Annotated in this window: 107 protein-coding genes, 1 tRNA gene and 4 pseudogenes; 47 read left to right on the top strand and 65 right to left on the bottom strand. The window is 41.9% G+C overall.

What is annotated here, in order from left to right; translation table 11 throughout:
- Positions 1-146: 146 nt before the first annotated feature.
- Positions 147-704, bottom strand: a complete 558-nt coding sequence (locus tag V7K44_RS00990; protein WP_334927759.1) for an SRPBCC family protein — start codon at positions 702-704, stop codon at positions 147-149.
- Between the two features lie 421 nt (positions 705-1125).
- Here V7K44_RS00990 and V7K44_RS00985 point away from each other — a divergent pair, with 421 nt between their 5' ends.
- The 5 genes from V7K44_RS00985 (at position 1126) to lpxD (ending at position 5428) form a co-directional block, all read left to right on the top strand.
- Entirely contained in the window at positions 1126-1320 is a 195-nt protein-coding gene (locus tag V7K44_RS00985; protein WP_334719259.1) for a hypothetical protein, read from the top strand.
- 147 nt (positions 1321-1467) lie between these two features.
- The gene (gene rd, locus V7K44_RS00980) at positions 1468-1632 is read left to right on the top strand and encodes a rubredoxin (RefSeq protein ID WP_334927756.1); all 165 of its coding nucleotides are present in this window, start codon (positions 1468-1470) and stop codon (positions 1630-1632) included.
- Positions 1633-1683: 51 nt separating this feature from the next.
- Entirely contained in the window at positions 1684-2925 is a 1242-nt protein-coding gene (locus V7K44_RS00975) for an NAD(P)/FAD-dependent oxidoreductase (protein WP_334927769.1), read from the top strand.
- Positions 2926-3163: 238 nt separating this feature from the next.
- The gene (locus V7K44_RS00970) at positions 3164-4246 is read left to right on the top strand and encodes a hypothetical protein (RefSeq protein ID WP_334927754.1); all 1083 of its coding nucleotides are present in this window, start codon (positions 3164-3166) and stop codon (positions 4244-4246) included.
- A 129-nt stretch (positions 4247-4375) separates the two neighbouring features.
- A complete protein-coding gene (gene lpxD / locus V7K44_RS00965; protein WP_334927752.1) occupies positions 4376-5428 on the top strand; it encodes a UDP-3-O-(3-hydroxymyristoyl)glucosamine N-acyltransferase in 1053 nt (350 codons plus the stop codon).
- A gap of 162 nt (positions 5429-5590) precedes the next feature.
- Here the strand turns inward: lpxD and V7K44_RS00960 are convergent, their stop codons facing one another.
- Positions 5591-6496, bottom strand: a complete 906-nt coding sequence (locus tag V7K44_RS00960) for a CoB--CoM heterodisulfide reductase iron-sulfur subunit B family protein (protein ID WP_334927750.1) — start codon at positions 6494-6496, stop codon at positions 5591-5593.
- Positions 6497-6918: 422 nt separating this feature from the next.
- On the opposite strand from V7K44_RS00960, the gene acpP reads away from it, so the two are divergent.
- From acpP to V7K44_RS00935, 5 genes are all read left to right on the top strand, one after another.
- Positions 6919-7173 (top strand): acyl carrier protein, encoded by a 255-nt coding sequence (gene acpP, locus V7K44_RS00955; protein WP_334927748.1) that lies wholly within the window; start codon positions 6919-6921, stop codon positions 7171-7173.
- A 235-nt stretch (positions 7174-7408) separates the two neighbouring features.
- The gene (fabF, locus tag V7K44_RS00950) at positions 7409-8659 is read left to right on the top strand and encodes a beta-ketoacyl-ACP synthase II (protein ID WP_334927746.1); all 1251 of its coding nucleotides are present in this window, start codon (positions 7409-7411) and stop codon (positions 8657-8659) included.
- 252 nt (positions 8660-8911) lie between these two features.
- On the top strand, positions 8912-10939 hold the full coding sequence (gene tkt, locus V7K44_RS00945) for a transketolase (protein ID WP_334927744.1): 2028 nt from the start codon (positions 8912-8914) through the stop codon (positions 10937-10939).
- A 260-nt stretch (positions 10940-11199) separates the two neighbouring features.
- Entirely contained in the window at positions 11200-11358 is a 159-nt protein-coding gene (locus tag V7K44_RS00940) for a hypothetical protein (protein WP_334927741.1), read from the top strand.
- 6 nt (positions 11359-11364) lie between these two features.
- Entirely contained in the window at positions 11365-11757 is a 393-nt protein-coding gene (locus V7K44_RS00935) for a PIN domain-containing protein (protein WP_334927739.1), read from the top strand.
- A gap of 116 nt (positions 11758-11873) precedes the next feature.
- Here the strand turns inward: V7K44_RS00935 and V7K44_RS00930 are convergent, their stop codons facing one another.
- The 4 genes from V7K44_RS00930 to V7K44_RS00915 all read right to left on the bottom strand — a co-directional run bounded on the left by V7K44_RS00930 (position 11874) and on the right by V7K44_RS00915 (position 15141).
- Positions 11874-12215, bottom strand: a complete 342-nt coding sequence (locus V7K44_RS00930; protein ID WP_334927737.1) for a hypothetical protein — start codon at positions 12213-12215, stop codon at positions 11874-11876.
- A gap of 99 nt (positions 12216-12314) precedes the next feature.
- On the bottom strand, positions 12315-12518 hold the full coding sequence (locus tag V7K44_RS00925) for a hypothetical protein (RefSeq protein WP_334922441.1): 204 nt from the start codon (positions 12516-12518) through the stop codon (positions 12315-12317).
- 506 nt (positions 12519-13024) lie between these two features.
- Entirely contained in the window at positions 13025-14104 is a 1080-nt protein-coding gene (locus tag V7K44_RS00920) for a hypothetical protein (RefSeq protein WP_334927736.1), read from the bottom strand.
- Between the two features lie 53 nt (positions 14105-14157).
- The gene (locus V7K44_RS00915; RefSeq protein ID WP_334927734.1) at positions 14158-15141 is read right to left on the bottom strand and encodes a hypothetical protein; all 984 of its coding nucleotides are present in this window, start codon (positions 15139-15141) and stop codon (positions 14158-14160) included.
- Positions 15142-15653: 512 nt separating this feature from the next.
- On the opposite strand from V7K44_RS00915, the gene V7K44_RS00910 reads away from it, so the two are divergent.
- The 5 genes and pseudogenes from V7K44_RS00910 (at position 15654) to V7K44_RS00890 (ending at position 21320) form a co-directional block, all read left to right on the top strand.
- A complete protein-coding gene (locus V7K44_RS00910) occupies positions 15654-16406 on the top strand; it encodes a winged helix-turn-helix domain-containing protein (RefSeq protein ID WP_094349166.1) in 753 nt (250 codons plus the stop codon).
- 53 nt (positions 16407-16459) lie between these two features.
- Positions 16460-17779: a sensor histidine kinase gene (locus V7K44_RS00905; RefSeq protein WP_334927732.1), complete on the top strand. Its 1320-nt coding sequence runs from the start codon at positions 16460-16462 to the stop codon at positions 17777-17779.
- Between the two features lie 28 nt (positions 17780-17807).
- Entirely contained in the window at positions 17808-18476 is a 669-nt protein-coding gene (gene phoU / locus V7K44_RS00900) for a phosphate signaling complex protein PhoU (protein ID WP_334927729.1), read from the top strand.
- Between the two features lie 432 nt (positions 18477-18908).
- Positions 18909-19538 (top strand): annotated as a pseudogene (locus V7K44_RS00895) (Crp/Fnr family transcriptional regulator).
- A gap of 132 nt (positions 19539-19670) precedes the next feature.
- The gene (locus tag V7K44_RS00890; RefSeq protein WP_334927727.1) at positions 19671-21320 is read left to right on the top strand and encodes an iron uptake porin; all 1650 of its coding nucleotides are present in this window, start codon (positions 19671-19673) and stop codon (positions 21318-21320) included.
- Positions 21321-21392: 72 nt separating this feature from the next.
- Here V7K44_RS00890 and V7K44_RS00885 read toward each other — a convergent pair whose 3' ends face one another.
- Entirely contained in the window at positions 21393-21653 is a 261-nt protein-coding gene (locus V7K44_RS00885; RefSeq protein WP_334927725.1) for a hypothetical protein, read from the bottom strand.
- A gap of 232 nt (positions 21654-21885) precedes the next feature.
- On the opposite strand from V7K44_RS00885, the gene V7K44_RS00880 reads away from it, so the two are divergent.
- Entirely contained in the window at positions 21886-22488 is a 603-nt protein-coding gene (locus V7K44_RS00880; RefSeq protein ID WP_334927723.1) for a DUF3318 domain-containing protein, read from the top strand.
- 108 nt (positions 22489-22596) lie between these two features.
- On the top strand, positions 22597-24159 hold the full coding sequence (locus tag V7K44_RS00875; protein ID WP_334927721.1) for a hypothetical protein: 1563 nt from the start codon (positions 22597-22599) through the stop codon (positions 24157-24159).
- A 159-nt stretch (positions 24160-24318) separates the two neighbouring features.
- On the opposite strand, the gene V7K44_RS00870 is transcribed toward V7K44_RS00875, so the two are convergent.
- Entirely contained in the window at positions 24319-24834 is a 516-nt protein-coding gene (locus V7K44_RS00870) for a hypothetical protein (RefSeq protein ID WP_334927719.1), read from the bottom strand.
- 706 nt (positions 24835-25540) lie between these two features.
- Here V7K44_RS00870 and V7K44_RS00865 point away from each other — a divergent pair.
- Positions 25541-25732, top strand: coding sequence for a hypothetical protein (locus V7K44_RS00865; RefSeq protein ID WP_334927717.1), 192 nt, complete (start codon positions 25541-25543; stop codon positions 25730-25732).
- 143 nt (positions 25733-25875) lie between these two features.
- On the opposite strand, the gene V7K44_RS00860 is transcribed toward V7K44_RS00865, so the two are convergent.
- The 6 genes from V7K44_RS00860 to V7K44_RS00835 all read right to left on the bottom strand — a co-directional run bounded on the left by V7K44_RS00860 (position 25876) and on the right by V7K44_RS00835 (position 30103).
- Positions 25876-26280 (bottom strand): hypothetical protein, encoded by a 405-nt coding sequence (locus V7K44_RS00860; RefSeq protein WP_094349158.1) that lies wholly within the window; start codon positions 26278-26280, stop codon positions 25876-25878.
- A 441-nt stretch (positions 26281-26721) separates the two neighbouring features.
- On the bottom strand, positions 26722-27495 hold the full coding sequence (hisA, locus tag V7K44_RS00855) for a 1-(5-phosphoribosyl)-5-[(5-phosphoribosylamino)methylideneamino]imidazole-4-carboxamide isomerase (protein ID WP_334927714.1): 774 nt from the start codon (positions 27493-27495) through the stop codon (positions 26722-26724).
- A 44-nt stretch (positions 27496-27539) separates the two neighbouring features.
- Positions 27540-27842 carry a DUF3593 domain-containing protein gene (locus V7K44_RS00850; RefSeq protein ID WP_334927711.1) on the bottom strand — a complete coding sequence of 101 codons (303 nt, stop codon included), beginning with the start codon at positions 27840-27842 and terminating at the stop codon, positions 27540-27542.
- Positions 27839-28171 carry a DUF2499 domain-containing protein gene (locus V7K44_RS00845; RefSeq protein ID WP_334927709.1) on the bottom strand — a complete coding sequence of 111 codons (333 nt, stop codon included), beginning with the start codon at positions 28169-28171 and terminating at the stop codon, positions 27839-27841. The genes V7K44_RS00850 and V7K44_RS00845 overlap by 4 nt, the downstream gene beginning before the upstream one ends.
- Before the next feature lie 116 nt (positions 28172-28287).
- A complete protein-coding gene (locus V7K44_RS00840; RefSeq protein WP_334927707.1) occupies positions 28288-29286 on the bottom strand; it encodes a glycosyltransferase family 2 protein in 999 nt (332 codons plus the stop codon).
- A gap of 106 nt (positions 29287-29392) precedes the next feature.
- Positions 29393-30103 carry a TVP38/TMEM64 family protein gene (locus tag V7K44_RS00835; RefSeq protein WP_334927705.1) on the bottom strand — a complete coding sequence of 237 codons (711 nt, stop codon included), beginning with the start codon at positions 30101-30103 and terminating at the stop codon, positions 29393-29395.
- Between the two features lie 448 nt (positions 30104-30551).
- On the opposite strand from V7K44_RS00835, the gene csaB reads away from it, so the two are divergent.
- Positions 30552-31604, top strand: a complete 1053-nt coding sequence (gene csaB, locus V7K44_RS00830; protein ID WP_334927703.1) for a polysaccharide pyruvyl transferase CsaB — start codon at positions 30552-30554, stop codon at positions 31602-31604.
- 547 nt (positions 31605-32151) lie between these two features.
- Positions 32152-33648 (top strand): glycosyltransferase family 87 protein, encoded by a 1497-nt coding sequence (locus V7K44_RS00825; protein WP_334927701.1) that lies wholly within the window; start codon positions 32152-32154, stop codon positions 33646-33648.
- Between the two features lie 203 nt (positions 33649-33851).
- Here V7K44_RS00825 and pgeF read toward each other — a convergent pair whose 3' ends face one another.
- Complete coding sequence (gene pgeF, locus V7K44_RS00820) at positions 33852-34631, bottom strand: peptidoglycan editing factor PgeF (protein WP_334927699.1); 780 nt, start codon at positions 34629-34631, stop codon at positions 33852-33854.
- A 77-nt stretch (positions 34632-34708) separates the two neighbouring features.
- Between pgeF and V7K44_RS00815 the strand changes: the two genes are divergently transcribed.
- Positions 34709-35527 (top strand): biotin--[acetyl-CoA-carboxylase] ligase, encoded by an 819-nt coding sequence (locus V7K44_RS00815; protein ID WP_334927697.1) that lies wholly within the window; start codon positions 34709-34711, stop codon positions 35525-35527.
- A gap of 90 nt (positions 35528-35617) precedes the next feature.
- Positions 35618-37192, top strand: a complete 1575-nt coding sequence (locus V7K44_RS00810) for a M23 family metallopeptidase (protein WP_334927695.1) — start codon at positions 35618-35620, stop codon at positions 37190-37192.
- A gap of 70 nt (positions 37193-37262) precedes the next feature.
- Here the strand turns inward: V7K44_RS00810 and V7K44_RS00805 are convergent, their stop codons facing one another.
- Positions 37263-37943 (bottom strand): riboflavin synthase, encoded by a 681-nt coding sequence (locus V7K44_RS00805; protein ID WP_334927693.1) that lies wholly within the window; start codon positions 37941-37943, stop codon positions 37263-37265.
- 340 nt (positions 37944-38283) lie between these two features.
- Between V7K44_RS00805 and V7K44_RS00800 the strand changes: the two genes are divergently transcribed.
- From V7K44_RS00800 to V7K44_RS00775, 6 genes are all read left to right on the top strand, one after another.
- Entirely contained in the window at positions 38284-38781 is a 498-nt protein-coding gene (locus V7K44_RS00800) for a bifunctional nuclease family protein (protein ID WP_094349146.1), read from the top strand.
- A 94-nt stretch (positions 38782-38875) separates the two neighbouring features.
- On the top strand, positions 38876-40006 hold the full coding sequence (locus V7K44_RS00795; RefSeq protein WP_334927691.1) for an aldo/keto reductase: 1131 nt from the start codon (positions 38876-38878) through the stop codon (positions 40004-40006).
- Positions 40007-40176: 170 nt separating this feature from the next.
- Positions 40177-41985, top strand: a complete 1809-nt coding sequence (locus V7K44_RS00790) for an ABC transporter ATP-binding protein (protein WP_334927767.1) — start codon at positions 40177-40179, stop codon at positions 41983-41985.
- A 192-nt stretch (positions 41986-42177) separates the two neighbouring features.
- Positions 42178-42795, top strand: a complete 618-nt coding sequence (locus V7K44_RS00785) for a Uma2 family endonuclease (protein WP_334927689.1) — start codon at positions 42178-42180, stop codon at positions 42793-42795.
- Positions 42796-42910: 115 nt separating this feature from the next.
- A complete protein-coding gene (locus V7K44_RS00780; protein ID WP_334927687.1) occupies positions 42911-44053 on the top strand; it encodes an AAA family ATPase in 1143 nt (380 codons plus the stop codon).
- A gap of 2 nt (positions 44054-44055) precedes the next feature.
- Positions 44056-44706, top strand: a complete 651-nt coding sequence (locus V7K44_RS00775; protein ID WP_334927685.1) for a DUF3226 domain-containing protein — start codon at positions 44056-44058, stop codon at positions 44704-44706.
- A 7-nt stretch (positions 44707-44713) separates the two neighbouring features.
- On the opposite strand, the gene V7K44_RS00770 is transcribed toward V7K44_RS00775, so the two are convergent.
- Complete coding sequence (locus V7K44_RS00770) at positions 44714-45592, bottom strand: LysR family transcriptional regulator (RefSeq protein WP_334927683.1); 879 nt, start codon at positions 45590-45592, stop codon at positions 44714-44716.
- A gap of 695 nt (positions 45593-46287) precedes the next feature.
- Here V7K44_RS00770 and V7K44_RS00765 point away from each other — a divergent pair.
- Positions 46288-46845: a hypothetical protein gene (locus V7K44_RS00765; RefSeq protein WP_334927681.1), complete on the top strand. Its 558-nt coding sequence runs from the start codon at positions 46288-46290 to the stop codon at positions 46843-46845.
- A gap of 77 nt (positions 46846-46922) precedes the next feature.
- Entirely contained in the window at positions 46923-47567 is a 645-nt protein-coding gene (locus V7K44_RS00760) for a DUF3318 domain-containing protein (RefSeq protein ID WP_292749575.1), read from the top strand.
- A 277-nt stretch (positions 47568-47844) separates the two neighbouring features.
- Here V7K44_RS00760 and V7K44_RS00755 read toward each other — a convergent pair whose 3' ends face one another.
- Positions 47845-48642: a 7-carboxy-7-deazaguanine synthase QueE gene (locus tag V7K44_RS00755; protein ID WP_334927679.1), complete on the bottom strand. Its 798-nt coding sequence runs from the start codon at positions 48640-48642 to the stop codon at positions 47845-47847.
- 199 nt (positions 48643-48841) lie between these two features.
- Between V7K44_RS00755 and V7K44_RS00750 the strand changes: the two genes are divergently transcribed.
- A complete protein-coding gene (locus V7K44_RS00750) occupies positions 48842-49891 on the top strand; it encodes a sugar transferase (protein ID WP_334927677.1) in 1050 nt (349 codons plus the stop codon).
- A gap of 290 nt (positions 49892-50181) precedes the next feature.
- On the opposite strand, the gene V7K44_RS00745 is transcribed toward V7K44_RS00750, so the two are convergent.
- From V7K44_RS00745 to V7K44_RS00720, 6 genes are all read right to left on the bottom strand, one after another.
- Positions 50182-51639, bottom strand: coding sequence for a YcjF family protein (locus V7K44_RS00745; protein ID WP_334927675.1), 1458 nt, complete (start codon positions 51637-51639; stop codon positions 50182-50184).
- Between the two features lie 103 nt (positions 51640-51742).
- Positions 51743-51819: transfer RNA gene (locus tag V7K44_RS00740), tRNA-Met, on the bottom strand.
- A gap of 46 nt (positions 51820-51865) precedes the next feature.
- On the bottom strand, positions 51866-52819 hold the full coding sequence (locus tag V7K44_RS00735; protein ID WP_334927765.1) for an asparaginase: 954 nt from the start codon (positions 52817-52819) through the stop codon (positions 51866-51868).
- Positions 52820-52914: 95 nt separating this feature from the next.
- Positions 52915-53415 (bottom strand): CGLD27 family protein, encoded by a 501-nt coding sequence (locus tag V7K44_RS00730; protein ID WP_334927673.1) that lies wholly within the window; start codon positions 53413-53415, stop codon positions 52915-52917.
- Complete coding sequence (gene rsfS / locus V7K44_RS00725) at positions 53412-53870, bottom strand: ribosome silencing factor (protein ID WP_094349127.1); 459 nt, start codon at positions 53868-53870, stop codon at positions 53412-53414. Before rsfS ends, V7K44_RS00730 begins: the two co-directional genes overlap by 4 nt.
- A gap of 612 nt (positions 53871-54482) precedes the next feature.
- On the bottom strand, positions 54483-55757 hold the full coding sequence (locus V7K44_RS00720; protein WP_334927670.1) for a glycosyltransferase family 4 protein: 1275 nt from the start codon (positions 55755-55757) through the stop codon (positions 54483-54485).
- Positions 55758-56132: 375 nt separating this feature from the next.
- Here V7K44_RS00720 and V7K44_RS00715 point away from each other — a divergent pair, with 375 nt between their 5' ends.
- The 9 genes and pseudogenes from V7K44_RS00715 to V7K44_RS00675 all read left to right on the top strand — a co-directional run bounded on the left by V7K44_RS00715 (position 56133) and on the right by V7K44_RS00675 (position 64778).
- Positions 56133-57308, top strand: coding sequence for a DNA cytosine methyltransferase (locus V7K44_RS00715; RefSeq protein ID WP_334927668.1), 1176 nt, complete (start codon positions 56133-56135; stop codon positions 57306-57308).
- Positions 57309-57478: 170 nt separating this feature from the next.
- On the top strand, positions 57479-58159 hold the full coding sequence (deoC, locus tag V7K44_RS00710; RefSeq protein ID WP_334927666.1) for a deoxyribose-phosphate aldolase: 681 nt from the start codon (positions 57479-57481) through the stop codon (positions 58157-58159).
- A 103-nt stretch (positions 58160-58262) separates the two neighbouring features.
- Complete coding sequence (recO, locus tag V7K44_RS00705; RefSeq protein ID WP_334927664.1) at positions 58263-59165, top strand: DNA repair protein RecO; 903 nt, start codon at positions 58263-58265, stop codon at positions 59163-59165.
- Complete coding sequence (locus V7K44_RS00700) at positions 59152-60804, top strand: MFS transporter (RefSeq protein WP_334927763.1); 1653 nt, start codon at positions 59152-59154, stop codon at positions 60802-60804. Before recO ends, V7K44_RS00700 begins: the two co-directional genes overlap by 14 nt.
- Positions 60805-61159: 355 nt before the next feature.
- Complete coding sequence (locus tag V7K44_RS00695; RefSeq protein ID WP_334927662.1) at positions 61160-62308, top strand: glycosyltransferase family 4 protein; 1149 nt, start codon at positions 61160-61162, stop codon at positions 62306-62308.
- Between the two features lie 184 nt (positions 62309-62492).
- Positions 62493-62879 (top strand): hypothetical protein, encoded by a 387-nt coding sequence (locus tag V7K44_RS00690; protein WP_334927660.1) that lies wholly within the window; start codon positions 62493-62495, stop codon positions 62877-62879.
- Positions 62880-63052: 173 nt separating this feature from the next.
- Positions 63053-63229: a DUF29 family protein gene (locus tag V7K44_RS00685; protein ID WP_334927658.1), complete on the top strand. Its 177-nt coding sequence runs from the start codon at positions 63053-63055 to the stop codon at positions 63227-63229.
- Between the two features lie 140 nt (positions 63230-63369).
- Positions 63370-63612 (top strand): annotated as a pseudogene (locus V7K44_RS00680) (DUF29 family protein); the annotation flags it as partial.
- Between the two features lie 77 nt (positions 63613-63689).
- Positions 63690-64778 (top strand): annotated as a pseudogene (locus V7K44_RS00675) (IS4 family transposase).
- A gap of 364 nt (positions 64779-65142) precedes the next feature.
- Here the strand turns inward: V7K44_RS00675 and V7K44_RS00670 are convergent.
- From V7K44_RS00670 to V7K44_RS00645, 6 genes and pseudogenes are all read right to left on the bottom strand, one after another.
- Positions 65143-65949, bottom strand: coding sequence for a peptidase (locus V7K44_RS00670; protein WP_334927656.1), 807 nt, complete (start codon positions 65947-65949; stop codon positions 65143-65145).
- Positions 65950-65959: 10 nt separating this feature from the next.
- Positions 65960-66193: a preprotein translocase subunit SecG gene (secG, locus tag V7K44_RS00665; protein WP_179066611.1), complete on the bottom strand. Its 234-nt coding sequence runs from the start codon at positions 66191-66193 to the stop codon at positions 65960-65962.
- 98 nt (positions 66194-66291) lie between these two features.
- Complete coding sequence (gene gpmI / locus V7K44_RS00660) at positions 66292-67890, bottom strand: 2,3-bisphosphoglycerate-independent phosphoglycerate mutase (RefSeq protein ID WP_334927653.1); 1599 nt, start codon at positions 67888-67890, stop codon at positions 66292-66294.
- A gap of 221 nt (positions 67891-68111) precedes the next feature.
- Entirely contained in the window at positions 68112-69797 is a 1686-nt protein-coding gene (locus V7K44_RS00655; RefSeq protein WP_334927651.1) for an ABC-F family ATP-binding cassette domain-containing protein, read from the bottom strand.
- A gap of 155 nt (positions 69798-69952) precedes the next feature.
- A pseudogene (locus V7K44_RS00650) lies at positions 69953-70783 on the bottom strand (Rpn family recombination-promoting nuclease/putative transposase).
- Between the two features lie 49 nt (positions 70784-70832).
- On the bottom strand, positions 70833-71315 hold the full coding sequence (locus V7K44_RS00645) for a hypothetical protein (RefSeq protein ID WP_334927761.1): 483 nt from the start codon (positions 71313-71315) through the stop codon (positions 70833-70835).
- A 358-nt stretch (positions 71316-71673) separates the two neighbouring features.
- Between V7K44_RS00645 and V7K44_RS00640 the strand changes: the two genes are divergently transcribed.
- The 3 genes from V7K44_RS00640 (at position 71674) to V7K44_RS00630 (ending at position 74572) form a co-directional block, all read left to right on the top strand.
- A complete protein-coding gene (locus V7K44_RS00640) occupies positions 71674-73743 on the top strand; it encodes a hypothetical protein (protein WP_334927649.1) in 2070 nt (689 codons plus the stop codon).
- 91 nt (positions 73744-73834) lie between these two features.
- Entirely contained in the window at positions 73835-74116 is a 282-nt protein-coding gene (locus tag V7K44_RS00635; protein WP_334927647.1) for a hypothetical protein, read from the top strand.
- A gap of 21 nt (positions 74117-74137) precedes the next feature.
- A complete protein-coding gene (locus V7K44_RS00630) occupies positions 74138-74572 on the top strand; it encodes a hypothetical protein (RefSeq protein ID WP_334927645.1) in 435 nt (144 codons plus the stop codon).
- A gap of 52 nt (positions 74573-74624) precedes the next feature.
- Here the strand turns inward: V7K44_RS00630 and V7K44_RS00625 are convergent, their stop codons facing one another.
- Both V7K44_RS00625 and V7K44_RS00620 read right to left on the bottom strand, forming a co-directional pair.
- A complete protein-coding gene (locus tag V7K44_RS00625) occupies positions 74625-75083 on the bottom strand; it encodes a DUF29 domain-containing protein (RefSeq protein ID WP_334927643.1) in 459 nt (152 codons plus the stop codon).
- Between the two features lie 49 nt (positions 75084-75132).
- The gene (locus tag V7K44_RS00620; RefSeq protein ID WP_334927641.1) at positions 75133-75495 is read right to left on the bottom strand and encodes a helix-turn-helix domain-containing protein; all 363 of its coding nucleotides are present in this window, start codon (positions 75493-75495) and stop codon (positions 75133-75135) included.
- A gap of 193 nt (positions 75496-75688) precedes the next feature.
- On the opposite strand from V7K44_RS00620, the gene V7K44_RS00615 reads away from it, so the two are divergent.
- Positions 75689-76135, top strand: coding sequence for a hypothetical protein (locus V7K44_RS00615; RefSeq protein WP_334927639.1), 447 nt, complete (start codon positions 75689-75691; stop codon positions 76133-76135).
- Between the two features lie 9 nt (positions 76136-76144).
- Here the strand turns inward: V7K44_RS00615 and prfA are convergent, their stop codons facing one another.
- The 31 genes from prfA to rplC form a co-directional block, all read right to left on the bottom strand.
- The gene (prfA, locus tag V7K44_RS00610) at positions 76145-77242 is read right to left on the bottom strand and encodes a peptide chain release factor 1 (protein ID WP_334927637.1); all 1098 of its coding nucleotides are present in this window, start codon (positions 77240-77242) and stop codon (positions 76145-76147) included.
- A 103-nt stretch (positions 77243-77345) separates the two neighbouring features.
- Entirely contained in the window at positions 77346-77588 is a 243-nt protein-coding gene (rpmE, locus tag V7K44_RS00605; protein ID WP_012410697.1) for a 50S ribosomal protein L31, read from the bottom strand.
- 155 nt (positions 77589-77743) lie between these two features.
- Positions 77744-78160: a 30S ribosomal protein S9 gene (rpsI, locus tag V7K44_RS00600; protein ID WP_012410698.1), complete on the bottom strand. Its 417-nt coding sequence runs from the start codon at positions 78158-78160 to the stop codon at positions 77744-77746.
- The gene (rplM, locus tag V7K44_RS00595; RefSeq protein WP_114081992.1) at positions 78160-78621 is read right to left on the bottom strand and encodes a 50S ribosomal protein L13; all 462 of its coding nucleotides are present in this window, start codon (positions 78619-78621) and stop codon (positions 78160-78162) included. The genes rpsI and rplM overlap by 1 nt, the downstream gene beginning before the upstream one ends.
- 129 nt (positions 78622-78750) lie before the next feature.
- Positions 78751-79599 carry a tRNA pseudouridine(38-40) synthase TruA gene (gene truA / locus V7K44_RS00590; protein ID WP_334927635.1) on the bottom strand — a complete coding sequence of 283 codons (849 nt, stop codon included), beginning with the start codon at positions 79597-79599 and terminating at the stop codon, positions 78751-78753.
- Between the two features lie 127 nt (positions 79600-79726).
- Positions 79727-80077 (bottom strand): 50S ribosomal protein L17, encoded by a 351-nt coding sequence (gene rplQ, locus V7K44_RS00585; protein WP_094349105.1) that lies wholly within the window; start codon positions 80075-80077, stop codon positions 79727-79729.
- Positions 80078-80108: 31 nt separating this feature from the next.
- Positions 80109-81056, bottom strand: coding sequence for a DNA-directed RNA polymerase subunit alpha (locus V7K44_RS00580; RefSeq protein WP_094349104.1), 948 nt, complete (start codon positions 81054-81056; stop codon positions 80109-80111).
- 310 nt (positions 81057-81366) lie between these two features.
- Complete coding sequence (gene rpsK, locus V7K44_RS00575; protein WP_069070761.1) at positions 81367-81762, bottom strand: 30S ribosomal protein S11; 396 nt, start codon at positions 81760-81762, stop codon at positions 81367-81369.
- Positions 81763-81816: 54 nt separating this feature from the next.
- The gene (gene rpsM / locus V7K44_RS00570) at positions 81817-82197 is read right to left on the bottom strand and encodes a 30S ribosomal protein S13 (protein WP_094349103.1); all 381 of its coding nucleotides are present in this window, start codon (positions 82195-82197) and stop codon (positions 81817-81819) included.
- A 115-nt stretch (positions 82198-82312) separates the two neighbouring features.
- Positions 82313-82426, bottom strand: coding sequence for a 50S ribosomal protein L36 (rpmJ, locus tag V7K44_RS00565; protein ID WP_015129703.1), 114 nt, complete (start codon positions 82424-82426; stop codon positions 82313-82315).
- Positions 82427-82543: 117 nt separating this feature from the next.
- Positions 82544-82768, bottom strand: a complete 225-nt coding sequence (infA, locus tag V7K44_RS00560) for a translation initiation factor IF-1 (protein ID WP_006276978.1) — start codon at positions 82766-82768, stop codon at positions 82544-82546.
- A 169-nt stretch (positions 82769-82937) separates the two neighbouring features.
- A complete protein-coding gene (locus tag V7K44_RS00555; RefSeq protein WP_334927632.1) occupies positions 82938-83492 on the bottom strand; it encodes an adenylate kinase in 555 nt (184 codons plus the stop codon).
- Between the two features lie 2 nt (positions 83493-83494).
- On the bottom strand, positions 83495-84805 hold the full coding sequence (gene secY, locus V7K44_RS00550) for a preprotein translocase subunit SecY (protein WP_292725306.1): 1311 nt from the start codon (positions 84803-84805) through the stop codon (positions 83495-83497).
- A 74-nt stretch (positions 84806-84879) separates the two neighbouring features.
- Positions 84880-85323, bottom strand: a complete 444-nt coding sequence (gene rplO / locus V7K44_RS00545) for a 50S ribosomal protein L15 (protein ID WP_334927630.1) — start codon at positions 85321-85323, stop codon at positions 84880-84882.
- 89 nt (positions 85324-85412) lie between these two features.
- Positions 85413-85940, bottom strand: a complete 528-nt coding sequence (gene rpsE / locus V7K44_RS00540) for a 30S ribosomal protein S5 (protein ID WP_094328453.1) — start codon at positions 85938-85940, stop codon at positions 85413-85415.
- 100 nt (positions 85941-86040) lie between these two features.
- A complete protein-coding gene (gene rplR, locus V7K44_RS00535; RefSeq protein WP_094349098.1) occupies positions 86041-86403 on the bottom strand; it encodes a 50S ribosomal protein L18 in 363 nt (120 codons plus the stop codon).
- Between the two features lie 2 nt (positions 86404-86405).
- Positions 86406-86954, bottom strand: a complete 549-nt coding sequence (gene rplF, locus V7K44_RS00530; protein WP_334927628.1) for a 50S ribosomal protein L6 — start codon at positions 86952-86954, stop codon at positions 86406-86408.
- A gap of 79 nt (positions 86955-87033) precedes the next feature.
- Positions 87034-87435, bottom strand: a complete 402-nt coding sequence (gene rpsH, locus V7K44_RS00525) for a 30S ribosomal protein S8 (RefSeq protein WP_334927626.1) — start codon at positions 87433-87435, stop codon at positions 87034-87036.
- 20 nt (positions 87436-87455) lie between these two features.
- Positions 87456-88004 carry a 50S ribosomal protein L5 gene (gene rplE / locus V7K44_RS00520; RefSeq protein WP_292848148.1) on the bottom strand — a complete coding sequence of 183 codons (549 nt, stop codon included), beginning with the start codon at positions 88002-88004 and terminating at the stop codon, positions 87456-87458.
- Between the two features lie 103 nt (positions 88005-88107).
- Entirely contained in the window at positions 88108-88461 is a 354-nt protein-coding gene (rplX, locus tag V7K44_RS00515; protein ID WP_179068335.1) for a 50S ribosomal protein L24, read from the bottom strand.
- The gene (gene rplN, locus V7K44_RS00510; RefSeq protein WP_069070772.1) at positions 88461-88829 is read right to left on the bottom strand and encodes a 50S ribosomal protein L14; all 369 of its coding nucleotides are present in this window, start codon (positions 88827-88829) and stop codon (positions 88461-88463) included. Before rplN ends, rplX begins: the two co-directional genes overlap by 1 nt.
- A 46-nt stretch (positions 88830-88875) precedes the next feature.
- The gene (gene rpsQ, locus V7K44_RS00505) at positions 88876-89124 is read right to left on the bottom strand and encodes a 30S ribosomal protein S17 (protein WP_094349093.1); all 249 of its coding nucleotides are present in this window, start codon (positions 89122-89124) and stop codon (positions 88876-88878) included.
- A gap of 6 nt (positions 89125-89130) precedes the next feature.
- A complete protein-coding gene (gene rpmC, locus V7K44_RS00500) occupies positions 89131-89358 on the bottom strand; it encodes a 50S ribosomal protein L29 (protein ID WP_179068334.1) in 228 nt (75 codons plus the stop codon).
- Between the two features lie 3 nt (positions 89359-89361).
- A complete protein-coding gene (gene rplP, locus V7K44_RS00495; RefSeq protein WP_179068333.1) occupies positions 89362-89787 on the bottom strand; it encodes a 50S ribosomal protein L16 in 426 nt (141 codons plus the stop codon).
- Positions 89788-89867: 80 nt separating this feature from the next.
- Positions 89868-90650 carry a 30S ribosomal protein S3 gene (rpsC, locus tag V7K44_RS00490; protein WP_179068332.1) on the bottom strand — a complete coding sequence of 261 codons (783 nt, stop codon included), beginning with the start codon at positions 90648-90650 and terminating at the stop codon, positions 89868-89870.
- Between the two features lie 53 nt (positions 90651-90703).
- On the bottom strand, positions 90704-91060 hold the full coding sequence (rplV, locus tag V7K44_RS00485; RefSeq protein WP_069070777.1) for a 50S ribosomal protein L22: 357 nt from the start codon (positions 91058-91060) through the stop codon (positions 90704-90706).
- Positions 91061-91168: 108 nt separating this feature from the next.
- The gene (rpsS, locus tag V7K44_RS00480) at positions 91169-91447 is read right to left on the bottom strand and encodes a 30S ribosomal protein S19 (RefSeq protein ID WP_012410721.1); all 279 of its coding nucleotides are present in this window, start codon (positions 91445-91447) and stop codon (positions 91169-91171) included.
- Between the two features lie 142 nt (positions 91448-91589).
- The gene (gene rplB, locus V7K44_RS00475; RefSeq protein WP_334927623.1) at positions 91590-92453 is read right to left on the bottom strand and encodes a 50S ribosomal protein L2; all 864 of its coding nucleotides are present in this window, start codon (positions 92451-92453) and stop codon (positions 91590-91592) included.
- A gap of 155 nt (positions 92454-92608) precedes the next feature.
- Positions 92609-92923: a 50S ribosomal protein L23 gene (locus V7K44_RS00470; protein WP_094349089.1), complete on the bottom strand. Its 315-nt coding sequence runs from the start codon at positions 92921-92923 to the stop codon at positions 92609-92611.
- Positions 92916-93554 carry a 50S ribosomal protein L4 gene (gene rplD, locus V7K44_RS00465; protein WP_289800116.1) on the bottom strand — a complete coding sequence of 213 codons (639 nt, stop codon included), beginning with the start codon at positions 93552-93554 and terminating at the stop codon, positions 92916-92918. Before rplD ends, V7K44_RS00470 begins: the two co-directional genes overlap by 8 nt.
- 103 nt (positions 93555-93657) lie before the next feature.
- Positions 93658-94290, bottom strand: coding sequence for a 50S ribosomal protein L3 (gene rplC / locus V7K44_RS00460; RefSeq protein ID WP_094349087.1), 633 nt, complete (start codon positions 94288-94290; stop codon positions 93658-93660).
- A 270-nt stretch (positions 94291-94560) separates the two neighbouring features.
- On the opposite strand from rplC, the gene V7K44_RS00455 reads away from it, so the two are divergent.
- Both V7K44_RS00455 and V7K44_RS00450 read left to right on the top strand, forming a co-directional pair.
- A complete protein-coding gene (locus V7K44_RS00455; RefSeq protein WP_334927620.1) occupies positions 94561-94698 on the top strand; it encodes a hypothetical protein in 138 nt (45 codons plus the stop codon).
- Positions 94699-95260: 562 nt separating this feature from the next.
- Positions 95261-95737 (top strand): NAD(P)H-quinone oxidoreductase subunit N, encoded by a 477-nt coding sequence (locus V7K44_RS00450; protein WP_334927618.1) that lies wholly within the window; start codon positions 95261-95263, stop codon positions 95735-95737.
- 192 nt (positions 95738-95929) lie between these two features.
- On the opposite strand, the gene V7K44_RS00445 is transcribed toward V7K44_RS00450, so the two are convergent.
- Complete coding sequence (locus tag V7K44_RS00445) at positions 95930-99235, bottom strand: efflux RND transporter permease subunit (RefSeq protein ID WP_334927616.1); 3306 nt, start codon at positions 99233-99235, stop codon at positions 95930-95932.
- 68 nt (positions 99236-99303) lie between these two features.
- Entirely contained in the window at positions 99304-100743 is a 1440-nt protein-coding gene (locus V7K44_RS00440) for an efflux RND transporter periplasmic adaptor subunit (RefSeq protein ID WP_334927614.1), read from the bottom strand.
- A 536-nt stretch (positions 100744-101279) separates the two neighbouring features.
- On the opposite strand from V7K44_RS00440, the gene V7K44_RS00435 reads away from it, so the two are divergent.
- Positions 101280-101858 carry a phycobiliprotein lyase gene (locus tag V7K44_RS00435; protein ID WP_334927612.1) on the top strand — a complete coding sequence of 193 codons (579 nt, stop codon included), beginning with the start codon at positions 101280-101282 and terminating at the stop codon, positions 101856-101858.
- The last annotated feature ends 38 nt before the right edge of the window (positions 101859-101896 follow it).

The following is a 101896-nucleotide window of genomic DNA, read 5'->3' as shown; positions in this document are numbered from 1 at the left end:
CACCATTGTGTTCAGTTTAACCATTGAGTTTTACCCACTTGACAAAACTCTAATTTTCTTAACTTGACACCAATGGCAGGATGCCCACCCCACAAGATGGATAATTTATTTCTTTTCAGTTTTGAAACCAACAGCGCCGGAATTTTTTATTGATTTTTACACATAACTTGTCGCATTTTACGCATATTTGCAGGCAACTCTAAATTCATCGCTTGTTGAATAAAAATAGATGGAATCGGAATTAAAGGTGTCGCTTGCACAGTATAAGCAAGTATTGTGCCATTACCACAATCTTGTAGTTCTAAATTGGCGTTAAAGTCCTCAAAAGTCCCATTTACCATGCGAAATTGGATTTGCTGCCCCAGCACTTCTACAACATTGAGGTAAATTTCCACTTGAGCCGTAAAAAAGAAGAAGGCTTTTTGTGCTGCTTGATACAGACGTTTGACTTCACCTTTATGTATTACCTCACTCTTGGTGATATCGGGAAAATATTGTACCCAGCGGGGATAATCAGTTAATTGCTGCCAAACGTGCGATCGCACCATCGGCAAATACATCCAAGCTGTCACCGCGCCACCCGATATCTTGTGCGATCGCGTTTCTAGCAAAATTTCACCCTGTACCAGCAACTTTTGCTTGTCTTGACTCCAAGCCATATCTGAACCTGCAATAATTGAATCTGATATATAAGACGCAGACATAATGATTAAGTTACTCCTCAACTCATCCACCTAAATAGAGTTGAAACTACAAGCCATAAAACTTGATTTAGATCCAACCCATTATTAAATTAGTTCCAGTTTAATACTTATCTTTTCCGGAAAGGATGATTTTTTGCTCATCATTTCAGTTACTTTACTGTAAAAACTGTGTTTCTTATTACAATTAACATAATTAATACTCCAGTGAGCATTGTTAAAGTAATACTTGTAGATGAAAAACTGCGTTGTTAACAGCTAGAATGGCACAAACACGATTTAACATCAAGTACTTTGCCCTAACGTTTGGATAGTATCTCTCGGTTTTACGTGTTATTTCTGATGAAACTACAACTTCATCGTAACTTCATATTTTAATTATCAATATCAAGTGTAATGTCTGTTGAGTTGAGAGGAAAATTAGGTGAGTCAATCTTCTTTAAATCGTAAATTAATCCAGATTTTTGGTATACTTCTCGGCATTAGCGTTGCCGTCTGGGTACTTAGAGGTATTGGTATTCTGACTTTTATCCCAGGTGGAATTATTTGGCTACTGCTACTTGGCGCGATCGCGATCGGAATTATTAGTTACGCTCAAAGGACATGGTGGCGTTTTTAGTCAAATGACAAATGACAAATGACTTTGCGACGCAGTTTGATTTTCATCCCGTAGTCTCGTTTAAGAATTGTAGCTTGCCTATTTTGACTCATTGCCAAAAGTATTTAATAGAAAAGCAATGCCAACAATTTACGAGGGGAAAGGAACATGGCAAAGTATAAATGTACTGTTTGTGGCTATATATATGACCCAGTAGAAGGCGATCCAGATAGCGACATAGCACCGGGAACAGCCTTTGAAGATATATCAGAAGATTGGTCGTGTCCAACTTGCGGTGCAACAAAAGACGACTTTGAACCTGATGAAGAGTAAAAATAACAGCTAGCCTAGAAAGTAGGTGCTGTAAAAGAGACATTTTTGAAATTGTTACCGTTACAAATTGTAGTGATTGGGGGTGGGGCAGCAGGATTTTTTGGCGCGATCGCTTGTGCTAAAGCCAATCCTGATGCCCAAGTTACTTTACTCGAAGCCAGCCGTCAACCCCTAGCGAAAGTGCTAATTTCTGGTGGCGGACGCTGCAACGTAACTCACGCTTGCTTTGAGGCGGAGGAGTTAGTGCAAAATTACCCCAGAGGTGCAAAAGCTTTGCGGGGTGCTTTGACTCGGTTTGGGCCTCAAGATACAGTAGCTTGGTTTGCTGCTGGTGGAGTCTATCTCAAAACGGAAGCTGATGGCCGGATGTTTCCTGTCACCAATACTTCAGAAACCATTGTGGAATGTCTGATTAAATCGGTGGCAAAATCTGGGGTAAAACTCCGCATCGGTACGCATGTAACTTCGGTGAAACGAACCACAGCAGATGGGGTTTTTGATATTCTTCTGAAGTCGGGAGAGACAATTAAATGCGATCGCCTACTTTTGGCAACTGGTAGCAGCCTTGCGGGTTATAAAATTGTTCGAGAGTTAGGTCATCAGATTGAACCGCCAGTACCCTCGTTATTTACCTTCAACATTGTCGATCAAAAGTTGCGGGAATTGGCGGGAGTTAGCGTTAATCCTGCTCAATTAAGGTTATCTGCGGGCGGGAAATCCCAATTGCAACAAACTGGGCCATTACTAATTACCCACTGGGGTTTGAGTGGCCCGGCTGTTTTGAAGCTTTCTGCTTGGGGTGCGAGAGTTCTGCACGAAAAGCGCTATCAAGCCACATTATTAATTAATTGGTTGCCTAATTTGCACCAAGAACAAGTGCGAGAAAAAGTTTTAGCAGTTAAAGATGAATGGGGAAAGAAAGCGATCGCATTGCATCGTGGCGTCGATCTCCCGCATCGTCTCTGGCAATATATCATTGCCCGTGCAGGCATTACCACAGAAGACCGTTGGGCAGAAATATCTAGTAAAACCTTAAATCAACTTGTGCAAGAACTTACTCAGGGACAATATTTAATCAACGGTAAAGGAGCCTTCAAAGAAGAATTTGTTACCTGTGGCGGTGTCAAGCTCAAAGAAGTAAACTTCAAGACGATGGAAAGTCGGTTAGTTCCTGGTCTTTATTTTGCCGGAGAAATCTTAGATATTGATGGCGTTACCGGTGGGTTTAACTTCCAAAGTGCTTGGACAACCGGGTATTTAGCAGGCTTGGCAATGGCGACTGGCCACGAATAGTCTGCCGATCCAAAATTGATGGATTTGGAGTGACACAAAGACGCGGAGATTTTTCTCCGTGTTAACCTGAACTTATTTACCAGTTCTTTAGGAACAAGCGATCGCTACTTAACTATATTTACTTATCAAAATTAATACTAATCCTCCAGCATTTCCCACCTTGCCACTCTATATTCACACCAGCCACCCTAGAGAAGACAAATTTTTCCGGGTGTATTACTTTTTTCATAAAAAATATATGAATACTGATAAAAATGCTGCGTCTGAAATTACGTTGCAGGGAAGCCAGTATATGCTGCATGGCTTTCCAGTGCTTGGTATTCCTGATGAGGAGAGGGCTGTAAAATACTTCAGCCTCAATCCATTTCTACCAAATGTCCAGAACCGTTGCCCAATTGAATGTGCCTATTGTGTCTGCCATCAAGACCGTGACTGGCATCATTATCCACAAAACTTTCAGGATGTCTCAGCTCCGGTTGACCTACTTGATCTTTTGCTAGACTACATTTTTGCTACCCAGGAGGGACAAAAGGGCTTTCCAATTTCACTGTGCGATTACTCTGATCCTTTTATTCCAGCCCATCGAGAACGCGTATTATCAATTCTGGATGCACTAATTGACCGCAAAGCTGCCAACATCGTCTACATAACTACCAAAGTCCATCCTGGTCAATCGTTTCTAGAACACCTCAAAAAAACTCTAGAGCGACCTCATTCCCTTCGAGTCACTGTCTTTGTTAGTCTACCTCCCTTGAAACCAGGCTATGAGCAAGCCTCAATTCAGAGTCGGGTACAGTTGCTGCAAGATTTAGTAAACCTTGGCATTCCCTGTTGTTGGTATCTGCGTCCACTGGTTGAAGAGTGGTTTGATGAAGCCTTAATGTGGCAATTAGCACGTACATTATTGCCTCACGTTTCCCGTCACGTTATTCTGTCCGGGCTTGTGATGTCTGAAGAGATTGAAGCGAGTCTATTGAAACAAGAATTAATCGTTCCAGAATGGGATCGCACACAACCAGGACGTAAGCAATACTTGTCATTAGAGTTCGAGTCAAAACTGCGCTCAATTCTCAGCACTGTCGCTAGCGAGCAAAATATTTCTCTCGGCCCGGTGATGGGACATCGGCTATGCGGTAGTAACGGCAATCATGCCTATGGCTGCTTGATTTGCGCCAAACAAAATCGGTATTGCCAGCTTTTTCAACTTCATCACTATGGTGAAACGATCGCTACCGAAGATAATCAACGCCTCAAGACGCTATTGAGACAAGATTCAGTGAAAGTAAGCTCACGAGAGCCATCAACAGAAGAATGTCAGTAAAGTAATCCAACCAGAAGCTAGGAACAGTCTGATTGGTTTTATCACTACGTATTTACAAAATTATTCTATTGGAACATAAAGAGGGAAAATTATCTTGCAATTGTAGATCAACTTTGAACACACCCAACAATGAAATTCAGCGAAATCCTCCGTCAATTTGGTGACGCGGCTACCAATCATAGCCTGAATAGTAACCCAGACCAAGACCCAGAAATTACAGGGGTAGCAGCCATTGATGAAGCTACCAACGGTACGCTCAGTTATGTAGAAAGTGCAAAATTTAAATCTTTTGTCGGCAATACCAATGCTAGTGCTTTAATTTTGCCCCAGGACGAAAAATTACAGGCGCTTGCACAAGAGAGGGGTATTGTCTGGCTAGCAACCCCAGATCCACGACTGTTGTTTGCCAAAGCGATCGCCCTTTTTTATCAACCATATCGCCCTACCCCAGAAATTCATCCTACCGCTGTGATTCACTCCACCGCAAAAGTTGGTAGTGATGTTTATATTGGCCCCCATGCTGTGATTCAACAAGGGGTAGAAATTGGTAATGGTGCAATCATTCATCCCAATGTAGTAATTTATCCAGATGCCAAAATCGGCGATCGCACCATTTTACACGCCAACTGTACCATCCACGAACGCACCCGCATCGGTGCAGATTGCGTTATTCACAGTGGTGCTGTCATCGGTGCAGAAGGCTTTGGTTTTGTTCCCAGCCGGACTGGTTGGTTCAAAATGGAACAATCAGGCTGTACAGTTTTAGAAGATGGCGTGGAAGTTGGCTGCAACACTGGCATTGACCGCCCAGCAGTCGGAGAAACACGAGTAGGTCGCAACACAGTAATTGATAACTTAGTGCAAATAGGTCACGGTTGCCAAATTGGTTCTGGCTGTGCGATCGCAGGTCAGGTTGGCATGGCCGGAGGTGTTAAACTGGGAAATCGCGTTATTTTAGCTGGACAAACAGGAATAGTCAATCAAGTGAAGATGGGAGATGGGTCGATGACATCTGCTCAAACTGGAATTCACAGCGATGTTGCACCAGGAGAAGTTGTCTGCGGAACTCCAGCCCTTCCTTACAAACTGTATCTCAAGGTATGTGCTGTTTATGGTCGCCTGCCAGATATGTATCAATCGCTAAAACAATTGCAACGTCAATTCAAAAATAGCAATGATTAAGCTGAAAGTTATCTAAATTACATAACCAAATTCAAAATAACTCTTGTGGGGCGTGAATCTTGCACGTCCCATTCTGTATTCTTCTTCAACAAAACAATTATTACTATCCAAAGTCCAATCAATTAACCAGACAAGGGACTTAAGCCCCTTGTACTCCATAAACTAAAATCCTAATTTTTCCAACACTGGCTTTGTGGAAACAATGTGACGGTCTAAACCCAGTTCTTTTGGACTAACGCCAAGTGCCAAAGCAATCAACTGGGGTAAATGTAACACTGGTAAACCTAGCTTTTGTTCAATCACCTTTTCTACCTCTGGCTGACGCGAATCTAAATTTAAGTGGCACAGAGGACAAGGTGTAACTATACAGTCAGCCCCAGATGCTAAAGCGTCCTGAATATGCATCCCCGCCATCTTAAAAGATTGGGTAGTAGCATAACTAGCAAGCGGCCAACCACAACACTGTGTCCGCCCTCGGTAATAAATTGGTGTTGCCCCCACCGCCCGAAACATATTTTCCATTGCTTCCGGTTGGAAGGGGTCGTCATAAGGCATAGATTTTTGGGCGCGGAGGAGATAACAGCCATAAAAAGCCGCACATTTTAATCCAGTTAACTTTCGGGTGACACGTTTGGTAATTTCCTCTAAACCGTAATCTGTTACTAAGGCGTAAAGAAGATGTTTAACGTCAGTACTGCCGCGATAAGGCGAACAGCCTTCTTTATTTAGCAAGCCATTAACCTGTTCCATGTAGACAGGGTTAGAAGTCTTACATTCCTTCAGGTGTTCGTTGACATGACCGATAACACCTTGACAAGTGCTGCAATGGGTAAGTAAGGGCAGATTTAATTCTTCTGCTAGGGCAATATTTCTGGCGTTGACTGTATCTTCTAGCAGTTGCGAATCTTCTTTAAATGTGCCTGAACCGCAGCAAGCAGCTTTTTTAAGTTCAACTAGTTCAATGCCTAATGCTTGGGTAAGCGCTTGAGTTGATTGGTAAAGTTCCCGACAGGCCCCTTGAGCAACACAACCAGGGAAGTAAGCGTATTTCAGTGTCTGAGGTAGCATAGAAGTATGTTTGGGTTAGAGCGATCGCTCTAAACAATAACTGTTTTATCATTCCCTTGTTAGCACTAAAGTTATGATGTTTGACGTTTAGCTACCTTTAACCTAGAAGCTTAAAGGGTCGCGGCATCTACATATTCTTAACTGCTAGCCAGGCTGTAAATACTGATCGAGACATTGTAAAAAATTTTAGCAATAATTGGAAAACCGAAACATTTACACGGTATCGGCGATGGCGTAGCACGCTCTACTGCTCAAGTGTTAAGAGAAAAGTTACCCCATTTATTTTAGGAATGGGAGAGGTTTTCTAACATAAAAACCCTTGGAAGTATGCGGGCGATCGCGCTTGACGATAAGATGTATATGCTCAAAACAATGTCTCCTCTAAAGAGCAGATCGTAGCAAGTGGTTAAGGACTTTTATTTATGAGCCAAGCGGAACTTTTTGAAAAGGTCAAGAAAATCGTTATCGAACAACTGAGTGTTGATCCCCCAGAGAAAGTCACACCACAAGCCAAGTTTATGGAAGACCTGGGAGCAGATTCTCTCGATACCGTTGAGTTGGTGATGGCTTTGGAAGAAGAATTTGATATCGAAATTCCTGACGAAGCTGCCGAGCAGATTACATCCGTTCAAGACGCAGTAGATTACATTAATAACAAAGTTACCGCCTCAGCTTAACTGGGGATTGGAATTGGGGATTGGGATTGGGGAGATTTTTCTCTAATATCTAGCCACTCTTCGCCTGACGCTGCTAATGTCACTAATGCTGACGTTAACGACAGTCACTTGAAGTCAGCAAATCCGATGCCAGTCGCTCGTAAAGGAAACCTTTAAGACCGCGCTGGCTCACCAGTACCTAGTCGCTAACCTCAAATTTTTTGCCTGCTGCTTTTTCGCCATTTTTAACTGAATCATGACAGATCATACACGTAAACGCGTTGTTGTAACTGGTGTTGGCGCGATTACACCTATAGGTAACACAGCAACAGAATATTGGAATGGATTATTGAGTGGACGCAATGGCATTGACTACATCACATTATTTGATGCGTCTCGCCATGATTGCCGGATTGCTGGTGAGGTAAAAAACTTCGATCCACATGATTACTTGGAGCGCAAAGAGGCCAAGCGCATGGATCGATTTTCCCAATTTGGGGTTGCGGCAGCAAAACAGGCTCTAGCTAACTCGGAGTTAGCGATCAATGACCTGAATGCAGAACAGGTAGGTGTGATGATCGGTTCTGGGGTTGGTGGCATTAAGGTATTAGAAGACCAGCAAACTATCTACCTCAACCGTGGCCCCGATCGCTGTAGTCCATTCATGATTCCGATGATGATCGCCAATATGGCCGCAGGATTAACGGCAATTCACACGGGTGCTAAAGGGCCAAACTCTTGTCCTGTAACTGCCTGTGCCGCTGGTTCTAACGCCATTGGAGATGCTTTTCGCTTAATTCAAGGGGGATATGCCCAGGCGATGATTTGCGGAGGAACGGAATCAGCTGTCACACCCTTATCGATAGCTGGTTTCGCCGCTTGCAAGGCACTCTCTTTTAACAATGATGACCCGGCTCATGCTTGCCGTCCCTTTGACCGCGATCGCAACGGATTTGTCTTGGGTGAAGGTTCAGGAATTTTAATTCTCGAAGAACTAGAACACGCCCTAAGTCGCGGCGCTCACATTTATGCCGAAATGATCGGTTATGGCATGACCTGTGATGCCTACCACATCACCTCCCCCGTACCCGGTGGACTCGGAGCCGCTAGAGCGATCGAACTAGCTCTTAAAGATGCTGGCATAACTCCCGAACAAATTAGCTATATTAACGCCCACGGCACTAGTACTCCAGCTAATGATTCAACTGAAACCTCAGCAATCAAAAAAGCTTTGGGAGAATATGCCTATAAGGTGGCAATTAGCTCCACCAAATCGATGACAGGTCATTTATTGGGCGGTTCTGGAGGTATTGAAGCAGTCGCAACAGTACTAGCGATCGCTAATGACCAAATTCCACCGACAATAAACCTGGAAAATCCCGATCCAGAGTGTGACTTAGATTACGTGCCTCACTCTAGCCGCGCTCAAAAAGTCGAGGTGGCAATATCCAATTCCTTTGGGTTTGGCGGTCATAATGTCACACTGGCCTTTAAGAAATACGTCTAAAAATTTCCCATTTTATTGCTGGTCGGCTCTCCTGAGATGACTGTGCTAAAAGTATCAGAAATATCATTCCGATATAAAGTAAGCGTTCAGCATGACCCAATTATCTGCTTGATTTATCACCAGAAACTCAGGAGATCCCGCTTGTCCATCGACAAGCGGGAATGGGATGATGAGGATACTGTGGGGAATCTAAAATAACCCCAGCAAGAGAAGCTACGAAGAGTGCTAACCCGTCGTTAAAAACAAGAGATTATGACTGTTGCAACCCAATCCGCCAAAGAATTGTCCGTCGAAGAACTGGCTATTAACTCGATCCGCTTCTTGGCTATTGATGCCGTAGAAAAGGCAAAGTCGGGACACCCAGGACTACCAATGGGCGCGGCTCCGATGGCTTTTGTCCTCTGGGATCGCTTTTTGAAGTTTAATCCCAAGAATCCCAAATGGTTTAACCGCGATCGCTTTGTCTTATCTGCCGGTCATGGCTCGATGTTGCAGTACGCCCTGCTTTACTTGACAGGCTACGACAGTGTAAGCATTGAAGATATCAAACAATTCCGTCAATGGGAATCCAAAACCCCCGGACACCCCGAAAACTTCATGACCCCAGGCGTGGAAGTCACCACTGGCCCCTTGGGTCAAGGAATTGCCAATGGAGTTGGTTTAGCGATCGCCGAAGCGCACCTTGCCGCAAAATTTAACAAACCCGATACCAAGATTGTTGACCATTACACCTACGTAATTGTAGGTGACGGTTGCAACATGGAAGGAATTTCCGGGGAAGCTGCTTCTTTCGCAGGACACTTGGGATTAGGCAAACTCATCGCTCTGTACGACGACAACCACATTTCCATCGACGGTTCCACAGATGTGGCATTCACCGAAGATGTTTCCAAGCGGTTTGAAGCTTACGGTTGGCACGTCCAACACGTCGAAGATGGCAATACCGATTTAGAAGCGATCGCTAAAGCAATTGAAGCAGCCAAAGCTGTCACCGATAAGCCTTCTTTCATCAAAGTAACAACCATTATTGGTTACGGTTCCCCCAATAAAGCAAACACTGCTGGCGTTCACGGTGCTGCCCTTGGTGGAGATGAAATAGCATTGACTCGGAAAAATTTGGGTTGGGAATACGAGCCTTTCGTAATACCTGAAGAAGCCCTCAACCACACACGCAAAGCAGTGGAGCGCGGCGCAAGCTACGAAGCCGAATGGAACAAAACCTTTGCGGACTACAAAGCTAAGTATGCCCAAGAAGCGGCTGAATTTGAGCGTTACCTAAGCGCCAAGCTACCCGACGGTTGGGATAAGGTACTACCCACCTACACCCCCGAAGACAAAGGACTACCCACCCGCAAACACTCAGAAACCTGCCTCAACAAACTGGCGGCGGTACTACCTGAATTGATTGGTGGTTCGGCTGACTTAACCCACTCCAACCTGACCGAAATCAAGGGCAAGGGCGACTTCCAAAAAGGGCACTACGAAAACCCCAACATCCACTTTGGTGTGCGGGAACATGCTATGGGCGCAATCTGTAATGGTATAGCGCTGCACAGTTCAGGATTAATTCCCTACGGTGCTACCTTCTTGATCTTCACAGATTATATGCGTGCTGCAATCCGCTTATCCGCCCTTTCCCAAGCTGGCTCGATTTGGGTGATGACTCACGATTCCATTGGACAAGGTGAAGATGGCCCGACACACCAACCCATTGAAACTCTAGCTTCCTTGCGAGCTATTCCTAATTTATTAGTGTTTCGTCCCGCAGACGGTAACGAAACCTCTGGCGCTTATAAAGTAGCGATCGAAAAAGCGAAGCAAAATGCTCCGTCTCTGTTGGCACTCACCCGTCAAAACGTACCCAACTTGGCAGGTACATCGGTTGAGGGCGTAGCCAAGGGTGGATACACCGTGGTGGATAGCGAAGGTACACCTGATCTCATCCTGATTGCCACTGGTTCAGAACTCAGCCTCGCCGTTGGTGCAGCCGAAAAACTTAAGGCTGAAGGTAAGAAAGTTCGTGTCGTCTCCCTACCTTCATGGGAACTGTTTGAAGCGCAGGATGCGGCTTATAAAGAGTCGATTCTGCCGAAAGCTGTCACCAAACGTTTGTCTGTAGAAGCTGGTAGCAGTTTCGGTTGGCACAAATATGTGGGTACTGAAGGCGATTGCGTTAGTATCGATCGCTTTGGTGCTTCGGCTCCAGGCGGTGTTTGTTTAGAGAAGTTTGGTTTTAGCGTTGATAATGTATTAGCTAAGGCTAAACAATTGTTGGGTTAATAGCAACAGAATATTCTCAAAATAGTATGGGGTGGGCTGAAAAGCCCGCCTTTTTTTTAACGTAGAGGAGTGCTGAGGAAGATTAACTATAATTGAATAAATCAGTTACGAATTGAGAGGAAGTTATGCAGGAAGTTTCGGGGAAAAGAGATATAGCGATCGCACGGTTATCAAAAACTGTGGATAAGTTAATTTAAGGTAATAATCTCTATCAGGAAAGATTAGATAAACAAGAAATTATTCAACATTTAGCTACTTTATTGGATAAGTTTTCATCAGAATTTATAAATGCTCTTTCTGATGGTGAATTAACAGACATAATTGATAGTATTTTAGTAATAGAGGCAGTTTCGGGGACATTAAATGATTTAACACCAGAGCAAATAGAGATGTTTGATGCAGCAGTAGAAAGGAGATAGAAATAAATGGGCTATCTTCTCGACACAAATATATTAACGGCTATTTTGAAGAAGAATCAAAAGGTAAATAGTAAGCTAGAGGAAGTACGTTTTCTGGGAGAAGATGTATTTATAAGTTGTATAACCTATTTTGAATCAAAACGAGGATTGCTTTATGCGAATGCTACCAGACAAATATCTGATTTAAATAAATTCTGTCTAATTTATAGAATTTTATTTTTAGATGATTTAGAAATCATAGAAAAAGCTTGTGAAATCCATGCAGATTTAAAAAGAAAGGGTAGGAAAATACAAGAGGCTGATGTATTGATAGTGGCTACAGCGATCGCACGCGGATTAATTCTGGTTTCTAATGATTCTGACTTGCTGCAAGTTGAAGGACTAAGCTTAGAGAATTGACTATCAACAGATTCTTAGAAATAACAGCTTCGTCTCTACTTAAATTTACATTTGTCCTTGTGATATGACACTTGTGTTTAGAAAGCGGGTTTTTCAGAAAAGCTCGCTTTCTAGTCTTAAATTCCTACTAACTTGTCTAAAATAGCCCTAGCACGAGAATCCTTTACTCCTCCTGCTGTCCGATAAAAAACCTCCCATTCATCAGAAGTAATTTGTAAATATGATTTGTATTTATCTGCTGATGCTCTCAGCTTTTGTTTGTAATCTGGATAGGAATAGATTTTAAGGTAGCGTCCGCGATTACCTGTGCGGCGAACCTTTATTTTCCACTCGCGATTATAGCTGTCACGTAAAACTGTTTCTCCCAAATCATGTTTACCACTATGGCGTGTGTTGTCGAATAATTTACTGGCATCTTGGACGATTTCTTTACCAAGCCTATATAAATCTAATATCATTACTTTTCCATCCAAAACTATTTCAAAACAGGGGTTTTAAATTTATTCTTTTAATTTGCATGATTAGTCAATTTAAAACCAATTTGAAAGCGAACTTAATTATCCAAAAACTGACTTCTTTATCCCGTAAATAGCTAATCCAGCAACTGCACCAGTCCCAGCAAATCCTACTAAACCTATTCCATAAGCAGTTCCTCCGATTGCTAGGCCTGCACCTCCAATACTGTGATACACAGTCACTCCTACCACTGCGCCTACTGTTGCAAATGTAGATGCTTCATTAATATTTTGAATAATATCCATTTTTAAACTCCGAATACTTGTTATTAGCTTATTTAATTTTTTAAGGAAATGCCACTAAAGAAATACGTAATTAAAATAAAGATTCATTAAAGTATGGTTTGAGGTAAACTTGAGCCTTTAGACTCAACTCAAGCATAATTTTTTGAACAGATACCTATTAAGATTTGTATTTATACCGTTAAAAGTGGAGGTTGCGAGAAAGGTAACATTATTTACTAACTTTTTTTAGTTAAACTTCAATTCTCTATGATATATTTGTGTAATCAATTATACTTGTAATGTAGATGAGATTGTAGGAGATATTAAAACTTAGTATTATGTCTAGTCAAGAACAAAATTCCAACAAAGCATTAAAGCAAACGCAGGCTAGCCCAACAAAGAAGACGAAAGTACAACCTCCCCCAGATATCAAAAAACCAAAGAAAACCGAATAAAAAGTATTAGAGTTACTTGCAGAGGCTTAAATTCAATTAAGTCTCTGCAATTTTCATCAAAAATAAATCAGCTTATTTATTTTTTGCTTGAGTCTTTGCCTGTTCTAAGGCTATTTCTTTGATTGCCTGATATGAATTAACATTTGAAGTACCTTCAATAGCTTTAACTGCCAAATCCTGAACTTGTTTGAGAGCGGATTCCAGTTGTTTAGAAAGATTTTGAACTCGCGTCTCTTGATTAGTAATAGTTTGTTCTAAAGATTGCAGTCTTTGTTCATAGAAACGCTTTTGCCCTTCCACTTCCTTAGAATATAAATCTGATTTTACTTTAGCTTGGTAGTGGGCAATGCCTTTGCCTTCTTCTGTAGCTTTTTTGATAGCTGCTTCTCTATCTTTCGGAAAAGCCTCTACCTTGGCTTTTAACTCTTCAAATTGTTTCTCTCTCTCAGAAATTGCTTTCTCCCGTTCAGCCCACTGCTTTTCTGTTTCTTGTAGTAATTCTTCTAGTTGCTTATATAGCGCTTTCTGCTCTTGCTCGTATTCGTCATTTTGCAGTTGTCGCTGGAGTTCTAGATTATACTTATACTCTGCTGCATCGCGTTGCCGAGTTTTATTCAAGTTTTCATTCCGTTCTTTTATTGCCCGTTGTTGTTCCTCTTGTTCTTTTCCCCAAGTATTTCTTTGCTCTAGTATTTCTTGGAATAACACTTCAGAACGTTGGCTATATTCTTCTTGATAAGCTTTAGTATTATCTTCATAGGCTTGGATGAGAGTATCCAAGATATCATCAGAAATTTCTAAATTATGCAGTTGTGTTAATTGTTGAATTTCTTCTTCTAAAGTTCGCCTTATTTCTTCCAATTTAGAGGCTTTTGTGGTTAGCTGTTCCGATAATTCATTAGCAGCACTGCCAAAACCTAATTGAATCTTTGCCAAGCTTTCAATTGTATTGTTCATCTTCTGTTGGACACTAGAAAGCTGATTCATAGCTGTTTTTTGTTCTAATTTAGGCTGTTCTTTAGTTCCAGACTGGTTTTCTTGGGCAACTTTATCAAGTTCTGATTTCAGTGCTACTTTTTCTTTTGCCAACTCCTCATACGCCTGAAGAATTTCTACTTTAGTATTCTTATCAGTCGGTTTTTTCCCCACCACAACAAACCTCCTCTTCAGGAATTCAAAATGATTAAGATGCTACGAACTCACAACTATTTAGGGTTAGAACTACCAAAAGCCCTCATAGCTAAGTCTTGTGCTTGTTTTAATGCAGTTTGCAATTGAGCAGAAATGCCTTCTATTTGCTCAGATTGTTTCTTAATTGTTTCTTCCAGAGATTGAATTTTTTGTTCATAGCTCTGTTTGTTAGATTCCCATTCTCTTTCAAATAAATCAGCCTCAATTTTAGCTTTTTGGCTTGTTTCTTTAATTGCTTCTTCTCTAGCCTTCTTAACGGCTTCTTCCAGTTCGCTAGGAAATGTAGTTACCTTTTGTTCATAATCTGCAAAGAGTGGTTGGCGTTCAGCGAAGATTTTTTCTCGTTCTGCCCAATCTTTGCCTTTCTTTTGAGAATTTTCTAGTATTTCCCTTTGTTGTTGGCGCTTTATCCCTTCGTAGCTATCTGTATTGAGTTTGCGAGTAGTTTCTAACTTATACTGAAATTCTTCTTGTTCTTGCTGGCGATCTTTAGCTAATAAATCGTTATATGCTTGAAGTTTTTCTTCATACTCTGCTTGCTCTTTTTGCCATTCTTTCCGCCTGATTGTAATTTCTTTCTCTAGTGCTTCCCTTTTGCTAATAGTATCTTGTTCGAGAATTTTTAATTTTTCTTGGTGTTCTTGACTTAAAACGTCTAAAGTATCCGCTACAACTCTAATTTGTTGCAGTTCTTGTAGACGTTGAGTTTCAATTTCTATAGCTCGGTTCAATTCATCTAACTTGGAATTTTCCTGAGCTAGTTTTTCAGATAATCCGTTGAGAATACTGCCAAACTCTAATTGTAAATCAGCTAAACCTTTGACAATACTATCAACTGTATATGCAGAAGCTGCTTGCAGAATTTCTTGACTTTTTGCCTTTTCTGCTTCCTCTTGTTTAGTTGCTATTTTAGATTCAAGTTTTTTTCTTTGGATAATAATTTGTTGAAATGCTTGCATTAGTTGTTGTTTGCTGTCTTTGACTCCAACTGTAGTCATCTTCCAACTCCCTTCAATAGGCAAATGATTTATTGGGTAGCAAGCCATACCAATGACTACCCTATGCAGACATCAGAGTAGCCTTTGAATCAACATTTTTAACGCAGTGTAAATACTGAAATGATCCACATCTGGCACTTAGTGGCTACGAATTTTCCACATATATGTCTTTCCGTTTTTCAGGTATAATTTTCCCTTTGAGGTTTAATGGTACTTTTGTACTAAGATGAATATACCTAACCTAATCTCCTCTGTCAAGATAATCTTCATGCAATCATGTCTTTGGATCTTGTTAAGACAGAATCGAAAATTCCAAGTCTTTAAATTAAAAACTATTAGAAGCTTGCAGCCACAGTGATTTATGATTTAGGATACTGCTGTGGTATATGTTACTTTTTGTAAAGAAAATCTAAAAGAATTAACCCTAGTAGAAGCGCGGTTACAGTAAGGCGAGATAATAGACTTAATCATCCTAATTGATACAAGCACAGTCGTAGACTTTTGTGATATCAATGTATACCAGTGAATCGACCAAATACTCTGCCAGAACGGATATTGGACAAACCAGCCGTATTCTAGTAGTAGAAGATGAAGAATTAATCCAGGAAATGCTAGCTGTAGCTCTGGAAGAAGAAGGTTACGGGGTGATAACTGCCCCTGACGGGCGGTCTGCTATAGAGTATCTCAAAAGTTTTGAAACCAATTCAGGGGAACTTCCCTTCGATCTGGTCATTCTTGATTTGATGCTACCGCAAATCAATGGGCTAGATATTTGCCGTTTGCTGCGTCATCAAGGCAACCCAGTACCTATTTTAATGCTCAGTGCTAAGGGTAGTGAAACTGACCGTGTTTTGGGGCTAGAGGTGGGTGCAGATGACTACCTGACCAAACCCTTTAGTATGCGCGAGTTAGTTGCTCGTTGTCGCGCTTTACTCCGCCGCCAACGCCTAAGTAATTTACCACCAATACCAGTATTAAAATTTAAGGATGTCTCCTTAAATCCCCAAGAATGTCGCGTGCTAGTTCGCGGTCAAGAAGTGAGTCTTTCTCCCAAAGAGTTCCGTTTGCTGGAACTGTTTATGAGTTACGCCCGCCGGGTATGGTCACGGGAACAATTGCTCGATCAGGTTTGGGGGCCGGATTTTGTCGGCGATAGTAAAACTGTAGATGTTCACATTCGGTGGTTGCGCGAAAAATTAGAGCAAGACCCCAGTCACCCCGAATATATTGTGACTGTAAGAGGTTTTGGCTATAGGTTTGGATAATTAGTTTCGATAGTTGTTAGTTTTTAGTAGTCACCAAAAAACTAACAACTCAAATGCTTTTATTGGGATTTTTTCTGGGTTTGGCGGTAGGCATTGGGTTTTGGATTTGGCAACAGGTTCAACTTAACCGCTACCTGGGGCGCTTACTTCGACCGTTAACCTCCCATTCTTGCAAGATGGGACTGCTGTTGATTCCTGGGTTGCGGCAAGAAATAGCGATGGTGAAACAGCAGCGGCAAGATTTGCAGCAGTCGTTGCAAACTTACCAAGACCTGCTAGATTTTGCACCAGTGGGATATTTGCAGGTGGATGAGGAAAATCAACTGCTGTGGTGCAATCGACAGGCGCAGGAAATTTTGTATCTGCAAAGGTGGCAACCAGAACAAGTGCGCTTGTTACTGGAGTTGGTACGGTCTTACGAACTTGACCATTTAATTGAGCAAACTCGCGATCGCCAAAAACCACAGACGGGAGAATGGGTATTTCATCCATCTTGTGATGATGCGGCAGAGATGGGAACAATCAAATCTCTGGCTTTGCGGGCTTCTAGCTTACCTTTACCCAATGGACAAGTGGGAGTGTTTTTAGAAAATCGTCAACCCCTATTAGATATAAATCAAGTACGCGATCGCTCTTTTTCCGATCTAGCACACGAACTCAGAACGCCGCTAACTTCGATTCGCTTAGTTGTAGAAACTTTACAAATCCGCTTAGAACCACCTTTAAATCGCTGGGTTAACCGCCTCATGCAAGAAGTTGACCGGCTAATTAACTTAGTGCAAAGCTGGTTAGACCTGACGCAAATGGAAGCAAACCCAACCATGCAATTGCAAGCCAAAGCTGTAGAATTGCGATCGCTAATTACATCTGTTTGGGAAACACTAGAACCCTTGGCGCAGCGTCAACATCTGTCTTTTTCTTATTCTGGCCCAGAAAATCTGTGGATTAAGGCAGATAAAGCCAGGATTTACCAGGTTTTTCTGAATTTGCTAGACAACAGCATTAAGTACAGTCCTCCTGGTACAAGCATTTACGTTGAAGCGAAAATCTTATCAACAAAGGATAACGATCCTGTTTCCTCAATCTTGGAAATAAATCTTATTGATTCGGGAGTCGGCTTTTCTGAGGCAGATTTGCCCCACGTTTTTGAGCGATTTTATCGAGGAGATAAAGCTCGAACCCATTCCCCCCAAGATAGTAACTCCATAGGAGCGATCGTTGGCAATGGATTAGGATTAGCGATCGTTGAGCAGATTTTAATTGCCCACGGTGGTTCAATCAAAGCGATGAACCATCCAGAAACCGGCGGTGCGTGGATGCAACTCCAATTTCCCGAAGTTATGGCAAACTCCCTAAGCCAAGACTATAGTTAGTAATATCTTCACCTTTGAGACAACAAGTGTGAAAGCCGTCGATTATACTCCCAATCCTCAAAGACCACAACTCGCACGCGCCATTAGGCGCTTAGAACGGGATGTATTACGCATGGGTGCCTTGGTAGAACAATCATTTCGCCTCAGCCACCAAGCGTTATTTGCTCGTAACTTAATAGCCGCTGAGGAACTCCCCCGATTAGATAAAAAGATTGATCGCTTTTATCGTCAAATCGAATCAGACTGTACGGCGATTATGACGCTACAAGCGCCTACGGCTCCCGATTTGCGCTGCTTGAGTGCATTTATGCAGCTGGTGCGAGATTTAGAGCGCATTGGCGATTATGCTGAGGATTTAGCTGAAATTGCGATTAAAATTTTTCCTTACGCGCCTCATACGTCAATGCCCGACATTGAAGCTATGTCCCTTCACGCGCAGGCGATGCTAGCAACTAGCTTAAAGGCTTTGGGAGATTTCGATGAAGCCGGTGGACGCCGTTTAAAGCATCTGGATGATACTGTAGATGATGCCTACGATCGCGTTTATCAGACTTTAGCCCAACAACGGGATGTGCCTGGTGTAGTCGAGCCAATCATACTGCTGGCACTGGCAATTCGTTGTCTGGAACGCATGGCAGATCATGCTACAAATATCGGTCAAAGGGTAGCATATATTGTCACCGGTCAACGCTCCTAATTGATATGCAGCCCAAGTCTCCGACTTCTACCCTCCAGGTATCTGCAAGAAGTCGGGGATCTAAATCCAGCGATTTAGTAAGCTCCATTCCACCCTACTATTTTCATAGATTATTTGTGCCTACATACATGCTTAGTCTTCAAAAAATACCAAATACTTAAAAATAAGTTAACTAAATATTTTACTAAAAGCTTACCTGTTCTTAAACTTACACAATTAAAGTAGCGGGTAAACAACTAAAAATTTTGGTTCTATCTCACTGATAAATACCTTAAGCAAAAGTTTTTGCCATCAGAAGATTTTGAGTTAATCCCTAGCTCTGATTGAGAAGAATGGACTTTCCTATATACAGGTAAATCTTGATACAAATTTTTAGAGTTTCTTAATAATTATAAATAGCGAGATTCTCTGATAATTGTGTAATTACAGTTAATGATGCATTCCCCAAGTCCTACTTCAAACTCTTCTGGCATGTCAAATAGCTGTGCTTTCAGCAGACAATTACCCCAGCAGATATTTACCCGTCGGGAAGTAATTCCACCTCAAAATGATGTGCTTTGGCGTATTGAATACGGTGCAGTTCGTACCTTAACATGGAGTGAAGATGGAACATTTATTACTCTCGGTTATTGGGGACTAGGGGATCTGATTGGCTATCCTTTGTCTAGAGTCAAGCCCTACCAGATTGAATGTCTCACTGGCGTGGAAGTAAGCATTGTGCCACCTCATATGTGGCATCAGGATATTAATGCTTTGTTGTCTCATATTCAACAAGCAGAGGATCTACTAAGCATTGTGCATCGAAAACCAATTTTGCTACGTTTATGGCAATTTTTAGTATGGTTAAGTGAAAAATTTGGCCGTGATGTAGATAAGGGCAAGCTAATTGATTTAAATGTTACCCATTAAGATATTGCTGAAGTTTTAAATACTACGCGAGTAACTGTTACCCGACTCTTACAGCAGTTGGAGGAAGAAGGAACAGTTTTACGTCACAAACGCCGCATTATATTGCGATTACCAAATAAATTAATTAAAAACTATAGTTCAGCAGTATGTTAACTAAATTGCTTGTAATAATCACAGGGTAAAGGTATAATCGTTGCTGTGATTGTGTGTGAAATCCACAAAAGAGAAGTGTTTAAAGCATTTTCTCATAGTTGGATTATTGTAGGTGTGAGTGAAAGTAAAAACATGACAAAACGATTCTGGAATCTTTTTAAGGTTAGTCCGATTGTATTAGCTGCTACATTTTTAGTTGCTAATAATGCCTTAGCTGCTGAAGTTAACGAACAGGTAACAAATGTTGGTGAGTTATCTGAAGCTCAAGAGTCTAACGACATGAGTCAGGTAACATCAGTTTCTCAGTTTTCGGATGTGCAGCCTACAGATTGGGCATTCCAAGCTTTACAATCTCTAGTTGAGCGCTACGGCTGTATTGCAGGTTATCCTAACAGTACTTATCGTGGGAACCGTGCTTTAACTCGTTATGAATTTGCCGCAGGTTTGAATGCCTGTTTAGATCGGGTTAACGAACTGATTGCTACAGCTACTGCTGATTTGGTCAGCAAACAAGATTTAGCTACTTTACAGCGCTTACAAGAAGAATATTCTGCTGAACTAGCAACTCTGCGCGGTCGCGTTGATGGACTAGAAGCCCGCACTTCTGAGTTGGAAGCTAATCAGTTCTCCACTACCACCAAGTTGGTTGGAGAAGCAATTTTTGCCGTGTCTGATGTTTTTGGTGACACTAGAGCCGCTCGTGGTGGCGATCCTACTCAAGATTTAAATTACAATACCACTTTTAGCGATCGCGTTCGTTTGAACTTGTACAGCAGTTTCACTGGTAAAGACCAGTTGCAAATCCGGCTGAATGCTAACAACACCATCTCCAATCGTGGTAATGATGCATTGGGTACTGGTACTGGTACCAACATGAGCCGCTTGGGTTTTGATGGAGACAACGGCAACTCTGTTGTAATCGATAAAATCAACTATGCTTTTAATTTGACTGACGCAGTGCGTGTCAAAATTGATGCTACTGGTGGTGAGTTATACGAAAACGTTAATACTTTCAACTCTGACTTTGCAAGCTCTGGTAAAGGTGCGCTCTCACGCTATGGACGTTTCAGCCCCATATATCGCCAAGGTCAAGGTGGCGCTGGTGTAACTGTTACCTTCAATCCTAAAGGCGCCATCAGCTTGACTGGTGCTTATCTAGCTAGAACTGCTAACGACCCTACCCTTAATAATGGGTTGTTTGATGGTGATAACTCTATCTTTGGTCAGTTATCTTTCCAACCCACTAAAGCCTTTAATATTGGTCTAACTTACGCTCGCACTTATCAGACTGATGGTGCTGCCAATAACCTTTTCCAAGGTACAGGTAGTATTTTTGCCAACACTCCTTTTGGAGCTAACACTCGTACCGAATCCAATAACTACGGTGTAGAAGCTACCTTCCAATTTAGTCCTAAGTTGGCTCTTAGTGGTTGGGGAGGTTATACAACCGCTGATGCTCTTACTGGCGCTAATGCTGGTGCAGACGCGGATGTTTGGTACTGGGCTGGAGCGCTTGCTTTGAAAGACTTTGGTGGCGAAGGCAACGTTTTAGGTGTGATCTTTGGTCAATCACCTAAAGTTACTGGTGGTAGCATCAAAACAGTCGCTGGCAATACTACCTTCGACGACAGTACTTCTTATCACTTAGAGGGTCTATACAAGTACAAGGTTTCCGATAATATTCAGGTAACACCTGGCTTGTTGGTAATCTTCAATCCAGAACACAACGACGCTAACGACACTGAATACGTAGGTACCCTGCGTACTACTTTCTCCTTCTAAAATTGGCAAAGCTTAGAATTAGATAAACAAAACCCCACCTAAAAGTGGGGTTTTGTTTAGGAAGAAAATTAACTATGTAGGATTGTAATCTGGCTGATTGGATATATCTTTTGGGGGGCGATCGCTACTCCAAGCCCACCACACAGAACCACAGTGACAGTAATAGAACTCTTGCCATTTGCGACGACGGTCTTCCATAAGTACAGGCGATCGCCGATTTAGCCAAACTTTCTCAGCTTCTAGGCTACTTGAGTGGCATTTAGGACAGCAAAAATCATAAGCGTGTATTGCCTTATTCGTCCATTCAGGTGGGAGGGGAGCAAAAGCGTCCATGTAGTTACAAATATAGTCTTAATGGCAAGCCAAAAATTTCAGGTTTGGAATTTGGCGGCAAAGGAATACTAAAAAATCCCGCCATACTATCAAACTGCTGAATAAATATTCTTATAGCTCGATCTGAATCTGTTCAAGACTGTGAGAGCATCTCATAAATCAAAGGTTAACACGAAAACTTTATTTTTTACACACCTAGTTACTATGCACATTATGGCTAATAATTAAATTTATGGAGCCAAATGTTGAAATTCGCCGTTTGTTAGATGTGATGCCTGCTTCTGGTCGGATGACGACAAAAATCGTCAGTAAGCCAGAGCAAGCAAAAGTAATTGACGCTTCCTTTCCCCAACCCTGGAACCAAGCGCGACCGATATATATTAATTTTGATTTGTGGCGTCGCCTGACAAAGCCGCAACGAGACTTGCTGCTGTTGCAGATGGTTAGCTGGTTGACGGGGGTAAAGTGGTTTAAACCCGACATTTATAAAGGCGTGGTGTTGGCTGGGCTGTTAGGCGGATTCTTGGAAGCAGCACAGTCAGATGTAGTAGGTGTAGCTGTCGCTGGGGGATTAAGTGCGATCGCTGCTTTTCGGATCTGGCGCACTAATAAATCTCAAGAGTCAGAGTTAAATGCCGATGCAGCCGCCATTCGCGTAGCACAACGGCGTGGTTATTCAGAAGTTGAAGCAGCCCAGCATCTGTTATCAGCAATTGAAGCGGTAGCCAAAATTGAAGGGCGTTCCAGTTTGAATTTTACTGAGTTGATTCGTTGCCAAAACTTACGAGCGATCGCAGGTTTATCACCAGTGGGTATACCAGAAAGTTATAAGTAAAAATGAGTAATAATTCAGAAGTCAGAATCCATCTGTCTGAATAGTTAAAGAATCAGAATAATATCTGATGATAATCACATTTACAGCAATCTTGATCGTACCAAAAAATTGGATTCTGAACTAACAATGTTAAGCAATCAAATTAGCAAGCTTAATTCAAAATTACCTTTGAATTCTCCTTGGTTTATTATTCTTCTTTTTTCTTTTCTTGGTTTAATAGGTATTCTTAACCATTCTATGTGGCGAGATGAACTAAATCCCTGGCTGATTGTCAGAGATAGTGGCTCATTGGGGGATTTAATTGCAAATATTCATTATGAAGGTCATCCTGTTCTGTGGTATTTTTCTCTGGCAATTCTGAGAAAAATAGTCGATTATCCTATTATTATGCAAATTTTCCATTTGGCAATTACTGTTGTTTCAGTTTCACTTTTTTGCCTATATAGCCCTTTTAACTATCAACAAAAATTTCTATTTTCCTTTGGGTTCTTTCCCTTTTACGAATATCTGTTAATTTCTCGAAACTATGCCTTTAGTATGTTATTTGTTTTTGTATTCTGTACAGTTTTTGCATCTAGAAAAATAACTTATGCTTATTTGGCAATTTTATTGGGTTTACTAGCAAATAGTAGTGCTTATGGTTTATTGGTATCATTTTCTTTATTATTGACTTTGCTGGCTGAATTTTGTTTTGATCGCGAACATCGGCAGCAATATTTTAGTCAAACCCAAAAGTACGATTTATTTTTAAGTATTTTAATTATCACATTATCTTTTATTTTATCCATTTATATTATTACTCCTCCGACAGATAGTTATCTTCACGGTGGGTTAAATAATGGTTGGCTAATAGAATTAGATATCCGTCATCTGTTGAGAAGCGTCGGCAGAGTATTTGGTAGTTATTTATTAATTATTCCTGCACATAAAAGATGGCTTGATTTAATCGTTTGTGCGGCAATTGCTTTATTTATTGTAGTTTTAACTTTAATAAAATTATCTGAAAAGCCAGTTGTTTTCTTTTTCTATATGATAGGCAATTGTATATTATTTGCCTTTACATACTTGAGATTTTTAGGTATGCCACGGCATTTTGGACATTTCTATTTAGTTCTGATAGCAGCTTTATGGTTGGGAAGTTATTATCAAAAGTCTATAGTTTTACTTAATAAAATTTCTATTCTTCCACGTTCAATTACATTTATTCACAAATGGCATTATATCGCTTTGATGCTCATTCTTTATGTCCAGTTTGGGGGAGGAATTTATAGTTTTTCAAGAGATTTAGTTATACCATTTTCTGCTAGTCGTGAAACAGCCCAATATATTCACAAATCTGGGTTGGATAAGGAGTTTATTGTTGCCAGTCGAGATGCGAATATGGCTCCTTTATCTGGTTATCTCAATCGAAAATTTTACTATCCAGAGGTGGAAAAAATGGGAAGCTTTACTTTATTTAAAAAAGGTCGTCAAGAAGTGGAACAAGCAGAGATATTAAGCCAGATTAATTCTCTACTTCAAAATCAAGATGAGCGAAAGAAAATTTTGCTGATTTTAAATAAAAAACTGAATGTCAATCGCAATGATTTGAAAATTGTTCCAATCAAAGATTTTCAGAGAGGCTGGGTGGATAGTGAAAGATATTATCTTTATTGGGTAGATGAAGTATAAGAATAATGCGCCACAGAACTTTGTAGTTTGATATGGGATACACTTTTTTGGTAACCGCTCAATAATCCGGGGTAAATCGCTCAGTGACAAGGCTCAAATGGCGTAAACTCGTTCCTGAACTGGTAGTTCGCCCCGATTTATTGAGCGGATACTTGAAAATTATGGGTTGGGACATATTCCTGTAAAATTTCTTCCCCTTCCTAAAATTGAACTTGGTGATACAACACTGACTACACCAAACCCTCCATATCTTTGCATTTGAGCTTCATTGCGAACGCGACAATAGCGATCGCCGATATTAAACCTGTTAAAACCGAGGTTTCCATACATTCGATACACTGCTGGTTGGTTAGAGCGTCTAAAAAAGCCATTAGGCCATCCACAATCACCAGTAAATCTGCCAGAGAGGTTCAACGAGGTTCTAGTGTTAACCCTTCCAAATCCACCATAAGCTTTCATTTGGTCTTCATTCTGAACGCGGCAGTAAAAGCCGCCGTTCAATTGGTTAAAGATTAGATAGACTTCTGGACGGTCTTGCTGCCTATAAAATCCCTCGCTGCTTTGAGAGGCAGCAGGTGAAGCATTTAAATAGCTCAAAGAGGTTACTGCAAAAAAGATGCTACTCAAACGAACAATCTTTTTAAGCAATCGAGGAGATGAGAAATATTTTTTCATGATGTTTTACAACTATGGATTACAACAGGGAAGAAAAGCAAGCACCCGCAACACCACTCGGCTTAACTAGTTATTAAACTGAAACTTCAGTTAAACTTCTACACCCAGCAGTATTTTCTCCTACTTCTGTTCAAAACTCCTTAAGTAGGAATCCTATAGTATACAGAAAAATTTTACCTTCTTAATCTTGCACCGGAATATACTTCTTTGGTCTGATAATCTAGAGACTGTCTACTTTTTATTTTTTGTACTACCCCGATTTATTGAGCGGATACCTTTTTTGTACTAGAGAATCAGCATTAACATTTGAATCTGTCCCTATAAATACTTGTTTTATCCAGTGGCTATCGCTAACAAAAGATATTTCATTAAAGCTACAGCAAGGCACTAATCCTGCTTTCTTAGCTATTTTACAGCGCTGTTCTGTCTTAAAAACTAAGGGCTTAATTGTTATACAAGCAAAATGTGTCGCCAAAACACCTCAAAAATAACGCTTTTGCATTCTTTGACTAGCTTGCCACCGCTGATAACTAGCTGGGATGCATGAGGCTAATCTACACTGGAATAAGAGAATGTGTGTTTAACTGACTTAGATATCAAAACCTGGGGAGTTTTGTCATACCTTCTCGGTGTTGCTTATGAGGTGATTACCTCGTGTGCTAAAACTTAATTTAAATTCTGTCAGTTACTAGCGGAGTTGATGGGAATGAGTACCTTAATTTTTATTGGCTTGATAGGAGTTTACGGAGGCGGCGCTTGGAAGTTTTGGAATGGGTTTGAACGGACTAATTTTAATCCCAATTTGACCAATCGGATTGGTTTATCTTTGCTATGGCCAGCTTTGTTTATTACAAATCAGTCTTATCGTCGAAACTTTAGAAAGGCGTTGAAGGGCTAGAGATTACTATTAAACCTAACCTACAACCTCGCTCCCCTAGTAGGGAAGCGAGGTTAGGTTTGCTCCTTTTTACGAAGGAGAGGAATTAGGGAGGGGTAAGTTCGTTAACCGTTGGAAAATATTTTAGCTGATGAATTTACGAATTATTTACCATTGGTTAATAGATGGATTGCTCCACCAACAGCTGCACCATCAATAGCATTGCCAAGGGTATCTCTTTTATCGCCAGTAATTACGCCTGTTACTGCGCTAGTCCCTGCACCGACTCCGATATCTTGAGCGGCGTTCCGGTGGCGGCGATTGCGAGTATTTCTCAGACCATTTGCACCATTGACGGCTGCACCAGTGACACCACCCTTAACAGCATTCCCTAATACACTGCCATTTCCCCTAACAGCTCCGGTTACAACGTTGGTAACAGCCCCAATACCTGCATCTCTTAGTACTTGGTCATCAGCAGCAGCGGGTTTTGCGGGAACTAAGCTTACACCAGCTAAACTTGCAGCCATGAGGCTGGGTAAAAGTGCGCGTTTTAGGATTTTATTCATTGTGTTACCTTCTCAAAACATCAAACAATTTTCTAAAAACCAAAGTTACTAGAATCTGATAAAATTTTAATTTTTTATCTGAATCACAGCAACTATTTATTGTTTGAGAACATATTCATTCTTGCATTTGCAAAGTCATAACTGCATCTACTGAAAGCATGAATATAAATTCAGTCTAGAGAAGGCCTTGCTAATTTTTTAAATCATACAAGGGATTACATCTTGACAAAACCAATTAAATATGAGGTGTAAATTTTTCACAATTAACAAGGAATTTGTAATGAGAAATAATGTAGTATTTACCTTATCTATCTAAAGATAGTTGTCAAAATAATTAAACTAATATCAATTCAATTAATGATCGCAATACATTCTTGGGTAAAGACGCGATGAATCGCGTCTCTACAAGATGGTCTATTTGTCGAACTTGCCAAGAAAATGTTAAGCAAAAGTAGAAAAACCGAGATTGGGTGGAATATCCTGAATTCGTCCAGGCCCGATCGCTCGTAGTGCTTCTTTGAGTAAAATATCCCCAGTATACAAAGCACGTCCGACAATTACGCCAGTCACGCCTTGAGGTTCTAACGCCAACAAACTCAACAAGTCGGTGACAGAACTTACCCCGCCAGAAGCAATTATTGGGATGGAAATTGCTGCTGCAAGTTCTCGCAAAGCTTCTAAATTTGGGCCTGTAAGTGTACCATCTCGGTGGATATCTGTGTAAATTATGGCGGCTGCGCCTAATTCTTGCATTTGTACAGCCAATTGAGTTGCTAAAACTTCCGAGGTTTCTAACCAGCCGCGAGTTGCGACTCGACCGTTACGGGCATCAATACCGATAATAATCTGTTCGGGAAATTCTTGGCAGAGTTCTTGCACTAACTGGGGTTGTTCTACGGCAATGGTTCCAAGAATTGCCCACTGTATGCCTAGATTAAATACTTGTTGTACACTCGTGCGATCGCGCAATCCTCCACCAATTTCAATCGGTACTGACACTGCATGAGCGATCGCTTCAATTGCCCCCAGGTTTACTACTTTACCTGCTTTGGCACCATCTAAATCAACTATATGCAATCTGGTAGCACCTTGATCGACCCACTGTTTGGCAACATCAGCAGGATTTTCGCTAAAAACTTGCGAGCGATCGTAGTCTCCCTGATACAGTCGCACACAGTGACCTTCTAGTAAATCAATCGCTGGAATTACGTCCATTTAACTCTTCCTCATTGCAATCAAAACGCTATCTATAGCTGAATTTACTGTTTCTCATTTTTGATTTGTAATTGCCTTACAGCTTGCCCAAAACCTAGCACAAGCAAGATGTTAGAAAGCGTCAAAAATAGTTCTGCACCACCGTGCAACCAATCTACATTGGCCAAAGACTCGCCATAATGCAATTGGGCGTAAATTCCAGCTGGGATGGTGATAGCAACAAAGACAAGCGTACCGTAAAATCCATACAACGCTAAACGCGGCATTTGCGGACTGCGGCTGATAAACCACAAGAAACCCAAATAGGGAAACAGTGAAAGTGCAAACAGGGTTTCTTTAGAAATCATTGCTCTGATTTGATAGGTTTTGGTTCAACAGTGTTGACATTGGTAGAACGCCAAATCAAAAACGCCGCTGCCCAAAGCGTAAAATTACCGACTAAAGTCATGGTAGCTTGAAGCGTTACCATCCATTCCAAAGATTCGGCGTTGTCGAAATAATGCCAGGTACAAGCACACATAGCGCTGACTAAAGCTGGTAACATCGCCAGGGATAATCCCCACCAGCTGCGGTTATTAGTCAGTTCGCCGTAAGTCCAGATTAACCAAATGGCCGCAATCCACTCTATAACGCTAGAAACATGAATAATCCAGGTAGGAATCGAAAGGGTGTGCATAAGAAAGTTGGGAGTTAGAGATTTGGAGTGGAGAGTAGCACTGTCAAGGTGATATGTAGCTTGAATTTTAAATTTGTTTAAACAAACCTTTATTATGCAACGCCAAACAAAGATTTTTATTTGTAAGCGTCTTCTAAATTATCTAGTTTGTCATAATTGCTCGTTGAGTTGAAGGATTTGCGCTCGAAACCACCTACCTCTGCCAAAGTATAGAGGGGTCTGGCTTTAACTTCTTCGTAGATGCGCCCTATATATTCACCTAAGATGCCAACACTCACTAACTGCACAGATCCGAGAAAGAAAATTGCCATCAAAATAATCGTAAAGCCGGTTAAAGGCGAATGGGGGACAAAAAGACGCCAATATAAGACTAATAAAGCCATGAAGATGGCCGCCGCCGCCGCTACTAAGCCTAAGTAGGTTGATAACCGCAGTGGCACTATTGAAAAAGATACTAGACCATTGATAGCAAGGGCTAAGGATTTGCTAAAAGTGTATTTCACTTCCCCGGCAAAGCGGGGGTTGCGCTCGAACCGAATTGCTGTTTGCTGAAAGCCAACCCAAGAACGTAAACCACGAATATAGCGGGTACGTTCTGGCATAGAATTGAGAATATCTACAATCTGCCGATCCATTAGACAAAAATCACCAGTATCAGTAGGAATCTCTACATCTGCAAGCTTCTTAAGGATACGATAAAATAAATAGGCAGTAAAACGCTTAAACCATCCTTCTTTTTGGCGTTGAGTGCGTTGAGCGTAGACGACTTGATAGCCCTGTCGCCATTTTTCAACCATGTCGGGGATTAGTTCTGGTGGGTCTTGTAAGTCAGCATCAAGGATGACAATAACTTGACCGCGGACAAAATTAAGACCAGCAGTTACTGCAATTTGATGACCAAAGTTACGAGCAAAGCTCAGATAGCAAATGCGCGGGTCTTTTTGATGGAGGTCTCGTAGTAATTGTAGGGAGCGATCGCGGCTACCATCATTGATTAAAATTAATTCAACAAGCCCATCCATCCGATTCATTACTGCACTCAATCTGCGGTACAGTTCTGGAATAATTTCTTCTTCGTTATAGATTGGAACAATGAATGAATACTTTGGTAACATCTAGAAATATTGTTTAATTTTTGAACAGCCAAGCTGACAGACTGCTTGTAATCATAAAATTTGGTTCTTACCATACCTAGTAAGACTCAAGTCAGATTGTTATAGTTTATTTATTCTTTAGGTTGATGTCATCTGAAGAGTCTGATTGTTTAAGCTTTTCTACTGCTTTTTTGGGGAAAGTTCGACGATGGCGATACCAAGTAGACCCTGCTAGGAGCGTTCCAGTTAAGCCTAATGCAAGGACTAGCGGCAAAAAATCGCCTGTATTTACTGCCTTCAGGCCAGAACTACCCAATAGTACAAAAGGTAAGACACTAGGAACAGTTCCAAGTGTTGTACCTAGAACATAATCTTTAAAACTGATCGAGGTCAGTCCTGCGACAAAGTTGACTAAGCCATAGGGCATGATTGGTACTAATCGGATGGCAAACATATAAAAAAGCCCTCCACGACGCACCTCAGCATCCATAGCTTGCCAACGTCCTACTAGTCTTTTTGCAACTGTTTTGCGTCCAATAGTCCGAGTAAAAACGAAGGCAATTATAGCCGCAATGACTGCTCCAACGCTAGTCCAGACAGTACCCAGCCAAGGGCCAAAAATTGCACCTCCAGTCAAATTTAGTACTGTTGAGGGCAAAACTAACATGGTTGCCACAACGTACAAAACAATATAAATAATAGGTGCCCAGATACCAGAAGATTTCAGCAAAGCTTGAATTTGTGCTGGTTCAATGCCGCCAAGAAGATATACGGTTATACCAGTTGCAATTATGCAACTCAGCGTGAGTAACAAAATACCAGTTTTCAAGTTCCACATTAGAACTCTACTCCTACTTTTTGTGTAACAAAACCCATCTTTTTCAAATTTAAATCCTTGTAGAGACGCGAAATTTCGTGTTTCTACAAGGATTTTTCATTAGATGTCTATTGTATTAGATAGTTTTAGCGATCAGCGATCATAACCTTTATGCAAGTATCGAAATATCCAAGCACAGACAAAGAAACTACAAGGTAGCAAGACTTCTGTCGATGAAACCGGAAGTGAACACTTCGGAGTCGAAAAAATGTAAGTAATTATAGCGGCTGCTATCCTGCTTAGGACAAGTCTGCTATGGATAGCTGTGACAGTAGCTCTCTGACGATTTGCTAATGAATGTCCTAAGTTGTTTGACCACTGCTATAGAACTTGGGAATGAGTTTACCATCTATATGGGGGACAGAGATTCATTTAACAATAGCTATTAATCCAAAATCCAAAATCCAAAATGGTCAACATACGGGCATTATTGTCTGGGTATTACGGTAAAGGTAATGGTGGTGACGAAGCTTTATTGGCAACGCTTTTGCAAATGTTACCATCTCACGTAACGCCTATAGTACTTTCTGGTAATCCAGAGGAAACCCGCGATCGCTACAATGTAGAAACCTACGATCGCATGGCTCCCTTAGCTGTACTGCAAGCTTTACGCTCTTGTGATGCCTTGATTTGGGGTGGTGGGAGTCTGATTCAAGATGTCACCAGTACCATCAGCCCATTTTATTATGGGGGACTGATGGCATTAGCGCAGAAAATGGGTTTGAAAACTGTTGCTTGGGCGCAAGGTATTGGCCCTTTGGTGCGTCCGCAAACTCGTTGGTTGGCAAAGCAAACCTTTGGTAATTGTACCAAAATTAGTGTCCGCGATCGCGCCAGCGCTGCTTTATTATCTGACTGGCAAATTCCTTGTATTATAGCTCCTGACCCGGTTTGGGCGTTGGAATCTAAACCAGTACCAGGACTTTGGGATTTACCTGCGCCGAGAGTTGCAGTAACGTTGCGATCGCATCCCCAACTTACAGAAACACGTTTAGCAAATTTAACTCGCGCTTTAGTTGACTTTCAAAAGGCCACGCAAGCATTTATTTTATTACTGCCGTTTCAAAAAAGTGAAGATTTAAGTATTGCCGAAGCTATTCAACCACATCTTAAAGATGTCAGCAAGATTTTGTGTCTGGAAGATCCGCAACTTTTAAAAGGTGTGTTTCGCGGCGTTGAAATGGCAATTGGGATGCGTTTGCACAGTTTAATTATGGCTGCTGCTGAAGGTTGTCGCTGCTTTGCTCTCAGTTATGACCCCAAAGTAAATCGTCTCATGGAAGACTTGGAAATGCCTGGGTGGGATTTGGCGAGTTTACCCGATGACCCCAATTTGATTAGTCTGACTTGGATGGAACACTATGCTAACGGCGATCCGTTATCACCAGAGCAAATAAAATCTTTAGTAGATAGGGCATTAATACACTGCGAATTATTGAGACAAAGTTTTCGTAATAATTAAGACCAAAACCCCAATAAGCAAGCGTACTGCACGCAACCGATAACCACTAGAAGTAATCCTCGAAAATAAGTATTATTACGAACATCTAAATTTCAGAAACCTAAGCTACGGAGCAAACCTTACTATCTCTCCCCAACCCTCTCCATACACGTCTCTCTCCAAAATCAAAATCGTTGTAAATACTTCTAATTACCCCGATAAGTTGGGTTGATTTGATACCCTCAAGCCTTTTAAATAGAAGGCTTGAGGGTATCAAAAGCTTATGGAGCAATGTTAGAAAACTTGTGTGTACACCTTAGCCTAAAAGAAGAGAGTTAGGGAAAAACTTTTGTTGTTGGGATGGGGGTTTCAAAGCCTTCCCCTGAAGTAGAGAGAGAAATGGAAGCGAGGTATTTGGTATAATTTACGATTTATAAAACCTTGTTTTATGGTTAAAAGGGAGTAATTGTCAAAATTTTGTAAATTGATTATGAAAATACATAAGTATCCTTTCTTACGAAAAAATTCAGGGATATTATGTAGAATATACATAGATAATTGTTACTTAATGATAAAGTTTGGCTTTTGGAACCTACTTGTAGTAACTGTTGTTGCTTTAGTTCTGAAAAATAATTGGCGATTAGATGATGAAAAGGCAGCCTGGAAAAATTCTTTATTCTTAAAATCCCCTGCAATTCAACGGTTGATACAATTTTTGCATCAACCAATTGTTAGCTTTATTGTTCAAGCAAGTGTTGTATTAATCGTTACAAGATTCCTTTGTTATACAGGTTGGCTAGTTTATTTACTAAATCAACCAGATCCACCCTTATGGGATTTTAAGTGGTTTTATGTGGCGAGTAGATTAGCTCATCAGCATTTGAGTCCCTTTAATGCCGAGATTTTTAATCAAAGCTTTTGTAGCCTAACTAAGGCGTGTAACTTGATTCCACCCTTTGTTTATCCACCTAATATTATTCCTCTCATCTGGTTTCTCGGTTATTTTTCGAGCAGTACTGCATTTACAATCTGGATTGGAATGCATATATTAGCAATCGGTTTGGCTTTATGGGGAGCGAATATCCTGCTGGAGTCGAAGTCGCGAGCTTTGAGAACTATTTGCACAATCTCGGTTGTATCGATTTATGGTTTAGTTAACGATCTTCAAGTTGGTAATATTGCTATTTTTGTTGCAGTTCTGATCTTATGGATGTTTATCTGGGCTAAAAAAAATCAAGATATTCCAGCAGGAATTTGCTTGGGTATTGCCGTTTGTAAACCAACATTGGCTGCATTATTCATTCTGTATTTTCTACTGAAAAGACGGTTTTCTTTGGTTTTTGTATCTGTTGTCACAGGAATTTCTCTAGTATTTTTAGGTCTAGCCTTGACGGGCAATTCTTTGACACAATTTCTACCAGATGTATCTCGTGGATTTTCACTCTGGATACAAGACCCATCGAATAGTCCCTATCTTTCGATTAGTCGCATCGATTTGATGGTCGTGGGCCCAAGATTATTTCCCAATAATCCGTTTTTTGCCAAGCTATTTTCAGACTTGATTGTTCTGATACTTGTTGGTTTAGTGGGTTGGTATTGGTATTTGCAACAATCTCTCACAGCCTGGGCAAAAGAAATATACTTAACAGAAATAGTACTAGTTTCTTGCTTAAGTATTGCCATTAACTATTCACAGCAAACTAGTTCTGTGATGTTAATACCTGTTGTTGTTTTTCTGCTAAATGATTTGCTGCATCAAATTAGGCATTGTACATTTTCTAGGAAAAGAATGTCTGTTTGGTTAGCAGGAGTTTGCTGTCTAGGGGTACAAACAGCAGTTATTCATGGCTGGGTCATCGGCTCTCTAGCAAAAAGATGGAATGTAAAAGCAGGGGAATTGCCATACATTATGAAAGTAACTATCTTCGCCCTACCGAGTTATGCAATTTTAGGAATCACCGTGAGTATTTTGGTCTTAGCAATTAGTTCCCTGCGTCAAAAACAGGTTGTGAAATTTGAACCTTTGAATCGGATATCAACTTCGTACATTAAAAGTCATAGGTAGTGATAGGTAAGTAAGTGGGTGTGAATAATTAAATTTACATTGTGTAAAATAGTTTGAGTTCTTCTGCCTTATTTACTTATTTAGGACTTACGTAAACAATAGCTGAAACCCTGATTTTCGGTAAGCGCAATTAATTCATGAATTGCCCTTACGGCTTGTAGTTTTGCGTAAGTCCTATTCATTGATGCTAATTAAAACCAGTTTTACCTTTTCCCGCTGACAATCCCTGACCACTGTACTTTTTTTTCTTTCTCTCGGCGGTAAGAAAAGAAATGCTCTGGAGTTTGAAAAGTACAATAAGGTGCGATCGCAATTTGTTCTGCACTAATTCCCATATTTTCCAGTTGTAAGGTATTCACTCGCCGCACATCTAACCGTACCTTTCCTGGATCGGGGTCTTCTAGTAAAGGTGAATTTGGTAACTCATGCAATGCCGTTACAATTTTTTCTTCATCATTATGTGATATAATACTAGCCCCAATTTCCGCTGCTACTTCAATCGAGACTTGGTAAACCTCACCAGCGATCGCTGGGCCCATCGCAATTCTCAAATCATCGAGTTTACTGCCTTGAGATTGTAATCTAGCGATCGCCAAGGGAACAATCTTTTTAGCAGTCCCCCGCCAACCCGCGTGTAATGCTGCTACCCGTCCAGTTTGCACATCCCCAATTAGCACGGGTGTACAATCTGCGCTAGCGACCCAAACAGCTTGTAGAGGCTGTTCGCTCATTAAACCATCTGCCGATGCTAAATCCTCCTCAGCAGAGCTTAAGAAGCTTTCAACTTCTTGGGGGGTAAGAACAGTATTGCCATGAACCTGCTTTAAGCGATAGACTGATGCCTCTGGTTGCAATACTTCTGTGATAACTTGTGGCGATCGCGGCCAAAACTGCTGGGTAAAGAAGCCGTGGTGCCAACCTTCCAAAATACTACAAGTTAGATAGGGAAGTCCTTCCCAATTGCGCCAGTGCCAAGTGTGCATCTTCAACCAAACCTAAACAGAAATCACTCATCAGCCAATCAATGCTAACTTGAACAACGGAATTTGGGTTAACTGCTGTGGGATTTAATCTGCAAAACTTGGAAGCAGCCTTGCAAGCAGGGCGTGAGCATACATATTTACCATTTTCTCTTCACTTTTTTGGAAGCGTCTCCTCAACCAACCAAACCCTCTGGAACTTACTCAAACAAGGGGCTATTTCAGGAACAGTAGTAATCGCAACTCAGCAATCTGCTGGGCGGGGACAATGGGGACGCCAGTGGATTTCTCCGGCTGGGGGATTATATATTTCCGTGGCGATTTCTTTCGACCATAAAATAGAGGCTACTGACAGCTACCAGCTAACTTTCGCTACTGCTTGGGGAATTGCGTCGCAATTGCGCCAATGCGGTATAAATGTTGGGATAAAATGGCCCAATGATTTAGTTTTAAATGGTCGCAAACTAGGCGGCATTTTGACAGAAACCAAAGTAAACAAAGGACAAATCACCCAAGCAGTAATTGGTGTTGGTATTAACTGGACGAACCCAGTACCAGAAACTGGAATCAATCTGGAATCGTGGCAAGCTTCCCAAGATTGCAGACCAATTTCGTGTCTGGAAATGCTCACCTCTAAAGTCTTGCTGGGAATAGAATCCGGTATGGAGTGCCTTTTTAAAGAAGGAGTAAATATACTCTTGTCTGGCTATCTAGACTTGCTTACAAACATGGGCGATCGGGTGTATGTCAATAATCTTTCAGGTACAGTAGTTGGAGTGACTCCTCAAGGAAATTTACGAGTTGATTTAGAAACACATGATACAAAGGAACTAATTACACCGGAAATTTATATTGAACCCGGTACAATCAGTTTGGGGTACCATAAATCTTCCGTTTAAATTTGAGGTTTGTTCAAAATTTCGCTCTTTGGGCAAGACAAACCACTAGCATCATCTCTTTAGGCTAATTACACACAACTGAGAGAAAAAATGACGCAGCGCAAAAATTCTGCCCCTCATCGTTTGCATTACTTATGGCAGCAAGGTCTAACAAAAAAACGTTTTGCCTCGACGCTACCAGCCCAGAGCCTCTGTTGGCTGAGTAGCGTTAGCCTCCTTAGCGGTGGCTTCGTGTTTGCCCAAACGGAAGCACAAATAGACAACATCGTTCCCACTGTTGAAAGTTCTCAACCAACAGCAGTTACAAATCCAGTTAAAGCCTCGACTTTTAAAAAACAGGCTGTTGCGTCGCCGGAAGCCGCTCAAGCGCAACCGGAATTTTCCCAACGGCGAGCCAGACTCAGACAGAGACTAGGCAAGCCAGAGGTTGCTCAATCAAAAGAGCCAGTTAGGCAGTCTACACCCAAAATCGAAGCAGCTGAACCTGTTGTGATTATCAGACAGTCAAAGCCCAAAGTAGAAGCCTCACAGGTTACTCCTGTAAGGATGAGACAGGAAAAACCCAATACCCCTGCCCGCTATGCACCTGAAAAACTTCCAGTAGTTGCTCAACCATCAAATAACTCTAACAGCCCTGTCAGTGCAACGGCGGAGAAAACAAAGGATTATAATAACGCCTATATCGATCCTAATAGTTATGACAGTGGTGCAACAGGTACTTATCAAGCACCAAACTCTGTAATTGTTACAGAACGCTCCAGTGGTTGTCGAGCCATTTTGCCATCAGGGCAAAGTGTATTAGGCGGTGTTTGCGCCAAAGCACCCCAAAGGAGTGTAGCTGATTCTAATGGTAAAGTAGCACCTAATTGGCTCAGAAGAAGTCAAAACGCCCAATTGCCAGTAGTTTCACCCGTGCGGCAAATTGCAACTACTGGCAACACCAGTAAATGGCGTGCTGCTCAAAGTGGTTCTAGCGGTGTCACCAAGACCGCATTTCGCCCGAATCGGTTTATCCCTACTCCCGCCGAGTTCACCCCGACAACAGTGAGTGCAACTCCCATCGCACCGAGTGGTGGGACTTTACCGCCACCAATGGCAGATGGCAACATTGCACCCCGTCCCAGCAACGTGTCTTACGACTTCTCACTAGCATCAGTATTGCCGCAAATTCCCTACATAGGGAGAGTTGCTTATAGCGGTACAGGAATGATGTATCCACTATCTATTCCCGCTCCCATTACTTCTTTGTTTGGTTGGCGAGTTCATCCAATCACAGGTAATCAACGCTTCCATGCTGGTACAGACTTGGGCGCGCCTACGGGAACACCTGTTTTGGCTGCTGCTGCTGGTCAAGTGGAAACTGCTAACTGGGTGGGTGGTTATGGTTTAACCGTAATCCTGAATCACAAATCTGCTGAACAAACTCTCTACGGTCACATGTCAGAAATCCTTGTTCAACCCGGTCAGTGGGTACAACCTGGAACTATCATCGGGCGAGTTGGCAGCACTGGTAACTCCACAGGCCCTCACTTGCATTTTGAAGTTCGCCACCTTACACAAGATGGGTGGGTTGCTACTGACCCAGGCGTGGAATTACAAAGTGCCCTCAGCCAGTTAGTGCGAGGCTTGCAAACCGCCCAGGTAAGCCAGCAACCAGGCAGCTAGATTGGAAATTTTGGATTTTGGATTTTAAATTTTAAATTAATCCAAAATCCAAAATCCAAAATCTAAAATGTCAGAGATACCCGTTTTCTGCTAGGAATGCGGGTGTAATGCCATCCATACTATTGTCATCAGTGCCTCTGGTGTGGGGGTTGCCAGAATAAAGGAATTTTTCCACGTATTTGCCGAGAATATCCCCTTCTAGATTCACTAAACTTCCAGCAACCAAATAGCGAAGATTTGTCTCGCTGTATGTCAGGGGAATTACCGCTACTTTGAATTGGGAGAGTTCTGGCTCATAATCAGCGACTGTGAGGCTGATGCCATTGACGGCAATGCTACCTTTGGGGACAATGTACCGTGCGATCGCAACGGAAGCAATAAAGGTCATTTCCCAAGAACTAGCCGTTTGTTCTGCCACTAGCAATCGACCGATGCCGTCTACATGACCCATCACAAAATGACCGCCAACTTTGCTGCCTACTTTGAGCGACGCTTCTAAATTGACATATCTCTGTTGGGTTTGCTCACCTCCCAAGGTTGTCCGGCGTAGAGTTTCTGGTGAAGCCGTGGCAATAAACCCGTCTTTTAAAACTTGTTCCACTGTCAGGCAAACACCATCGACAGCAACACTGTCACCATAAGCCAAATCTTGCATAATTACTTCACCCGACTGGCTTACACAAGTAATTTGCCAAGAATCGCCCCCTAAGGGTTCCATCGTTCCTAATGCTTGGATTAATCCTGTAAACACGGCTTTTTTGTCAAACTAACTCTATTTATTGCCTAATTTTGCCTGAAGTCAATTGGTAATTGTCACAGAAATCTCGAACATCCAAGTATATTTTCTGACTTTTTTTAGGATAGGAATATTAACACATTAGCATCCTTCACAAGGCATACTTGGTTAAGAAGGTTATTCTTTAAGAAGACCAATTTGACTTACTCTGGTTTTCACCACAAGTTCGGAGTTTAATAGAAGCAATTATAGAGAACGAATGCTTATGTTTATTACTGTCACCAAACCGCCTAAAAAGGGGTGTTATTTGTTACACGTCATCAAAGGCTCTCAAAGCATTGTAGAGGCTTAGGCAATGATTGAAATGAAAGTCGCTGGCATAGCATTAGATGCCATAACCCGCAGCCCGATCGTCCTTTTGAAAGATTCTTCAGATCGGCGGGCTTTGCCAATTTATATTGGTCAGGAACAGGCTAGGGCAATTATGGGCGCACTGGAGAATCAGAAGCCTCCTAGACCCTTAACTCACGACCTGATTGTAAATATTCTAGAGACTTGGAACATGACTCTAGAAAAAGTCATTATTCATTCCCTGCAAAAGGATACATTTTATGCAGCTTTAATTGTCCAGCAAGGCGAAGTCAAAAAAGAAATTGACGCGCGTCCTAGCGATGCGATCGCTATTGCTCTCCGTACAAATACTCCCATTTGGGTAATGGAAGAAGTCATTGCCGATGCTTCTATCCCTGTCGATCGGGATGCAGATGAAGCCGAACAGCAAGCCTTCCGTGAATTTATTTCTAATCTCCGTCCTGAAGATTTGATCAAGCGCTTTGGTAATGGCGACAGCTAGACAATTTTAGATTTTGAATTTTGGATTTTGGATTGAAGTGAAAATCTAAAATCTAAAATCTAAAATTGAATCGGCTCCTAACTTTTTATTAAAGATGCAATACCGACGCTTTGGAAAAACGAATCTGCGCCTCTCGGTTTTTTCCTTGGGAACAATGCGCTACTTGGCTGATTTTGAAAATGCTCACCAGACTATCGAACAAGCCTTAGCGCTAGGAATTAATCATCTAGAAACCGCCAGAGGTTACGGCAAAAGCGAGGAGTATCTTGGTAGGGCGCTAAAAGCTGGGTTGTCAGTACCCCGAACGAAGCTTTATGTCACTACTAAAATCTCAGCCACAGCAGATGCTGATACCATGCGTCGGTACATTGACGAATCTCTAGAACGATTACAACTAGATTATTTAGATTGCTTAGGGGTTCATGGTTTGAACACTTGGCAACATTTGGAGTGGGTGCAAACCAAAAATGGCTGTATGCAAGCAGTGGAGGAAGCTGTTGCTGATGGTCGAGTACGACACGTTGGTTTTTCCACCCACGGGCCATTAGAGGTAATTCAGGCAGCAATAAATACAGATTTATTTGAATTTGTCAATCTGCATTATTACTATTTTTTTCAACGGCACGCACCAGCAATTCAACTAGCTGCCGAAAAGGATATGGGCATTTTCATTATTTCCCCTGCTGATAAGGGAGGACGCCTCTACACGCCACCTCAAACCTTAAAAGACCTGTGTTATCCGTATTCACCCTTAGAATTGAATTATCGATTTTTACTTGCAGATCGCCGTATTACTACTTTGAGTATAGGGCCAGCTAACCCAGGTGAATTAAGAGAACCTTTGCAAATTGCTGACCATGATGGAGAGTTAACATCAGCAGAAATTTCCACTTTCTGGCGGTTAGAAAATCACCAAAAAATTGCTTTGGAAACTGATAATTGTAGTCAGTGTTATGCTTGTTTGCCTTGTCCAGAAAATATCAATATTCCAGAGGTATTGCGGTTACGTAATCTCGCCGTGGCATACGATATGAAAGACTATGGTCAATATCGTTACGGAATGTTTGAAAATGCCGGTCACTGGTTCCCTGGAATGAAAGGCAACCGATGTACAGAATGTGGTGACTGTTTGCCTCGCTGTCCAGAAAAGTTAGATATCCCAGCTTTGTTAAAAGATACTCACCAAAAATTAAGTGGGAAAGCAGGTCGGAGATTGTGGGGATAAAAATTTGAACAGGAGTCAGAATTCAGAATATACGTCTCGTAATTCTGACTTCTAGCTCCTGAGTTCTGAGTTCTTTATTGTTAAAATTATATAAAGATTAAAAGAGTCAGGAAGATCCGCCGAAGCTGGGGTGTCTCACCAAAAAAGATGAAAATTAAAAAAAAAGAAATATCCTACGCCAATCACTGACGGTTTTCCGCTACAGTGGACGGGCTGTAAGCTTAGTATGGACTACTAGCCGATCGCTTACTATTTTTCTGGCTAGTTTAACTTTGGTGGCTGGTCTATTACCGGCGGCGATATCCTACATCAGTAAATTAATTGTTGATGCAGTGGTATTTGCATCTCAAGTGAACTCACAAAGCAATGGTTCTGTCAATATTTCTCCTTCACTATTTTATGTAGGATTAGAAGCGATCGCTGTAATTTTACTAGCAGGCAGTCAACGGGGAATCACCATTTGTCAGTCGTTATTGCGGGCGCTAATGGGTCAGCGAGTGAATGTACTCATCTTAGAAAAGGCGCTGACACTCGATCTTAGGCAGTTTGAAGACTCAGAATTTTATGACAAATTGACCAATGCCCGCCGAGAAGCATCAGTTCGTCCGCTTTCCTTAGTAAACCGCACCTTTGGGTTAGTGCAAAATGCCCTTTCCCTGTTCACCTACGGTATTTTGCTAGTAAATTTCTCAGGTTGGGCGGTGGTGGTGCTGATTTTGGCAGCTATGCCTGTATTTATTTCCGAAACAAAGTTTGCTGGAGAAGGCTTTCGCTTGTTTAGTTGGCGTGCAGCAGAAACTCGTCAACAGCACTATTTAGAAAATCTGCTAGCAAGAGAAGATTTTGTCACAGAAGTCAAACTCTACCAACTGGGAGAGATGTTGCTAGGGCGTTACCGCAACCTGTTTGAGCAACTTTATGGCGAAGACCGTGATTTGACTCTGCGGCGAGGACTGTGGGGGTATCTCCTGGGTTTAGTTAGTACTGGTGCTTTTTACCTAGCTTATGCTTGGATTGTGCTGGAAACAGTGCTAGGTAAGATTTCCTTGGGAGATATGACCATGTATCTCACTGTATTTCGCCAAGGACAATCTACTTTCTCCAATGCCCTTACTTCTATTGGCGGGATGTATGAAGACAACCTCTATCTATCAAATCTCTATGATTTTCTAGAAGAAGAAGTACCAAAATCTTGGGGTAAGGCAACCATTGGTTTAAATTCCCAAGATGGTATCCGTTTTGAGAATGTCTCATTTACTTATCCGGGAAGTTCCAAACCAGCCTTGAGAAACATTTCGCTGCATCTGAAACCCAGAGAGAAACTGGCAATTGTCGGTGAAAACGGTTCCGGTAAAACTACCTTAATCAAACTACTTACCCGACTCTACACCCCTGATTCTGGGCGAATTTTCTTAGATGGCTTGGACTTGCAGGAATGGGATGTGGATGTCCTGCGGCGTCGCGTTGGTGTGATTTTTCAGAACTTTGTTCGCTACCAGTTCACTGTGGGAGAGAATATTGGCGTGGGCGATGTAGAACATCTCGAAAATAAAACACAATGGAAAACTGCTGCTGAAAAAGGCATGGCCCAATCTTTTATTGACCAATTACCTCAAAGCTTTCAGACTCAACTTGGTCGTTGGTTTAAGGGAGGACAAGAACTTTCTGGGGGACAGTGGCAGAAAATTGCACTGTCTCGTGCATTTATGCGATCGCAAGCAGATATCTTGGTGTTAGACGAACCAACATCAGCAATAGATGCCCAAGCTGAGTTTGAGATTTTCAATCATTTTCGCGCTATTACTCAAAATCAGATGGTACTTTTGATTTCCCATCGCTTCTCTACAGTACGCATGGCTGACAAAATCCTAGTAATAGAAAACGGCGAAGTTATAGAACAGGGAACTCACGAAGAATTATTACAGCTAGGAGGACGTTATGCCAAATTGTTTATGTTGCAAGCAGCCGGTTATCAATAGGAAAAGGGGCTAACAGTTACTTTTGAATTTAGATAGCGATGCCTACGGCGGGCTGCGCCTACGCTCACTTTATAGAAAGCACTAACACCTCTATCTAACCTGTTAACCTGTTAACAGGTCTGGTCAACATGGATAAAATATCTTTAGTGGCTAGACGATCCGTATTATTAAACATTGTTACCGGATAAAACTATGCAAATAACACAAAAGCGATACTATACTCCAGAGGAATATTTAGAGCTAGAAGAAGCTGCTGACTACAAAAGTGAATATATTAATGGGCAAATAATTCCTATGGCGGGTGGAACAGCTAATCACAATCGTATAGCTGGTAATTTCTATGCTGTGCTAAACTTCGCATTCAGACAACAAGAATACGAAGTGTTTAATAGCGATATGCGTCTGTGGATAAACCAAAAGCGTATCCATACATATCCAGATGTGACAGTAATAGCCGGTGAACCAGAATTTTCCAACAACCGTACAGATATTATTACAAATCCCCAAGTTATTGTTGAGGTTTTGTCTAAATCTACTAAAAACTACGATCGCGAAGATAAATTTCAGGCTTACCGAACTATTTCCACTTTCCAAGAATATCTATTAATTGACCAAACTAGGATTCATGTAGAGCAATTTTCTAAAATTGGGAAAAAGCAATGGACGCTTCGTGAATATGATGAAGAAGATGAAGCGATCGCACTTGGAACCGTACCATTTGAGATTTCTCTACAAGATTTATACAATAAAGTGAAGTTTGAGCCTGTTGAGTCCGAAGGTGAAACTGCTGATGTTGAGGGATTGGGTTAAGGGGAGCGAGTTGATCGAGTTGAGCAATTGTTCTTTTTTGCTAGAGTGAAAAGTATCAAGACTGCTTATACTAATATCAGTCATTACCTCTTTGTTGTCTCCGGCTAGCAAAATTATGTTGAAGACGATAAAAATAGAGAATTTCCGTAGTTTTCAATCTTTCGAGCTTCAGCAGCTTGGTAGAGTAAACCTGCTCGTTGGTAAAAATAATATCGGTAAAACATCAATACTAGAAGCTATTCAACTTTTATGCTCACGGAATAATCTTGATCCACTACGTCAGACAATGACTAACCGGAGCGAGTATTTTTATGATGATGAGCGTAGTAAACCTAGGTTAGGGTTAGCTCAAGCTCAAGACCTTGATGTTCGTCACCTTTTTTATGGTCACGAGATTGAACTGGGGAGCAAATTTTCAATAACAGGTATTAATGGCAATATTCAAGAGGAGCTTGTTGTATCAATAGAAGAACGCAAAATTTCTTCAACAGAGCAACTTAGCTTATTGCCTGAGTTTCTATATGATGAAGTGTCAGATGCATTAAGGGAACTAGACTTCAGTATTAACTGGAATTATGGGCGAGAAGAAAAGCCTTGGAGATTACCGCTATCAGCTAATGGTGGACTTCCTATAGAGGATTATCCTCGCCAATTGCGTAGATATACTAAAAATTCAGTACCAAAAATACAATTTATAACATCATCTTCTTTAGAAACCGATAAGATGATTGAACTATTTGATCAGATAGTACTAACACCTGAAGAAAAACTTGTAGAGCAGGCACTTCATAGAATAGATTCTAAAATTCAACGCATTGCTCCAGTTAGTTCTCGAAATTCAAGATATTCCTTAGAATCGCGGGGCGGTTTTTTTGTCCTTCTTTCTGATAGTAATCAGCGTGTACCAATTGGCAGTATGGGTGATGGTATTTGGCGTATCTTAGGACTTGCATTAGCTACAGTGTGTGCTAAAGATGGATACTTATTTGTTGATGAGATTGATACCGGACTCCATTTTACGGCGATGTCTGATATGTGGAAACTAATTTGGGAAACAGCCAAAAGATTAAATGTGCAAGTTTTCGCTACTACTCACAATAGCGATTGTTGGACAAGTTTAGCTAGTATTGCAGAGCAGGAAGATGTAACTCAGGATGGTATTAGAATTCATAGAATTGAGAAAGGGAAAAAAACAAGTATAGTCTTCACTGAACCTCAAATTGTCATTGCTGCTGAAAGAGAAATTGAGGTACGTTAGTAATGCCAAAAGGTTATGAACGCAAGAAGTTGTTAGTAGAAGGACAGGACGATTTACGAGTTATACCAGAATTAATAGAAAAAAATGGAATTCGTTGGGGTGATAACAAAAGGGAAGCAATTGTATCAATACAAGATTGCGGAGGTTACGAAAATATTGACGCAAACCTTATATCTACAGAACTACAAGCATCAGAACTCACCCATTTAGGCATAATAATAGACGCAGATGAAGATTTATCTGCACGTTGGATAAGTATAAGAAATGCTTGTTTGCCAAGTATATCTGATATTCCTGAAGAAATCTCAGAGACAGGATTGATCCATTTTACAAAAAATGGAATTAAGTTTGGTATCTGGATTATGCCAGATAACCAAATGAGAGGTATGTTAGAGAGCTTTTTAGCTTATATGATTAGAGATGAAAGCGAAACTATTTGGCAATATGCTCAGGAAGTAGCACAAGAAGCAAAAAACAAAGGAGCATCATTCAAAGATTCTTATCTTGATAAAGCTAAAATTTACACTTGGCTGGCATGGCAAGAGGAGCCAGGAAGACAACTGCATCAAGCAATAAAGTATGAAATTCTGAATTCTCAACATCCAAAGGTGCAGACCTTTTTAATATGGTTTAAAAATCTGTATAACTTATAAGATTTTGCTATTTTAAAAACGCAATTTGTAGAAATTCCCTTAGTACGGGTGTTATATCTTCTTCCCGCCACACTATAGCCGTTTCTACTAATGGTGTTTTCTCCTCGAAAATACGATAAACTACACCAGTTCTCTGAAGATTTTGCAATGAAGACGGTGCGATCGCAATCCCCATTCCTGCTGAAACCAATCCGATAATCGTCTGCATCTGAATCGCTTCTTGAGTCACTTTTGGGCTGAAGTTTCCTTGCTGACAAAGACTTACGATTTGGTCGTAAAGTCCGGGTCCCAAATGGCGAGGGAACATGATAAAGTTTTCGTTTACTAGCGATCGCACTGAAATCTTTTCTTGTTCAGCTAAAGAATGAGTTTCCAACATAGCGACAATTAACGCTTCTTGCTGAATGCACTCTTGATTGAGTGTGTTGTCTTCTAAGGGTGGATGGGCAAAACCTACATGAATGTGCCGATTTTGTAGCGCTTGCTCTTGCTGAGTTGTGGTTAATTCCAGCAATACCAACTCTACTTCTGGAAACTGTTCTCTAAACCGCCGCAAAATCACAGGAAGCAAATCGTAAGTTACCAAACTGGTAAACCCAATTCGTAATTGTCCCTTTTCACCTCTTCCCGTTTTTTGGGTTAGCTCAATTGCTTTTTGGAGTTGAGCTAAAAGTTGATAAGCCTCTTGCAGAAAAACTTGCCCTGCTTCTGTTAGTTGTACCTGTCGTTTAGTTTTGCGGTGAAACAGTTCTACTCCCAATTGCACCTCTAGTTGGTGAATTTGCTGGCTTAAGGGCGGTTGAGCGATGTGCAGTCGCTCGGCGGCTCTACTGAAGTGCAGTTCTTCAGCGACAGCAATAAAGTAGCGCAGATGTCGCAGTTCCATCTTTTTGATATTTTATAAGTTTCAATTATCTATAAATATATAAACGCAGAGAGGCGCAAAGTAGCGCAGAGGTTTTAGAAAATTTATAACAAAAACTAGAGGTGCGATCGCTAGGATTTATGATGATTTACGTATAAATTTTATTGATACTCGACAATCAAAAATGTATTTTTCACTACAATTGTTTCGTGAAAATAATTTGTTGCTTTTAATATAAAAATGTATCAGTCTATATGCTATATTTATTAGCTTTCAAAAGCAGTATTAGAAGTTTTTAGGTATACTTTCAAAAGCCTCAGATGCTATGTAAAAATTATTTAAACTTGGGTTCAGCTTTTAAGTTTAATTACAAATCATGCCACCATACTTGATATATTAATAAATTCATTCAAACTCTAAAATAATATTAAGGTTTAAGCGATTTATTGCTATACCTCTCACTGGCTAAAATTAGAAAAATAGTAATTGTTGCTTCTTTAAGAATGAGCAATAGTCATTCAAAAAATATCATTCATAGCGCCGAATGCTCGTCTATTTTTCTGGTTATTCAATGCCCTATGCCCCATAACCCATGCCCAATACCCTAATTGCATACTTCTATGGGATTAGAAGTATCCACACCAACCCAAACAACTACCCCTAGCAGGTTAAACTAGGTCTGGTAAGAACTGCTCCACGTTCCTTATGAGGCTTTTATGGGAGCTAACCTCAAACAGATTGCCAACTATTTAGACAACCTTGGTTGGGACTACCGTTTTGATGATGAAGAAGACCGAATTATAACAGGTGTGGAGGCTGATAACTTAGAAGATTTCCTAATAGTTGTCCAACTGGATGAAGAAGGAAAATTTTTTCGGGTATTTGCCCCTCAAGTTCTGGGAGGAATCCAAAACCATCCTCACAAGGCAGCTATCCTCCAGACAATGCTTGCCATTTCCTGGGAAACCAAAATGTTGCAATGGGAGTATGACCCATCGGATGGTGAAATTCGTGCCATTATTGAGTTTCCTTTAGAAGACTCGATTCTCACAGAAAAACAATTTCACCGTTGTCTGAGTGGATTAATTCAGATTGTCGATGGCATAGCAATACCTCGATTGACAGAAGTTATGGCAACAGGCCTCGATCCGGGGAATATAGAACTTGGGGAAAGACTATTACTCAGTATCCAAGAAGAAGCTCCAGGATTGTTAGATTTACTAGAAAAAGCAATGGAAGCACGAAAAAAGCGAGGAAGTTTTCCTAGTGAGTGAGACGGATCATCACTTAAATAGCTATACTCCAAAGTGATACCCTCACTATATACTGAAATTTTCTGGGGCTGGATATTATGACATCCTATGCAACCTCCTCTGCCAAAGCGGAAATGAGCGAACTCCGGCGGTTGAAAGCTTTACTACCACCAGAACTGCAAAGCTGGGTCACGGTTGAAGGCACAACTGAGGTCAATCCACCCCTGGTTCGCTGCGAAGAAATTGGGAAAGACCAGGTAGAAATTCAAATTGATTTGGTGAAATGGGATGCCCTCGCAATGGATCAGCGTAATCTGCTGTTCTGGCATGAGGTTGCTCGCGTTCAAAATGACACAATTCCTAAAGATGGTTGGGAAATGGCAGCACTAGCCATAGGTTTAGGTGGTGCTGTAGGGGAATTGTGGGTACAAGATGGATTGCTGCTGGTGTTAGCTTTGTCGCTTTGTGGCGTGTCAGGCTGGCGACTGTACCAAAAGAATAATGGGGAAAAGCAACTAAGAGAATTGCTCAATGCTGATGAGAAAGCGATCGCTTTAGCAACTCGTTTTGGTTATAGCCTCCCCAATGCCTACAAAAGTCTCGGTAGCGCCTTGAAAACCCTGATTGATAATACTCCTAGTAAGCGCCAACGATCGAGATACGAAGCAAGACTCTCTGCCCTCAAACGCAGTGCCAATAAGGCAAAAGCTAAATCCAAAACTCCAGATGAGGGCGCACTTTAGCAACCAGAAATTAGGTTGGGTGGGTATTGCCTACCCCAAAAAACCTAAATCAACGCGAGTTTGACAAACCTCTCTCTGCCTTGAACTTTAGTTCAAGTTTCTCTTTGAGTCAGGGAGGCAAGATTTTACGTAGTAAAACCTTTTAGTGATCTTTTGATTTGGCTCATTAGACTGCCTACTAAGGGGGCTGCTGTCTCCCTAATTAGTGGCAACAGCCCAATTACGATTTCATACAATCTTACTTTTTTCTTGACTACATCTTTATCAAACTAAAATTTTACAACTGGTTCAGCATTTTATGTGTCTGGGGGATCACGCGCACGTGCTTGACAAACCCCTTCATCAAAGCTTGCCACGTCAAAACTTGATCGCTGGAAGGCGCAAGTACAGGTACTGGAGAAAATTGTTCTGATACTGCCAAAGGCGTAACAGGTTGTAAAAATACTGAGATATCTGGACTAACCTCTGCCACCAACGAAGCTGAACGTTCCAACTCGGCGGGATCTGTGTTTTGAGACACAATTATCTTGACAAAAACATTTAAATATGAATCATGACATAACTGGAGAAATTTACTATGTTCTTGCCAATGACTTTCGCCGCTAACACTGGGCAATTTTAAATCCATACCTACAGAGTCTAAGTATGGGATAATCATTGCTAGTTGTTCTGGGCGATGTCCGCCGGTTTCTAAGTATATAGGTAGACCAGTTATGGCTCGCACTTGGGGTAGAAACTGCGTTAGAAATGAGGCATGAAGAAGTGGTTCGCCGCCAGTTAAGCTAATGCTATCGTGTAGACAAGGCAGATTTTGCTGTTCCACCCATTCGATTAATATGGGTAATGGGACAGGGTTAGAGTGGATTTCAAAGTCGCGCAATCCAGGCGATCGCTCTATCCGACAAGTTGTAGGTGCATTCCAAGTGTGGGCACTATCACAAAAGTGACAGCGCAAATCACACAAAGCAAAACGAATAAATATCTGACGTGTCCCTACATTCAGTCCTTCCCCTTGAATGGCAGAAAAGACCTCAATCAGGCGTGCGGTAGGTGTAACCGTATTTTTAGCAATCATTTGATGAGAGCAACGCGATCGCGCTGCGTCGGCACAACAGCAAGGATGTTTTTTGGCTTCTTGTTCTATTGTGAATCGTCGCTAGCGATCTCCAATCTCAGCCTCGGTAAATAGCAGTTAGTCCTGATTACCACTAATTTCCGATATTAGGTTAAGTAATTTTGTAGGACAAACTAATGTTTGGCATATTACATTATACATGGCAACGAAAGTGCAGAGCTTCATGACTAGCCAACCGACAGAGGTCGATTTTCCAGTTAATTCCCTAAACGACATTGCTATAGTGCAGGTGCCGACACGGTTGAGCGTGCTGGAGGCTTTAGGCTTTAAGCAAACCTGCCAAGGCTTAATTGGGCCCAATTCACATCCCAAGCAAATCATCATTGACTTTCACCAAACTACTTTTATCGATAGTAGTGGTTTAGGTGCCCTGGTAAGTAATTTTAAATATGCTCAGGCTAAGGATATTACATTAACACTGCGGAATGTAACACCTCAAGTGATGGCAGTTCTAAAACTCACAGGGTTGGATCAGGTTTTTCCTCTAGAACTTGTGGGGGATGGGTCGTTAATAGAACAAGATGACGTAGTAGATAATCGGAAGACAACTTCTCGTAAAGTAGAGCAGTTACCCACTACTCACCCTTCTATGGCATCTTGGATGAAACGGTTCTTAGATATTATTGGGTCAGTGATTGGTTTATTAATTACAGGAATTTTGTTTATTCCGATTGCGATCGCTATTCAAATTAACGATCCCGGCCCAATTTTCTTTAGTCAAATTCGTTGTGGTTGGATGGGTAAGCGGTTTAAGATTTGGAAATTCCGCTCTATGTGTGTGGATGCGGAAGCGAAGAAATCTCAAGTCAAAAATCAAGTGCAAGGTGCTTTTTTCAAGAATGAGAATGACCCCAGAATTACTAAGGTAGGGCGCTTTTTACGGCGAACGAGTCTTGATGAATTACCCCAATTTTGGAACGTCCTCAAAGGAGAGATGAGTTTAGTCGGCACTCGACCACCTACACCCGATGAAGTGGAACGCTATGAAGTACCAGAGTGGCAACGTTTAGATGTCAAACCCGGTATGACTGGCGAATGGCAAGTAAATGGACGTTCTACAGTCCGTAGTTTTGAAGATGTAATTCGTCTGGATTTGCAGTATCAAAAAAATTGGAGTTTAGTGTACGATTTAAAGCTAATTTTCAAAACTATAGCTATTCTGTTTAATAGAAACAGTGGTGCTGTTTAGCTAATTATCCTTATTCACAATTTTTTGAGAACTAGCAATCACGATATTCTTAAATACACCCAAGCCTAAAATAGGCTTGGGTAAATTTTAGGTTTACTAACAGCAGCACAAAAGTGTCAGCCAATTTTGGTTTTGAGATTTTAGACTGATTTATTAAAAGAAAGATGTTGATGTATTTTTATCCTCTATTAAAATCAGGGATTTAAACCAATTTTGGATTTTGAATCATTAAATCCAAAATCCAAAATCCAAAATCCAAAATCTAAAATTTAGCGATCCTGTGTATGAGATTATCCCATTGCCTTCTGAACATTAACTACTTCAACCGGCTGCACTTCTGGCAACAAACGCTTCATGCCTTGCTTAACAAACCCCTGCAAAAAACCAATCTGCTGATTTTGCTGAAATACCTTTTGCAAGGTTTGCCGCAAATTATCCAAATTCAAACCTGTTCCAGAATCTATCGCTATTTCCTGCTGTTGGAAATACTCAACTAGACTTAACCCTGCGACTCTAGTTAGATAAGCTGCACTTACTCCTTGCACTACGCCACCAGCAACAAAGGTAACGGCATTACTTTTCAGAACAGTACTAATAGCCTTTGTAGAAAGTTCAACTAAACCCAATTTCAGCATTAAACTTCCCATTGTTCCAGCTACGGTTTGTGCCTGTTCTAGAGAAAATTTTTGCTGATAGATATTACCCAAATCCATTACCATTTGAGCATTAATTGCCGCAGTTGCCAGGATATCAAAGGCTGGTACTGGGTTAGCAAAGGCAGCGGCAGCAGCTATCCACTGATATTGTTCAATAATTGGGGTGGCGCGATCGCGTCTGGTTCCATTTAGCCAATTTTTCGCCTCAGCTTTCAACAATCCGGCTTTCCTCATCGTTGTCACCCAAACTAGCCGTTGTCTTTGCTGTGCTAAAACTTCATCCAACTGCTGCTTTAACTGCTGGATATCTGCTGCTGGTTGCTCCATCCACTCTTGCACAGAACCATCAGCCTCATGCTTTCGGACTTTGATGGCAATGGGAGAGGCCGCAGTTGCAACTACATTTCCCTGCATCCGCTGTTTCAATGACAGCAAAATATTGGCGCTTTCATCGGTTAAATACTGGTCTTGTTTATTGAAAACCAGCATATTAGGCTGATTTGCTGCCTTTAGCTGCTGTAAAGTTTGAAATTCTGAGTCTGTCAAATCACCGTTTGTCAGAAATAGCACAAAATCAGATTTTGCTACTTCTGCCAAAATAGCCGCATCTGAGTTTTCACCCACTTCTCTAAATAAAGGTGGTGTCTCTTGTAAAGACATGAAATTTTGTGTCTCTAGATTTTGCTCTAGCACTTGAATTAAAGTGCTTTTACCCACGGATTTCCCGCCAGTCACAGCTACTTTAATTTTTTGTCTGTCTAATTCCAGCAACAAGTGGGCAACTTGTTCTCTGAGTGTCTCTAAGGCTGGATGGTTTTCTGCTTCTTGTGCTAGTTGGTTAATTACAGTTTCAGTTTTAGCGATCGCACTTTCCACAGTCGCCCGATCCACCACCATACCATCTAGCTGCTTTAAACTGTCTTTGGAGCGATTTTGCTGGAATAACCACAAACCACCGCCTACAGCTAAGGCACTCAACAAACCAAACTCACCCACCTGCACTATAGAATCGTGCCAACTGTCCAACATCCACAGAGAAAAGGACAGTCCCAATCCTCCCACTAAAATTGGTCGCTGCAACTTCACAACCATGATTCTCCGCGCCTTTTAGATGGCTATTTCTTCCAGAATAGATCAAAATAAAACAAAACCCCGCAATCTTTACTGATTGTAGGGTTTTGTTTTACATTTTATTTGGTGGCGGGAAGTGGATTTGAACCACTGACCTTCGGGTTATGAGCCCGACGAGCTACCAGGCTGCTCTATCCCGCGTTGCTCTCGACTTATTTATAGTAACCTATAGTCAAGAGTTTGGCAACTACAAAAACGATAATTCTCCAATTACTTCTAAACGCTTGTATTTTCCCAAGGTGACAAACTTTTCTGAGAGGCTTTCGGCGGCGCTGGGACTAATCCAACCCATTTGCTGGAGTAAGTGAATCGCAACGGCATATTTTGCTCGTTTCGCCCCATCCATGACTTTGATTGCCAATCCCAAGCCTTCACCCAGTCTACCAATGCACTGCACTCCTTCGGCACCAGTTTTGCTGACTAGTTCTCCTGGAGTTAAGCGCATCAGTTCCGTATCAAATTCTCCATCTCCTGCTACCATCGCGGGATGATGAGTCATGGCACGAACAATGCGCTCCATATCCAAGTTAGTACTAGAGGCTAACAGTGCATATAGAGATGCCATATGACCGAGTTGCATCAGATAAGTTGGTGCGCCACAGTCATCATGAGCGCTGATAAATTCTGCTGCTGGCATTCGCAGCAACTCTGCGACTTTGCCCAAAATTAACTGCTGTATTGGATGCTTGCGATCCAAGTAGTTATTCAAGGGCCAATGGCGTTGCTGACAAACAGCTAACATTCCAGCGTGTTTTCCTGAGCAATTGTATTCTAGAGGACTCTGCTTTCCTTCAGGAATTGGACACTGGAGTATAGTCGGGTCAAGATCCGCCCGCCAAAGGATGTTAAATACCTGTCGGACTTGATCTATTCTTCCTTTATGGGAACTTGTGATAATTGCTAAGTCGCGATCGCTGAGTTGATAGCGTTCCAGTGTACCTGTTGTGGTGACAGCGAGTGCCTGAAATGGTTTGAGGGCTGAACGGATAAATGCAGCAGTTTCAGAATTTCCGGCAACGGTTAGAACCCGTCCTCGTTCATCACAGACAACAGCTTGGACTATATGCCTGGATTCAATAATACCTTCCCGCAGCAACCGGACTTCCAATGCTGTGGCTTGAGTTCGTTTTCCCATTGTCATGGGTTTATATTTATCACCTTTTTTAATTAAATTAGTCATTGGTCATTGGTCATTAGTCCTTAGCTAATGACTAATGACCAATGACCAATAACTCTTTAAAACAAATGCCAAACTATAGTACCAGTAACGTACATTCCCGCCAAGCCAGCAAAGGTAAATTGTAACCGCCGCAGAATGGGTTTGATTTCGTATGAGACAATTAAGCGATCGCGGTTGAGAACTTCCTCTGGTTTAGTCCAAGTTTGACCATCGTACCAGCCGGACTCTTCATAAAATACTGTGGGACTACAAAGGCGATCGCACACGTAGAACCAACCTAAGTACAACCTTACCAGTACCAGTACTAACCCGACACTCGCTGCGGCTGCACCACAGAGAATAAAATGTGCAATATACTTGTGAGGGGGAAAACTTGCCGCAGCTATCGGCCCTGCAAAGAGCCAAGATAAACCCCAAATCCAAAAGAGTTTCGTGATATACTCACGCCAATGTAAAGTAGTATCACGAAATAGCCAGGAAGTTTTTAACTCTTCGTATTCATTGAGCGGTTGTTGGTCTGTAGGAACTGGGCAATTAGAAACCGAAGACCTAATCATGTTGGCTTACCCTCACCTTCATCAGATTCTGGAAGGGAAATACGCTCTGCATGAATCCAGAACGCTTCTAAATTATAAAACTCCCGTTCCTTGGGCATCATGATATGAACGATCACATCACCGTAGTCTTGTAGTACCCAACTCCCCTCAACTTTTCCTTCTGTCCTTAAGGGACGGCGTTGCAACTCAGTTTCGACTTTTCCTTCAATTGCTTGAGCGATCGCCCTGACCTGTGCTCTAGAATAGCCAGTCATCATCACAAAGTAATCAGCCAGGTAAGATACCTCTGCTACTTTGAGCAATAAAATCTCACCTGCTTTGCGGTCTGAGGCCGCAACAGCGATCGTTGCAGCTAATTTTTCGCTCGCCTCTTCGGTTTGGCCGTGGCTTATTACCGCACTCTTCGTCAGTGGGACAGATTGCAATGGGAAATTTCCTTGGAAATAATCAGTCATTAAACCTCAGGTGCTTTCTTCCTTTTGAAACAATTGTTGACATTTACTTACAAACAACGAACAATTGATCTGACAAATGTGTCAATAGGTTTTTTTGAATACTAACAAAAAAACAGGTGTCTATGGGATTAGTTTGATAATTGGCTGTTTAGATTTCGATATCCGCAACAGCTGAAAAGCTGATAGTTATTGTGCAGCGATAAATCAACCAATAGCTTTCCAGTACGAATTGACAGCGAAAATAATCGCAGATTCATCAAACAGCATAATATGTAATGTAAAGCTAGTAATTCGCAGGTAACTATACATCTACGCTTTATACTGTCTACCAAAAATTATGATACGACACAGCATACTAATAACTGGTCTAGCAAAAGTGCGATTTATTATATACGCATAGCATGAAGTATTAATACATACTTTGTCAGTAATAAACCACGGATAGAATGAAGTGAAGCCGTGAGATTTCTAGTTCAACAATCCACCTGACAACCTGCTTGTCTATGGCTATATTTTTAATAGTAAAATTAGCTACCCTCAAAATCTCATAATCTTTAGACATGAGGGCATAATTGTAATCTCTACAGATGTAACATAACTTTGCAGTAAAGATTAAACTTCTTGTTTCGTAACTATGCCTCTAGACTGAATTGTTCTACGTTCTGCTGTCAATGAGTAACACAAGGACTCATACTGATTTAAAGCTTGTTCAAAAGCATATTGCTCAACGGCATATTGGCGACTTTTATAACCCAGAGTTTTGACTTTTTCGGGGTTTTGGTACAAATCTAAAATTGCCATCGCTAAAGCTTGGGGATCTTCTGGAGGAACGATAACTCCGCCGCCACTTTGCCTAATGGCTCTTGCTGCCGTACCATTGTCGGGGACAGAGGCAACTAAGGCCCCTCCACTAGCAAGTAGCACTTGAATTTTTGACGGCATATTGAAGGATACAACATTTTTCTTTTGCACCACTAAACCAACATCCGCGGCTCCTAACATCTGTGGTAAATCTTTGCGGGGTTGAAATGGCAGTAACAACACATTATCTGCGCCGCAGTCTAGACATTCCTGTTGCAATCGCTGTAAACCTTTTGCTTCTCCAACGATGACAAAGACAATATCTTGGATATGGCGCAATACAGAAGCAGCTTTGACGACGCTTTCTAAACCTTGAGTTAAGGCGATGTTACCAGAATAAAGTACTACAAATTTGCCATTCAGATTATGTGTTGCGCGGAAAGGGTTATCCTCTTTGGGCAAAGGGCGGATAAAATTTACATCAACCCAGTTGGGAATTTGCACAATTTTGTCAGCTTCTACGCCCTTAGCTCGCAAATTGTCCACAAACCCGTCAGCAATGACGCTAATTTTAGTGGCAGTGCGGTAAGCAAATTTTTCCAATAATGTAAACAACCGGATAAGTAATTTATTTTTCAGTAGACCGACATGGACGGCTGCTTCTGGTAATATATCTTGTAGATTTAAAATCACAGGACAAGCACGTAACCATCCTAAAAGAGCAACTGGTACACAGCTTGGCAAGGATGGGGATGTTGAGAGAATCACATCTGGGCGCCAACCGATAAGGGCGGGTACAAAACTAGTGACGACGAAACTAGCATCTAGTAACACCCGATCTAATAGGTTGGGTTGTGGACGAATCCAAACGTAACTGCGTTGAATTTGAACGCCATTTTTGGATTCGTTGACATACCATTTACCCCGATATTCCTGGTAAATTTGCCGCTCAGGGTAATTGGGCATAGCGGTGACTACACGCACTTCATGCCCACGTTTCACTAGTCCCTCTGCTAATTCAGTCATTAGTGGGGCAATACCAATCGGTTCTGGATAGTAGTTGTAGGAGTAAATTAAAATCCGCATAAAAACTTAGTCCGAAGTACCCCGGTTTTTTATTTAGTGACAAATATTTGTCTGAAATATCATTTGGGCTTGGAAAACCCTATATCTAATTGTGACTCCAGACTGTTTTTCTGTCAGGTGTTTTCCTTAAAGATTGAGTAAACTTTGAGATGTAATACTTAGGGGAACTATAAATTTTTTTTACTATTTAAGCAGTTTTTCAATTGTTATTTTTTGATGGGTACTTACGTAGAATCCCTAAGTATATTAGGTTTTACCAACTCTTAAGACCAAATTGGGATAGTTAGTATTAACTCTCTCTATAGTTACGCACATAACCCATTTTCATAGAATCTGAATATTAATAAAATTTTTTGATCGTACTAGTGTAATTCAATGAGCGATCGCCCTTGTATTTTCTCTTTTTTTGCTGGATCGGGTTTGCTAGATTTAGGTTTTGAAACCAGCGGTTTTAATATTGTTTATGTCAATGAAATCTTCGCCCCATTCATCGCTGCCTATCGCCATTCACGGGAAGTTCTGAAAATGCGATCGCCTGAATATGGATATCATCACGGTGAAGCCGCCGATGTAACAAATCTTATTACCGGAAAAGAAGCACAACGCCTTCAAGAATTAGTCAAAGACTGCCGCAAATCTCATCATATAATTGGTTTTATCGGCGGGCCTCCCTGTCCTGATTTTTCTATTGGTGGAAAAAATAGAGGGCGTTTAGGAGATAATGGCAAGCTTTCCGCTTCTTATGTTGAATTAATTTGCCGCAATTTTCCTGATTTCTTTTTATTTGAGAATGTTAAGGGTTTATGGAAAACGGCAAAACACCGTTTATTTTTTGAATCGCTCAAGCAACAATTACAAGCAGCAGGTTACATATTAACAGAGCGATTAATTAATGCTATTGAATACGGCGTACCCCAGAATAGAGACAGAATTATCCTAATTGGCTTCAAAAATAGTTTTCTTCAGGAAATGAAAATCGCATTTGATAAAAAATTACTTTCTGAAGAAACTTTCCCTTGGAATAATTCTATTTTATATCCTCAAGAAAATGTTTTCGCTTACCCTTGGTGTAAGTGTGAACCATTCAAAGAAAATTCTCTAACACCTTGTCCTGATGGCATACCTGAAGAACTGACAGTTGAATACTGGTTTAGAAAAAATAACGTTCTGAATCATCCCAATGCTGAACACTATTTTCAACCAAGGGCAGGTATAACAAAATTTGCTGCTGTTCAAGAAGGAGATAATTCCAGGAAGTCTTTCAAACGTCTGCATAGATGGCGTTACTCTCCGACAGCTTGCTATGGAAATAATGAAGTACATTTACATCCTTACAAAATCCGGCGGATTTCTGTAGCAGAAGCTTTAGCTATCCAATCTTTGCCTGCAAACTTTATACTTCCAGAGAATATGTCGCTCACAAATATGTTTAAAACTATTGGTAATGGTGTCCCATACTTAGCATCAAAGGCATTAGCTCAAACTATGATTAACTTCTTAGAAACTAGTGTAAAAAATACTGTTGGCATTCATAACATTACTAGCACTTAACGTCAATTTAAATACTTACAGTAATTCCGGGATATCTGTAAAGCCGATATTAAAGACAATTCAGCAGCTTGTTTTCAGGATAAACTCGTAATAAGTGTGGTTTAATATATATATAAGAAATGTTTTAATTTTTTATAAAGTTTAATAATCAATCACTGGCAGAAGACACGATGGCAGCAGACTATCCAGACATTGATATTGCGCCATTTATCGATCACTCCCTGTTAATATCAACGGCTACTCCAGAGCAGGTTGAGCAATGGTGTGAAGAAGCATACAGATTCAACTTTGCGGCGGTTTGTCTGTTCCCCGCTAACATTAAGCAAGCAGTAGAACTCCTCCACGGTAAAAACCCTAAAGTCTGTACAGTGATTGGTTTTCCTTCTGGTGCAACGACTTCAGCCGTGAAACTGTATGAAGCTCAAGAAGCGGCGGATAGTGGTGCCACTGAGTTGGATGTAGTCATGAACTTGGGCTGGTTAAAAGCTGGCAAAACTGAAGAAGTCCACCGGGAGATTGCCGAAATTTGTGAAGAGACTGGGCAAACTGTCAAGGTGATTTTGGAAACTAACCTGTTGACAGATGCAGAGAAAAAAATAGCTGCTGAAATCGCTATGGAGGCAGGAGCAGCATTCTTAAAAACTAGTACAGGTTGGAATGGTGGTGCCACAGTGGCAGATGTACGACTTTTGCAGGAATTGGCAAAAGAAAGAGTGGGAATTAAGGCTTCAGGTGGTATCCACACTATCAATCAAGCTCTAGACTTAATCGTAGCGGGTGCTACTAGATTAGGCACATCTCGCGGTATGGATTTGATCCGTCAGCGCGATAACCTGGGAAAGGGTGAATAGTCATTTGTCCTACCCTGCGGGAAGCCGCAGAAGCGTCTATGTCATTTGTCCTAAGCTAATGACCAATGACTAATTACTAATGGCTAATAACTACTAATGACTAATGAGTAGAACCTACAAAGCAACTGGTATTAATCTTAAAACCCAGGCGCTAGGAGAATCGGATAAAATAGTGACGATTTTGACACGAGAATTCGGTTTGATTCGAGCCGTGGCTCCAGGGTCACGTAAGCACAACTCCAGCCTGGGCGGTAGGAGTGGAATGTTTGTTGTGAATGAACTATTGATTGCCAAAGGGCGATCGCTTGATAAAATTACTCAAGCACAGACTTTAAAAACTTATCCTGGTTTAGCTAAAGATTTGGGAAAACTGTCCGCCAGTCAATATTTAGCAGAAATAGTTCTGTGTGAAGCTTTGAGCGAACAACCCCAAGAAGAACTTTATGATTTGTTCAATGAACATCTTCATCGCTTGGAGATGGTGTCTAGTGCAAATCCATCTGGTGTTTTAGCTCATCTGGCTCATGGTGTATTTCATCTTTTAGCCTTAGCAGGACTAACGCCACAAGTGCAAATCTGTTGCCTATCTCAGCACCCCCTCAAACCAGACTTTACAGATCCCAACTGGCAGGTAGGATTTAGTATCCCTGCGGGTGGAACGGTTTCCTTAGAAGCTAGGGAAGGTTTACGAAAAGAGAGGCAGAGGGAGATTAATAACCAATTCCCCATGCCCAATGCCCCATCCCCAATGCCCAATACCCAAACAATTGTTGTGCATCGGCAAGAAATACCTGTGATTTCTAGTCGTTTGGGTGCTATGGAACTAGCTTTGCTTCAACATCTGTCACAACCAGAGATAAGGCAAATTGATGGTGCTAAAGATCATCACTGGTTATCTGTTGAGCAGATTTTGCGCCAGTATGCTCAGTATCAATTAGGCCGCCCTATTCGCTCTGCTACCTTGATCGACTCTTATTTTGCTGCCAACCATGATGCAACCGTCTGATTTGGATAAGAAAATCCTGCCTTTGTCACCTAGCCTCGCCAAAAAACAGAATAGGGTATCAGATCCTACAGTCAGGAATCACTTGAGTGCTGTTCCCAAGTGTACACCTAGTCAAATAAATGGCCAAGAAATGTCCCCAAAAGACGTTTCTCAAAACGATCAAAATTGGACAGCGGAGATCCCAAAAACTGATCTTCCAAGCCAATCAGAAACACAATCTGAGGACAAATTAACCACTGCTGAGATAGATAGCAACGGCGTTGGCAATGGGCATAATTTGCCAGTAGCCGCGATCGCAGAAAAAGAACCACCGCAATTAGATGGATCTGGTTCAGGTGGAGAAGCTATTGCAGGGAATGTAAAACAGCAGGGATTTTTACCTGTATTAAAAAACCCTAATTTCTTGGCTCTTTGGGGCGGTCAAGTTTTCTCCCAACTAGCAGATAAAGTTTATTTGGTGCTGATGATTGCCTTAATTAATACTCAGTTTCAAGGAAGCAATCAGAGTATTAGTGGTTGGGTGTCAGTCTTGATGATGGCTTTTACGATTCCAGCCGTATTGTTTGGTTCCGTTGCTGGCGTGTTTGTCGATCGCTGGTCGAAAAAGGCTGTGCTGGTGGCAACGAATATTTGGCGCGGCATCCTAGTTTTGTCAATTCCCTTCCTGGTGTGGTTGACTCATGACTGGAAACCCATAGGAGTGCTGCCAGTGGGTTTTTTGATTGTTCTGGGTGTAACTTTTTTAGTTTCCACACTGACGCAGTTTTTTGCCCCGGCAGAACAGGCGGTAATTCCCTTAATCGTAGAAGAACAGCATTTACTCTCGGCTAATTCGCTTTACACAACAACGATGATGGCATCGGTGATTGTTGGGTTTGCGGTTGGAGAACCGTTGTTAGCGATCGCAGATGGACTTTGGCTGCAAATTGGTGGTAGTGGTAGTTTGGGCAAAGAACTTTTAGTAGGTGGCAGTTATGCGATCGCTGGACTAATTTTGTTCCTCCTGGCAACTAAGGAAAAACACCACCACCCCGATACAGAATTTCCTCACGTATTCTCTGACTTACGAGACGGTTTTTCCTATCTCAAAGCAAATCATCGCGTCCGCAATGCTTTGCTTCAACTGATTATCTTGTTTTCTGTCTTTGCAGCATTAACTGTTTTAGCCGTTCGGATGGCGGAAATAATTCCCAACATGAAAGCTTCCCAGTTCGGCTTTTTACTAGCATCTGGCGGTGTTGGCATTGCGGCGGGAGCAACAATTCTCGGTCAATTTGGTCAACGTTTCTCCTACACCCAGCTAAGTCTGTACGGTTGTATGGGTATGGCAGCATCCCTGATTGGTCTATCAGTGTTTACAACTCAACTGTGGCTCATCTTGTTACTGGTAGCGCTCTTAGGTATCTTTGGGGCACTAGTGGGAATTCCCATGCAAACTGCCATCCAAACAGAAACACCTCCAGAAATGCGTGGTAAAGTTTTTGGCTTGCAGAACAATGTAATTAATATTGCTCTCTCCTTACCTTTAGCATTAGCTGGTGTCGCAGAAACCTTTCTGGGATTACAGGTAGTTTTTTTGGGATTAGCTGCGATCGTCTTTTCAGGAGGTATATTAACCTGGTATAACTCGCACAAGTAGTTATCAGCTAACAGGAGTTATTATTCATTACCTTGAGGTAATTAATATTTACTTAAAGCTTTTGCGTTCATGGTAAACTGTGGTCAGTGAAAATTTATCACATACTTGCCGGATATGAATCTGACATTAGTCGGAATAAGTTGTTGAAATATCAGAAATTAACAACTTATAACTAAAATAAATAAAGCCATCAATCCACTGGTTTAATCAGCTGACAATAAGCTTTTTAAACTAGTAGAAAATTTTGGGAATTTTTAATAAATAAAAAAACCAGCAAGTATAGCTAGATAAAATAAAAATCACAAAGGACACCAAGTAATAGATTAAACCCGCTTTTCTTACAGCTAAATAAAGAATGCGTATAGCCTGGATTGGAAAAAAATCACCCTTTTGCGGCAATGTCACCTACAGTCGAGAAATTACAAATGCCTTGCTAGATAGGGGACATCAAGTTAGCTTTCTTCACTTCGCCCAGGAAGAGTCTGAACCTGATAATTGGCCAAATCTTCGAGAGGTTTCCCTACCTTTCATTTACAAGTCCCAGGTTTACACGATTCCCACTTTTAAAGCCACCAAAGTTTTAACCGATTCACTGCGGGAAATCAAACCAGATGTAGTCCATGCTTCCTTGACGTTATCTCCTCTAGACTTTTTTCTACCAGAAATCTGTGAGGAACTGAGGTTGCCCTTAGTTGCCACTTTTCACACACCGTTTGCTGGCAAGGGAGCAAAGCTGGTATCAGGAACACAACTTTTGGCTTATCAGCTCTACGCGCCTTTTTTAGTTAACTACGATCGGGTGATTGTATTTTCCCAAATTCAGCGAGAATTATTGGCAGGGATGGGCGTAAGGGAAGAAAATATTGCCGTAATTCCCAACGGTGTTGATACCGTTAAGTATTCTCCAGGATTTTCCCAAATCAAAGCGGAATTTAAAGCCGATCGCTTGTTTGTCTATCAGGGTAGAATAGCGCCAGAGAAAAATGTTGAAGCCCTCCTCCGCGCTTGGAAGCAATCGGCAATGGAGCCTGGTACTAAGTTGCTAATTGTTGGCGACGGCCCTTTGAAGTCTTCCTTAGAGCCGTTTTTTGGTTCAGAATACGGCATTATCTGGTTGGGATTTGTCGCTGATGAAGACCGACGCATCGAAATTTTGCGGGGCGCAGATGTATTTGTTTTGCCTTCATTGGTAGAGGGTTTGTCCCTATCTCTGTTAGAAGGAATGTCATGTGGGTTGGCTTGTTTAGCAACAGATGTGGGTGCAGATGGAGAAGTCTTGGAAAAGGGCGCAGGTGTCGTTATTAGTACCAAAACAGCGCGTTCGCAATTAAAAACCCTCTTGCCAGTGTTGCAAGACCATCCAGAGTTAACAACCCTACTGGGGCAAAAAGCTAGACAGCGTGTATTAGACCGCTATACCCTTAGTAAAAATATTAGTCTGCTGGAAGAACTTTATAAAGGAGTTTTAGCACAGCGACCTCTACCACTAAGTCGCAGAGCGTAAGGAAAGGGAAAAAGTGCGATCGCACTCTAAATTTTCAGATGGTAATCAATGAGTGCGATCGGGCAACAATGTTAGGCAGCATTGGCTAATATTCTAGTCATGCAATGATTTCTGACTTATAAATTACAGATACCTGACAAATAATTCTCTTACCAGTTTTATAAGGCTATCTAAAGTTAAAAAAATGAAGTATCACGCAAGTCAGATAAAGGTGATAAATATCCCTGACTTAGAGCAGCTAGAACATGGAAAGTGCTGCCGAAGATACGTCTATTGCTTCACAAATCCGTTGCCCGAACAAAACGTTATTGACCAAATTGCAAATAGTTTGGAGAAGAGATTTACCTTTTCAAAGGAAGTATATGAGATTCCTGAAGATGTTGAAATTTGTGCATCTATTTTCATAGAGCGTTTACAAGACAACGAAGCCAGAGTTAGTGTTTTGACAAATCAACCAGAAGAAGATTGCGTTTCCATCTTTGGGACGCATACTCTGCCACGCAAAATTGAGGAAAGGTTTGGAATTGTACAGTCAATTCAGGGGGAACAGCGAGAGACTTGGATTGACTGACTGACGGTAGGGTATAACTTTTGGTTGGTTACTCTTCTAGGAGTCGCTGGATATCTTCTGACTTAACTTATGGGTGCTGTGTATGTTTTTTCTGGGCAATTATCGGCAAAAATTAATAAATTAGTTACGATGAAATAATAAATAAAAGTAAATTAAAGCTACAAAATGAACAAATGACTGGAATCATCGACATAAAAACATTATATGAATCCAATTACCTGCAATGGTTGGAGGAGACTATTAAATGTCTCAAAAATCGACAACTAGCAGACATTGACTATGAAAACTTAATAGAAGAATTGGAAGATTTGGCTAAGAATGAAAAAAGGCGAGTAAGAGCTGATTCGTAAAGAAAATCTTAAGGATACTCAGATCGTTACGAGGTCTGAGTTTCAGCGAATAAGTGCTTTATTGACTTCAATTCCTGAAACCTTTACAAGACAAGTACTTTACTTGAGTTTACAAATTAGCTCTAAGAAGTTTATTAGAACAGATTATTAGACATTTATTACTTTATCAATATTGGGATTTAGAAAAGCCAAGAAATGCTAATCATTGGGCGGCTGAAATTATTAGTTTTCGGAACCAACTAAATGAAGATTTAAGTGCCAATTTACGCAATCATTTAGAGGAGAATTTCAGCATAATTTATAGCAATGCCTTAGATTATGTTAAAGCTAAAACAAATTTAACTAATTTACCTGAATTATGTGCTTATACCCAGAAGTGTTGAATGTTAAGAAAAATCCAATAAAAATAACCCAAAATATGGTAATTTTGGGCGAAGGCTTAAAATATATTAGTTTGATTGTGATTATAAATTCATTTGCCAAAGTTGTCAAAGATATCCTGAAAAGCCTGCCAAAAAACGATTATCCAGTATTGAACAGTCGTCTGTTCTTCGAGTGCTGGTTATCCTATGCCCTGGATAACAGTTTAACAAGTATGCGAGATTTATTTAAAAGATTAAATAATACAGGATTTGATGTAGATATTTCTACTTTTTCTAAAGCAAGTTCTCACCGCCCACAAAAACCCTTCCAAGAAATTTATCAAAAATTAAATGAATTAGTCCATAATAAAACTCAGAAAAAGTTACATGATAAATACGCAATTTGTCCTATTGATTCAACAATTATTACTTTAACAAGTAAATTGTTATGGGTTTTGGGACATCATCAAGTTAAACTTTTTAGTTCCTTAAATCTAGCTACAGGTACCCCAGATCGCGTAGCGTCTCGAAGAGAAGATAACTTCATCAATTTTGGTCACGATCATGATTATAATTTTGGCTCGAAAATGATGTTTAATTTACCCACAAATGCTGTTGGGGTAATGGATAGAGGAGGCAGTGCGTTGGGCGGGTTTCCCGACTTGAAGCAACTGCCGTGATTTGCTGGGTTGAAATTTATTCAAGACTTGGCGCAAGAAAATAAATATTTCGTTTTGCGGATTAAAAATAATTGGAAGCTAGAATTTTCTGACTCAACTGGATTAATTAAAGTTGGTGCATCTGATGATGCTCAAGCCTATAGAGTTATTAGCTTTTGTGATTTAGATACGAAAACTGAGTTCCGCTTGGTGACAAATTTACCAGCATCGGTAGATGCGGAAGTTACTGATGATGAAATTAGGAATATTTATCGTTTACGTTGGGGAGTTGAATTGTTGTGGAAGTTTTTAAAGATGCACTTAAAACTTGACAAATTAATTACCAAGAACGTCAATGGTATCACTATACAAATTTACATTAGTTTAATAGCATATTTGATTTTACAGCTTTTATATATACCCAAACAATGAGGATATACACTATTAGATAAATTCCGTTATTTGCAATCATGTATGTGTCAAAAAATCAGTTATGTTCATTGGTTTGAGGAGATGATGTTATGTTGACTATTTTAGGTTTTTTAGAGCTACTTTAACTAAATATGTAAAGTTTTGTATCGACATTCAACATTTCTGGCTTATACCTTAGAGCAAATTTTGGATAAAAATTGGTTACCTTAATCTTAAATCTTGATTTTTACATAAAATAAAACATATTCATATTTTAACTCAGCAACACCATAACAGGACTTACGCAACTGGCACAGTGCGATCACTAGACAGTAGTACATACGTATTTAATTAGCGAGAATCTGTTTGATTGGCTTTACTCGAATTACTAACAATAATCTATGTCTCTTGTGTAGTTTTTGGGCGCTGGGTGCGCGAAGCGCACCATTGCTTGTGCCAGTTGCGTAAGTCCTGCATAAAATTAAGTCGCTGAATTATTCACTAAAGACCATCCCAAAGTAGTTGGCTGTTCATAAACCCGCTTTAGAGTATTTACATCTCTGGGAGAAATAGACGGCGGGTTACGAACTTGAGAAAAATATAGGGCATCAGTTTGTAGCGGACTATGACCCCAAATTCCCAACGCATGGCCAAATTCGTGGCGGGCTGCTGCAATGAGATACTCACCTGTTTGGCTGGGACTTAACAAGATGGTGAAGCGGTGGGATAAAACTTTGTTGCTGGTGTATAACTCGTAAGTAGTTTGTGCCGATCGCGCACGGGGTATATTACTACCAGGGGAAATTTGTAGAGGTGGCGCTTTTCGCGCGATCGTAATATCAGCAATTTCTGGCTGTTCGACTATTGTTAAAGGTAAATAAGTACTCCACTCCTGTACACCCTGCAAAACAGCGTTAACCCATGCTTGAGATTGTTTTTCGCTGATGGCTTTTGGTGGTTCTACATAAACTCGAATGGGAAATTGCGACCAGACTAAATAACCCACCTGAGTTGTTGTGACTTGGGAAAAGTAGTCACCACTGTTAGTGTTATCTTGCCACTGCGCCAATGTGGGCGGTAAGGGATGAGGTTTTGGGGAAGTGGGGAGAGATATTATTAAATCTGAATATACATATTCTGGTATTATTGTAAATCCATTACTCGACTGGATATTAGTAAAAACGATCAACAGCCCTGTGCCAGAAAATAAGGCAAGAGCTGTAATTAACCGTCGTGAAATTAAATTTATTAGGGTATTAAGTATCGGGTGTTGGGTTATTTTCCCCATTTACCTATCCTTATTTAGGCAGCCAACCAGCACTTAAAACTACTGTTAAACCGAGGAAAATTACTGTCAATGCCCAAGTAATTCGGTTTAAGGTGTTTTCTGCACTCTTGGTGCTGCTAAATAGCTGGGCTTGTCCGCCAATAGCGCCAACGCCATCACCTTTAGGGCTATGCAGTAAAACTAAGATAATCAAACCAGTGGCAGAAAATGCCCAAATGCCTTGCACGATATTACTAATTGTCATGGTAGGAATCTCATTTATAAAAAGTTTCAAAAAACAGAATTCAGAATTCATGAGTTAGGAGTTTTTAGTGAACTCCTAACTCAGGACTCAGGACTTTTTTACAGCCCCACTTGTACGGGGGTGCGAGTGCGTTGCAGCTCATATTCTGCTGTTTTCAGCAGCGATCGCCCGGTCATTTCTGGTGGCTGAGGCAGCTGTAAAATCTCTAGAATTGTGGGGGCAATGTCGGATAGCTTGCCATCGTTTCGCAGTTCGACATTTGTACCATATCCAGGGATTTTGACTTTCTCTCCTTCCACCAAGATAAAGGGGACTGGATTAGTGGTATGAGCCGTCCAGGGATTACCCCCTTCATCTAGCATATACTCAGCGTTGCCGTGGTCGGCAGTAATAATTGTTGTACCACCGGCTTTGATAACGCTTTCTAACAAGCGACCCAAACAGCGATCGACTGTTTCAATTGCTGTAATGGTAGCGTCGATTTGACCAGTATGCCCTACCATGTCTGGGTTAGCATAGTTAATCACAATTAGAGAATACGTACCCTTTTTAATCGCAGCGATCGCTACATCTGTAACTGCTGCTGCTGACATCGCTGGGGCATGATCGTAAGTCGCTACCATCGGGCTGCTTACCAGTTCCCGATCTTCTCCGACAAAAGGTTCCTCCAGACCCCCATTAAAGAAATAGGTGACGTGGGCGTATTTTTCTGTTTCGGCGGTGCGGAACTGATTCAAACTATGATTGGCTATGACTTCTCCCAGAATGTTACTGAGATTCTGCGGCTCAAAGGCGACAGCTACGGGTAGGTCTGAATCATACTGTGTAAACGTGACAAAAGACAGCGGTGTGATTTGCTGTCTTTCAAAACCATTAAACGTGGGACTGACCAAAGCTTGAGTCAGTTGCCTGGAGCGATCGGGGCGGAAGTTGAAAAATATCACCCCATCCCCTGGTTCTATTGCGCCGGGTGCAATTCGGATTGGGTTGACAAATTCATCTTTTACCCCTTCGGCGTAAGATGCTTGCAAGATTTCCACAGCAGTGCGATTATCAGCTGCACCATCTTGGGTCATCACGTCGTAAGCTCGTTTGACCCGATCCCAGCGGTGATCGCGATCCATCGCGTAGTAGCGACCGCTGAGGGTGACTATGCGTCCAATTCCCGCGCGGTCTATATAATCTTGCAGCAATGTGATTGCTCTTACACCGTCAGTTGGGGCGGTGTCACGACCATCGGTGATGGCATGAATACAAACTTCTGGAATTCGCTGGTTTTTGGCTAAGTCAAGTAGTCCGAATAGATGGGTGATATGAGAATGTACCCCTCCCTCAGAACAAAGGCCTACTAGATGCAGCTTGCTATTCCGAGAACGAACTTCCTGGCAAATTTTGACAAGTGCTGGGTTTAAAGCAATAGAACCGTCTTCGACCGCATCAGAGATGCGTACCAGTTCTTGCGGTACAACTCGCCCAGCACCAATGTTCAAATGACCTACTTCCGAGTTGCCCATTTGACCTTCTGGCAACCCTACGGCTTTTCCTGATGTGTGGATGAGGGTATGCGGGTAAGCTGCCCATAAACTGTCCACGATGGGAGTTTTAGCAGCAATAATGGCGTTTCCTCGCGTTTGGTCGCAGTAGCCCCATCCGTCTAAAATGACTAGCACCACAGGAGCAACAGGTGCTTTGGTCATAGTAAAATTGCCCTTTACTTTTTGTAATACCCGAATGATACCACTGCTAATCCACGCCGCAAGTGAATTTTTGCTTATTAACTTCTTTTACGAAGGACTTGCAGTTTTTTGAAATACTTTTTAACTTTTAGTAGTTTTTCTGTGATTTTTTTGAAGGCTAATAACGAGTGATTACTTAGTAGTAGCGTTTTAAGACTACTACTAACGTGTTATCCACTCCTTTATTTCCTTTTGGTGGAAGCTTTTGCAGCTTTCTTAGCCGCTTTTTGGCCTTCTATAGCAGCTAACTTTGCTTGTTCTTTTTCTTCGGCAATTTTCTGGAGATAGTAATGATAGTCTCCTAAGTAAACCCGGAATTCACCATCACGAATTTCGACGATTTTGTTAGCTACTTGAGAAATAAAGTAGCGATCGTGGGAAACTACAATTGCTGTACCGTCATAATTTTTGAGCGCTTCTTCCAGCATTTCCTTCGCTGGAATATCTAGGTGGTTTGTCGGCTCATCTAGAATTAGTAAGTTCGCGGGACGTAAGAGCATTTTTGCCAATGCCAAACGAGCTTTTTCTCCTCCACTTAATGCGCCAACTGCTTTAAATACAGTATCGCCAGTGAATAAGAAGCGTCCCAAAAGCGTGCGGACTTCTTGATTATCCCAGTCTGGAACTTCATCATGAATGGTTTCCATGACAGTTTTCTTCAAATCCAAAGCTTCAGCTTGATTTTGCTCAAAGTAACCGGGAATAACGTTATGATCGCCTAATTGAACGCTACCTTCTGTGGGTGGTTCCATGCCCATAATTACGCGCAGCAGGGTAGATTTTCCAGCACCATTGGGGCCAAGAAAAGCAATGCGATCGCCTCTTTCAATTAGCAGATTTGCTGATAAAAATAGGATTTTCTCACCATAAAGATGAGTTAAATCTTTAATTTCCACTACTTCGCGTCCACTGCGGGGCGCAGGGGGAAAACGGAAGTGGAGAGTTCTCATACCACCAACGGGTGCTTCAATGCGCTCGATTTTGTCGAGTTGCTTTTCCCGGCTTTTCGCCTGGGTACTGCGGGTAGCACTGGCGCGAAATCTATCAACAAAGGTTTGCTGTTTCTCTAATTCTTTCTGCTGGCGTTCGTAAGCACTCAGTTGTGCTGATTGACTTTCGGCTTTTTGTTCCAAATATGCCGAGTAGTTACCAAGGTAGCTAGCAGAAACGCCACGTTCAGTTTCCACAATTTGGGTGCAGAGGCGGTCAAGGAACTCCCGGTCATGGGAGACTATTACCATCGGCGTAATTAGCCCTCTGAGGTAATTTTCCAACCACTCAATGGTTTCTAAATCTAGGTGGTTAGTCGGTTCATCCAGTAGCAACAAGTCGGGTTTTTGCAGCAGAATTTTACCTAAACTCATCCGCATTTGCCAACCACCACTGAAGGCACTGACGAGGCGATCGCCATCTTCTAGCCCAAACCCCATCTCTGGTAGAATTTTCCCGATGCGTGCGTCTAAGTTGTAGCCATCCAAGGCTTCAAATTTACGCTGCAAGCGATCCAACTTATCAATCAGTCGATCCAGTTCCTCTGGGCTAGCCGTTTCCATCTCTTGTGGTATGTGCGCCAGAGATAACTGTACTTCGTTGGCTTCTTTGAAGACAGTCCAAAATTCTTCTCTTACGGTGCGGGTGGGGTCTACTTCAAACTCTTGGTTAAGGTAGGCTATATGTAAGCTATTAGGACGAATGATTTCGCCGGCGGTGGGTTCCATTTCCCCAGAGATGATTTTGAGTTGGGTTGATTTTCCAGCACCGTTGACACCGACTAAGCCAATGCGATCGCCTGGTTTAACTTCCCAGTTGATATCTTTGAGAACTTCGCCTGTGGGATAAATTTTACTTATATGTTCTAGTCGCAGCATTAAGTTTCTCTCAGGTAGGGAGTGGGTGGTTGAGGACGAAGTACTAACACCGCCTCTAATATTAACAAAAATTAACTATAAATTCGTCGCGATCGAGTTTGGAAGCCGCAAACCAAATTTGGCTTGAGCCACGGATAAAATTTACCACATCTATATTAAGGCTGGCTTTGTGTTACTTGTCTGACTTCTTCGACACTCAAATCTAGCGCCTGTGCTACTTGTTCTACAGTCAACCCGGCTGCTAACATTGCTGGTACTGCTTTGAGTTTACCTTGCTCAATGCCTTGAACCTTACCTTCTTCAATGCCTTGAACCTTACCTTGTTCAACACCTTCCTGAAAGGCTTCCTGATAAAATCTGGTTTGCTTTAACTCGCTTAAGCCAAACATTTCCTCCATCTCCTCCCTACTCATTGTGGGAAACTTGTAAGCCAAAATAGTCTCTATAAATTGTAATAATTGCTGCTGTTTTGGTTGTGAGCTTATCTCTGACTTGGTTCTGTCTATCAACTCCCTTGCTTGTGCGATCGCTATATCGTCGGTTGCAATTACTAATTTAGCAGTTGCAATGCCAATTGGAAGCGATGCACCTTCACCTAATTCATCCAAATAAATGCGCCTGACGCGCCCACTTGTGAAAAACTCACGGTAATGTTTGATATCTCCTGTATCTACATTTCTGTTTGGGTATAGAACCACAGCACCCCAGTCATTTAATGGTTGATTCTGACGGAGGTATAAACATATTTATGCAATTAGCCGTGAATAAATTTCTCCATCAGCTTGAAATTGCACTTCAACAAAGTAAATCGGGTTCTCACTTCCTTGTGTAGGCAGAAATACACCATCTATTCTGAAGGCTGTTTGTTTGATTTCAACTGATGAAAATTGATAAAGGCTAGCTTCTTCTGGAGGATTACCAATAAGTTCAAAGAAGATATCAGGAAATTCTTGAAACAGCCGATAAAAGATGATGTCTGTTTTCACAACTTTATATCATTTGAAGATTTTGATTTGCTGTTCAGGTGTTACTTTGTTATTCACAACCATCTCGCACTTTCAGTAATTGCTCTTTTGCTATCCCTAATATACGTGAAAGGGGTGCTAATAAACTATCATCAAATGCTTCTCCGGCATAAATATTATTCAGTTCAGTGGGAGATAATTTAAAGGTGTCGCAGAATTTTGCAAACTCCTGGTTACTCAAATCAAGCTCTTTTTGCCTATCACTAAGTAAAACTGCGATCGCTCTAGTTCCATACTTGGGACGTTCACTAGTTTTTATATATTTTTCCATTAAATAATTGACTTTTCTGGTATCGCCGCCGATTTTTTTAATTAAATCAGTACAAGCCATTTTTAGCGCTTTTTTTAAAACTTCTTCTTCATTTAAAACTTTAATAATTTCACTGGCATATTCTGGTTTAAAAAATCCCACCAAATTACCTTGATGATAAACTGGTATATAAGGATTATTCGTTTCAAGTTGCCAATCTAAAGGCTCATTGCGTAGTGACATAGCTGCACCCCTTAATATTTTAAGATTGCACCATTTTAAAACCATTTATTCCTTAAGCGCCAATAAAATTACCCTAGTTCTGGCGATTAGAAATCGCAGCTATACAGACAAAACCCACCTCCGTGGGTTTCAACTTCCTGGAGTCCGTGCAGGGAGACTTAGCTTGTGTAGCTGTTATGTATTTCTACCAGAACCTCTAACTCAGGCAAAATTAGCGATCTCGCCTTGCTCATAACCAAATGGCTAAAAGCTTACCAGAGAAGGGTTTGGTAGTGTTGTGAGGCTGTTGTTAGATATTTAAACATAATGGGCATACTGTAAATATCAAGTAAGTAAGCATCAAAACAGGGTAAACAGTATGTTGACGATAACGTGGCAAGAAGAAATTGCATCCTTGAAACAAGATTTGAGGAAGGAAATAAATAAAATTTTAGGACATTCGGAAATTAATATACCTAATCATATTTGCATCAATAACCTGAAATCCAAGTTAGAGCGATTAGATGAAATAGAGAAAATTCTTAGTATAGAAAAATATAAAATTGCTTTTATAGGTACTATTGGTCAAGGAAAAACGACAGCTATTTGCCATCTTTTTAACTTAATAACTGATTTGAAGGTTTCCAAGACTAGTGGTAGTAAAACTGAAGATGTAACCGAAACTAAAGAGCTACTATCAACGGGGGCGGGCAGAACTACTATATGTGAAGTAATTATCAAAGCATCTGAAAAAACTTACATAGAGATAGAGCCTTATACAGTTGATGAAATGGAAAATCTTATTATTGAATTCTGCGAATATATTGCGAATAAAGATAATCCTCAGCCAGATCAGAGAGTAATTATTTCTAAAGAAATTGAGAGAGCTATTAGGAATATTATAGGAATGAAGTTACGTTATAAAACAATTTATGTTGACAAGAAAAAGAAAAGTGAAACCATTGATCCAGCGAAGGAAGAATTTGATAAACTTGTATTAGATGAATCAAAAAAACTACAGCCTAGAGAAGAACTTGATAAGTTGAGGTTAGATGAATTAAAAAAAATTGCTTTGAATAAATTTCAAAAGCTTACCTTGAATAATTCAAGCCTGGAATATAGAACTAGGAATAGGGTTGAATTTGATAATCAAAAAAATGAGCAACAATGGATAAAAAATACCTTTGCTGCTATTAATACTGCTGAGTTCCAGGAATTTGCTATTCCGAGAAAAATATATCTTTATGTGAGCCATGATGTTTTATCTGGTTCAAACTTGTCTGAGTTCGATTCAGTCATTGATACCAAAGGACTTGATGAAAATCCTATTCGTAAAGACTTACAGAAATATATTGAAAATCAGGATACTATCTGTCTCTTTGTAACTCCCTTCGCTGCTGCTCCTGAAGCTAATATCAGTAAATTAATAGGTTATCACCTTACATCTAAATCCAAAGATTTTCATCATAGATTCGTAACTTTGGTATTACCTCACAAAGATGAACCTGAAAAAGTGAATGAATGTGATGGAGATTATGATAGAGGAATTCAAATCAAAACAGATGAAATTCAAGATACCTTCCAGAAGTTGAACTTAGATTTCTTCCTAGAAAATATTTTATTCTATGATGCTTTGAGGTACTATCGTGATGATATATACAGCGAAGAAGATATACAGGCAGATAAAAATGAATTTATTGAAGCTATAGCAGGTGTAGTAGAACGTAGAAAAAATATTTTATTAGAAGAGATCAAGGATATTAAAGAAAGTTTTACGAGAATCAAAAATGGTGATGCTCTAACAATATCAGAAATTAAGGCAATTGAAAATGCCATTCAGAAGATAAAAGATTTAAGATATTTGAATAAAAGAGTACCTAGTTTTGTTTATAAAGATTTTATTGATAAATATGTTGAATACTATCGTACCGTTTATCGGGCATGGAATACTAAACATGCTATCCACAGAAACTTCGGTTACTATGAGCCAAGAAATATAGACATATATTACGATATGAGAGTTATTGCTGAGGGAATAAATGAAGATGAAATGTTAAAGAAGTTTACTAAAGAAGCAAAACAGGAATTAGAAAACATCCTTAATGAGCTTACATCTGCAAATGAATCTTTAAAAACATTTATCCCTGAATTAGTTGTACAATTTAACTCATTTTATGACAATTTTATAACTGAAGTAGGTGTAGAAATCCAAGATGAAGCTATAGAAAAATTATCACCTCAAAGCGAAGATTCTGATTTCTGGATAGCTTTAATTAATGAAAAAGGTAGGGAAAGGCCTCAAGGTGAAAAATATGTAGATAATGTATGTCAGACATTGAAGCACGAACTTGAAACTGAGCAAAGCCTAAATACATTTTTAGAGATTAAAGCAGGACAGTATTGGGCAGAATTAGTTACTAAAATATTAAGCTTTTTTGGAGAAAAATAGACAAAAAGCAATTTTAAGTTGCATGGAAAATAATAAGGGATGCAATAATATTGCATCCCTAAAACCAGTTTATAAATCAACCTAACTATTTATGACTAGCTTAAGTGAAGAAATATCTATAAAACTGAATATATATAAGAGAAACTATGCAGAATATACAAAGTGTTTAATTAAAGCCAGGGAAATAGTTCTAGATGGACGACCAGAAGAAAAAGTTAGACAATTGTTTATCTATTTTTTAGTAAATGAAAGTGGATTATTTCCAAGCAAAATTGATATTAAAGTTGAATCTGATTATCATGATATAGAATTATATAAAACTGTACAAAATGAATATTTTAAACCATATTCACCTCCTTTAATGATTGTATAAATAAAGCGAGAAGAAGAAAATTTGCGTAATCATGAGAAGCAGATTGAAAGATACCTAAAAAAATCTTGTTCAGAAATTGGTATTTTATACAACTATCATCAAATTATTGCTTATATAAAAAAAGACGCAGTGTTTACGAGAAATAAGCTCAATAGTCTTGAAGACATACTACCTTTAATCTTGCAAAGTTCTAATAAATTAGATAAAAATCTACTGGAATTTGAAAAAGCTGTAAATGGAAGTTTTGATAGCTTTATTTATCTTGTTAATCAATATGGAAAATATAAACTTAACAGAATAGTTTTCAGGCTTAAAGGTGAGCAGTTACCCATAGTAGGATATTTCTTCAAATTTAAAGAAAATAAGCTGTATTACAATATATATGTTCAAAATGTTAAAAAAGAGCAAAGCTGCGATTACCAAGATTTTGAAAAACTAGTTTCTATTATTTATTGACAAATATAACGTGTCTCCAAATAACAAATGATCGTAAGAAAAATTGCAGTAATTATCCTTCCCAGTCTTGACGAGTATCGCACAGAAAATTGTCTGCGATCGCATCATCAAATAAATAAGGGCAATGCTCTGGAAAAGTTCGTAATGGTAAGTTAGTTTCTCGTAGTGCCAAATCGACTCCCGCTTCAAAGCCATCTAACAAGGCTTCTTCGATTCGAGACTTTAAGCTAGGGTTCTGCCGCAGATGCCTATGAATGGCGCGGCGCTGTTCTCGAATTGTTAAAAACAAACTGCGAGAGCGTTGTTCGGGTTGATACTCCCACTTCAAGAGATAACCGAGTAATACACTCAGACGGCTCACAAGTTCCCGATACTCCTGTCTCCCCAAAGCTTGAATTTCCTCTTGCAGGTGTTGCCAGTCTAGTTCCATAACTAGCCTCTGCTCTAACGCTTTAGCCTGCTGCTGTGTCCAGCCATAGAAGTCTCGATCGTACAAAAAAGGTTGATCCATATTGAATTTTGACAGCAAGCGTCACTACGAATTACAAATTACGAATTATTCAACTTGCTTTTGCTTCATCCCCAGACGCTTCAGCCACAGCCGCCAATCTATCTGCCGCAGCTTGCACAATTTGAGCCACTTGTGCCAAAGGCATATGTTGGATTTGTCTCAGAATCAGACTCAAATCTGAAGTTTCTGCAATTGGCTTACCATCCAGACAGCTAAGTAACTCCTGGAGTGTGTAACCCGCTCTCGCTGAGATTTTTGCTAAATATTCAGTATCTGGAACATTCACACCCTTTTCCCACAACTGAACAGCAGTAGCAGAAACTCCCAAAAGCTTGCCAAACGCTCGCTGGCTCATTGAACCACGAGCTAGCTTGATGATTTCAATCAGTTTTTCTCTGCTTTCGATGTTCACTACTTATATAGCTAGCCAACTGTATTTACAAGTTTAGTGAGGAAAACCTAAAATCTTACTTTTAGCTTGACAAGCTTCATTGTTAATGATAATTTAAAATGATTATTGTAAGACCGCAATGAAACTTGCAATATTGATATAAAAACTTCAATCACGTTATCGGTAGTAATGCCGACAATATAAAGGGTGCATCATGTTTGGCAAGCCACGCAAGACTAATCAATATCGCCGCAAAGGTAAAAACCTTATAGCTACTAATAAAATTAAACCAGAACAGTGGCACATTTCAGATATTGAGGTAAAAGAAGCTCTGAAAGCCAAAGGTCATGATGTTAAGGAAATCAAAAAAATCCACCGTCTGAAGCATCAAATGTGTATTTCCTACTGGGATGTAAAAGGCAATATATGCAGCAGCTTTTTTAGCTACCGGATTTTTGCACGTTGGCAAGAAGAAGCAGAAAAGCTAATTTATACCTGCCAAACCCTGAAGGAATGGGCGAAGCTAAATTACGTTATGAAGTATGAATTTTCCTACTACCATTATCCCAGTGAAATGGAAGATACGCTGCACACGATATTAGAAAACCACCTATATGTGTTAAAAGCAACATTACAACAAGTGGTTTTACAGGAGCATTAACAGCAAAAATTAGTTAGCGGCGGAAGTCGCTAACTCCGCGAGACGTTCTTGTTGGTCTAGAGATATACAAGATTGGATAAGCGTCTCTAAATCACCATCCAAAACAGGGTTAAGAGAATAATTCTGACCTAAGCGGTGATCGGTAGCCCGGTTATCTTTATAATTATAGGTGCGAATTTTTTCCGATCGCGATCCAGTACCAACTTGCGATCGCCGCATGGAAGTTACTTCTGCTTGTTGTTCGCCTAACTTGATGTCATACAACTTCGCCCGCAGAATTTGCATCGCCCGTTCTTTGTTTTGCAACTGGCTGCGTTCTTCTGTACAGAAAATCCGAATCCCTGTCGGTTTGTGCATCAAGTCAACAGCTGTTTCCACCTTGTTGACGTTTTGTCCACCAGCACCGCCAGAACGGGCTGTGGTCATTTCAATATCTTTCGGGTCAATGTGAATTTCCACATCATCCACCTCTGGCATAATTGCCACGGTAGCAGTGGAAGTATGAACCCGTCCCCCAGATTCAGTTGCCGGCACGCGCTGCACGCGATGTACTCCAGCTTCAAATTTTAACTGGCTATAAACGTCATTACCTTTAATTTCTAGAATGACTTCTTTCCAGCCACCCATTTCTCCTTTAGATTCGCTCACTAGAGAAACTTTCCAACCTTGAGTCTGGGCATAGCGGGTGTACATCTGCATCAAATCACCAGCCCAAATACTTGCTTCATCGCCACCAGTACCAGCGCGAATTTCCAACATGATATTCTTTTCATCATTGGGGTCGCGTGGTAGCAGTAAGACTTTCAAGCGTGACTCTAAATATTCTATTTTTTCTTCAAGTTCCTTTACTTCCAGCGATGCCATTTCTTGCAACTCTGGATCGCTCGCAGATTCTTTGTAAACTTGACGCGCTCCGGTCAAGTCTTCTTGGGCTGCTTTCCAAGTTTCATAAGTATTAACTACCTCTTCTAAAGAAGAACGAGACTTAGCAATTTCTTGATACTCATCAGGATTGCTAGCGGTATCAGGGTCGCCAAGACGACGTGTTAACTCATTAAAGGTTTGTTCAACGGATTTTAGTTTGTCCAGTAAGTATGATTCAGCCATGACGAGTGCGATCGCTCCTTAAAAAATAACAAATTGGCTCGAGCATATAAATGAAAATCGACCCAGCTGATGCAGGGCCGTCGTTAACAGCAGAGCCAACCCGCTACTTTTTGGTTTGTTCGTCGCCAGATGTTTGAGTACTGCTCATGCCGTACTTGCGGAGGAAACGCTCAACTCGACCCTCAGTATCAATAATCTTCTGAGTGCCAGTGTAAAATGGGTGATTTCCAGACCAAACATCTACGTGCAATTCTGGCTTTGTAGAGCCAATGGTCATAACGACTTGACCGTTGCAGTAAACTTTAGCATCTGGATACCACTTGGGGTGAATATCAGCTTTAGCCATTGTTCTTTTTGTGATGAATCTATATCAATTATAACTTTCAGGTTTCAATTGGAGCTAAGGAGTAGAGAGTGGGAGGATGAGGGAGCAGGCGAAGATAAGAGAGTGGGAAAAACCAATGCCCAATACCCAATGCCCAATTCCCAATTCCCAATTCCCTAACGCTTAGAGTACTGAGGCGCTTTCCGAGCTTTATGTAAACCATATTTCTTCCGTTCTTTTGCTCTCGGATCGCGAGTCAAATAACCTTCGGTTTTCAAAGGTGGGCGGTTGTCTGGGTCGAGTTGGCACAAAGCACGAGCAACTCCCAAACGAACAGAATCAGCCTGTCCGGTCAAGCCGCCGCCTTCTGCTTTTACCAAAATGTCATATTCGTTTTCTAGTCCCAGAGTTTCCAGGGGTGCTTTGATCACTCCCAGGTAGTTGGGGTTAAATTGGAAATACAAGTTTCCATCTTTACCGTTCACAGTCAGTTGACCGGTGCCTGGAACCAAGCGTACCCGTGCTACTGCGTTCTTACGACGACCAGTACCCCAGTATACGGCGCGACCGCTATTAGCATCTGCTACTACCATTAATTTTCTTCTCCAGGAATTGTATTAACTTTTAGTTCTTTAGGTTTTTGAGCATCATGAGGATGCGTAGGCCCAGCGTAAACTTTCAGCTTGGTGAACAACTGCTTACCGAGGCTATTTTTAGGTAGCATACCTTTAACAGCTTGTTCTAAAATTCGCTCTGGTATGCGGTCTTGCAGTTTAGCGAAAGTTTCGGTTTTCATCCCACCAGGGCGACCAGAATGGCGGCGGTAAAGCTTTTGAGTGCGCTTTTTGCCTGTGACTGCTACTTTTTCGGCATTGATGACGATTACGAAGTCACCTGTATCTAAATGAGGTGTATATTCAGGTTTCTTTTTGCCTCTCAATACCTGGGCGATTTCGCTGGCGAGGCGACCGAGACGTTTATCGGTGGCATCTACTATGTACCACTCACGCTCAAGGGTTGCTTGAGAAGGAAGGTATGTTTTAACTGTTGTCATTTGTCATTTGTCCTTTGTCATTTTTAATTTGTCATTAGTCATTTGTCTTTTGTCATTTGTTATTTGTCCTCCGTCCTTTGTCAGTTGTCCTTAGTTATTCACTAATGACCAATGACTAGTGACCAATGACTAATGACCAATGACTAATGACTCTTGACTAGTGACGAACTTTGGCAAGGTGTCGTACCAAATCTCTTTCGGAAAGGGAAAATCGGGATAGCCGACTCGCAACAAACACAAGCCTTGAGGCGGTGCGGCGTATTTCACTTCTTCCCGGCGTTCTTCTTTCCAGAGTTCGGTGAAGCCAGAAAGTGTTCGTTGTCCAGAACCTACTTCTACCAGCATCCCTACCAACAGCCGTACCATGCCATACAAAAATCCATCTGCCTGTATTTCAATATGGATAAATGGCCCACTGCGACGACACTCTGCTGCTTGTACCTCTACCCAGGAATGCGATCGCTTTGAGCCTGCACGGTGAAAAGCAGCTAAGTGATGCTTTCCCAAGAGAGGTTTCAAGGCAGCTTGGATTAAAGATTCATCCAGGGGTGCATAATAATAATGCCAACTGAAGGGTCTTACAAACAAGTTAAGCCGATCTTCAGTATATATTGTGTAGCGATACCGTCGATAGGCTGCACTAAAGCGAGCGTGCCAACGGTTATCTACACTAGCTGAAGCCCTGATTAATATATCTGGCGGCAGGTAGCTGTTGAGGATGGTTGCCCACTTGTGAGGCGGAATAAAACCTGTTGCTTCAAAGTGGGCTACTTGAGCAGCAGCGTGAACTCCAGAATCGGTTCGTCCGGCACCGTGTAATGTTACATGGTAGCCAAGAATAGTAGCGATCGCAATTTCAATCTCTTCTTGGACTGTCCGGTGTTGTTTTTGCCGTTGCCAGCCGTGAAAATGAGTGCCCAGGTATTGGATTACCAAGGCTACTCGATGAGTTTGTGTAGGCTGGTGGCTTTCTAACATACAGATTTTGTCCTTTGTCTTTTGTCATTTGTCCTTTGTCACTTGTCCTTTGTTATTCACTAATACTTCGACTACGCTCAGTACAAGTGACCAATGACCAATGACTTAATGACCAATGACTAATGACTTAAACCAATTCAATTATTGCCATTTTTGCATTATCACCCCGACGCGGTACGGTACGCAGGATGCGGGTATAACCGCCCTGGCGATCGCCATATCGAGTTGGAGCTTGCTCAAATAGAGCGTGAACCAGTTGTTTGTCGAAGATATAGCCAAGAGCTTCCCGACGTGCTGACAAGGAGCCATTTTTGGCTAGGGTAATCATTTTTTCCACTTCACTTCTTAGAACTTTCGCTCTAATTAAAGTGGTGGTGATCTTACCATGACGGATCAGCTCGGTGGCGAGCGATCGCAATAAAGCACGGCGTTGATCGGCTGGTTTACTGAGTTTTTTGACGCGACAACGGTGACGCATAATTATGCACTATGAATTATGAAGGTTTTTCTTAAGGGTGTTTAGAGCCTCTTTCCATTGGCAGGGTGATGCCCAAGCGTCGCTGCAAAGCTTCCACGACTTCTTCTGCTGATTTCTGCCCAAAGTTCTTAATTTCTAAGAGGTCTTCTTGGGTATAATCCAACAAATCTGCCACAGAGTTAACTTGTGCCCGTTTGAGACAGTTATATGCCCGCACAGAAAGTTGCAACTCTTCGATGGGTATCTGGGCAGTTGGATCGTCTGGAATATCGGAACCTGTGTCTGTTGGTTCTAGGGAGATGTCTTTCAACGGGTTGAATAAATCTACCAAGATCGCAGCGGCAGAAGATAGTGCTTCTTGAGGGGAAATACTGCCATTTGTCCAAACTTCCAACAGTAGTCGGTCTTTTGGAATCAAGCCTTCCCCACGAGATTCTTCAACACTGTAGTTGACTTTTCGCACTGGCATAAATATCGAGTCGATTTGCAGAAAATCCAACGATGTGGCTTCCTCACGTCCTCGCTCTACAGTGCGATAGCCTTTGCCCTTCTCGATCCGAAATTCCATTTCCAGCTTTCCACCCTCAGCGATGGTGGCTACATACTGAGTCTGATCGATGACTTCTACTTCACTGGGTAAATCAAAATGTGCCGCAGTGATTGTTGCTGGGCCGCTAACGAGTAATCTACCAATCTGAGGCTGCGAAGAATAGTTTTTCAGGATAACTTCCTTCATTCTCATGAGGATTTCCAGCACATCTTCCCGCACGCCCGGAACTGTGGCGAACTCATGTGAAACGCCCGCAATCCGCACTGCTGTAACTGCTGTACCTTCTAAATTAGACAGTAAAACCCGCCGCAGTGCGTTGCCAACAGTTGTCCCTTGACCGCGTTCGAGAGGTTCCAAAACAAATTTACTGTAATGGTTCCGACTTTCTTCGGTATTCGACTCTACACATTCAATTTGAAACTGCGCCACGGATGAGCCTCCCTTCTTCTAAGGTGCTGCTAGCAGACAAATCAATTGCCTCCCGAATTGAATTTATGTCCTGTAGATTATAGGTATATCAAACTACTACTATAAACTTACGGTATAGTTTGACACTTCTATTGAGCTTGCAGGTGCTAATAATATTTTGGGTAGCCCGAAGCCTAACAGCTTTCCCTGTGGGAAAATCTGACACGCTTCTGGTCGCCCAAGCTTTGACTCAATGACAGTTTGTACGTTAGACGCTCAAGCGGTCATTGCTGGCTGTCACTTTTTGCCCTCACTGCCCAAGTCTTAGTATTTAAACTCGACGGCGCTTGGGTGGACGACAACCATTGTGAGGAATCGGGGTAATATCCCGAATCAGTGTAATTTCCAATCCTGCTCCTTGAAGTGCCCGGATAGCGGTTTCTCTACCTGCTCCTGGCCCACTGACCATTACCTCAATTTGGCGCATTCCTTGATCGATAGCTCGGCGGGCTGCACTTTCAGCTGCGGTTTGCGCTGCAAAGGGAGTTCCCTTTTTTGCTCCCTTAAAACCGCTAGAACCAGCGCTAGCCCAGGAGATGACATCTCCGTTTTGATCGGTAATGGTGACAATGCTATTGTTGAAAGTAGACTGGATGTAGGCCATTCCACTGGGTACATTCCGTTTCTGCTTCTTGCTCCCGGTTTTTTTAGTTGGTTGTCTCGCCATACTTGTTTAGTTGATTTAAGGTAAAACTTGCTCGGATTAGCAAGCGTTGCAAAATTATTTCCCTGGAGCCTTCTTCTTCCCTGCCACTGTCTGCCTTCTACCTCTACGGGTTCTGGCATTGGTGCGAGTTCTTTGTCCTCTGACTGGTAAGCCCATGCGATGACGACGACCTCTGTAGGTACCAATGTCAACTAAGCGCTTGATGTTCAAAGACTCCAAGCGCCGCAAGTCGCCTTCAACTTGATAGTTGCTTTCTATTTCCCCTCGTAGGGCTGTCACATCGGCATCACTTAAGTCCTTAACGCGGATGTCTGGGTTCACACCAGTTGCCGCTATAATTTCTTGAGCGCGTGATAACCCAATTCCGTAGATGTAAGTCAGACCGATCTCGACGCGCTTATCGCGTGGAAGGTCTACTCCGGCAATACGTGCCACAATGAACTCTCCCTATTGTTTTCGCAATTACTGTTGGTTGGAAAAACGTGATTAATCGCGTCTTTTCGTTTTAATGATGATATGCGTCCTGCAACTCACTCTGTTGGTAAGAGTGTTATCCTTGACGTTGTTTGTGCTTGGGGTTTACGCAAATCACCATGACGCGACCACGACGTTTGATCACGTTACACTTTTCACAAATTTTCTTGACTGAGGCTCTAACTTTCATGCCTTTTATTTTTTGACTCCAAATATAAAATTATAGCATTTATAGGGAAATTAATCCAGTTAAATGACTAGTAAACAGTCAAAAAAATGGTTTTATGGTAAAATTCTCTACATATACTTACTTCTTTCGTAGTCGATAGGTAATTCTGCCTTTGGTCAAGTCGTAGGGCGTTAACTCTACCTTGACGCGATCGCCGGGCAAAATCTTGATATAATTTCGGCGAATTTTGCCGGAAATGTGTGCTAACACGTTAAAGCCATTGTCCAAGTCAACGCGAAACATCGCATTGGGCAAGGACTCTGTAACCGTGCCTTCCATTTCAATCAAATCTTGCTTAGACAATTTGTTTTTTCCTCAACTCAACAATTTCGTGTTCAGTTGCAGCGCTTCATCTGCAAAGAAACACATTTTAAGAAATATATCAACAGTTTATTAATATATCTTAGCTAAAATTGATCTTTTTCTTGGGAGTGTGGAGTAGGGAACTCTCTATTCCCTATTCCCTTTCTTTTCACGAAGCGATTACCTTTTGTAGCTCATCAGTGACATCTTCTTGGGACTGATTGCCATTGACTGTTAGGAGTTTTTTGCGATCGCCATAATAATCAATTAAAGGTGCAGTTTCAGCGCGGTACACTTCTAAACGACGACGAATCACCTCTTCGGTATCATCTTTTCGTCCTCTAGCTAGCAAACGTGCGATGACAATTTCATCTGGTGCATCTAGATTGACTACCCTTTCGCCACCTTGATGTATTGCTTCCAGTAACTTCTCCAGAAAAGCTGCTTGGGTCACTTTCCGGGGAAATCCATCCAGAATCCAACCATTTTTGGCATCTGGTTGACTGAGGCGCTCCTGTACCAAGTCCTCCACTAGCTGGTCGGGTACTAACTCGCCGCTATCAACATAACTTTGAGCTTTGATTCCTAAAGGAGTTTGCTCTTTCATGGCTTGTCTTAATATTTCACCCGTAGAAATATGGGGAATATTCAAGTGTTCAGCCAAGGTTTGAGCTTGTGTTCCTTTACCCGCTCCAGGTGGCCCCAAGAAGATTAATCGCGTCACTATTATTTCACCATTCCTTCATAGCGCTGAGAGATGACATAAGTTTGGACTTGTTTGGCTGTCTCAATTGCCACACCAACTAAAATTAACAACGAGGTTGCACCTATTCCCCGGAAAGTTTTCACATTCAAAGCGCTTTCTACGGCAGTGGGGATAATAGCAACGAAGCCCAAAAAGATCGCACCCAAAAAAGTGAGTCGGTTGGATACGCGTTCGATATACTCGCTAGTTGCCTTGCCGGGACGAATTCCAGGAATACTAGAACCCATTTTCTTCAAGTTCTGCGCCACGTCTACCGGGTTGAGAATCAACGAAGAATAGAAGTAGCTAAAGAAAACAATGGAAACCATGTAGACCAAGGCATAGACCCAAGAGCTAGAACCGCTTGGACTCAAATAAGTGTTAACTATATTCGCCAAATCGGCATTTTTAGTAAAATTGGCGATTAGCAGTGGCAAACTGAGGATGGCAGCAGCAAAAATAATTGGCATTACGCCGCCTTGATTCAGGCGCAGTGGCAGATAACTACGCTGCTCTGCCAAAACTCTTCGACCTACTTGACGACGAGCCGAAATAATTGGGATGCGGCGCATTCCTTCCTGCACAATCACAATACCAACAATTGTTGCGAGGAAAACTAAGATCAGCACGATCACTCGACCAACTGCTTCCCGACCGCCGACTTGCACCAAGTCGATGGTATCGCCTAAAGCTTTTGGTAATGAGGCAACAATATTGACAAAAATCAACAATGATGCTCCGTTGCCAATACCCCGCTCTGTAATTAGTTCTGACGCCCACATGACGAACATCGAACCAGCAGTCAGAGCGATCGCAGTTTCAGCTACAAAGATTGGCCCTGGCTTGAGGGCGAATTGTTGGAGGAATAATGCCGAAAAAGCTGTACTTTGAAGGATTGCCCAACCTACAGTTACATAGCGGGTAATTTGCGATATTTTTCGCCGACCAGCTTCCCCTTCATTTTTCTGTAAATTTTCTAAAGTTGGAATCGCCGCCGTGAGTAATTGGATGATAATAGACGCATTAATGAAGGGCAAAATTCCTAAAGCAAAGACTCCCAAAGTCGAAAGTCCTCGCCCGGAAAATATATCCAATAAGCCGAATATGGAATTACTGCCCGATATGGCTTCGGCAAATCTCGGTCTATCAATGCCTGGGACGGGTAAGAAAATACCCAGGCGAACCAAAATTAAAATACCGACGGTGACAAGCAGCCTACCTCTGAGGCCAGCTGCCTGCGCCATCTGCATAAAAGTTTCTTGAGCCGTTGGGGCTTTATCTCGACTGATCATAGAGTGCTACCTTTATAGTGAACCAAGCACTGGCAGCGAGTTGGCTTGCATTTAAGTGCGCTGTTCTGGCTCACTCATAAGACTTCACAACTACCACCAGCTGCCTCAATTTTGCTACGAGCTGAAACTGTAAAAGCTGCCGCTTGTACTTTGAGCGGAATGCCCAATTCCCCGTTACCTAAAACTTTCAATGGCCCTTTGACAGCAGTCAGTATACCTGCGGCTTTCAATGAGGTCAAAGTTACTTCCGTATTAGCGGGAAGGGAGGCTAGCTTCTCTACATTAATCGTAGTGTAAATCTTCTGATTAACAATCGGAAAGCCCTTCAGCTTAGGTAAGCGGCGGTACAATGGTTGTTGACCACCTTCAAAACCTGGTCGAGTCCCGCTACCAGAACGAGATTTTTGACCCCGCATACCTAAACCAGCACTAGCGCCTTGACCGGCAGAAATACCTCTAGCTACACGCTTCTTGCGTTTCTTTGAGCCTTTTTGCGGCTTAACATCATGGAGTCTCATAATTTATCAAGTTCTCATTTGTCGTTTGTCATTTGTCATTTGTCATTTGTCCTTTGTTATTCACTAATGACCAATGACTAATGACTAAATTAGATGTAGAGATTTTGAATAGGAATACCGCGATCTTCGGCGACTTCAGAAAGGGTACGCAGTGTAGATAAGGCATTAACTGCGGCTCTAGCATTATTGAGTGGATTGTTGGAGCCTAGTTGCTTGGCTAAAACGTTACGAACTCCTGCCAATTCCAACACAGTTCGCACAGCACCACCTGCAATTACCCCAGTACCAGGTGAGGCTGGGCGCATAATCACTTTTGCTCCGCCACCGACGCCATCAATGGGATGGGGGATGGAGTTGGATTTGGTGATTGGGATATCAATAAGGTGTTTTTTGCCGTCGGCTACGCCTTTTTTGACAGCGCCAATTACATCGGAAGCTTTGCCTACTCCAACTCCAACCTGACCGCGTTCGTTACCAACGACAACGATCGCTCGGAAGCTGAGTTTTTTACCACCTTTGACCACTTTACTTACGCGGCGGATTTGAATAACCCGCTCTTGCCAAGTGGTTTCTTCTTTTTTGGCACGCTTTGTTCTACTTTTACGCTCTGTTGCCATAATTTATGCTCTGGTGAACGTCAGTTGTCAGTTGTCAGTTGTCATTTGTCATTTGTCCTTTGTCATTTGTCCAATAACTAATGACCAATGACTAATGACTTTAGAAATCTAAACCAGCTTCGCGTGCTGCATCAGCTAGTGCTTTAACACGACCATGATATAAGTTACCACCACGATCGAAGACTACTTTGGTGATACCTTTTTCTAGCGATCGCACTGCGATCAACTTCCCAACTTGTACCGAGGCATCGCGGTTTGCACATGACGCTAAACTAGATTTCAACTCTGGTTCTACAGTCGATGCTGCCACGATGGTTTGATGCTGAGTATCATCAATCAGCTGGGCATAAATATGCTCATTAGAACGGAATACCGCTAAACGCGGACGTTCTGGGGAGCCAATAACTTTGCCACGAACGCGTCGATGACGACGGTTTTTTGATTCTCTACGAGTAAGTTTCATTTCTACTTCTTACCACCCTTACCAGTCTTACCAGCCTTCCGTCTGACCACTTCACCGGCATAGCGAATACCTTTACCTTTGTAAGGTTCTGGTGGACGAACGGCACGAACTTTGGCGGCTGTGTTACCTACAATTTCTTTGTCATAGCCGCTGACAATGACGTTAGTGGTACCTTCTACGGCAAACTGAATTCCATCTGGTGGTTCAATTTGCACTTGATGGCTGTAACCCATATTTAAAACTAGGTTACGCCCTTGAAGTTGTGCCCTGTAACCAACGCCTTGAATTTCCAAACGGCGCTGAAAACCTTGGGAGACTCCCTCGACCATATTTGCAACTAAAGTGCGGCTCAAGCCGTGCAATTGCTTTGAGGTGCGAGTTTCATCCCGACGATTTACGTGTAATATTTCCCCCTCTTGAGAGAGTGAGACATTATCTCTGAGAGTGCGAGAAAGTTCCCCCTTCGGGCCTTTCACCACAATAGTTGTACCATCGATCGCCACTTGAACTTTGGCGGGAATAGTAATTGGACGTTTACCAATACGAGACATGACTTTTTGTCCTTTGTTATTTGTCCTTTGCCTTTTGTCCTTTGTGTTTCACTAATGACAAATGACTAATGACCAATGACTACCAAACGTAACAAAGTACTTCGCCACCCAAGTTCTGACGCCGCGCTTCGCGATCAGTCATAATGCCACTGGATGTAGAAATAATGGCAATGCCAATGCCGCCTAGTACCCTTGGTAATTCTTTTCGATTTGAATAAACACGCAAGCCAGGCTTACTTACCCGCTTTAAGGCGGTGATCAAAGGCTGACGGTTTTTTCCCTTGTATTTCAGGGAAATCACCAGATTGCGTTTTACCCCTTCTTCTGCTTCTTCGATTTCAGCAATAAAGCCTTCCTCCCGTAGCACTTTGGCAATGCTTCGGGTTAATTTTGTCGCTGGCACTTCTGTAGTTTGATGCCGCGCCAGGTTGGCATTGCGGATGCGCGTCAGCATATCTGCAATTGTGTCGTTAGCCGCCATCGTTCCCTCTATAGATGAACTTATTGATCGCGAAAGGGCATTCCTAATTCTTTAAGTAAGGCGCGTCCCTCTTCGTCGTTTTTTGCTGTGGTGATGATGGAAATATCCATCCCACGCACTTGATCGATGCTGTCGTATTCGACTTCTGGAAAAATTAGCTGTTCTCTCACACCTAGAGTGTAGTTACCGCGTCCGTCAAAGCTTTTAGGGCTAACGCCGCGAAAATCTCGAATTCTGGGTAATGACAGGCTAACTAGTCTGTCGAAAAAGGCATACATCCGTTCGGCTCTGAGAGTCACCATGATCCCCACAGGCATCCCTTGACGAATCTTAAAGCCAGCGATCGCCTTTTTCGCCCTTGTCACCACTGGTTTTTGACCTGTTACCAAGGCAATTTCGTTAATGGATGCCTCTAGAGACTTCGCATTTTGGGCTGCTTCACCCAAACCTCGGTTAATCGTAACCTTTACCAACTTCGGTACTTGATGAACGTTGGTATATTGAAACTGAGTGGTCAGTTTTGGGACGATTGTCTCTTGATATAAGGTTTTGAGTCTTGTTGTCGCCATAGTTTTTTGTCCTGATATCCCTGGGCTTGGTCAGGGAAACTTTTATTTTGGATTTTAGATTTTGGATTTAATTTAAAATCTAAAATTTCAAGTTGGCTAATTCTTATTTATCTAGAATTTCGCCAGTTTTCTTGAGTTTTCTGACTTTTTTACCTTCTGAGGTAAAGGTGTAACCAACACGACTAGCGACGTTTTGCTTGGTGGAATAAAGCATGACGTTGGAGCTATGAATTGGGAATTCTTGGGTAATAATTCGCCCTGATTCCCCTTCTTGCTGGGGTTTGACGTGCTTGGTTTTAATGTTGACACCTTTGACGATAACTTTACTCAGTTGGGGAAGTGCCTGAGTAATTTCGCCAATTTTTCCTTTATCTTTGCCAGCAATCACTTGTACAGTGTCGCCAGTTTTGACGTGCATTTTGTGGAATACTTTGGGCGTACCCTGTTTGGTTGCCATTAAAGCACCTCCGGAGCCAGAGAAACAATTTTAGTAAAGTTTTTATCGCGCAATTCCCGTGCAACTGGGCCAAAAACCCGTGTACCTCTAGGATTACCGTCTTTGTTGATGATCACAGCGGCGTTATCATCAAAGCGAATGCTCATGCCGCTGTCACGACTTACAGCTTTACGAGTCCGGACAATTACTGCTTCCACAACATCAGACTTTTTAACAGCCATGTTGGGTGTAGCATCTTTGACAACTGCGATAATTTTATCGCCAATAAAACCATAGCGACGATTGCCTCCGCCTAAGATGCGGATGCACATTAGTTTGCGGGCGCCGCTATTATCTGCGACATTCAGGTAAGTCTGGGGTTGAATCACAATTATTCTCCCTTGTAATGTTGTTAGAAACTAACAACGATGAGGTTTAAGTAGGCTTGACGTTCAGGACTTCTGTGATTTTCCAGCGCTTAGTTTTGCTCAGGGGTCTAGTTTCCTGAATGCGAACGCGATCGCCTACTTTACACTGATTTTCTTCGTCGTGAACTTTATATCGTTGGGTGTTAACCACAATCTTGCCGTACTTGGGGTGAGGAGCGCGGTTTTCTATGGCGACTACCACAGTTTTTTGCATTTTATCGCTCACTACCAAGCCAACTCGTTCTTTAACTGCCATAATCTCCTACTTTTTTTCTTTAGCCGATTGACTTGCTGCCCGTTTGCGTTCTGTTTCTAGCGTCAGCAGTTGGGCTAGGCGGTGGCGCAATTGTCGAAACTGGTGGGGCTTTTCTAATTGTCTGGTGGCTTTTTGCAAGCGCAACTGAAATAGTTGTCTTTTGATTGCGACAATTTCATCAGAGAGCTTCTCGTCGCTTAATTCTCTAGCTTCTGAAATCTTGGGAAGAGGCATAAGCTACTCCTGCTCCTGTGGTTGAGAGCGCACAATAAACTTAGTTTTGATGGGCAGTTTAAATGAAGCCAAGCGCATTGCTTCACGCGCAATTTCTTCAGTAACTCCACCGATTTCAAACAAAATTCGTCCTGGCTTGACTACAGCTACCCAAAACTCTGGATTACCTTTACCGGAACCCATCCGGGTTTCAGCAGGACGCATGGTTACAGGTTTATCAGGGAAAATCCGAATCCAGATTTGTCCACCCCGACGAATATAACGAGTCATTGCCCGACGGGAAGCCTCGATTTGACGCGAGGTAATCCAAGCAGGTTCTTGAGCTTGGAGTGCAAAATCACCGAAGTTGAGGGTACTACCACGGGTGGCTAGTCCTTCCATCCGTCCCCGCTGTTGTTTGCGGAATTTAGTTCTTCTAGGGCTTAACATGGTTTGTCATTTGTCATTTGTCATTTGTCATTTGTCATTTGCCATCTGCCATTTACTAATGACTAATGACTAATGACGATTTATCCTTCATTTGAGCGGTCTTCAAATTGCTGGCGACGACGTTGTTGTTGACGGCGACGGGGTTCTCGGTCACGATCGCGGGGATCACGTTCGCGATCGCGGCTTGCTGGTGGTAGCGGATCTGGTTCCTGTCCAGGAATAATTTCTCCCTTAAACACCCATACTTTGATACCCAAAATGCCGTAAACAGTTTTTGCTGTGCAATAAGAGTAGTCAATGTCAGCCCGTAAGGTATGTAAAGGTACTCTACCTTCACGAGTCCACTCTGTCCGGGCAATTTCTGCACCGTTGAGGCGACCGCTAACTTGGATTTTTATACCTTGTACACCCGCCCGTTGAGCGCGTTGAATCGATTGCCGCACTACCCGCCGAAAGGAAACCCGACGTTCCAATTGTTGAGCAATATATTCAGCAATTAGGTAGGCATCAGCATCAACTCGTTGCACTTCAACTACGTTAATGCGAATTTGGCGATTGCCACCCAACACTCCTTGGAGTCCGGTACGTAAGGATTCGATACCTTGTCCACCGCGACCTACTACAACACCAGGTCTAGCTGTGCGTACTTCTAAGTCGATTTGGTCGGCTTTGCGCTCAATCCGTACTTCGGAAATTCCGGCGTTGTTTTGAGCCTGTCTACCCAGCTTTTGATCTATGTATTGACGGAGTTTGTAATCTTCTTGGAGAAGTTCTGGATAGCGATCAGGAACAGCAAACCAACGGGATTGATGTTCATGTGTAATACCCAGGCGAAAACCAACTGGATGAATCTTCTGTCCCACGAATGCTTCCTCTAAAATTTCTTACTTTACGCAATTTATTCGTGTAAACGTGCTTATTTTTCTGGGGCGGCTGCAACAGCCACAGTAATATGACACGTCGGTTTGCGAATTTGGTAAGCTCGACCTTGCGCTCTTGGCTGGAACCGCTTCAACGGCGGTCCTTGATCGGCATAAGCCTGAGTAATCACTAGTTGAGTCCGATCTAACCCAGCATTGTGTTCGGCATTAGCAGCAGCGCTTCTGAGAACCTTTAAGATGGGTTCAGTGGCGCGATAGGGCATGAATTCCAGGATGATTAACGCTTCTCGGTACGATCGCCCCCGGATTTGATCGAGTACCCGACGCACTTTATAGGCCGAGATGCGGATAAAACGAGCGATCGCTTTTACTTCAGTAGTATTAGTAGCCATAATTTTCTCCAATTTTATCTTTCGTCCTTCGTCCTTTGTCTTTTGTCTTTTGTCGAAAGCTAATAACTAATGACAAATGACTAATGACAAATGACCAATGACTAATAACTACCTACCCGCTTTTTTGTCGCTTTTTCCATGACCCCTGTAGGTGCGTGTTGGGGCAAATTCACCCAATTTATGTCCTACCATCTGTTCATTTACAAAAACGGGAACGTGTTGGCGTCCGTTGTGAACAGCTATAGTGTGACCTACCATTAGGGGCAAAATTGTCGAAGCTCGTGACCAAGTTTTAATAACTTCTTTTCTGTTGTTGTCGTTGAGCTTTTCAATTTTCTTTAAGAGATGATCCGCAACGAAAGGACCTTTTTTTAGAGAACGACCCATAGTTCAATTTTGGATTTAGGATTTAGGAATTAGGATTTAGAATTTCGGATTTTGGATAATTAGGTGTCTTATCAAGTTTCACAAATTTTCAATGTTCACAAGTAGTCCCCAATCTAAAATCCAAAATCTAAAATCTAAAATTCTATGATTCACGACCACCGCGACCGCGTTTAGAAGACTTACGACGACGACGCACAATCAACTTGCTGCTAAGTTTCTTGCGATTGCGTGTCTTCGCGCCCAATGTAGGTTTACCCCAAGGTGTAACAGGGCCCGATCTACCGATAGGCGCTCTACCTTCACCACCTCCATGTGGGTGATCCACTGGGTTCATGACGCTGCCTCTAACCTTAGGACGGCGACCTTTCCAGCGATTTCGTCCGGCTTTACCTGCACTCAGGTTTCTCGCATCGGTGTTGCCTACTTGCCCAATGGTGGCGTAGCACTCGCGTCGAATCAAGCGGACTTCTCCTGAAGGCAACTTGAGAGTTACATAATTACCTTCTTTTGCCACGACTTGGGCGCTAGCACCAGCAGCACGGACAATTTGACCACCTTTACCAGGAGTGAATTCTACGTTGTGAACACTAGTACCTAAGGGAATCTTCCAGAGTGGTAAGGCATTACCATCTTCAAAGGGAGACTCAGGTCCAGAAACAATTATTGTTCCAACTTTTAACCCGTTGGGGTGAAGAATATACCGTTTTTCGCCGTCTTGGTAATACAAAAGGGCAATTCTGGCGTTGCGGTTAGGATCGTATTCAATTGCTGCGACTTTAGCAGGAATATTATGTTTATCCCTTTTAAAATCGATAATCCGATAAAGTTGTTTGTGTCCGCCACCCCGGCGACGACTAGTAATCCGTCCGTGATTATTCCGACCTTTGGCGCGATGCTTCGAGGTTGTTAAGGATTTTTCTGGCTCGGTTCTGGTAATTTCCGCAAAGTCAGAGATTGTAACTTGGCGAGTGCTGGGGGTATAAGGGCGATAAGAACGAGTACCCATAATCTATTTTGGATTTTGGATTTTGGATTTACTTAATTTTGGATTTTGAATTTTGGATTTTGGATTTAATGAGTGTTTAATTAATTACAACCATTTTTGGTACTTAATTCAGTAAACTCCTCAATCTAAAATCTAAAATCTAAAATCTAAAATTCCTAGACTTCTGGGAATAGAACTTGTCTAATCTTGTCTTCATCCCCAGGTGCGACGGTGACGATCGCTCGCTTATATTGGGGTTTATAACCAATAAATTTACCAACGCGCCGTTTTTTACGTGGTGGTAGGATGGTGTTGACTTTTACAACCTTGACCTGAAACAAGTCTTCGATCGCAGCCTTGATTTCTGGCTTAGATGCCTTTGGAATTACTTCAAAGGTGTACTTGTTTTGCTCCATCAAGATGGTCGCTTTTTCGGTGACGATTGGGCGACGTACTAAGTCGGCAAGGTCGCGGGGGTCAAAGCTAGGCACTGTAGACCTCCTGAATTTTTTCTAGGGCTGATGCCGTAACTACAATTTTGTCAGCGTGCAGTAAATCAAAAACATTTAGCTGATCGGCTGCAATTAGTTTTAAATTTTCAATGTTGCGGGCTGATAAATAAACGTTATCTGTATCCGCAATTTCAGACAAAATTAACAGTGCCTTGCTTTCTGGTACTATTCCCCAACGGGCAAGTGCTGCCACTAGTTCTTTAGTCTTCGGGCGAGATAGCTCGGTGCTAAATTCTTCTACTACGATCAAGTCGTCAATACGACCGACAAATGCTGTCCGCAGTGCTAAACGTCGCTCTTTGCGGTTCAATTTCAGGTCGAAGTCTCTAGGCTTTGGCCCAAAGATCACACCACCACCACGCCACAATGGTGAACGAATAGACCCTGCACGAGCGCGACCAGTGCCTTTTTGCCGCCAAGGTTTACGGCCACCACCTCTGACTTCAGCACGAGTTTTTGTGCTGGCATTTCCTTGACGAGCATTAGTCAATTGCCGTACTAAGGCGCGGTGCACAATATGAGACGCTGTTCCTTCTTTGGCAACGCGCAACTCGAAGGTCGTCTCACCGACCTGTTCTCCTTGCCAATTTTTAACTACGCTTTCAACCATCTTTGTTATCTGTCCTTTGTCCTTTGTCATTTGTCATTGGTCTTTTGCCATTTGTCCTTAGCCAATGACTTTTGACTAATGACTTTTGACTAATGACTTTTGACTATCCCACTGTTTTTGCAGGCACAACACTTACTAGAGCGCCTGGTTTACCAGGTATAGCTCCCTTAATCAGCAATAAGTTGCGTTCTGGGTCAACTCGCACTATGGTCAGTTTGCGGATTGTAATACGTTTTCCACCCAAACGGCCTGCCATCCGCTTACCTGGATAGACACGACCTGGTGTTGTACCAGCACCAATAGAACCGGGCGCTCTGTGGTTTTTGGAACCGTGTGACATTGGTCCGCGACCAAAGTTGTTGCGCTTCTGGTTTCCCGCAAAGCCGCGACCAATGCTTGTGCCGACGACATCGACAATTTGACCAGCGCTAAAAATATCTGCTTTAATCTCTTGACCTAAAGCATAATCACTAGAGCTATCGGTGTGATATTCATTTAAGTGACGCAATGCTGGGGCAGATGATTTAGCCAAATGACCCAGTAGAGGTCTGTTTAGTGCCTTGGGTTTGACTTCGCCATAACCAACTTGAATGGCAAAGTAACCGTCGGTTTCTTTCGTTTTAACTTGTGTAACGGTGCATGGCCCTGCTTGAATGACAGTTACAGGAATAGATACTCCTGCTTCGTCAAATATTTGAGTCATGCCCAGCTTGGTGCCGAGAATACCTACAGACACAGTAACTGGTTCTCCTTTCTACTTGCTGACCTTGGAATTGGACTTTAGAGGACACGCTTTGTACGCATCAGTTTAGGCTGGGTTAGCCTGCGAAATTTGGAATGGTTTCAAAAAACCGCTCCAAATGCTTTCGGACACAACAAACCGTGTCCTTACTGCTTGGTGAATCTGTTTAGCTTCACTCATTAGATCACCAGAACAGCCACAAGTCTCTTCCCCTGGGGAAGGAGTAACTTCTGGAATCAATGCAAGGCGCTACAGCTTAAAGCTGTGTGCAGCAATGCTTTCGTCCAAGCAATTGCTCTGGCACTTTCTGGAGGCAGCGCTGTCGGCGGGTTTTCCGATTTTTACACGCCCGAAGGGCGGCTTCCCGGAGATTGGCTACTGCCGTGTTGCAGTTGGACTTAAGCGGTTGTTACCGCCCAGTATCCGTTAACTGAGACTGACGTAATGCCATGAAACCAACATTGCTGCTCAGTCTTTACTTCCTTAAACACCTTAAACTATTGTTTAAGCTTTTGCCTGCTTTTTTTAGGCACAGGAGTAAACGTACCTTGGAGCTTAGGATTAACTTTAGTTATTCTTCCATAAGCCCTAATGTTGACCTGAAAGCTTTCTTAGTTTACCAGTCTACGATCAATCTGAGTTAGATTATCCAATTTGGATCGAGTCATCAGTTTTTGATGCTAACACTACCTCAGAATGACAGTAAAAAGCCAACATAATTTGCGTTTTTGGTCACAATCTAATAATATAAATTATTTATTTATGTTTGTCCAGTAATTTATAAAGCTATTTTTAGGGAGTGGGGAATAAACAGGGAATAGGGTACAGGTTACAGGGTACAGATTATTACCTATCACCTGTCACCTCTCCCCTAATCCCAATACCCAATACCCAAAAAAATGCTTTTAATCTATCGGTTCAGGGTAAATAATAGAGATATCTAAGTGGGATAAGACGAAAATCTATGGCACTAATTACCACTGGCAACGGTTTAATCCGCGATCTGGAAAAATTTGGCGCTCTTGGAGTATATGTACCTCTGGAAGGGGGTTATGAAGGTCGATATCAGCGCCGACTAAGGGCAGCTGGCTATACGACCCTCCACATTACCGCTAAAGGACTGGGTGATGTAGCTGCGTATCTCACAAGAGTTCATGGAGTCAGACCTCCTCATCTTGGTAAAAAAAGTACTGGTAGCGGTGCGGCAGTAGGTCAAGTGTACTATCTGCCACCAATTCTCAATTCTCATTTAGAACAGCTACCACCAAAGTCTAAGGGGCTGGTCTTGTGGATTATTGAAGGGCATATTCTTTCAAATCAGGAACTTGAGTATTTGACAAATTTGCCTCAACTAGAACCACGAGTGAAAGTCATTATTGAGAGGGGTGGCGATCGCTCTTTCCGTTGGACTTCTCTAGAAAAAACTCTGTTAGCTAGTTAGTCCTTTGTCATTAGTCATTAGTCATTTGCTCATAACTAATGACTAATGAGAAACCTCACCCTGGTTCTGCTATGCAAAACCTGTCCCTCTCCTTAGTAAGGAGAGGGATGTCCGTCAGGACAGGGTGAGGTTTTTGTTTTGGGTAATTCGATAAACTGTGTACACTGTTTTGCGTTAATCCCGATCGGGGATTCAGATAAATTTTTTCGTAAATCCACGCAACCGGCTTAACACTGGCTTCGCCCAATTTCCACCTAGCAAATCGTGCAGCAAAATATAAAAACAGGGGATGATAAATAATGTCAGCATTGTTGCGATCGCCATCCCAAAGAAAACTACAATCCCTAATGGCTGCAAAAACTCCGAACCTTCGCCAATACCCAATGCCAAAGGAAACAGTCCCAAGATAGTGGTGACTGTGGTCATGATAATTGGGCGCAAGCGTTGAGGAGCAGCTTTCATGATGGCAATTTGGCGACTACAACCTTCTTCATCCCGAATTTGGTTTGCTAGTTCCACCATGAGAATCCCTGCATTCACCACAATTCCCACCAGCAGGACGACACCAACAATTACAGTTGCGCCAATTGCAGTTTGGGTAATATAAAGTCCAAAAATTCCTCCAGCTAACGCTAGTGGTACGGTGAACATAATTACCAATGGGTCAATTAGCGAATTGTATTGTACCGCCATGACTACAAAGATTAAGAACGTTGCCAATGCTCCCAAAGTCTTTAAAGCATCCTGAAGTTGCTGATTAGTTTCTTGAGCAGAACTAGGCACAATGGAAACGCCATCAGGTAAGTCTACATCTTGGAGTACCTCGTTTACTTCTGCGATCGCTTCACCAAGACTTGCTCCCTCGCTGAGATTTCCTGCGACAATAAAAGCTTGGCGCTGATTAATCCGTTGCACTTCACCAGGCGCTTGACCTTCTTGAATGTTTGCCACATCTGAAAGCCGGATTAGTTGATTGTTTTCTGTAAATAACGGTAATTGCTCTAGTTGGGAAGGACGCTGAATAGCTTCCTTATTTAGCTGCACCCGCACATCAACTAAACGATTACCGCGTTGAATTTGCGTAGGAACTGAACCTTCAATTGCTGTTTGAACTGTTGCACCAATTTGCCCGGCGCTCAACCCTAAAGCTGAAACCCTTTCCCAATCGGGGCGAATTTGGATTTCGGGTTGTCGGGGGTCGGCATCTGGTCGGAATGTCGCTAATTTTGCCCTTTCCTGCAATGCTTGCAGCACTTGTGCGCCTGCTTGCGTTAAGTTTTCTTCATTCTCACCTTGCAGAATTACGTCAACTTCTGACCCTTGCACTGGAGAATTACTCAAGATTAAACCCCGCACCTGACCAGGATTGAGGCGCAGCAGAATTCCTGCTAAGTTGAGTTTGTTAAATTCCTGACTTACTTTTTTGACGAAGGCTTCGACATCTGTGCCTGGTTTTAGATTGATAGTGCTGCTGGCACGTAAAGGATTCTCTGTAGTATTGCTACCAAACAAAGAACCACCCACAGTTGTGAAAGCAGATTCGGTTTCTGGTTGTTTGAGCAAAATGTCATCGACAATTTGCATAACTTTTTCAGAAGTTGCTAAAGGTGTACCGGGAGGAAACTGCGCTCTCAAGTTAGCTTGACCGGTACTGATGCGGGGTAAAATTTCTTGGGGAATTTGACCAAACATAAAGAAGCTACTACTGCCTAAAATTAGCAAAGCAGCAGTTACTACGAAAAACCGATAACGTAAAACCTTGGTTAGGAAATTACCGTATCCCCGCGTTGCATCTTCAAATCGGTGATTAAAGTGTCTAAGCAGCCAAAATTCACTGATCCGACTCGACCAGGGAATTCCTAAAAGTCGAGAAGACAGCATCGGTACGACTGTGATGGCGACGACAAGGGATGCTGCGACTGCAAAGCTAATTGTTAGAATCAGTTCATTAAATAGCAGTGCAATAAAGCCGCCAATTAAGAGGAATGGTACTACAGAAACTAAGTTGGCACCTGTAGCAGCAACTAAAGCAGATTCTACTTCTTGGGAAGCTGCGATCGCACTGTCAATAAAGAATTTAGAATTTCTCCCCTTCTCCTCTGCTCCTCTGCTCCCCTGCTCCCCTTCCCCCCTCTCTCTCTGATTGGGAGTCATCCCTGTTTTTTCGGAAATGTTCTCCAAGATCACAACCGATGTATCAATTGCTTGACCGACTCCTAATGTCAGACCTGCCAAACTAAAAACATTCAAGGTTAAACCAAATATTCTCATTAAAGCGATCGCTGCCAGAGTACACAGCGGAATCGTCAAACTGATAATAAATGTTTGCCTGAACGATCCCAAAAATAACAACACTGCTGCGGCTGCTAACAATGCCCCAGAAATACCTGAAAAGATGACATCATTTAAAGAATTGCGGATGAAGACAGATTCATCTGTGGTGGGACTCAAAGTCATGTCTGCTGGAATTAAACCTGATTGCCGTAATTGTTCAATTCGCCGCTTAACAGCATCTACAACTGTGATTGTGTTGGCCTCAGGCTGCTTTTGAATTGAAAATTTCACCGCAGGCTGACGATTTAGGTAAACAAATACTCGCTGTTCTTCTGTATCATCAATTACCTCTGCAAAGTCTCGCAAGTAGACGCGGCGGGAAGGTACAGGGGAGGTAAAGGAGGCAGGGGTAGCAGGGGTAGCAGGGGTAGCAGGGGAAGAGGAGGAAACTTCTAAGGAGAGGTTTTCAATTTCTTTGGCATTTTGGAAGCGCCCTACAGTCCGAGTCAATGGCTCAGAATTTTGCCCCAGAATCCGACCACCAGAAGTATCTTGGTTACGGGCTGTTAATTCATCTAAGACATCATTTAACCCTACACCCAAAGCTTGCAATCGGTTTAAGTCAACAAGTACCCGTACTTCCTCCTCTGCACCACCAGATACATCAACAGAAGCGACTCCCGGCACTACACTGAGTTCACGGTTTAACTCTTCATCAGCAAATACGCGTAAATCTTTCCCTGGTAAGGAAGCAGAGGTCAGTGCCAATTCATAAACCGGCAATTGAGAAGGATCGACTTTAAATAAGCGCGGCTCCTCTATCGTATCTGGTAGTTGTCCTCGACCTCGGTTAAAAGCAGCAGTAGCATCGTTTAGGGCTTGGTCAATATCGCCCCCTGGTTGGAAGTATAAATCGAGGCTTACCTGTCCCTCACGGGTGCGGGAAAAAACCTGTACTACATTCTCGGTTGCTGCTAAAGCTTCTTCTAAGGGTCTGGTAATTTCATCTACTGCTACTTCTGGTGAAATACCAGGGGCTTCTAGCCGAACCCCTATTCGGGGATAGGTAATTGATGGTAGAAGATCAACTTGGATCGTTGTGAGAAAAAATACCCCAATGACAATTACTGCCACGGTGAGCATAAGTGTGCCAATATGTTGGCGGATAGCGATCGCACTAAGGCTAAATCCGCCATTGCCATTATTATTGTTTGCCTGTTGCATAATACTAAGTGATAAGTGCTGACTACTGAGTACTTTTTTCTTTGGGATGGTGGTTATTGCTCACCCTACTATTGCTTTTCTGAAAGAATTGAAAGACTCACAGTGTCACCTTGTTTTAACGGCTTACCACTCCGAACAACGTAGCGCTCTCCTGCTTGCAAACCGGATAAAATTTCCACTCTGCCATCAGCCCTTTTTCCTAAAGTAACTGCACGTGTCGCTACTTTCGTCTTGCCTTCTGTGTCTTTCACGACGAATAGCGTCCCCGATGGGTTTTCTTGCTCTTTTTCTGCTCCCTTTGCTACCCCTGCTTGTTTTTGAATCGCTGTTTGCGGCACTACTACGCGCTGTTGAGTCTGGGTTTGAAAATTGACTCGCGCCAGCAATCCGCTGCCAATCTTGGCTTGAGTGTTAGGAATCACTACTTCTACAGGTATCAAGCGAGCTGTGGCATCGGCAGCTGGGGAAATGCGCGTAACTCTGCCAATTAATGCTTCTTTGGGGAAGGCATCTAAACGGACTTGTACAGACTGCCCAACCTGAATTTGTGCTAGTTCTAATTCGGAAACTTGGACGACGACTTTGACACGGTTAAAGTCGCCAATTTTCAAAACTTCGCTACCTGCTTGCAGCAGGTTGCCTGGTTCTGTCACCTTTTCTGTGACTATACCAGTGATGGGGGATGTCAATCGAGCGTAAGACCTGCGCTCTTTGGTTTGGGCAACTAATGCTTGTTGGGCAAGTACTCTACCTTGGGCGGCAGCGACGGCTTGCTGTTCTGTCCGAACTTGTTCTTGGGCTGCCCGGAGTGCCTGAGCGGCTGTTTTTGCCTGGGTACGTGCTTGCTGGGCAGTTTGTTCAGCGATCGCTCCAGCTTTGAATAGATTCTGTTGGCGTTCTGAGTCTGCTTGAGCTTGTACTACTTCTAGGCGCGCCCGTTCAACGTCTGCACGGGCATTGCTTACCTGATTGGTTGCCCTAGCTACTTCTGATTTGAGGGCTGCTAGCTCTGCTTCTGTTTGCTTTAATTCGGTCGAAAGTATGGCATCATCTAACCGCCCGACGTTTTGCCCAAGCTTTACTGCATCGCCCACATCAAGGTTCAAAGCCAACAACCGAGCTTCTACTTGCGATCGCACTGATACAATCCGAAATGGTGTTGTATTACCTGTGTATTCTGGTTGTGTTTGCAGCGTATCAGTTCGAGCGATCGCCACATCTACAGCCGTTGCACCACCACGTTGTCCACTACCAGGACTCTGAGATTGGGCATCAGCCGGTTCTTCTTTGGGTAGCGCTCCACAATTTGCTGTCAGCAGTCCTATGCCCAGCAAACAGGGAATCAATAATATGGATGGAAAAGGGGAAGACACCTTTGTGTCAACGCTACTCTTTGTATCTGCAACAGCCACATCAGTCTTAACAACTGGGGTATTAATTACCTGGTTAGCGGCTGCCAAAGGTGAGATTTTCGCCTGCTCATGCGGCTTATTTCTGTCCAAAATCATTTATTTTTCTCGTATTTGGGGAGCTTTTTGGGTTAAACAGCCGTGCATTACCAAGTAATTTTGAGACATTATAAATAGTGAAAAGCGGCGAGAGTCAATTGGCTATCTTATTGCAGAATTTTGTATCAAAAATTACTTTCTATTCAAAAAAATTTCTCACCACTTTAACTCATTACATTGAGTTAGCAGCTTTTTAGCTTCCAATGCAATTCTTAACCTAGTATAAATATTTTTAAATTTCTTGCAATCTGCCCTTAGTAGAAGACTTGCGTTTACTGAAGATACGGGACTTGCACACCCCTACTTCTAAAATGGGCAGTATTAAGTAGCTATACTTATGGCTGAAATAAACAAATTTAATATAGCAAAATACTTAGTAATTTTTACGCTCAATCAAATATATTAAGAATAGTAAACATAAGTTGCTTTTTCTTAAGCTGTATATATTGTCAAGCGTAGGCGTAGCCCGTCGTAGACATCGCATAAACAGCAAAGAAGAGGGCGATATATATATATTTAGGCCAGGAAAGTAACAAGTGACATCATTGTTAAAAATTGCCCAAACTGCTGATGAAGCCCAGATTTCCGAATTTTTCCAGGAATCGGTGGGTAAGTGGCGATCGCAACGGCGCTACTACACCCTACCCAAGGGAGAAACCAAGGAGATGGAGAGTATAGTTACGATCAATTTTCTCAAGCAGGGCTGTGATGAATTGCAAAACCTAGCTCAGATGCACGATTTGCTTGATACAGGTAGTTTGATCTGTGGGGCAGCAGTAACATGGGAAAGTATGGATGTGCTAAAGGACAAGAAAGAGTCGCAAGGTTCAACAATATTTGGAGCTTTAGGAAATATTTTGTACCGCGATCGCGGTTTTGCCATATCTAAACCAGTCACCGCTCAGTATTATTTCTCCAATCCTAAAACAATGTGTTTGCGAACTGAATACAACGGTTCGGTCTTTGAAGAAGAGTTAAAGCTAATTGGCAGCAAATACCGCACCAGACAAACCATTATCTCCCGTGCTGGTGAGCAGTTGATGATTGGTCAATATTTAGAAAAGAGGTGCGATTCGTTGCTTAGTGAATCACGGTGTAAGTCCGTACATAACTAAGCCAACCCGACAGCAGATTACTGTCATTTAAGGGTTGA

The organism is Nostoc sp. (genome assembly GCF_036917235.1).
Lineage (GTDB): Bacteria > Cyanobacteriota > Cyanobacteriia > Cyanobacteriales > Nostocaceae > Nostoc.
The sequence above is the reverse complement of the archived record's forward strand: the minus strand, read 5'-3'. Positions and strand labels throughout refer to the sequence as shown.

Excerpts from the sequence above, each read along its gene's own strand:
- V7K44_RS00735 (WP_334927765.1), bottom strand. The coding sequence starts at position 52,819 with ATGACAATGGGAAAACGAACTCAAGCCACAGCATTGGAAGTCCGGTTG.
- V7K44_RS00685 (WP_334927658.1), top strand. The coding sequence starts at position 63,053 with ATGACTGGAATCATCGACATAAAAACATTATATGAATCCAATTACCTG.
- V7K44_RS00745 (WP_334927675.1), bottom strand. The coding sequence starts at position 51,639 with ATGGTTGTGAAGTTGCAGCGACCAATTTTAGTGGGAGGATTGGGACTG.
- rplM (WP_114081992.1), bottom strand. The coding sequence starts at position 78,621 with ATGACAACAGTTAAAACATACCTTCCTTCTCAAGCAACCCTTGAGCGT.
- V7K44_RS00440 (WP_334927614.1), bottom strand. The coding sequence starts at position 100,743 with ATGATTTTGGACAGAAATAAGCCGCATGAGCAGGCGAAAATCTCACCT.
- V7K44_RS00645 (WP_334927761.1), bottom strand. The coding sequence starts at position 71,315 with ATGTCACTACGCAATGAGCCTTTAGATTGGCAACTTGAAACGAATAAT.
- V7K44_RS00755 (WP_334927679.1), bottom strand. The coding sequence starts at position 48,642 with ATGATTGCTAAAAATACGGTTACACCTACCGCACGCCTGATTGAGGTC.
- V7K44_RS00775 (WP_334927685.1), top strand. The coding sequence starts at position 44,056 with ATGCCAAAAGGTTATGAACGCAAGAAGTTGTTAGTAGAAGGACAGGAC.
- rplO (WP_334927630.1), bottom strand. The coding sequence starts at position 85,323 with ATGAGACTCCATGATGTTAAGCCGCAAAAAGGCTCAAAGAAACGCAAG.
- secG (WP_179066611.1), bottom strand. The coding sequence starts at position 66,193 with ATGACAATTAGTAATATCGTGCAAGGCATTTGGGCATTTTCTGCCACT.
- V7K44_RS00450 (WP_334927618.1), top strand. The coding sequence starts at position 95,261 with ATGGCACTAATTACCACTGGCAACGGTTTAATCCGCGATCTGGAAAAA.
- V7K44_RS00770 (WP_334927683.1), bottom strand. The coding sequence starts at position 45,592 with ATGGAACTGCGACATCTGCGCTACTTTATTGCTGTCGCTGAAGAACTG.
- csaB (WP_334927703.1), top strand. The coding sequence starts at position 30,552 with ATGGTCAACATACGGGCATTATTGTCTGGGTATTACGGTAAAGGTAAT.
- V7K44_RS00780 (WP_334927687.1), top strand. The coding sequence starts at position 42,911 with ATGTTGAAGACGATAAAAATAGAGAATTTCCGTAGTTTTCAATCTTTC.
- rplP (WP_179068333.1), bottom strand. The coding sequence starts at position 89,787 with ATGTTAAGCCCTAGAAGAACTAAATTCCGCAAACAACAGCGGGGACGG.
- V7K44_RS00615 (WP_334927639.1), top strand. The coding sequence starts at position 75,689 with ATGTTTGGCAAGCCACGCAAGACTAATCAATATCGCCGCAAAGGTAAA.
- V7K44_RS00925 (WP_334922441.1), bottom strand. The coding sequence starts at position 12,518 with ATGGATATTATTCAAAATATTAATGAAGCATCTACATTTGCAACAGTA.
- rpmE (WP_012410697.1), bottom strand. The coding sequence starts at position 77,588 with ATGGCTAAAGCTGATATTCACCCCAAGTGGTATCCAGATGCTAAAGTT.
- rplR (WP_094349098.1), bottom strand. The coding sequence starts at position 86,403 with ATGAAACTTACTCGTAGAGAATCAAAAAACCGTCGTCATCGACGCGTT.
- rpsH (WP_334927626.1), bottom strand. The coding sequence starts at position 87,435 with ATGGCGGCTAACGACACAATTGCAGATATGCTGACGCGCATCCGCAAT.
- rpsS (WP_012410721.1), bottom strand. The coding sequence starts at position 91,447 with ATGGGTCGTTCTCTAAAAAAAGGTCCTTTCGTTGCGGATCATCTCTTA.
- V7K44_RS00445 (WP_334927616.1), bottom strand. The coding sequence starts at position 99,235 with ATGCAACAGGCAAACAATAATAATGGCAATGGCGGATTTAGCCTTAGT.
- V7K44_RS00850 (WP_334927711.1), bottom strand. The coding sequence starts at position 27,842 with ATGATTTCTAAAGAAACCCTGTTTGCACTTTCACTGTTTCCCTATTTG.
- V7K44_RS00880 (WP_334927723.1), top strand. The coding sequence starts at position 21,886 with ATGGAGCCAAATGTTGAAATTCGCCGTTTGTTAGATGTGATGCCTGCT.
- rd (WP_334927756.1), top strand. The coding sequence starts at position 1,468 with ATGGCAAAGTATAAATGTACTGTTTGTGGCTATATATATGACCCAGTA.
- V7K44_RS00860 (WP_094349158.1), bottom strand. The coding sequence starts at position 26,280 with ATGAATAAAATCCTAAAACGCGCACTTTTACCCAGCCTCATGGCTGCA.
- V7K44_RS00695 (WP_334927662.1), top strand. The coding sequence starts at position 61,160 with ATGCGTATAGCCTGGATTGGAAAAAAATCACCCTTTTGCGGCAATGTC.
- rplV (WP_069070777.1), bottom strand. The coding sequence starts at position 91,060 with ATGGCTACTAATACTACTGAAGTAAAAGCGATCGCTCGTTTTATCCGC.
- V7K44_RS00910 (WP_094349166.1), top strand. The coding sequence starts at position 15,654 with ATGTATACCAGTGAATCGACCAAATACTCTGCCAGAACGGATATTGGA.
- rplD (WP_289800116.1), bottom strand. The coding sequence starts at position 93,554 with ATGGTTGAAAGCGTAGTTAAAAATTGGCAAGGAGAACAGGTCGGTGAG.
- rplQ (WP_094349105.1), bottom strand. The coding sequence starts at position 80,077 with ATGCGTCACCGTTGTCGCGTCAAAAAACTCAGTAAACCAGCCGATCAA.
- secY (WP_292725306.1), bottom strand. The coding sequence starts at position 84,805 with ATGATCAGTCGAGATAAAGCCCCAACGGCTCAAGAAACTTTTATGCAG.
- V7K44_RS00960 (WP_334927750.1), bottom strand. The coding sequence starts at position 6,496 with ATGCTACCTCAGACACTGAAATACGCTTACTTCCCTGGTTGTGTTGCT.
- V7K44_RS00730 (WP_334927673.1), bottom strand. The coding sequence starts at position 53,415 with ATGATTAGGTCTTCGGTTTCTAATTGCCCAGTTCCTACAGACCAACAA.
- V7K44_RS00760 (WP_292749575.1), top strand. The coding sequence starts at position 46,923 with ATGACATCCTATGCAACCTCCTCTGCCAAAGCGGAAATGAGCGAACTC.
- rpsK (WP_069070761.1), bottom strand. The coding sequence starts at position 81,762 with ATGGCGAGACAACCAACTAAAAAAACCGGGAGCAAGAAGCAGAAACGG.
- V7K44_RS00865 (WP_334927717.1), top strand. The coding sequence starts at position 25,541 with ATGAGTACCTTAATTTTTATTGGCTTGATAGGAGTTTACGGAGGCGGC.
- V7K44_RS00845 (WP_334927709.1), bottom strand. The coding sequence starts at position 28,171 with ATGCACACCCTTTCGATTCCTACCTGGATTATTCATGTTTCTAGCGTT.
- truA (WP_334927635.1), bottom strand. The coding sequence starts at position 79,599 with ATGTTAGAAAGCCACCAGCCTACACAAACTCATCGAGTAGCCTTGGTA.
- V7K44_RS00800 (WP_094349146.1), top strand. The coding sequence starts at position 38,284 with ATGATTGAAATGAAAGTCGCTGGCATAGCATTAGATGCCATAACCCGC.
- V7K44_RS00690 (WP_334927660.1), top strand. The coding sequence starts at position 62,493 with ATGAAGTATCACGCAAGTCAGATAAAGGTGATAAATATCCCTGACTTA.
- V7K44_RS00750 (WP_334927677.1), top strand. The coding sequence starts at position 48,842 with ATGGCAACGAAAGTGCAGAGCTTCATGACTAGCCAACCGACAGAGGTC.
- pgeF (WP_334927699.1), bottom strand. The coding sequence starts at position 34,631 with ATGCACACTTGGCACTGGCGCAATTGGGAAGGACTTCCCTATCTAACT.
- V7K44_RS00720 (WP_334927670.1), bottom strand. The coding sequence starts at position 55,757 with ATGCGGATTTTAATTTACTCCTACAACTACTATCCAGAACCGATTGGT.
- rplF (WP_334927628.1), bottom strand. The coding sequence starts at position 86,954 with ATGTCTCGTATTGGTAAACGTCCAATTACTATTCCCGCCAAAGTTCAA.
- V7K44_RS00990 (WP_334927759.1), bottom strand. The coding sequence starts at position 704 with ATGTCTGCGTCTTATATATCAGATTCAATTATTGCAGGTTCAGATATG.
- rsfS (WP_094349127.1), bottom strand. The coding sequence starts at position 53,870 with ATGACTGATTATTTCCAAGGAAATTTCCCATTGCAATCTGTCCCACTG.
- gpmI (WP_334927653.1), bottom strand. The coding sequence starts at position 67,890 with ATGACCAAAGCACCTGTTGCTCCTGTGGTGCTAGTCATTTTAGACGGA.
- V7K44_RS00930 (WP_334927737.1), bottom strand. The coding sequence starts at position 12,215 with ATGATATTAGATTTATATAGGCTTGGTAAAGAAATCGTCCAAGATGCC.
- V7K44_RS00935 (WP_334927739.1), top strand. The coding sequence starts at position 11,365 with ATGGGCTATCTTCTCGACACAAATATATTAACGGCTATTTTGAAGAAG.
- hisA (WP_334927714.1), bottom strand. The coding sequence starts at position 27,495 with ATGGACGTAATTCCAGCGATTGATTTACTAGAAGGTCACTGTGTGCGA.
- acpP (WP_334927748.1), top strand. The coding sequence starts at position 6,919 with ATGAGCCAAGCGGAACTTTTTGAAAAGGTCAAGAAAATCGTTATCGAA.
- V7K44_RS00625 (WP_334927643.1), bottom strand. The coding sequence starts at position 75,083 with ATGGATCAACCTTTTTTGTACGATCGAGACTTCTATGGCTGGACACAG.
- V7K44_RS00785 (WP_334927689.1), top strand. The coding sequence starts at position 42,178 with ATGCAAATAACACAAAAGCGATACTATACTCCAGAGGAATATTTAGAG.
- V7K44_RS00670 (WP_334927656.1), bottom strand. The coding sequence starts at position 65,949 with ATGGGGAAAATAACCCAACACCCGATACTTAATACCCTAATAAATTTA.
- V7K44_RS00915 (WP_334927734.1), bottom strand. The coding sequence starts at position 15,141 with ATGACTACAGTTGGAGTCAAAGACAGCAAACAACAACTAATGCAAGCA.
- V7K44_RS00885 (WP_334927725.1), bottom strand. The coding sequence starts at position 21,653 with ATGGACGCTTTTGCTCCCCTCCCACCTGAATGGACGAATAAGGCAATA.
- V7K44_RS00825 (WP_334927701.1), top strand. The coding sequence starts at position 32,152 with ATGATAAAGTTTGGCTTTTGGAACCTACTTGTAGTAACTGTTGTTGCT.
- tkt (WP_334927744.1), top strand. The coding sequence starts at position 8,912 with ATGACTGTTGCAACCCAATCCGCCAAAGAATTGTCCGTCGAAGAACTG.
- rpsQ (WP_094349093.1), bottom strand. The coding sequence starts at position 89,124 with ATGGCAGTTAAAGAACGAGTTGGCTTGGTAGTGAGCGATAAAATGCAA.
- V7K44_RS00890 (WP_334927727.1), top strand. The coding sequence starts at position 19,671 with ATGACAAAACGATTCTGGAATCTTTTTAAGGTTAGTCCGATTGTATTA.
- V7K44_RS00810 (WP_334927695.1), top strand. The coding sequence starts at position 35,618 with ATGACGCAGCGCAAAAATTCTGCCCCTCATCGTTTGCATTACTTATGG.
- V7K44_RS00655 (WP_334927651.1), bottom strand. The coding sequence starts at position 69,797 with ATGCTGCGACTAGAACATATAAGTAAAATTTATCCCACAGGCGAAGTT.
- rpsE (WP_094328453.1), bottom strand. The coding sequence starts at position 85,940 with ATGGCAACAGAGCGTAAAAGTAGAACAAAGCGTGCCAAAAAAGAAGAA.
- rplB (WP_334927623.1), bottom strand. The coding sequence starts at position 92,453 with ATGGGTACTCGTTCTTATCGCCCTTATACCCCCAGCACTCGCCAAGTT.
- V7K44_RS00700 (WP_334927763.1), top strand. The coding sequence starts at position 59,152 with ATGCAACCGTCTGATTTGGATAAGAAAATCCTGCCTTTGTCACCTAGC.
- V7K44_RS00715 (WP_334927668.1), top strand. The coding sequence starts at position 56,133 with ATGAGCGATCGCCCTTGTATTTTCTCTTTTTTTGCTGGATCGGGTTTG.
- V7K44_RS00795 (WP_334927691.1), top strand. The coding sequence starts at position 38,876 with ATGCAATACCGACGCTTTGGAAAAACGAATCTGCGCCTCTCGGTTTTT.
- rpmJ (WP_015129703.1), bottom strand. The coding sequence starts at position 82,426 with ATGAAAGTTAGAGCCTCAGTCAAGAAAATTTGTGAAAAGTGTAACGTG.
- lpxD (WP_334927752.1), top strand. The coding sequence starts at position 4,376 with ATGAAATTCAGCGAAATCCTCCGTCAATTTGGTGACGCGGCTACCAAT.
- V7K44_RS00905 (WP_334927732.1), top strand. The coding sequence starts at position 16,460 with ATGCTTTTATTGGGATTTTTTCTGGGTTTGGCGGTAGGCATTGGGTTT.
- deoC (WP_334927666.1), top strand. The coding sequence starts at position 57,479 with ATGGCAGCAGACTATCCAGACATTGATATTGCGCCATTTATCGATCAC.
- V7K44_RS00840 (WP_334927707.1), bottom strand. The coding sequence starts at position 29,286 with ATGTTACCAAAGTATTCATTCATTGTTCCAATCTATAACGAAGAAGAA.
- V7K44_RS00765 (WP_334927681.1), top strand. The coding sequence starts at position 46,288 with ATGGGAGCTAACCTCAAACAGATTGCCAACTATTTAGACAACCTTGGT.
- V7K44_RS00870 (WP_334927719.1), bottom strand. The coding sequence starts at position 24,834 with ATGAAAAAATATTTCTCATCTCCTCGATTGCTTAAAAAGATTGTTCGT.
- rpsI (WP_012410698.1), bottom strand. The coding sequence starts at position 78,160 with ATGGTAGTAGCAGATGCTAATAGCGGTCGCGCCGTATACTGGGGTACT.
- prfA (WP_334927637.1), bottom strand. The coding sequence starts at position 77,242 with ATGGCTGAATCATACTTACTGGACAAACTAAAATCCGTTGAACAAACC.
- recO (WP_334927664.1), top strand. The coding sequence starts at position 58,263 with ATGAGTAGAACCTACAAAGCAACTGGTATTAATCTTAAAACCCAGGCG.
- V7K44_RS00970 (WP_334927754.1), top strand. The coding sequence starts at position 3,164 with ATGAATACTGATAAAAATGCTGCGTCTGAAATTACGTTGCAGGGAAGC.
- rplX (WP_179068335.1), bottom strand. The coding sequence starts at position 88,461 with ATGGCAACCAAACAGGGTACGCCCAAAGTATTCCACAAAATGCACGTC.
- rpmC (WP_179068334.1), bottom strand. The coding sequence starts at position 89,358 with ATGCCTCTTCCCAAGATTTCAGAAGCTAGAGAATTAAGCGACGAGAAG.
- rplE (WP_292848148.1), bottom strand. The coding sequence starts at position 88,004 with ATGGCGACAACAAGACTCAAAACCTTATATCAAGAGACAATCGTCCCA.
- V7K44_RS00635 (WP_334927647.1), top strand. The coding sequence starts at position 73,835 with ATGACTAGCTTAAGTGAAGAAATATCTATAAAACTGAATATATATAAG.
- V7K44_RS00640 (WP_334927649.1), top strand. The coding sequence starts at position 71,674 with ATGTTGACGATAACGTGGCAAGAAGAAATTGCATCCTTGAAACAAGAT.
- fabF (WP_334927746.1), top strand. The coding sequence starts at position 7,409 with ATGACAGATCATACACGTAAACGCGTTGTTGTAACTGGTGTTGGCGCG.
- V7K44_RS00835 (WP_334927705.1), bottom strand. The coding sequence starts at position 30,103 with ATGTGGAACTTGAAAACTGGTATTTTGTTACTCACGCTGAGTTGCATA.